The organism is Micromonospora sp. WMMA2032 (genome assembly GCF_002688545.1).
Classification (GTDB): domain Bacteria; phylum Actinomycetota; class Actinomycetes; order Mycobacteriales; family Micromonosporaceae; genus Micromonospora; species Micromonospora sediminicola.
Genome location: NZ_CP024052.1, coordinates 2,872,353 through 2,984,120 on the forward strand (window position 1 = coordinate 2,872,353; position 111,768 = coordinate 2,984,120).

Below are 111,768 nucleotides of genomic sequence, written 5' to 3' on the forward strand. Positions count from 1 at the left end.
CCCGCACACCGGGGAGCCGACCGACCGCCTCGCGGCGGCCACCGTGGTGGGCCCGGACCTGGCCGTCGCCGACGCCTACGCCACCGCCCTGTACGCCGCCGGCCCGGCCGGCCTGGCCTGGTTCCGCACCGGATCGGACTACCGCCCGCTCTTCGCGCACCACCGGCGCTGAGGCGCCACCGCGCCCCGTTCTCGCATCCGGGGTGCGGGCCGCGATCGGCCCCCACGGTCTCGGCAACGACCGTGGGGGCCGGTCAGCGACGAGTGCGCGTGGCTCGCGCATTCGAGGGGTGCGGGCCGACAGGCCGGACGCCCGACCACGCCACCCGAAGACGGGCCGGAAATCGACTCAGCCGGAAACCGCACCGGTACGCTAGCGAATCGACGCAACTCGACGCAAGAGTCTCCACAGCGGACCCTCCGTCACCGTGTCGGCAATCAGCAGGTGGACCGGCGGGGCGGGGCAGAAGTGACGTGGGCCGCCCGGGATGGCACGCTGTCCGCCGTGAGTTTCGATCTGAGCGTGTGGGCCCTGCCGAACGGGGCGACACCGGAGCAGGTGCGGGCGGCGGTGCAGCGGTGCCGCGAGGGCCGGCACGGCGAGCAGCACCCGGACCCGCGGGTGGTCGGCTTCTACCGGGCGATCACGGCGAGCTATCCCGACCGTCCCGCCCGGCCGGGCACGCCGTGGGAGGTCGCGCCGCTGCACGCGGCCGCCGACCACGTCGAGATGAACCTGTACCCCACCTGCCCGGACCAGGTCCTGCTGGACATCGAGCGGCTGGCCGGCGAGCACGACCTGATGCTGTTCGACGCGCAGGACGGCTCGGTCTACCCGCCCCCGGCCCGCGTCCGCTCCTGATCCCGGGAACGACGAAGGGCCCGGCCGGTTCGGCCGGGCCCCGTTCCGTCTGCGTCCGGACTACTCGTCGCGCAGGTCGGCGGCGCTGGCCGCGACCGCACCGATCGAGTCGGCCGCGGAGGTGAGCAGGTCGGCGCCGAGCGCCTGGTCGACGGTGAGCGTCATCAGCGTCTCACCGCCGGCCTCCCGCCGGGCCACCTGCATGGCGGCGATGTTGACGCCGGCCTCGCCGAGCAGCGTGCCGACCGTGCCGACCACGCCGGGCCGGTCGACGTAGCGCAGGAAGACCAGGATGCCCTCCGCGCCGATCTCGACGTCGAAGCCGTCCACCTCGGTCAGCTTGAGCACGTCGCGGGCGCCGGTGTGGGTCACCGTGCCGGAGACCCGCACGGTCCGCCCGTCCGGCAGCGCGCCGCGCACGGTCACCAGGTTCGGGTGGTCGATCGTCTCGGCCGGCGTGGCGAGCGTGACCTCGACACCCCGCTCGGCGGCCAGGTGTGGCGCGTTGACGTAGGTGACCTGCTCCTCCACCACGGAGCTGAACAGCCCCTTGGTGGCGGCGAGCTTGAGCACCGACACGTCGTGGGTGGCGATCTCGCCGCGCACCTCGACGGTGACGCTGGCGGCCACGCCGCCGGCCAGGGCGGTGAAGGCCCGGCCCAGCTTCTCGGCCAGCGGCAGCAGCGGGCGGACGTCCTCGGCGACCACGCCGCCGGCCTGCACGTTGACCGCGTCCGGCACGAACTCGCCCTGGAGCGCCAGCTTGACGCTCTTCGCCACCGCCAGGCCGGCCTTGTCCTGCGCCTCGTTGGTGGAGGCGCCCAGGTGCGGGGTGGCGACCACGTTGTCGAAGGCGAACAGCGGCGAGGAGGTGCACGGCTCCTTCGCGTACACGTCGACGCCGGCGCCGGCGACCCGGCCCTCCGCGATCGCGTCGGCCAGGGCCTGCTCGTCGACCAGACCGCCGCGGGCCGCGTTGACGATCCGGACGCCCGGCTTGACGATCGCCAGCTCCTTCTCGCCGATCAGGCCGACCGTCTCCGGCGTCTTCGGCAGGTGGATCGAGATGAAGTCGCTCTCGCGCAGCAGCTCCTCCAGCCCGACCAGGCGGACGCCGAGCTGCGCGGCGCGGGCCGGCTGGATGTACGGGTCGTACGCGATCATCCGGGTCCCGAAGGCGGCGATGCGCTGGGCGAAGAGGACGCCGATGCGGCCGAGCCCGACCACGCCCACGGTCTTGCCCTGGATCTCCACGCCGGTGTACTTGGACCGCTTCCACTCGCCGGCCTTGAGCGCGGCGCTGGCGCTGGCGGTGTTGCGGGCGACCGCGAGCAGCAGCGCGACGGCCTGCTCGGCGGCGGAGACGATGTTGGAGGTGGGAGCGTTGACCACCATGACGCCCCGCGCGGTGGCGGCGGGCACCTCGACGTTGTCCAGGCCGACGCCGGCCCGGGCGACCACCTTCAGGCGCGGCGCGGCGGCGATCGCCTCGGCGTCGATCTGGGTGGCGCTGCGTACGATCACCGCGTCGGCCTCGGAGAGGGCGGAGAGCAGTGCCGGTCGGTCGGTGCCGTCCACGTGACGCACGTCGAAGTCGTGCGCGAGCACCTCGATGGCGGCGGGTGCGAGTTCTTCGGCGATCAGTACGACAGGATTCATCGGTCCTCGTAGACGCTCGGTATCGGTTCGGCCCGGGGGCGTCGGGACGCCGCGCTGCGCCCTGCGCCGAGCCGTGCCATGGCCGTCGGGTGCGCCGGGGCACCACACCAAGGATGGTAGGGGGCGGCCCGCCCTCCGCGTCCCGGACCGCGGGGTGAGCGCCCTCACACAGGCCCGTCGCACGCCCGACATCCCCCGTTCACCGGGGCGGGACGGGACGAGGCGTTGCTCACCGCGTCCCAGCACGTGAACGGCCGCGGCCCGCGGCCCGACGCCGGGGAGAGCGTCGGGTCGCGGGCCGCGTGGAGAGTTGGCTCAGGCGGTCTCGGTGATGGGCCGGTCGACCCAGCTCATCATGGCCCGCAGCTTCTGGCCGGTCTCCTCGATCGGGTGCGCCGCGCCCTCGGCCCGCCACTTGGCGAAGTTCGGCCGGCCGGCCTCGTCCTCGGCCACCCACTCGCGGGCGAACTCGCCGGACTGGATCTCGCCGAGGATCTTGCGCATCTCCTCCTTGACCCGGGAGTCGACGACGCGCGGGCCGCGGGACAGGTCGCCGTACTCGGCGGTGTCGGAGATGCTGTAGCGCATCCGGGCGATGCCGCCCTCGTACATCAGGTCGACGATGAGCTTCAGCTCGTGCAGGCACTCGAAGTAGGCCACCTCGGGCGCGTAGCCGGCCTCGGTGAGCACCTCGAAACCGGTCTGCACCAGCGCCGCCGCGCCGCCGCAGAGCACCGCCTGCTCGCCGAAGAGGTCGGTCTCGGTCTCCTCGGTGAACGTGGTCCGGATCGCGCCGGCCCGGGTGCCGCCGATCGCCTTGGCGTACGCCAGCGCGAGGGCGAAGGCGTTGCCGCTGGCGTCCTGCTCGACGGCGACCAGGCAGGGCACGCCCTTGCCGTCGACGTACTGGCGGCGGACCAGGTGACCGGGGCCCTTCGGGGCGACCATCGCCACGTCCACGTCGGCCGGCGGCGTGATCAGGCCGTACCGGATGTTGAAGCCGTGCCCGAAGAACAGCGCCTTGCCCGGCGCCAGGTTCGGCGCGATGGCGTCGGCGTAGAGGCCACGCTGGGCGGTGTCCGGCGCCAGGATCATGATCACGTCGGCCTCGGCCGCCGCCTCGGCCGGGCTGAGCACCCGCAGGCCCTGCTCCTCGGCCTTGGGCCGGCTCTTCGACCCGGTCGGCAGGCCGATCACCACGTCGACGCCGGAGTCGCGCAGCGACAGCGCGTGCGCGTGCCCCTGGCTGCCGTACCCGATCACGGCGACCTTGCGGCCCTGGATCAGGCCCAGGTCGGCGTCGTCGTCGTAGAACACCTCAACGCTCATTGACTTCCCTTTCGTACGGCGGTGCCCGTCGGCCCGTCGAAAAACTGGTGGGTACGGATCAGGCGGCGCGCAGCGCCGGGCCGGCGGTGATGGCGCGGGAGCCGCGCCCGATGGCGACGGTCCCGGACTGGACCATCTCCTTGATGCCGAACGGCTCCAGGTCGCGCAGCAGCGCGTCGAGCTTGTCCGGCGTGCCGGTGGCCTCGATGGTCAGCGTGTCCGGCGCGACGTCGACCACCCGGGCGCGGAACAGGCCGACCGTCTCCAGCACCTGGGCCCGGGCGGAGCGGTCCGCGCGGACCTTGACCAGCAGCAGCTCCCGGGCCACCGAGACCTGCGGGTCCAGCTCGACGATCTTGAGTACGTTGACCAGCTTGTTGAGCTGCTTGGTCACCTGCTCCAGCGGCGAGGACTCCGCGTTGACCACGATGGTGATGCGGGAGACGTCCGGGTTCTCGGTCTCGCCCACGGCGAGGCTGTCGATGTTGAAGCCGCGCCGGGAGAACAGCCCGGAGACCCGGGCGAGGACACCCGGCTTGTTCTCCACCAGCACGGACAGCGTGTGCATCGTCATGGCTGTGCCTTCCTCGTCATGCCCTCATGGCCCTCGCTGCGCTCGGTGCATTCGGTCATGACTACAGCTCGTCCTCGTCGAACGCGGGGCGCACACCCCTGGCGAACATGATCTCGTCGTTGCTGGTGCCGGCGGCCACCATCGGCCAGACCATCGCGTCCTTGCCGACCACGAAGTCGATGACCACCGGCGCGTCGGTGATCGCCATCGCCGCCTCGATGGTCTTGTCCACGTCGGCGGCGTTCTCGCAGCGCAGCCCGACGCAGCCGAGCGCCTCGGCGAGCTTGACGAAGTCCGGGATGCGGTGCTTGTGGGTGCCCAGCTCGGTGTTGGAGTAGCGCTCCCCGTAGAACAGGGTCTGCCACTGCCGCACCATGCCGAGGTTGCCGTTGTTGATCACGGCGATCTTGATCGGGATGCCCTCCAGCGCGCAGGTCGCCAACTCCTGGTTGGTCATCTGGAAGCAGCCGTCACCGTCCACCGCCCACACCGTGGTCTCGGGCCGGCCGACCTTCGCCCCCATCGCCGCCGGCACGGCATAGCCCATGGTGCCCAGGCCGCCGGAGTTGAGCCAGGTGTTCGGCTTCTCGTACGAGATGAACTGGCTGGCCCACATCTGGTGCTGGCCGACGCCGGCCACGTAGACCGCGTCCGGGCCGACGATCTCCCCCAGCCGCTTGATCACGTACTGCGGGGCGAGCGTGCCGTCGGCCGGCTCCTCGAACCCGAGCGGGTAACGCTCGCGCAGGTCGTCGAGCTGGGTCCACCAGTCCGCCAGGTCGGCGGCCGGGTGGGCGGCGTGCTCGGCGGTGACGGCCGCGATCAGCTCGTCGATGACGTGCCGCGCGTCGCCCACGATCGGGACGTCGGCGTGCCGGTTCTTGCCGATCTCGGCCGGGTCGATGTCGGCGTGCACCACCGCGGCGTCCGGCGCGAACGAGTCCAGCTTGCCGGTCACCCGGTCGTCGAAGCGCGCGCCCAGCGCCACGATCAGGTCCGCCTTCTGCAGGCCGTAGACCGCGGCGACGGTGCCGTGCATGCCGGGCATGCCCAGGTGCTGGCGGTGCGAGTCGGGGAACGCGCCGAGCGCCATCAGCGTGGTGACCACCGGGATCCCGGTCAGCTCGGCCAGCCGGCGCAGCCCCTCGGTGGCGCCGGCCTTGAGCACGCCGCCGCCGACGTAGAGCACCGGGCGGCGGGCCGAGGTCATCAGCCGGGCCGCCTCGCGGATCTGCTTGCCGTGCGGGTGCAGCGTGGGCCGGTAGCCGGGCAGGTCCAGGGTGGGCGGCCAGGCGAAGGTGGCCGGCGCCTGGAGCACGTCCTTGGGGATGTCGACCAGCACCGGGCCGGGCCGGCCGGTCGAGGCCAGGTGGAACGCCTCGGCCAGCACCCGGGGGATCTCGTCCGGGGTCTGCACCAGGAAGTTGTGCTTGGTGATCGGCAGCGTGATGCCCTGGATGTCGGCCTCCTGGAAGGCGTCCGTGCCGATCGACGGCCGGGCCACCTGACCGGTGATCGCCACCATCGGCACCGAGTCCATGTAGGCGTCGGCGATCGGGGTGACCAGGTTGGTCGCGCCCGGACCGGAGGTGGCGATGCAGACGCCGACCCGGCCGGTGGCCTGCGCGTAGCCGGTGGCCGCGTGCCCGGCGCCCTGCTCGTGGCGGACCAGGATGTGCCGGACCGTCGAGTCGTAGAGCGGGTCGTACGCGGGCAGGATCGCGCCGCCGGGGATGCCGAAGACCACGTCGACGCCGAGCGCCTCCAGCGACCGCACCAGCGAGCCGGCGCCGGAGACCTGCGCGGTGGCGGGCTGCCGTACGGGCGCGGCGGGGGTGTCCGCGCCGGCCGGGACGGCCCGGCTGCCGGCGGGGGCGGCACCGCGCGGGGCGGGAGCGTGGTCGGGGTCGCCGGCCGCGCCGGCGCCCGGGCGGGCTCGTCGGGCGGAGTGGGCGAGGGTCTCTGGCGTGGGTCTCGTCATGGCGGTTCAGGCCTTCGGCTGTGAGTGGGTGACGCGGTTGTCAGGATGGGACGCGGACGTCCCGGCGATGGTCCGACGGCAACAAAAAAGCCCACGTGCAGGATGCACGGGGCCAGCGCACTCTCGGGGGAGAGTGCGCTCAGGTAAGTACTCGCAGCGACCGGTTCGACGACATGCGGTCAAGCCTGACGCATCTCACGCGATGAGTCAACTGATCCCACATTCTGGTTCACGGACGTGGGCGTGTCGCCTGCCGGCGCCCCTTCCGCGCCGCTCGCCACCTGCGGTGATCCCTCCATCGGGGGACGCGGGGCGGGCGGGTTGTTGCGCAGCCGGGGCAGCAACGGTGACGGGGTGCGCACCGGTGGGGGCGGCGGCGCGGGCGGGACCGAGGTGGGCCGGTTGCCGGGCGCGGTGGCCGCCTCCAGCATCGCCTCCAGGTGCTCGGCGGGCACGCCCCAGCCGAAGAGCGCGCCCTGGCCGAACCGGCAGCCGGCGGCCACCACGGCGGCCAGCTCCGTCGGGTTGGTGACGCCCTCGGCGATCACCTCCAGCCCGAGCTGGTGGCCGAGGCGCATGACGATGTCGACCATCGGGGCGAACGCCGGCCCGTCCCGGCCGATCGGCCGCACCGGCTCGTGCTCGGCTACCAGACTGTGGTCGATCTTGAGGATGTCGATCGGCAGCCGGCGCAACTGCCCGAGCGAGGAGTAGCCGGCGCCGAAGTCGTCCAGCGCGATCCGGACGCCGGTCAGCCGCAGGGCGGTCAGCCGCCGGATCAACTCGTCCAGGTCGGTGGCGACGGCGTGCTCGGTCACCTCCAGCACCAGTCGCTGCGGCGGCACGTGGTGCGCGCGCAGCGCGTCGGCGACCTGGACCACGTACTCCGGGGCGTGCAGCTCGCGCGGCGAGACGTTCACCGACACCCAGACGTCGTGCCCGTCGGCCAGCCACCGGGAGAGCTGGTAGCAGGCCTGATGCAGCACCCAGGCGCCGAGCTTGGCGATCATGCCGCACTCCTCGGCGAGCGGGATGAACTCGTCCGGCCGCACGTTGCCCAGCTCCGGGTGGTGCCAGCGCAGCAGCGCCTCGGCGCCGACCGGGCGCACCGAGGGCAGCGAGGCCACCGGCTGGAAGACCAGCCGCAGCTCGTCGCGCTCGATCGCGCCGCGCAACTCGTGCTCCAGCCGGGTGCGCCGGCTCAGCAACTGGTCGTACGTGGCGTCGTAGCGCTCGATCCGGTTCTTGCCGCGCTGCTTGGCGTAGCGCAGCGCCAGGTCGGCGTTGCGTAGCAGCAGCTCGACGTCGTGGTCGCCACGACTGCCGGCCACGCCGATGCTGACCGACAGGAAGACCGGGCCGTCGGCCTCCTCGTACGGCCGGCCGAGCACCCCGAGCAGGCGGTCCGCCACCGGCCCGGGCTCGGCCGACCCGTGCATCAGCACCGCGAACTCGTCCCCGCCGAGCCGGGCGGCCAGATCACCCGGGCGCAGGTTGCCGCGCAGCCGCCGGCCCACCTCGGCCAGCACCGCGTCGCCGACGTCGTGCCCGCGCATGTCGTTGACGTTCTTGAAGCCGTCCAGGTCGAGCCCGAGCAGCACGCAGGGCGTGCCCGCCTCGGCGCAGCGGTGCAGGGCGCGCAGCAGCCCGCGCCGGTTGGCCAGGCCGGTGAGCGGGTCGGTGTGCGCCAGCTCGCGGAAGTGCGCCTCCCGCTCGGCCAGCCGGACGGCGTAGCCGCGGACGTCGTTGAGGGCCAGGTACTGCCGGGCCACCAGCGCGAACCCCTCGACACTGCCGGCCATGATCCCGTAACCGTCGAACCGGCCGCCCTGCAACAGGTGGTACATCGCGGAGGCGGCGATGGCGAACATCGGCGCGAAGGCGTACTCGCCGTCGCGGCGGATGAGATCGACGTCGAGCTGCGTCAGGTCGGCCCGGCGCCCGGCGACGGCGGTGGCCAGCAGGCCGGCGGCGGTCGTCGTGGCGCCGGCCACCAGCATGCCCGGCCCGCCCTGGCAGAGCCCGGCGGAGACGCCGAGCCCGCCGACCGTCACCGCGATCGCCCCGGCCCCGAGCAGGGTCAGCCAACCGCGCGGCGGGGCGACGCGCAGCACCAGGATCAGCGTCAGCCCGGCGGTGAGCGCCGCGCTGACCGTGGCCAGCAGGATGGGCAGGCAGGCGGCCGGGGTGGTGCCACCGAGCAGCCGGGCCGGCTCGCTGACCGCCACCCAGCCGACGAACCAGAGCGCGGCGGCCATGATCAGGCCGTCGAGCAGCAGCCGGGCGGTGGCGGCACGGGTCGCGGCCGCGCCGGGCAGCCGGAGCAGGGCCGCGCCGAGGCCGAGCGCGGCGACCGTGGTGCCCACCGCGACCAGCGTCGCCCACCCGGTGCGCTGGCCCTGCCGGTGCGCCCAGTGGTCCCCGGCGACCAGCAGACCACCGAGGCCGAGGAGCAGGCTCAGCAGTGCGGCGCCGGCGGCGACGGCCAGCAGCAGGTGGGCCTGCCGCCGGGGGCCGGTGCGCCGGCGGGCGGACACGGCGAGCAGCGCGGCGGCGGCGGTCGCGACGGAGCCGCTCAGCACCGCGACGGTGACCATCCCCGGGGACGACTGCACGCGTCAACTCTGCCGGATCCGCGCCCTCCGTGGGGCACCGGGTGTGCAACTGTTGGGACACAGGGTGCACGGCGGGGGGTCGCCGCGCGGGCGGTGTCAGACTGGTAGTCATGCCTGAGCTGCGGTCGAGGACATCAACCCACGGTCGGACGATGGCCGGCGCCCGGGCCCTCTGGCGGGCCACCGGGATGACCGACGACGACTTCGGCAAGCCGATCGTCGCCATCGCGAACAGTTTCACCCAGTTCGTACCCGGTCACGTCCACCTCAAGGACCTCGGCGGCCTGGTCGCCGACGCGGTGGCCGAGGCCGGCGGCGTCGGCCGGGAGTTCAACACCATCGCGGTGGACGACGGCATCGCCATGGGCCACGGCGGCATGCTCTACTCGCTGCCCAGCCGGGAGCTGATCGCCGACGCGGTCGAATACATGGTCAACGCGCACTGCGCGGACGCCCTGGTCTGCATCTCCAACTGCGACAAGATCACCCCCGGCATGCTGCTGGCCGCGCTGCGGCTCAACATCCCCACCGTCTTCGTCTCCGGCGGCCCGATGGAGGCCGGCAAGACGGTGGCGATCGAGGGCGTCGTCCACTCCAAGATCGACCTGATCGACGCGATGATCGCCTCCTCCAACGAGGCGGTCACCGACGACCAGCTCGGCGAGATCGAGCGTTCCGCGTGCCCGACCTGCGGCTCCTGCTCCGGCATGTTCACCGCCAACTCGATGAACTGCCTCACCGAGGCGATCGGCCTGGCACTGCCCGGCAACGGGTCGACGCTGGCCACCCACACCGCGCGCCGGTCGCTCTTCGTCGAGGCCGGCCGCACCGCCGTGGAGATCGCCAAGCGGTGGTACGAGGAGGACGACGCCTCGGTGCTGCCCCGCGCGATCGCCGGCCGGGCCGCGTTCGAGAACGCGGTCGCGCTCGACGTGGCCATGGGCGGCTCCACCAACACGATCCTGCACCTGCTCGCCGCCGCCCGCGAGGCGGAGCTGGACTTCCAGGTGGCCGACATCGACGCCATCTCCCGGCGGGTGCCGTGCCTGGCCAAGGTCGCGCCGAACTCCCCGGACTACCACATGGAGGACGTGCACCGGGCCGGTGGCATCCCCGCCATCCTCGGCGAGCTGGACCGCGCCGGCCTGCTGCGCCGCGACGTGCGGGCGGTGCACTCCCTCGACCTCGACCGGTGGCTCGCCGACTGGGACGTGCGCGGCGGATCGGCCACGCGAGAGGCGGTCGAGCTGTTCCACGCCGCGCCCGGCGGGGTGCGCACCACCGAGCCGTTCTCCACCACCAACCGCTGGTCGTCGCTCGACACCGACGCGGCCGGCGGCTGCATCCGCGACCGCGAACACGCCTACAGCGCGGACGGCGGGCTGGCCATCCTGCACGGCAACCTGGCGCCGGACGGCTGCGTGGTGAAGACCGCCGGGGTGCCCGAGGAGTGCCTGACGTTCCGCGGGCCAGCGAAGGTCTACGAGTCGCAGGACGACGCGGTGACCGCCATCCTCGCCAAGGAGGTCGTCGCCGGGGACGTGGTGGTGATCCGCTACGAGGGCCCGAAGGGCGGCCCCGGCATGCAGGAGATGCTCTACCCGACCTCGTTCCTCAAGGGCCGGGGGCTGGGCCGCGCCTGCGCGCTGCTCACCGACGGCCGCTTCTCCGGCGGCACGTCCGGGCTGTCCATCGGGCACGTCTCCCCGGAGGCGGCCTCCGGTGGCCTGATCGCGCTGGTGCGCGACGGCGACGAGATCGTCATCGACATCCCGGGCCGGTCCATCGAGCTGAACGTGCCGGCCGACGAGCTGACCGCGCGGCGGGTGGCGGAGGAGAAGCGGGACCGCCCGTACACCCCGACCGACCGGCAGCGCCCGGTGTCGGCGGCGCTGCGCGCGTACGCGTCGATGGCGACCTCGGCCAGCGACGGCGCCTACCGCCGCGTGCCCGAGTAAGGAAGGGCCCCCTGTTAACGCCTCCGGTAGAGGAGGGGCCCCCTGTTAACGCCACGCCGCCGGTAGGGTCCGGCGGCGTGGAGACGACGGTGAGTTACGCGCGACTGGTCCGACCGGCGGTCGACCGGGTCTACGTGGGCGCCCGCTGGGCGGCCCGCCCCCGGATGGAGGCGTTCTACGCCGAGCGCGGCTGCGAACTCGGCGCCGAGAACAGCTTCTTCTCCGGCGTGCTGGCCCGGCCGATGCCCGCCGAGGCGCTCGCCGACGGCCTCGCCTACGGCGACGGCAACATGAGCCGGGAGCTGGAGCAGGGCATCTTCGTCCGGGACGACGCGGGCGCCTGGCACCTCACCGACCTGGGGCGGGAACTGGTGCTGTTCGCGCAGCGGGCCACCGGCGAGGCCGCCGAACAGAAGTGGGGCATGCTGCCCGGGGTGCTGCCCGGCCTGGTCGTCGTGCCCCGGCTCGCCGAGCTGGTCGGCCGGGTGCTGGCGCACGCCCAGGCCACCGGCGGGCCGGCGTTCCGGGCCATGTCCCCGCCGTACGAGCCGGAAGGCGCGTCCCCCGCGCTGCTGCTGGTGACCCGGCTGGGCTCGCTGCGCCACCACCGCGCGGACGCGCACCGGGCCGCGTGGCGGGCCGCCGGGCTGACCGCCGACGGGATCCGCGCGCTGCCGGACGGCCCGGAACGCGCGGCGATCGAGGCGGACACCGACCGCCGCGACGAACCGGCGTACGCGGTGCTCACCGAGGCCGAGCGCTGGGAACTGCTGGCCGGCCTCGCCGCACTCCCCAACTAGGGCTCTCGGCCCTCACAACCGTTGGGTGGAACGTCATGGGTGTCAAACGGGGCCGTAAACACCCATGACGTTCCACCCAAGGCGCGGCGGCGCGTCAGGACTGGGTGGGGTCCTCCTCGGCCGGGGCGGTGCCGTCTATCGGCAGGCCGAACTCAGCCGGTGAGTTCTCGTCGGTTCCGTCCAGGTCCGCGTGCGGCTCGTCCGGGGTGACGTCGTCGGGGTCGGCGCCTCCGGCGTGCAGTTCGGACAGCTCAACCGGATCAGTCATGCCGTGCTGGTACCCGTCCGGCGCCGCCCGAACCCGCCCGGCCGCTGGCCGCCGAGCGACCGCGCCTGTCCGTCAGGGTCAGACCGTCTTCCAGGTCGTCGACCAGGCCCGGCCGGGTAGAGGCCCAGCCGACCGACCTCACATGGGCGGAACGGTGGGGTCACTCGCCGGAGCGGTCCGGGGCACCGGAGCCGCCGGGCGTTTCCTGGGTGTCGAACTCGGGGCTGTCCTGGGAGGAGATGGCGGTGGAGACGAGGCTGGAGGCGACCGGCTGTACGGGAATCACGTCCTCCGACGTACGCAACCGGGGCGGCGCGGGCATCCACGGCTTCAGGTTCTGGATGATCTGCTCGTAGAAGTCGTCGATGGCGTGCAGCACGGAGTCGATGAAGGCGCCCCGACCGCTGCCACGCTTGGTTCCCGCGGCCGTGCTCTGAGCGATGCGGAATGCCCGCAGTTCGCGCGAGGGGTCGCTGATGAGCGTCGTCGGCTCGGCGCGGATCTGGCGGAGGAGATCGGTGGCGCCGCCGCCTCGGGCGTGCATCGCGAATGCCTCGATCCGGACCGTGTCCGGCGCGTCCTTCAGTTGACGGACCAGCCAGTTCACCCGGGTTGTCGGCCGGCCAGACCGTGGGGCGTCGACATCGACGTGGCAGACGATCTGCCCTGCCCGCAGATCGGCGGTGACGTGAAGGTGGCCGACCGCACCCGGAATCCGGATGCTGCCGGTCAGGGTGCCGGCACTGGCGAGTTGGTTGGCGAGCGACTGGGTGCGCGCGGCCGGATCGGCGAGGTCGCGGCGGCTCAGCGCGGGAGTCACGTCGGTGCCGAGCCGTCGACCGAGTCGGAGGCACGCGTAACGGATCAGGGCGTCGAAGCGTCCGGCGACCTGCGCTGCCGCACCGTCGCCCGCCCGCAGTGTCCCGGCAGACACCCCATCCCGAACCTGCACCCACGCCGGCCCCATGTCGCTGAACTCAAGAGCGCCCGAGCGCGGGTGTTCGAGGTATCGGATCAACTCGCCCAGAACCCATGCCTGATCCGGGTCGGCGACGCCGCGGTATTCCTTCTGAATGACCGCCTGGGTGAGGATCTCCGTCCAGGGCAAATGGTACAGGGCGACCTTGCGGAGTTTCCGCCGGTCGACGGTCGTCGGGTGCTGCCCCGGGACGGGGGCGATCTCGTTGGAGATCGTGATGAGGGCGTCGAATCCCTGCTCCCGTGCGATGTCCAGATAGGCTTCCAACTGCTCGGACCGCAGCGGGTTACTGCCGGTCTTCACCTCCACGAGTGCGGTCCACTGGCGTTGTCCCCTGGTGACGCGAATGAGACCGTCCGGGAAGAGCTGCTGGTTTCCGAGTTTGAAGGGCACCTCGATGAAGGTCTGCACCACTCCGGCCGGCGCGCCGACGGACTGAGTCAGGACACGTCCGAATTCCCGGACTGCGCTCATCACCGCCAGCAGGGCGGAGGTCGCCCGGCGTTCCTGCTCCTCCGCGCCGTTGATCCCGGAAGTGGGGATCAGGCGGGCCGCGAGCCAGGTTTCCTCAGACATAAAGTGACTCCTCGTGAATGCGGTGGTACGAGAAGTTACTCGCGGGCCCGGCCGGAAAGCGGCGCGACAGTTGGCGCGTACGAACGGAAAGAGTTGACCAGTCGGATGTCGAGCGATCCGTCCCGGTCGAAACCCGAATGCCGGACGGATAGCCCGTGTCATCAATTCGGCTCTGGTCGGCTTATCAGTCCGATACCTGACTGCGAATGGCGTTCCACCGACGGACTCAGGCATGCGGTCGGTGTCGTTCCAGGCCGTCGAAGAGCAGGTCGAGGGTGAACTCGAACTCGGTCTGACTGTCGCACCACCCGAGGGTGGGATCCGCCACGTCGTGCGTCTCGGCGGCCACCATCGCGGCCAGGTGCGGCAACCGTTCGGCCAGCGCCACCAACTCGGCCTCCGCCGCGTCCGCGTCGGCCTCCCCGCCCGCATCGGGCCGGAACACCTCCTGCGCGAAGCCGAGCGCCAGGCTGCCGAAGGCGTGCAGCGCCCGGTGGGCGATCCGGTACGAGAATCCGCCGTCGACGAGGGTGGCGAGGATCCCGTCGTAGTAGACGTACACCCCGGCGGGGACTGTCGGGCGGGAGCTGAGCAGCGCCGGGGCCCACGGGTGCCGCAGCATGACGGCACGCGCGGCGAGGAAGCGCAGTCGCAGCCGGGTCCGCCAGTCGGCGCCGGGCGCGTCCGCCTCGGCAAGCTCGGCGGCTGAGGTGATCTCCGCGGCGACGGCGTCCACGAGGCCGTCGAGCAGTCCGGCCTTGCCGGGCAGGTGGTGGTAGAGCGACATGGCCTCGACGCCGAGTTCGGCGGCGAGCCGGCGCATCGTCAGCGCGGCCATCCCCTCGGCGTCGACCAGGCCGATCGCGCTGGCCAAGGCTCGCTCGCGGCTCAGCGGCTCCCGAGGCTTCCTCGCTCCCATCCGGCTTCCCATCTCCCCTTGACCTTACAACGTATGGTTGGCCTTACGACGTAAGGCGACCCCCGCCACGGCACGTCGATCACCCCCGAGGAGCCGCCATGCACCAGCTGATCCGTACCGCCCGCGTGACCGGGCTGTTCTACCTCGGGCTCGCCGTCACCGGCGCGCTGGGGTTCCTCACCGTCCGGCCGATGATCTTCGACGCCGACGACGTGGGCACGACGCTCGCCAACCTGGTGGCCCACGAGTCGCTGGCACGCGCCGGCATCGCGCTCGAACTGCTGGTCGTCCTCACCCAGACGCTCACCGCCGTCTGGTTCTACCGGCTGTTCCGCACTGTCGACGGCACCGCCGCGGGCAGCATCGCCGCCTTCGGGCTCGTCAACGCCGTCGCGATCCTCGGCAGCGCCGCCGTGCTCGCGACGGCTCTGCAGGCTGCGACCGGCGGGCCGGGCGACGCCGGCACCGTCCAGTTGCTCTACCTGGTCAGCGGAAACCTGTGGGAGGTGGGCGGCCTCTTCTTCGGCCTCTGGCTGGTACCGATGGGCTGGTGCGTGCTCCGGTCGGGCTGGCTGCCCCGGCCGCTGGGCTGGGTCCTCGTCGCCGGCGGCGTCGGCTACGTGCTCATGACGTTCGTCGCCTACCTCGCCCCCGGCGCCGGTGTGGCGGGCGATCTGCTGGTGGTGCCCGCCACGGTGGGCGAGGTGTGGATCCTCGGCTACCTGATCGTCTTCGGCGTGCGCAGGCGGGCGCTCGAAGGGACGGACGCCTAGGCCGGGCTCGCGGCGAGGGCGACGCCCCGGGCGTACCGGATGGCGGCCGGGGTGTCCGGGAACACCAGGCCCTCGCGGCGCAGCTCGTCGGCGACGCCGAGTGCGCTGAGCACCTGGTCGTGGCCCGGGGTGATGCCGGAGAGCAGCACCGTGATCCCCCGGGCGCGCAGCCGGGCGACGGCGTCGCCGAGCACCTGGGCGCCGGTCGCGTCGATGGTGGAGACGCGGGACATCCGCAGGATCACCACCCGTACGTCGGCCACCTCGGCCAGCTCCAGCAGGAAGGTGTGCGCGGCGGCGAAGAAGAGCGGCCCGTCCAGCCGGTACGCGACGATGTGCTCGGCGAGCAGCGCATGCTCCTCGGCGCTGTGCTCGCCGGTGTCCAGCGGCACCTGTTCCAGCCTGGCGCTGCGGGCCACCGCACGCAGCGCCAGGACGACCGCCACGGCGAGCCCGACGACCACAGCGGTCACCAGGTCCCAGATCACCGTGACGGCGAACGTCAGCACCAGCACCACCGCGTCGGCCCGGGTGGCCCGCATCAGCGCCAGTAGGGAGGCCGCCTCCACCATCCGGACCGTGGTGGCGAGCAGCACCCCGGCCAGCGCGGCCAGCGGGATGCGGCCGACCAGCGGAGCGGCGGCGAGCACGATCGCGGCGAGGGCGACCGCGTGGGTGAGCGCGGCGAGCTTCGAGGACGCACCGGCGCGCACGTTCACCGCCGTACGGGCGATGGCGGCGGTCGCCGGGATGCCGCCGAAGACCGGGGAGGCGAGGTTGGCCACGCCCTGGCCGAACAGTTCCCGGTCCGGGTCGTGCCGCTCGCCGACGGTCATGCCGTCCGCCACCGTGGCGGAGAGCAGGCTCTCCAGGGCGGCGAGCGCGGCCACGGCGAGGGCGCTCGGCAGCAGGACGCCCAGCGCGCCGAGGTCCACGAAGTCCAGCGACGGCGCGGGCAGCCCCTGCGGCAGCTCGCCGATCCGGGCCAGGTCGATCGGGGCCAGCTCGGCGAGAACCGTCGCGGCGGCCACCCCGACCAGGGAGAACGGCACGGCGGGCCGCCACCGGCCGCCGAGCAGCATCAGCGCCGCCACGCCGAGCGCCACGGCGATCGCGGCGGGGCGGGGATGCGCGGCGAACCGGGCGACCGCGTCGGCGGCCACCGCCCACACCTTCTGCCCGTGTGCGCCGGCGACGCCGAGCGCGGCCGGCACCTGTTGCAGCGCGATCACCACGGCGATGCCAGCGGTGAAGCCCTCGATCACCGGGGCCGGCAGGTAGCGCACGTACCGGCCGAGGCGGGCCAGTGCGAGCGCGATCAGGATCAGCCCGGCCAGCGCGCCGACCATCAGCACGCCACCGGCGCCGAACTGCTGCACCACCGGCACCAGCACGACGGTCATCGCCCCGGTGGGGCCGGAGACCTGGAGGTTGGAGCCGCCGAAGACCGCCGCGACCGCTCCGGCGACGACGGCGGTGACCAGACCGGCCTGCGCGCCGAGCCCGGAGGTGACGCCGAAGGCCAGCGCCAGCGGTAGCGCCACCACGGCGACAGTGAGCCCGGCGAGCAGGTCACGCCGGGGCGAGCGGCGCACGGCCGCCCAGTCGGCCCGGCCGGGCAGCAGCCCGCCGAACAGCCGGCCCGCCTGCCGGACGAGGTCACCGGCACGAAGGGCCGCCGCGCTCACCGGTCCGTCCCCGAGGCCCGCAGCTCGTCCAGCAGGGCGTCCCGGTCGGTGAGGACCGCGCCGAGGATGCGCCGCCCGGCGGCGAGCAGGTCGGCCACGTCGGGGGTGCTGAGCGCGTACATCACCAGCGGGCCGTCCCGGTACGAGGTGACCATGCCGGCGCGGCGCAGCACGGCGAGCTGCTGGGAGAGGTTGGACGCCTCCACGTCGATGGCGGCCAGCAGGTCGCGGACCGGCTTCGGCCCGTCCTGGAGCAGCTCGAGCACCCGGATGCGCACCGGGTGCCCGAGGGTGCGGAACAGCTCCGCCTTGGCCTGGTACAGCGGCACCGACACGACTCGCCCCTCCGACGACTTCGAAGACTTTAGCACTTGCAGAAGTCTTCAAGTCATCGGAGATGGGGGTGACCGCCTCAGAGCACGTCGTTGACGCAGCGCAGCACCGGGCGGCGGGTGAGCGCGTCGGCGTCGAGCGGGCCCGACGCGTGCACGGTGAACGTCGCGCTCTCCCCCGGCAGCAGCGTCACCAGGGCCCGATCCACCTGCGCGGCCGGCTCGAGGCGGTCCGGGAACAGCGTCAGGTCGCGCAGCACCGTGCGGGCCGTCACCCGGACCCGCCGTCCGCCGTCCGCCGGCTCGACCGTCGCGTCCCAGTCCGCCGCCGGCCACTCGACGTCGCGGTCCTCGGCGAAGAACCACAGCGCCCGCTCCGCGGTGTCGCCGGCCTCCGCGACCAGCAGCTCGCGGCGCGCCTCGTCCGGCCGCGCCAGCTCCGCCGGCAGCGGCAGCACCACCGAGGAGTACGCCGGGACGTCGAGGTCGACCGAGGTCTTCGCCCTCGGCTCCCCGGCCAGGGTGAGCCGGGTGACCGTGGCCGGCGCGGTCCACGCCCGCCCGGTCTCGTTCACCGCCACCAGCGCCAGCCCACCGTCGCGCGGCTGCACGGTGAGCAGCCGGTCGGCGTAGGCGCGGCGCAGCGCGTACCACAGGGGTTTGCGGCGGCCGTCGCCGTCGACGGCGGCCCAGGACGTGACCGGCCAGCAGTCGTTGAGCTGCCACACGATGGTGCCGGTGCAGACCGGCCGGTGCGAGCGGAAGTGCTCGACGCCGAGTTGGATGGCGCGGGCCTGGTTGAGCTGGGTGAGGTAGTGCCAGTCGTCGAAGTCGGCGGGCGGCGGCAGGTGGGCGTCGAGCCCGCGCTGGAGCTTCCGGTCCCCGTCGGCCGCCTTCTGGTGGTGGGCCATGCCCGGTGAGTCGTGCGCCAGCGGCTCGTCCGAGATGGACCGGCGCAGCGTCGCGTACGCGGGGGGCGCCTGGTAGCCGAACTCGGCGACGAAGCGCGGCACGTACTCGCGGTACTTGGTGTAGTCGTCGTCGTTCCAGACGTCCCAGATGTGCATGGTGCCGTGCGCCGGGTCGTTGGGGTGGATGTCGTCGCTGCCCGACCAGGGGCTGCCCGGCCAGTACGGGACGGTCGGGTCCAGCTCGCCGACGGTCGCGGGCAGCAGCTCCAGGTAGTAGCCGCGCCCCCAGGTGCGCCCGGCGAGCGGCTCCTGCCAGTCCCAGTCGTGCCAGCCCCAGATGTTCTCGTTGTTGCCGGTCCAGAGCACCAGCGACGGGTGGCCGGCGAGCCGGGTCACCTGTTCCCGCGCCTCCGCCTCGACCTCGGTGCGGAACGGCTCCTCCTCCGGGTACGCCGCGCAGGCGAACAGGAAGTCCTGCTGCACCAGCAGCCCCGCCTCGTCGGCCAGCTCGTAGAAGTCCTCCGACTCGTAGCGACCGCCGCCCCAGATCCGCAGCAGGTTGACGTTGGCCCCGAGGGCCTGGTCGAACCGCTGCGCCAGCCGGGCCCGGGTGACCCGGTTGGGGAATGCGTCGTCGGGGATCCAGTTGACCCCCTTGACGAAGATCGGGACGTCGTTGACGTGCAGCGTGAACGGGGTGCCGTGCGCGTCGGGCGTGGTGTCCAGGCGCACCGAGCGGAAGCCGATCCGGCGGGACGCGGTGTCCAGGTCCCGGCCGTCGGCCGCGCGCAGGGTCACGTCGAGGTCGTGCAGCGGCTGCTCGCCGTACCCGACCGGCCACCACAGCGCGGGGTCGTCGACGGTGAGGGTGAGCACGGCGGCCCGCTCCCCCGCCGGCACCGTCACCTCGGCGGCGACGCCGGCGACCGTGGCGTGGACGGTCAGCGGCTCGTCGCGGGCCCGCTCCACCTCGACGTGCAGCTCCACCCGGCCGACGCCGCCGTCGACCGTGACGAGCGGCCGGACGGTCGCCAGCCGGGCGGCGGACCAGGCGTGCAGGCCGATCTGCTGCCAGATGCCGGCGGTGACCACGGTCGGTCCCCAGTCCCAGCCGAAGTTGCAGGCGGTCTTGCGGATGAAGTGGAACGGCTCCGGGTACGCGTTCGGCCGGTCGCCGAGCCGGTCCCGGTGGGCCTCGGCGTAGCGGTACGGCGAGTCGAAGCGTACGGCGAGGGTGTTGTCGCCCGGACGCAGCAGCGACCGGACGTCGAACCGGTAGGAGCGGTGCTGGTTCTCGGTGCGCCCGACCTCGACGCCGTTGAGCGTGACCGTTGCGACCGTGTCCAGGCCGGCGCAGGCCAGGTCGACCCGGTCGTCGCCGCCGGGCTCGTGGTGGAACGTGGTCCGGTAGACCCAGTCGGTGCGCCCGATCCAGGTGAGCCGGTTCTCGTTGTCGTCGAGGTACGGGTCGGGGATGAGCCCGGCGGCGAGCAGGTCGGTGTGCACGCACCCGGGCACGGTCGCCGGCACCTCGACCCCGGCGATCTCCGACGGCACCTGCGGGCCGGGCAGGGCCCGCAGCGTCCAGCCCTCGTGCAGCAGCGTGGGACGGCTCACGACTTCACCGCGCCTTCCATGATTCCGCGGACGATCTGGCGTCCACCGATGAACAGCATGAGCAGCAGGGGGATGGTGGCGATGAACGCGCCGGCCAGCACCCGCCGGTAGATCACGTAGTTGCCGCTGGCCAGGTCGGAGACCGCGACCATCGAGGTGGGGAAGTCGGTGCCGCTGAGCGTGATCAGCGGCCACTGGAAGTCGTTCCAGGTGGCGACGAACGTGAGCAGGCCGAGAACCGCCAGGGCCGGACGGATCGCGGGCAGCACGATGGTGCCGTACACCCGCATGGTCGTGGCGCCGTCGACCCGGGCCGACTCGACCAGCTCGTCCGGGACGGTGTTGACGATGAACTGCCGCATGTAGAACACGCCGAACGCGGTGACCAGGCCGGGCGCGATGACCGCGAGCAGGGTCCCGTTCCAGCCGAGCTTGCCCATCACGATGTAGAGCGCGACGATGCCGAGCTGGTTCGGCACGGTCAGCGTGAGCACCACGAAGAGCATCAGCGCGTTGCTGCCCTTGAACCGCAGCTTGGCGAAGGCGAAGCCGGCGAGCGAGCAGAAGAACAGCACCGAGGCGGTCACCACGGTCGAGACGATGACGCTGTTGACCAGCGACGCGGCGAAGTAGACGTCCTGGAGGGAGAAGACCTCGTCGACGTTGGTCAGGAACCGGTCACCGGGGACGATCGCCGGGGGGAGCTTGGCCAGCGCCTCGTCGTTGCTGGTGGCGATGACGAACATCCAGTAGAGCGGGAACGCGGCGAACAGCATGCTGACCGCGAGGAGCAGGTAGGTCCAGAGCCCGGCCGGGGTGTCCTGCGGCGCCCGGGCCATGGCGCGCCGCTTGCGGCGGACCGGCGGGGAGGCGACGGCACTCATTTGCGCCCTCCGGAGAGTCGGTTCGTCAGCAGGTAGTTGACCCCGGCGACGACCAGGATGATCAGGAACAGGGCCCAGGACATGGCCGCGGCGTAGCCGAGGTTGAGGTCCTTCCAGCCGACCTTGTAGATGAGCTGGGCGATGGTCTGCCACTCACCGTTCGGCCCGCCGGTGGCGGCCTGGGCGTTCGGGTCGAAGAGCATCGGCTCGGTGAAGAGCTGGAGGCCGCCGATGGTGGAGAGGATCACGGTGAACAGGACCACCGGCTGGATCATCGGCACGGTGATCCGCCAGAGCTGCTTCCACTGGCCGGCGCCGTCGATCGCGGCGGCCTCGTAGACGTCGCGCGGGATGGACTGCATGGCGGCCAGGTAGAGCAGCGCGTTGTAGCCGATCCACTTCCAGTTGACCATGGTGGCGATGGCGATCCAGGCGTGCAGCTTGTCGGCCCGCCAGTCGATCGGGTCGTCGGCGCCGCCGATGCCCAGCAGACCGAGGACCCAGTTGGCCATGCCGAAGTCGCGGGAGAAGAAGACGCTGAACACCATGGTCGAGGCGACGATCGGTGTCACGTACGGCAGCAGCACGCCGACCCGCCACCAGGTCTGCGCCCGCAGCTGCCGGTTGAGCAGCGAGGCGACCAGCAGGGCGAGCAGCAGCTGCGGCACGGTGGAGAGCAGGAAGATGCCGAAGGTGTTGTAGAGGGCGTTCCAGAAGTCCTCGTCGGCGACGAGCCGGCTGAAGTTCTCGAAGCCCGCCCAGTAGGGCAGCGTCGGGTCGTCGAGCCGGTAGTTGCGCAGCGAGACCACCGCGTTGAACAGCAGCGGGAACAGCCCGAACACGAGGAAGAGCAGGAAGAACGGCGCGATCATCAGGTACGGCATGTAGCGCATGTCGAAGCGGTACAGCCGGTTGCGCCAGGTCAGCCGCCGGTCGTCGGCCCCGGTGCGGCCGCGCTCCGGCGCGGGTCGGCGGCTCGGCGGCGCGGGCGCGGCACGGGTGCTGGACATCGGATCACTCCAGAGCCGAGGAGGGTGGACGGGTACGGCGGTGCCGGAGCGGTCGGGTTCCGCTCCGGCACCGGTGGTGCGTCAGGACTTGGCGGCCTTGTCGGCCTCCTTGACCGCCTCGTTCCAGGCGGCGTCCGGCTTCAGCGACTTGTTCTCCACCCGGCGGATGACGTTCTCCACCGCGACCCGGGTCGGGCCGTTCTTCTTGCCCAGGTACTGCGGGGTGAGGCCCTGCGCCATCTTCGGGAAGATCTGGCCGACCGGGGCGTTGTTGAAGAACGGGTTCTTGAAGTCGGCGATCGCCGGGTCGGCGTAGAGCGCCGGCTGCGACGGCAGGTTGCCGACCTTCTTGAAGATCTCGATCTGCTGCTCCGGCGCGACCAGCCACTCCAGCAGCTTGTACGCCTCGTCGACGTGCTTGCCCTGCTTCGGGATGGTCAGGAACGAGCCGCCCCAGTTGCCGCCGCCGCCGGGCACCGCCGCGATGTCCCACTTGCCCTGGGTGCCGGGCGCGGTGTCCTTGATGTGGCCGAGCATCCACGCCGGGCAGGCGAGCACGGCGAACGCGCCGCTGGTGAAGCCCTTGTCCCAGTCGGCCTGGAAGCTGACCAGGTTGGCCGAGAGCCCGGAGTCGACGGCCTTGACCGTGTAGTCGAACGCGACCTTCGGGCCCTGCTCCATCTGGAGCTGCTCCTGGTCGTTGTAGAAGCCGACCTGCTGCTGGCCGAGGATCGGGTTGAACAGGTTGGTGCCGGCGTCGATGAACTTCTTCTTGGTCTTGCCGGTGTACTGCTGGCCGACCTCCAGGAACTTGTCCCAGGTGGGCCAGAGCGCGGAGACCTGGTCGCGTTCGGTGGGCAGGCCGGCGGCCTTGAACAGGTCGGTGCGGTAGCACATGGCCAGGCCGCCGACGTCGGTGCCGAGGCCGATCTGCGTCTTGCCGTCGGCGGACAGCGACTGCTTCCACTTCCAGGGCAGGTACTTGCTCTCGTAGGAGCCGGCGCCCTTGTCCAGCAGGTTGACGAACTTGTCGGACTGGCTGCGGAACTGGACCATGAAGCCCTCGTCGATCGCCGCGATGTCCGGCGCGCCGTTGCCGGCGACGAGCTTCTTCTGCAGGTCCTCGTGCTGGGCGTTGTACTCGCCCGAGTTGAGCTGGATCTTCACGTTCGGGTGCTCGGCCTCGTACTTGGTCTTGAGGTCCTGCAGGCCGAAGTCGCCCCAGAAATTGATCTTCAACGTGACCTGACCGTCGGCCGCGTCCGCGCCGCCGGTGGTGCTCCTGCCGCTGCAGGCGGCGACCATGACCAGGCTGACGGCACCGACGGCGGCCGTGCGCGCCCAGTGCGTCCAGGACCGTTTCATGTCATCCTCCGCGCCGAATGGGAACGCTCCCGAGATCGAGAGACGTTGACTGAACCGGATAAGTGAGGCCACCGTACGGTTCACCTCCGGCACTGTCAACGGCCGGTTAACAGCGAGGCCGTCCCGTAACCTTCGAGACCGGATGGGAGCGCGACCATGCGTGGTGGAGCGCTTTCCGGAGCAGTTTCGTGAGCGCAGGGGTGGCGGACAGGGGTGGGGGTGGCCGTACGCTGAACCGCACAAGTGACGAACTGTGCGGTTCAGTCGCCGAGGCCCGCCGCGCCGACCGGTCGGCGGGCCCGGTGCAGTAGCGTCACTTGCCGCCGGCCACCCCGGCGGTCGACAGCGCCCGCGAGGGCCGGACACAGTGGAGGAACGCTGCGGTGAAGCGGCCCACCATCGCCGACGTCGCCCGACGTGCCGGGGTCTCCAAGGGCGCGGTGTCGTACGCGCTCAACGGGCAGCCCGGCGTCTCCGAGGCGACCCGCCAGCGCATCCTGGCGATCGCGGCCGAGATCGGGTTCAGCCCGAGCAGCGCCGCCCGGGCGCTCTCCGGCGCCACCGCCAAGGCGGTCGGGCTGGCGCTGTGCCGGCCCGCCCGGATACTCGGCATCGAGCCGTTCTTCATGGAGCTGATCAGCGGCGTCGAGGCCGAACTGTCCGCCCGCTCGTACGCGCTGACCCTCCAGGTGGTGACCGACCAGGAGGCGGAGATCGCGGTCTACCGCCGCTGGTGGGCCGAGCGTCGGGTGGACGGCGTCTTCGTCTGCGACCTGCGCACCGACGACCGCCGGGTGCCGGCGCTGGAGGAGCTGCAACTGCCCGCGGTGGTGATCGGCGGCCCGGGGCACACCGGCAGCCTGGCCAGCGTCTGGTCGGACGACGCGGCGGCCCTGGTCGAGACCGTCGAGTACCTGGTCGCGCTCGGCCACCGGCGGATCGCCCGGGTCGGCGGCCTCCCCTCGCTGCTGCACACCGAGATCCGCACCGACGCGTTCACCGACGTGTGCCGGCGGCTCGGGCTGGACGAGGCGAGCACGGTCTGGTCCGACTACACCGGCGAGGAGGGGGCGCGGGCCACCCGGCGCCTGCTCAGCTCCGCCCACCGCCCGACGGCGGTGATCTACGACAACGACGTGATGGCGATCGCCGGGCTCTCCGTGGCCCAGGAGATGGGGCTCGCCGTCCCCGGCGACCTGTCCATCGTCGCGTGGGACGACTCCCCGCTCTGCCAGCTGGTGCACCCGCCGCTGACCGCGCTGGGCCGGGACATCCCGGCGTACGGGTCGCACGCCGCCCGGCAGCTCCTCGCGGTGATCGCCGGGGAGCCGGTGAGCGGACTCCAGGACGAGACCGCCCACCTCACCCCGCGCGGCAGCACCGCGCCGCCGCGCGCTCGCTGAACCGGTTCAGCTGTCGTCCCGCGGACGCTCATCGGGACGCCGAGGGAAACTCCTCGAACCACGCCTCGACCCGCTCCGCGGTCGCCGGCCGGGCCAGCGCGAAGCCCTGCCCGTAGCGGCAGCCGGCCCGGCGCGCGCCGGCCACCTGACCGTCCGACTCCAGCCCTTCCACCACCACCTCCACGCCGAGCCGGTCGCCGAGGTTGGCCACCACGTCGATCAACGGGCGCTGTCCCTCGGCGCCGGGCGCGACCAGATGCGGGCCGACCTTGAGCAGGTCGATCGGCAGCCGGCGCAGCTGGGCCAGCGAGGCGTGCTCGGCGCGGAAGTCGTCCAGCGCGGTGCGCACCCCGAGCGACCGGAGACCGGCCAGCCGGGCCACCACCGTGGACAGCTCCGCGCCCACCGCCGGCTCCGCCACCTCCACCACCAGCCGTTCCGGCGGCACGTCGTACGCGGCCAGCGCGGTCGCGACGCGGGCCACGAAGTCCGGCGCGGCCAGCTCGCGCGGGGTCACGTTCACCGCCATCCACAGCTCCCGGCCCCCCTCCGACCAGGCGGTCAGCTGCCGGCAGGCCCGGTCCACCACCCACCGTCCGACCTCGCCGAGCAGGTCGAGGTCGGCCGCCACCGGCAGCAGCTCCGCCGGCAGCACGGTGCCCAACGCCGGGTTGCGCCAGCGCAGCAGCGCCTCGGTGCCCACCGGCATCCGGTCGGCCAGCGCCACCACCGGCTGGTAGACCAGGTCCAGCTCGCCGCGGGCCACCGCGCCGGGCAGCTCCCGCTCCAGGTCGAGCCGGCGGACCAACTGCTCCTCCAGGTAGGCGTCGTACCACTCGACCCGGTCCCGACCCATCTGCACCGCCCGCCGCCGGGCCAGGCCGGCCTGACGGAACACGTCCTCCGGCTCGCCGCCGGTGGTCTCGGCCAACCCCACGCTCACCGCCAGTCGGGCCGCACCCCCGGCCCGGGGATACGGCTCCACGAGCGCCGCCAGCAGCCGGGTGCCCAGCGCGTACGCGAGCACCGGGCCGAGATCGGTGAGGACGGCGTACTCGGTGTCGCCGACGCGGGCGACCAGGTCGTGCGGGCCGCAGCCGGCCCGGAGCCGCCGAAGCACCTCGGCCAGCACCGCCGCGTCCGGCGCCGTCGCGTGCTCGCCGTGCAGGTCCACCACGAGCAGCGCGCCGCCACTGCGCCGGGGCAGCACCCGGACCAGGTCGGCCCGGGTCAACGGCGCGAAGTCGGCGGGGTCGGCCTCCCCGCCGACGAGCCGCCGCAGCGACGCCTCGCTGGCCGCGAGCCGCTCGACCCGACGGCGGTGGTCGGCGGCGGCGAGCAGCTCGCCCACCATGATCGGTGGGATGACCGCCAGCCCGAGCGCCATGGCGGCGGGCGTGAACTCTCCCGCCGTGCCGAGGTGCACGCCGGCGGCCAGGGCCGCCACGCCGGCCGGCGCGGTGAGCCGGGGCCACGCGGCCGGCGCCACGCCGGGGTGCGGTCGCTCCCCCGCCGACGTACGCCGGGCGCCGGCCGCGGTCAGCAGCACGCCGGCGAGCAGCGGCGGCCCGACGGCCGACATCGCCCGGTCCGGGGCGTCGTACGCCAACAGCACCACCAGCAGCGACAGCCCGGCCAGCGTGAGACCGGCGCCGGCGTGGCAGCGCGCGGCGCCGGGCCGGCGGCGCCGCTCGGCCAGCGCCGCCACCGCGAGCACGGCCAGCGCCACCGCCCCGCCGACGCTGGCGACCCGTGCGGCCACCGGCACCGGACCGACCGGCAGCACCATCCAGCCGGCGAAGACCAGGCTGACGGCGAGGGCGAGCATGTCGACGCCACGGCGCAACCGCTCCCGCCCCGGCAGCCGGGACCGGCCGGGCAGCCGCAGCAACGCGGCGGCGTGCAGCGGCGCGGTGAGACCGAGACCGACCAGCGCCACCGGCAGCCGGTGCGCCCGATCGCTGAGCGGCAGCACCGCCACGGTGAGCCCGGCGACCAGGACGGCGGCGTCGAGGATCGCGGCCACCCGACGGGACAGCGCCACCCGGCGCGCCTGCCGTCCGGTCGGTTCGGACCGTCCTGGATCGACGGTCCCGGACCGGCCCGGCCCCGGCGCGGGGCGCCTCGTCCCCGGAGCCGGACGCGGGACCGCGTGGTCCCTCGCCGCCGGTGCGGGCGGGCGCGGAGCCGGGGTGGCGCCCGGGGACGGGGTCGGTGGGAGGCCGGCCAGCCAGGCGAGCCGCACGCAGGCGAGGGCGGAGCCCCCGGCGACGGCGAGCGCCACGGCGGCGGGACCGGGCACGAGCCCGGCGATGCCCGCCAGGAGGAGGAGCGCGCCGCCGAGCGACGCGGCGAGGTCGGGCAGGGGCGGGAGCCGGCGGGGACCGGCGGGAGGGGTGACGGGCACGGCGGTCGCCTTCGTGAGGGGGCACGGGGCGTTGCGGTTGCGGTGCGACGTGCGGGTAGGAGCGCGGGCGGGCGGGGCCGCATCGGCGGGGACCGCTGCGGCCATGCCTAAGAACGATCCCGGACGCGACCGGTGACGCGACAGTGACCTCCGTCACAGTGGCGACCCGGGAGTCGGCAAGATCTTGGTAGGAAGCGCCGTCGGAAGGGCGCCCCCGAACCAGGATCCCGTAACGGCGAGGGCTCGATCGGGCGGCCGTGACGCCCGATCGGGAGGGTGGGCCGACCGGATGGGATCATCGGGGGGTGAGCCGCGCCGACACCGTCCGTTTCCGCCACAACCAGGCCATCCTGGCCGCCGCGATCGTCGCCTTCATCGGCGCGCTGCCGCTGGCGAGTGCCCGCTGGTGGCTGCTCTGGGTGCTGCTCGTGCCGCTCGCGGTCGGCGTCTGGGCGTGGCGCTCCGGCACCGACGCGGACGCCCGGGAGCTGCGGCTGCGCGCGCTCCTCGGGCAGCGGCGGGTGCCCTGGGCCCGGGTGGCGGAGCTGGCCGGTGACCCCCGGGGGCGGGCGGTCGCCCGGCTCGACGACGGGCAGGTGCTGGTGCTGCCCGCGGTCCGCGCCACCGACCTGCCCCGGCTGATCACCGCGACCGGGCAGGAGATGCCCGACGACGACGCACCGGGTCAGTAGCCGTCGACCACCCGGTTCGCCAGGTCCTCCCCACCCGCGAAGCGCCGCAACTGCTCCCCCACCAGCCGGTAGGCCCGCGGCAGCAGGCCGCGCACCGAGCCGGCCACGTGCGGGGTGAGCAGCACGTTGGGCAGCTCCCACAGGGGATGGTCGGCGGGCAACGGCTCCGGGTCGGTGACGTCCAGCGCGGCCCGCAGGCGCCCCGACGACAGCTCGGTGACCAGCGCCGAGGTGCGGGCGACCGGTCCACGCGCGGCGTTCACCAGCAGCGCGCCGTCCGGCATCGCGGCGAGGAAGCGCTCGTCGACCAGGCCCCGGGTCCGGTCGGTCAGCGGGACCAGCAGCACCACCACGTCCGCCTCGGGCAGCAGGGTGGGCAGCTCGGCCACCCCGTGCACGCCGTCGGCCGGGCGGGGCGTGCGGGCGACCAGCGTGAAGCTCACCTCGAACGGGGCGAGCCGGGCGCGCACGGCCGCGCCGATCGAGCCGGCGCCGACGATCAGCACCCGCTTGCCGGCCAGCTCGTCGGTCGGGGCCACCTCGTCGTACGCCCACTCCCGCCGCGCCTGGGCGCGGGCCAGCGGAGCGAACCCGCGCAGGGCGGCCAGGATCGCGGTGACCACCCACTCGGCGGTGGCCGAGTCGTGCACGCCGCGGGCGTCGCAGAGCGTCACACCCGCCGGCATCCGGCCCACCCACGCGTCCGCGCCGGCGGAGAGGAGTTGCACCACCTCGACGTCGGGCAGCTCGGTCAGGAGCGCGCCGGCGTCCGGGCCGGACAGGAAGGGCGGCACCCAGAACCGCACGCCGGCCGGGGCGGACGGAAGCCGGGACGGGTCCTCCAGCACCTCCACGGTGACGCCGGGCGGGACCTCGCCGAGCAGGCGGCGGCCGTCGGGGTGCGGAATCCATGCCTTCACGACCGCCGACCATATCCGTCCGCGCCGGTCGGCGCGGCGGGGGCCGTGACGAACACCCCGCCGGGGGTCGGACACACGTGCGACAGGGTTTAATCGAGGGCGGGACGCCGGCCGGTGCCCGGGGTAAGGGGAGCGGGTGACGATGAGCGAGGACGGCCCCGGACGGACGGCCGCGCCGATTCCGGCGCTGACCGACCCCGAGCGGCTGCGCTCCCTCGACGAGACCCGCCTCGACTCCGTGCCGGACGAGGCGTTCGACCGCTTCGCCCGACTGGTCGGTGACCTGCTCGACGTACCCGTCGCGCTGGTCTCCCTGGTCGACGCGGAGCGCCAGTTCTTCCCGGGCGCGACCGGGCTGCCCGAGCCCTGGGCGGCCCGCCGGGAGACCCCGCTCAGCCACTCGTTCTGCCAGCACGTCGTCGACATCGAGGTGCCGATGGTGCTGCCCGACGCCCGCCTCTACCCCCGGGTACGGCTGAACCTCGCCATCGAGGACCTGGGCGTGGTGGCGTACGCGGGCATGCCGCTGACCGACCTGGACGGGCGGGTGCTCGGCTCGCTCTGCGCGATCGACAGCAAGCCCCGGGCCTGGACCAAGGAGCAGTTGCGGACGCTCGGCGACCTGGCCGCCGCCTGCTCCTCGGAGCTGCGGCTGCGGATCGCCGTCCGCAGCGCCGACGAGGCCCGCCGCCGCGCCGAGGAGGCACACGACCGGCTCGCCATGCTGGCCGGGATGAGCGAGATGCTCGGCGGCACCCTCGACGTGTCCACCGCCGTCGACCGGCTCGCGCACGCCATGGTGCCGCTGCTCGGCGACTGGTGCCTGATCACCCTGGTCGACCCGGCCGGCCGGCCGCGCACCGTCTCCGGGGTGCACCGCGACCCGGAGCGCGACGCCGACCTCGCCCGCTTCACCGCGCTGCTGACCACCGGGCTCGGCCCGGAATCGCTGATCCGGTCGGTGCTGCGCAGCGGCCGGCCGGTGATGCGCGGCGTCGCCGGCCTCGACGACGTGGCGCGCGGCACCACCCGTCCGGAGCTGGTGACGCTGGCCGAGCGGCTCGGCATCAGCTCCCACCTGACCGTGCCGATCACCGCGGCCGGCGACCGGGTGATCGGCGCGGTCACGCTCGTCAACCGCCCCGGCCGGCGCGGCTTCGACGCGAGCGACCTGCGCACCGCCCAGGACATCGGCGTACGGGCCGGCCAGGCCGTCGGCAACAGCCGGCTCTACGGCGAGCAGCGGCACGTCGCCGAGGTGCTCCAGCACAGCATGCTGCCCACGCTGCCGGCGGTGCCGGGGATCGAGCTGGCCGCCCGCTACCTGCCGGCCGCCGACCGGGTCGAGGTCGGCGGCGACTGGTACGACGCGTTCGTCCAGCCCGACGGCGAGCTGGTGGCCGCGATCGGCGACGTCGCCGGGCACGACATCGAGGCGGCGGCCTCCATGGGCCAGCTGCGCAACCTGGTCCGGGGCAACGCGTACGGGCGGGACGACCCGGTGGAGGAGCTGGTGGCCAACCTCGACCGGGCCATCGGCGGGCTGCGGGTGCCCACGGTCGCCACCGCGGTGCTGGCCCGGGTCCGCCCGCACGGCGACGGGCTGCGGGTCTGCTGGTGCAACGCCGGCCACCCGCCACCACTGCTGATCCGCGCCGATGGCACGGTGTCGGTGGCCGAGGGACGGGGTCCGCTGCTCGGCCTGGCCCGCCCGCCCCGGCGCACCGGGCGGGCTCTCACCCTCGCGCCGGGCGACACGCTGCTGCTGCACACCGACGGGCTGATCGAGCGCCGCGACCAGCCGATCGACGAGGGGCAGGCGGAACTGCTGGCCCACCTCGCCGCGGCCGGGTCCGGGGTGCCGCTCAGCCTCCTCTGCGACCGGCTGCTCGCCGCCGCGCACCGCCGCGAGGACGACGTCGCCCTGCTCGCGCTGCGGGCCGGCTGACCGGACACCGTCGCGTCCGCGCTCGACACGCCGGGTTCCCCGACCCGCCCGGCTAGGCTGGGCCGGGTGAGCCCGCGTCTGACGTACCCCCGCATCCGCCGCCTCCGGACGGCGCTGGCGGCCTCGTGCGCGGCGTTGCTGCTGGGCACCGCCGGCTGTGCCCTCGGCGAGCCCGAGCCGGACCCGGCCGGCGAGCCGCCCAACCTGCCGACGCCCTCGGCCACGGCCAGTCCCGGTGGGGCCGGCCAGCAGGTGGTGGCCACGGTGCTGGCCAAGGGGCTGGAGGTGCCGTGGGCCATCGCGTTCCTGCCCGACGGTGCGGCCCTGGTCACCGAACGGGACAGCGGGCGGATCCTCCAGGTCGGGCCGGAGTCCGGGCCGGACGGGCTCACCGTGCGGCCGGTGCAGACCGTGCCGGGCGTGGCGTCCGGCGGTGAGGGCGGCCTGCTCGGCATCGCCGTCTCCCCGGGCTACGCGCGGGACCGCACCGTCTTCGTCTACTACACCGCGCAGGACGACAACCGGATCGCGAAGCTGCGGCTCGGCCAGCCGCCGACCCCGATCCTCACCGGCATCCCCAAGGCCGGCAACCACGACGGCGGCGGATTGGGCTTCGGCCCGGACGGCTACCTCTACGCGAGCACCGGCGACGCCGGGCGCACCGAGAACGCGCAGGACCCGAAGAGCCTCGGCGGCAAGATCCTGCGGATCACCCCGGACGGCAAGCCGGCCCCCGGCAACCCGACCGCCGGATCCCCGGTCTGGTCGACGGGGCACCGCAACGTGCAGGGCTTCGCCTGGACGCCGAACAAGCGGATGTACGCGGTGGAGTTCGGCCAGAACACCTGGGACGAGATCAACCAGATCAACCAGGGCGGCAACTACGGCTGGCCGCAGGTCGAGGGGCGGGGCGACGACAAGCGCTACGTGAACCCGATCGTGCAGTGGCGCACCGCCGACGCGTCCTGCTCCGGGCTGGCCGCGGTCGAGCGGCTGCTGGTCACCGCCTGCCTGCGCGGCCAGCGGCTGTGGCTGGTCGAGCTGGCCGGCAACGGCACCGTGCTGGGCCAGCCGCGTGAGCTGCTCACCGGGAAGTACGGCCGGCTGCGGGCCGCCGCCGTGGCGCCGGACGGCTCGATCTGGGTGAGCACCTCCAACCGGGACGGCCGGGGCAGGCCCGCCGCGGAGGACGACCGGATCCTGCGCCTGGTCTTCGCCGACGGCGGGGCCGGGCGGAGCTGACCGGCTTCGGCCGGGTTTACCAAGATCGCTCAAGGGGCAGGTCAGAATCTCAGCATGGACGACCACGAGAACGAACAGCACCGCGCCGGGGACACGACGCCCCCGCAGACCGCGCCTGCCCGCCGCTGGACGGCGTGGCGGCCCGGCCACCGGCTGCGCCGGGTGGGCGTGGTGCTCGCGCTGCTCGCGGTCACTCTCGGCGGCATCGTGGTGGGCACGTACGCGGGCGGCCACGTCGGCACCGACATCGGCCCGTTCCGCGCCGAGCTGAAGCTCAGCCCGTCGCTGACCGGCGGCACCACCGTCGACATCCCGCCGCTGGGCGCGCTGCTGCTGGACAGTCACGACGGGCCGGCCTACCTGACCGTCGAGGTGGGCGCGCTGGACCAGGGCCGCACCGAGGCGCTGATCGACGACCCGGCCAGCATCAGCCGGGCCAGCCAGTCGGCGGTGGAGGACGTCCGCGCGGGCGTGATGCGGCTCGGGTTGAAGACGCTCGCCTCGACGGTGCTGGCCACCCTGCTCCTGGCCGCGCTCGTGTTCCGGGACGTCCGGCGTACCGCCTGGGCCGGCGGCCTGGCGCTGGTGGTCACCGCCGGCAGCCTCGGCCTCGGCGCCGCCACCCTGCGGCCGCAGGCGATCGAGGAGCCCCGGTACGAGGGCCTGCTGGTCAACGCGCCCGCGATCGTCGGTGACGCGCGGCGGATCGCCAACGACTACACCAAGTACGCGGAGCAGTTGCAGCGGCTGGTCGGCAACGTCAGCAAGCTCTACACCACGGTCTCCGCGCTGCCGGTGGTGCAGCCGTCCCCGGGCACCACCCGGGTGCTGCACGTGTCGGACATGCACCTGAACCCGACCGGCTGGCAGTTGATCCGCACCGTGGTCGAGCAGTTCGGCATCGACGTCGTGATCGACACCGGCGACATCACCGACTGGGGCAGCGAGCCGGAGGCCTCCTTCGTCGGCTCGATCGGCCTGCTCAAGAAGCCGTACGTGTTCATCCGCGGCAACCACGACTCGCCCCGCACGGCCGCGGCCGTGGCCCAGCAGCCGAACGCGATCGTGCTGAACAACTCCGTCACGACGGTCGGCGGGCTGACCATCGCCGGGATCGGCGACCCCCGGTTCACCCCGGACAAGGAGACCTCACCGGCCGGCAGTGGCCTCACCTCGGCCGTCGCCGACCAGGTGATCGGCGCCGGCGAGCAGCTCGCGACCACGGTCGAGAAGTCGCCACGGAAGGTGGATGTCGCGCTGGTGCACGACCCGGCGTCGGCCGGGCCGCTCTCCGGCCTCGCGCCGTTGGTGTTGTCCGGGCACACCCACTCCCGGCAGGTGTCGAAGCTGCCGCAGGCGCCGGGCAAGCAGCCGACCACGTTGATGGTGGAGGGCTCGACCGGCGGGGCCGGGCTGCGCGGGTTGGAGGGCGAGAAGCCCACCCCGCTGACCATGACGGTGCTCTACTTCGACCAGCAGAAGCTGCTCCAGGCCTACGACGAGATCACCGTCGGCGGCACCGGGCAGTCCCAGGTCAACCTGGAGCGACACGTCATCCGGGACCCGGCCAAGGGCGACCAGGTGCCGGTCACCCCGACCCCCACCCGCGGCCCGTCGGAGTCACCGTCGCCCTCGTCGAGCGCCACCTCCCCGAGCCCGACCACCACCGGCTGACCGGTCAGCGCAGCGCGAGCGCGGCGAGCGCGGCGTTGACGATGCTGCCCGGCAGCAGGTCGTGCAGCTCGTACAGGTCACGGACGCTGCCGGACTGGCCGAACTCGTCCACCCCGAGCGGCACCGCCGGGGCCCCGACCGCCGAGCCGAGCCAGGCCATCGCGTGCGAGGCGGCGTCGTGCACGGTGACCACCGGCACCCGGTCCACGAACGCCGACCGCAGTGCGCCGGGCACGCTCGGCACGGTGGCGGTCCGCACGCCCTGGCGCAGCGTCCGCTGCCACGCCCGGTAGAGCCGGTCCAGGCTGGTCACGTCGACCACGTGCGCGGCGACGCCCTCCTCCGCCAGCTCCGCGGCGGCGGCCAGGACCTCCGGCAGCACCGCGCCGGAGGCGGCGAGCTGCACCACCGGGGCGTCCGCCAGATCGGGGTACGCCTGGTGCGCGTCGACGAGCCGGTAGGCACCGGCCACCACCTGCCGGCGCAGCACCGCCTCGCCGAGCCGGGCCCGGGCCGCCTCGAACGGCGCCTGGTCGACCGGCCGGGTGCTGAGCCGGAAGTAGTACGCCCCGTCCTCGGCCGGCGCGGCGGTGGTGGCCGGTGCGGCCCCGCCGGCGATCTGCCCGAGCGCGTCGCAGAGCAGCCAGTCGAGGCTGCCCGCGTACGCGGGCTCCAGGAACGTCACGCCGGGCAGCTCCAGCCCGACCGAGGCGGTGATGGTGGACTGGTGGGCGCCGCCCTCGGGCGCCAGCGTGATGCCGGACGGGGTGCCGGCCACCACGAACCGGGAGCCCGAGTAGGTGCCGTAGAGGAACGCGTCGAGCCCGCGCAGCACGAACGGGTCGTAGACCGTGCCCACCGGCAACAGCGGCTGGCCGGACAGGTCCCACGACAGGCCGAGCTGGCCCAGCAGCAGGAACAGGTTCATCTCCGAGATGCCCAGCTCGATGTGCTGCCCGGCCGGGCTCTCCGTCCAGCGCAGCATCCGGTCCTCGGTCCAGGAACGCTGCTCGGTGGGGGCGAAGACGCCGGTCTTGTTGATGAACCCGGCCAGGTTGGTCGAGGTGGCCACGTCCGGCGCGGTGGTCACCAGGTAGGGCGCCACCTGCGGATCGCGGGCCAGGTCGACCAGCACCCGGCCGAAGACCTCCTGGGTGGAGACGGGCTTGTTCGCGCGTACCCGGGTGGTCTCCGGGACGGTGACGCCCAGCGCCCGCTCGCGCGGCGGGCGGGACAGCGCCTCCCGGCGCTCGCCGGCCCGGATACCGGCCGGGGACGCCGGGTCGAGGCGGTCCCACTCGGTCTCCCGGGTCAGGCCCTGCGCGGCGCGCAACGCGTCCACCTGCTCGGTGCTCAGCAGCGCCGAGTGGTTGCGCGGGTTGCCGGCGATCGGCAGGCCCCAGCCCTTGACCGTGTACGCGAACACCACGCTGGGCCGGTCGGTGACCGCGTCGCACTGGGCGTACGCGTCGAGCATCGCCTGCGCGTCGTGCCCGCCCAGGTCGGTGACGAGCGGGCCCAGCTCGTCGTCGCCGATCTCGGCGACGAACGCGGCCACCTCGGCCGGCGCGCCGTCCAGGAACTGCTTGCGCAGGGCCGGCCCGGCCAGCCCGAACAGCGACTGGTACTGCTCGTTCGGCATCCGGTCGATCCAGTCACGCAGCGCCGCCCCGCCCGGCCGGGCGTACGCCTCGGCCAGCTTGCGGCCGTACTTGACCTCCACGACGTGCCAGCCGGCGGCCTCGAACTGGCCCCGCCACTGGTTGATCCGGATGCCGGGGACGACCCGGTCCAGCGACTGGCGGTTGAAGTCGACGAGCCACATCACGTTGCCCAGGCCGGTGGTGGCCGGGTCGGCGACCGCCTCCCAGATGTTGCCCTCGTCCAGCTCGGCGTCGCCGATGATGGCGACGAACCGGGAGTGCGGCCGCGCGCCGAAGTGCGCGTCGACGTAGCGGCGGGTGACGGCGGCGAACAGCGGCGCGGCGGCGCCCAGGCCGACGGAACCGGTGGAGAAGTCCACAGCGTCCGGGTCCTTGGTCCGCGACGGGTACGACTGGAGGCCGCCGCGCGCCCGCAGCTTCGGCAGGTAGGACCGGTCGAGGTTGCCGAGCAGGTACTGGATGGCGTGGAACACCGGCGAGGCGTGCGGCTTCACCGCGACCCGGTCCTCGGCGTCCAGGTGCTCGAACCAGAGCGCGGTCATCGCGGTGACCAGCGAGGCGCTGGACGCCTGGTGGCCGCCGACCTTCACCCCGTCGCCGGTGTCCCGGTCGTGGTTGGCGGCATCGACGATGCGGGTGGCGAGCCAGAGCACCCGGCGCTGGATCTCGTCGAGGACGTCGAGGTCGTGCTGGTTCACGGTGACTCCATCCGGGCGTCGCCGTTGACGCCCACTGTGGTGTGGGGGTGAGGCGTTAGGAAGGGCCCCTTCTTATGCACCAGGCGTTAAGAAGGGGCCCTTCCTTGCACGTCAGGCGGCGCCGAGGCGCTCCAGGATCAGCTCGCGGACGGTCTTCGCGTCCGCCTGGCCGCGGGTGGTCTTCATGACCGCGCCGACCAGCGCGCCGGCCGCCGCGACCTTGCCGCTGCGGATCTTGTCGGCGACGTCGGGGTTGGCCGCGATCGCCTCGTCCACGGCGGCGGTGAGCGCGCCGGTGTCCGAGACGACCTCCAGGTTGCGGTTGGTCATGATCTCGGTCGGCGAACCCTCGCCGGCCACCACGCCCTCCAGCACCGTACGGGCCAGCTTGTCGTTGAGCTTGCCCGCGTCCACCAGGCCCTGCAGCTCGGCGACCTGCGCCGGGGTGGCCCCGACGTCGGCCAGCTCCACGCCGGTCTCGTTGGCCCGGCGGGACAGCTCACCCAGCCACCACTTGCGGGCGGCGGCCGGGGTGGCGCCGGCGGCCACGGTCGCCTCGATCAGCTCGACCGCGCCCGCGTTCACCACCGACTGCATGTCCAGGTCCGACAGGCCCCAGTCCTGCTGGATCCGCTTGCGGCGCAGCCGCGGCAGCTCCGGCAGGGCGGCCTTCAGCTCGGCCACCCAGGCGGTGTCCGGCGCGAGCGGCACCAGGTCCGGCTCCGGGAAGTACCGGTAGTCGGTGGCGGTCTCCTTGGACCGGCCCGGGGTGGTGTCGCCGGTGTCCTCGTGGAAGTGCCGGGTCTCCTGGGTGATCCGGCCCCCCGCGTCCAGCACGGACGCCTGGCGCAGCATCTCCGAGCGCACCGCCCGCTCGACCGAGCGCAGCGAGTTGACGTTCTTGGTCTCGGTGCGGGTGCCCCACTCCTCGCCCGGCAGGTTCAGCGAGGTGTTGACGTCGCAGCGCAGCGAGCCCTCCTCCATCCGGACGTCGGAGACGCCCAGGGAGCGGATCACGTCGCGCAGCTCGGCGACGTACGCGCGGGCGACCTCCGGCGCGAGCGCGCCGGTGCCCGGGATCGGCTTGGTGACGATCTCGACCAGCGGGATGCCGGCCCGGTTGTAGTCGACGAGCGACTCGGTGGCGCCGTGGATCCGGCCGGTGGCGCCGCCGACGTGCAGCGTCTTGCCGGTGTCCTCCTCCAGGTGCACCCGCTCGATGCCGATGCGCACCAGCTCGCCGTTGACCTCGACGTCCAGGTAGCCGTCGAAGCAGAGCGGCTCGTCGTACTGGCTGATCTGGAAGTTCTTCGGCATGTCCGGGTAGAAGTAGTTCTTCCGGGCGAACCGGCACCACTCGGCGATCGAGCAGTTGAGCGCCAGACCGATCCGGATCGTCGCCTCGATGGCGGCCTTGTTGGCCACCGGCAGCGAACCGGGCAGGCCCAGGCAGACCGGGCAGACCCGGGTGTTCGGCTCGCCGCCGAAGTCGGTCGGGCAGCCGCACCACATCTTGGTGTTCGTGCCCAGCTCGACGTGGGTCTCCAGGCCGATCACCGGTTCCCAGCGCGCCACGACCTCGTCGTACGCGGGCAGTGTCGTCGTCATCTGCTCCTGCCTCACAGTGCCGGTGGGGTGAACGTGCCGACCGTGGACTCCAGCGCGGCGGCGACCCGGTACATCCGGTCGTCGGCCATGGTCGGGGCCATGATCTGCAGACCGACCGGGAGCCCGTCGGACAGACCGCACGGGACCGAGATCGCCGGGCCGCCGTACAGGTTCGTCGGAATGGTGAACAGGTCGGCCAGGTACATCTGGTAGGGGTCGGAGGTGCGCGCCCCGATCGGGAACGCCACGAACGGCGTGGTCGGCGAGATCAGCGCGTCCACCTGCTCGAACGCGGCGGTGAAGTCGCGGGTGATCAGGGTGCGGACCTTCTGCGCCTGGCCGTAGTAGGCGTCGTAGTAGCCCGAGGAGAGGGCGTACGTGCCGATCATGATGCGGCGCTTGACCTCCGGGCCGAAGCCGGCCTCCCGGGTCAGCGACATGACCTCCTCCAGCGACCGGTTGCCGTCGTCGCCGACCCGCAGGCCGAACCGGACGCCGTCGAACCGGGCCAGGTTGGAGGAGCACTCGCTCGGCGCGATCAGGTAGTAGGCCGGCAGCGCGTACCTGAAGTGCGGGCAGGAGATCTCCACGATCTCCGCGCCCAGCTTGGCCAGGGCCTCCACCGACTCGCGGAACGCGGCCATCACGCCCGGCTCGGCGCCCTCGCCGGTGAACTCGGTGACCACACCGAGCCGCACGCCGGTCAGGTCACCGCTCGCGCCCAACCGGGCCGCGCCCACCACGTCCGGCACCGGGGCCGGGATCGAGGTGGAGTCGCGCGGGTCGTGACCGCCGATCACCTGGTGCAGCAGCGCGGCGTCGAGCACGTTGCGCGCGCACGGGCCGGGCGTGTCCAGCGACGAGGAGAACGCGACCAGGCCGTACCGGGAGGTGCCGCCGTAGGTGGGCTTGGCGCCGACGGTGCCGGTGACCGCGCCGGGCTGGCGGATCGAACCGCCGGTGTCCGAGCCGATCGACAGCGGCGCCTCGTACGCGGCCAGCGCCGCGGCGCTGCCGCCGCCGGAGCCGCCGGGGATCCGCTCCAGGTCCCACGGGTTGCGGGTCGGGCCGTACGCGGAGTATTCGGTGGAGGAGCCCATGGCGAACTCGTCCATGTTGGTCTTGCCGAGCATCACCGTGCCGGCGGCGCGCAGCCGCTCGACGATCGTCGAGTCGTACGGCGGACGCCAGCCCTCCAGGATCTTCGACCCGACCGTGGTGGGCACGCCCTTGGTGGTGAGCACGTCCTTCACCGCGACCGGCACGCCGGCCAGCGGGCCCAGCTCCTCGCCGGCGGCGCGACACTCGTCCACGGCCCGCGCGGCGGCCAGCGCCCCCTCGGTGTCGACGTGCAGGAAGGCGTGCACCCGGTCGTCGACGGCGCCGATCCGGTCCAGGTGGGCCCGGGTGACCTCGACCGCGGAGGTCTCGCCGGTCGCCACCAGACCGGCGAGGTCGGCGGCGCTGAGCTTGGTCAGGTCGGTCACGATGCCACATCCTCGTCCAGGATCCGCGGGACGCGGAACCGCTGCTCCTCGGCGTCGGGCGCGCCCGACAGCACCTCCTGCGGGGTCAGGCTCGGGGTCACCACGTCCTCGCGGAGCACGTTGGTCAGCGGCACCGAGTGGGACGTCGGCGGGATGTCCGCCGCGGCGACCTCGCCGACCTGCGCGACCGACTGGAGGATCACGTCCAGCTGACCGGCGAAGGTGTCCAACTCCTCCTCGGTGACGGCGAGCCGCGACAGTCGCGCGAGGTGCGCGACCTCCTCGCGGGAGATGGCGGCCATCGGGTGCCCCCTTCGTGGCTGTCCTGAGACGTCTGCGTGTGCCGGCCGCGCGCGACGGCTGAGCGATGACGCGCGGTGACCGGAGCGAGTCTATTGTCCCGCGGTCACGACGACGCCTTCGACTCCCCCTCCGGGCCGCCCCGGCCGCCCGCCTCGGCGACCGCCGGACGCACCGGGCGGTACCGCGACAGCCAGGCGGCCAGTTCCTCCGCCGGCATCGGCCGGGCGTGGAACCAGCCCTGCGCCACGTCACAACCGGCGGCGTGCAGCAGCCGCCAGGTGCGCTCGTCCTCCACGCCCTCGGCCACCACCCGCAGCCCGAGCGCGCCGGCCAGCTCGATCATCGAGCGGACGATCGCGGCGTCGTCCGGGTCGTCGGCCATCCCCAGCACGAACGACCGGTCCACCTTCACCTCGGACAGCGGCAGCCGGCGCAGATGCTGCAACGAGGAGTAGCCGGTGCCGAAGTCGTCCAAGGCGATGCCGACCCCGATCCGGTGCAACTGGGTGATGCTGGCCAGCACCCGCCGGGGGTCGGCCATCAACGCGCCCTCGGTGATCTCCACCTGGAGTCGCTCCGGCGGCACGCCGTAGCGGGCCAGCCGGTCGGCGATCTGGTCGGCGATCTCGCCGGTGTGCAGGTCCCGGACGCTGACGTTGAGCGCGGCGCGCAGCGTGAGCCCGGCCGCGGACCACTTGGCGAGCTGCTCCACCACGTCGTCCACCACCCGGCGGGTGAGCAGCCGCATGACCGCGCTCTGCTCGGCGACCTGGATCAGCTCACCCGGATCGACCATCCCGCGGCGCGGGTGCCGCCACCGCAGCAGCGCCTCGACGCCGACCACCTCGCCGGTCGCGATGGCGATCTGCGGCTGGTAGTACATGGTGATCTCACCCGGGTCGTCCGCCTCCCGCGCCGCCGGTCGGTGGGAGGCGACGGGACCGCCGTCGGGCTCGCCCGGCGCGGCGCCGGACGTCACGACGGCCTCGGCAACCTCGGTGGCGTGGGCGGCCCGGGCGACGGGTGCCGTGTCCGTGGCCGTGAGCGCGTGGGCGGACGGCGGAACCTCGGCCGCGGTACCGGCCGGCACGGCGTCACCGCCGGACCAGGCCGCCGGGCCGACGGGCGCGCCGGCGCGGGCGCCACGGCGGCGGATCGGGTCGGCGCCGGTGAGGATCTGCTCGATCAGGTCGTCGCCGGGCCGCACCTCGACGCGTTCCCGGCGGCGCCGCAGCCGCCACCGGGCCGGACCGCCGTCCGGCCGGACCCCACCGCGGCCGTCGTCCCGGCCCGGCCGCGCGTCGGAGGCCGGCCGCCCGTCGTCCGCCGGCCCGTCGTGCGCCGGCGCGGCGGGCAGGTCCGGCGCCAGCGCCGCACCGTCACCCCCGCGTACGCCGACCGACTCCCCGGCCGGCGGCGACTCCAACACCCGACGCAGGTCGGCCAGGAGACTCAACCGTTCCGCCGAGTTGTGGTCGGACTCCGGCGCGTAGACCGCGACGGTGTCGTTGCGGTGCTTGGCGTCGTACATCGCGACGTCGGCGTGCCGCATCAGGGTGGCGAAGTCCTCGCCGTGGTCGGGGAAGAGCGCGACGCCGATGGAGCCGCCCACGTCCAACGGCAGCCCGTCCAGCGGCACCGGCTCGGCGAGCGCGGCGACCACCCGGTCGGCCCGCTCGCGGGCCTCGTCGAGGCCGGCCAGCCGGGGTACGACGATGGCGAACTCGTCCCCGCCGAGCCGCGCCACCAGGTCCCGTTCGCCGACCACGTCGATCAGGCGGGCGCTCACCTCGACCAGCAGTCGGTCGCCGACCGCGTGCCCGAGCGCGTCGTTGACGTGCTTGAACCGGTCGAGGTCGAGCAGCAGCAGGGCCAGGTGGGCGGCCGGCTCGCCACGGGCGGCCCGTTCGGCGTGCAGGTGCACCTGCTCGGCCACCTCGGTGAGCAGCGCCTTGCGGTTGGGCAACCCGGTGAGCGGGTCCACGTCGGCGAGCTGTTCCCGCTCGGCGGAGAGCCGGGCCATCCGGTAGACCGCGAACAGCGGGACCAGCACCAGCGGGATCAGCGCCGCGCTGGCCCGGGCGGCGGCCACCAGCACCGGCGCGAGCAGCAGCAGCGAGCCGGTGGAGAGCAGCTCGTAGGCCAGCCCGTGCCGGACGCTGGGCCACCACCGGTCGCCGAAGCGCAGCCGGATGGCGGTGGTGACCAGGCCGTAGTTGACCACGAACCAGGCCACCGTGGCGCCACCCACCGCCGCCACGTCGGTCCAGTGCAGCCGGCCGCCGCCGAACAGCTCACCCGGGCCGAGCCGGGTGACGGCGTACGCGGCGGCGAGCGCGCAGGCGTACTGGGCGGCGTTGAAGGCGGTGCGCCAGGGGGCGTAGCCGAGGCGCCAGCCGGAGACGGCCACCGCGACGGCCTGCACCGCGACGGCCGGGCCGAGCCCCCAGCCGAGCAGGATGGCGAAGGTGAAGCAGGTCGACGGGAAGACCGCCGAGGTCTGCCGCCGGCCGGGCGGGACGAACGGTCGGGCGTCGCAGGCGACGGCGAGCGCCGCCATGGTCCAGAATGCGGCCGGCAGCTCGGTCAGCCGGTCGGGGAGCGAGACGAGCGGCCCGACCGAGACGAGCAGGGCGAGCACGCCGACGCCGGCGACGAAGCCGAAGAACGGCCCGGTCCGCCCGGGCGGGACGGAGTTGCGCGGGTCGCCGTTCTCCATCGCACCTCCCGGAAGCGGCATCGGCACGCGCGGTCACGCGCCGTACGCCAATGAAACGCCCTCCGGGTCGATTTCCCCGACACGACAGTCACGAATCGGTCGTAGTCGTAATTAAGTTGGTATACGGCGCAGCCGTCGTCAGGGCCGGGTCAGTCCTCCACCCGGGCCACCGCGTGGGCCGCGTCGGGGCCGGACTCCAGCAGCACCCGGAACCCGTCCTCGTCGAGGATCGGCAGCTTCAGGGTGGCCGCCTTGTCGGCCTTGGACCCGGGGTTGTCGCCGACCACCACGAAACCGGTCTTCTTGGAGACCGACCCGCTCACCTTGCCGCCCCGGCTCTGGATCGCCTCGGCGGCCTGGTCGCGGCTGAACCCGGCCAGCGTGCCGGTGACCACCACGGTGATCCCGTCCAGCGGTCGCGGCCCCTCGTCGCCGCCCTCCTCGGCCATCCGAACGCCCGCCTCGGCCCACTTGCGGACCACGTCGCGGTGCCAGTCGACGGCGAACCACTCCTTCAGGCTGGCGGCGATGGTCGGGCCGACGCCGTCCACCGAGGACAGCTCCTCCTCGCTCGCGGCCTCGATGGCGTCGATCGACCGGAAGTGCCGGGCCAGCGCCTGCGCCGCGGTCGGGCCGACGTGCCGGATGGAGAGCGCCACCAGCACCCGCCACAGGTCGCGTTCCTTGGCCTCGGCCAGGTTGTCGAGCAGCTTGACCGCGTTGCTGCCCAGGCTGCCGTCCTTGTTGACGAAGAACGGCGAGTGGCGCAGCTGGTCGGCGTCGAGGTGGAAGAGATCGCCCTCGTTGGTGATGATCTGCGCGTCCAGCAGCGCCGCCGCACCCTTCTCACCCAGCGCCTCGATGTCGAACACCTTGCGGCTGGCCAGGTAGAAGACCCGTTCCCGGATCTGCCCGGGGCAGCCACGGGCGTTGGGGCAGCGGATGTCGACGTCGCTCTCCTTGGCCGGTGCGAGCGGCGTGCCGCAGGCCGGGCAGGTGGTCGGCATGACGAACGGGCGGGCGTCGGGCGGCCGCAGCTCGACCACCGGGCCGAGCACCTCGGGGATCACGTCGCCGGCCTTGCGCAGCACCACCGTGTCGCCGATGAGCACGCCCTTGCGCTCGACCTCGCGGGCGTTGTGCAGGGTCGCCAGCGCGACCGTGGAGCCGGCCACCCGGACCGGTTCGAGGACGGCGAACGGTGTCACCCGGCCGGTGCGCCCGACGTTGACGTCGATGTCGAGGAGCTTGGTGTTGACCTCCTCCGGCGGATACTTGAAGGCGATCGCCCAGCGGGGGGCGCGGCTGGTCGAGCCGAGGCGGCCCTGGATGGAGACCGGGTCGACCTTGACCACGACGCCGTCGATCTCGTGCTCGACGTCGTGCCGGTGCTTGCCGTAGTAGGCGATGTAGTCCGCCACCCCGGCCAGGTCGTCCACCACCTTCCAGCGGTCGCTGGTGGGCAGGCCCCAAGCCCTGAGCGCGACGTACGACTCGGACTGCGCGGCCGGCCGGAACCCGGTGCGCGCGCCGATGCCGTGCACCACCAGGCGCAGCGGGCGGGAGGCGGTGACCCGCGGGTCCTTCTGCCGGAGGCTGCCGGCGGCGGCGTTGCGCGGGTTGGCGAACGGGGCCTTGCCCTGCTCGACCAGGCTCGCGTTGAGATCGGCGAACGCGGCCACCGGGAAGTAGATCTCGCCGCGCACCTCGATCAGCTCCGGCACGTCGGGGAAGTCGTCGGACGGGGTCAGCCGGGCCGGCACACCCTTGATGCTGCGCACGTTGGCGGTGACGTCCTCGCCGGTGCGCCCGTCGCCCCGGGTGGCGGCGCGCACCAGCCGGCCCTTCTCGTAGGTCAGGTTGATGGCCAGCCCGTCGACCTTCAGCTCGCACAGGTAGGGCACCGGGCCGCCGGCGTCGCGCTCGACCCGCTCGGCCCAGGCGGCCAGCTCCTCGTCGGCGAAGGCGTTGTCGAGCGAGAGCATCCGTTCGGCGTGGGTGACCGGGGTGAAGTCGGTGGAGAAGGTGCCACCGACCCGCTGGGTGGGCGAGTCGGGGGTGCGCAGCGCCGGGTATTCGGCCTCCAGCGCCTCCAGCTCGCGCAGCTGCCTGTCGAACTCCGCGTCGGTGACGGTCGGCGCGTCCAGCACGTAGTAGCGGTACTGGTGCTCGGTGAGCTCCTGGCTCAGCAGGGCGTGCCGCTCCCGGGCCTCCGGGGTCGGCTCGGCGCCCGCCGCCGCCTCCTGGGCGGCGTCGACCGCCGAGGGAACCGCTTCTTCGGACACGCCGCCGTGTTCGGACACGCTGTCGACCTCCCGTGCTCGTGCTACCCCCGCACCGTAGCGGTCGGGGGTGACAACCGTCCGGCCACCCGCGCTGACCAGGCGACCCGGCGCGGGCCCGGCGCGCGTCGCGCCACCGGGCGGGCCGGCCCCGGCCGTGCGACGATCGCGGCGGCGGCGCTGGGCCGGAACGGACGGAAGGGGGGTACGGATGCGCGACGGACTGATCTGGGCACTGGTGATCGTGGTCTGCGTGGCCGCCGGCTGGCTGTGGAGCGAGTGGCGCCGCCGGTCCACCGGGACCGGCCCGCGTACCCGGTCGGCCGACCGACGTCGCCCGGGCGCCGGGCGGCCCGAGCGGGGTCCCCGGGGCGGCCGGACCGGCGCGCCGCCGAGGCCGCGCGACGGCGGCGCGCCGGCCGGAGACCGGCCCCGGCCCGGCGAGATCTGGTGGGCCGACGTGCCCTACGCGGACGGGACCGGTTCGAAGGTGCGCCCCTGCCTGGTGCTGCGGGTCGACGGCCGGGACGCCGACGTCCTGAAGATCACCAGCCAGGACAAGTCGGACCGGGACGACCACCTGCCGATCCCGACCCGCAGCTGGGACCCGGGCGCGGACCACGACAGCTTCCTCGACGTCAGCGAGCCGATCCCGGTGCCGCTGGCCGCGTTCGCCGACCGCGCCGGCACCTGCGACCCCGATCTCTGGCGCGGCGTCCGCCGGCTCCCCCACCTGGCCGCCTGAGCCGGGGGACGACGGCCGCTCAGTCGAGCGCGTCGGCGAGCGCGCCGAGCTGGTCGGCGTATTCGATCCGGTCGGCCCACCCGGCCGGCCAGGCCGCCATCCCGTGCGCGGCCCCGACGAAGGCGCCGGCCAGCGCGGCGATGGAGTCCGAGTCGCCGGCGGTGGTGGCGCCCCGGGCCAGCGCGCCGACCGGGTCGTCGGGGTGCCGCAGCGCGCAGAGCAGCGCGGTGGCCAGCGCCTCCTCGGCGATCCACCCCTCGCCGGTGAGCCGGCACGGGTCGCCGCCGTCGTCGGGGCGGGCCAGCGCCGCCTCCAACCGGCCGAGCACCCGCAGGCAGTCGTCCCAGCCCCGGGCCGCGAACTCGGCCGCGCTGCGCTCCCCCGGCCGCTGCCACAGGTCGCCGAGCCAGTCGTCCCGGTAGACCGTGCGCTGCTCGTGGGCCCGGTCGGTGAGCAGGCCGGGCAGCTCGGGCAGCGCCGCGCCGTCGCGCAGCAGCCGGACCGCGTACGCGGTCAGCTCGCTGGCCGCCAGGGCGGTCGGGTGGCCGTGGGTGAGGCCGGCCTGGAGCTGCGCCAGCCCGGCGAGGGTGTCGAGATCGACGTCGAGCAGCCCGAGCGGGGTGACCCGCATGTTCGCCCCGCAGCCCTTCGAGCCGGCCACGGTGGCCTCCTGCCAGCGGGTGCCCCGGGCCAGCTCGGCACAGGCCCGCAGGCACGTCATGCCGGGGGCGCGGTTGTTCTCCGGGCTGGCCGCCCAGTCGAGGAAGCGCTGCCGCAGCAGCGGCTCCACCGCCTCCGCGGTGAGGGCCGGCGCGTCGTGCACCGCCCAGGCGACCGCCAGCGCCATCTGGGTGTCGTCGGTGACCAGCGCCGGATCACCCTCCAGCTCGCGCGGACCGGCCGGGCCGTAGCGCCGGACGATCTCGGTGACGGTGAGGAACTCGGTCGGCTTGCCCAGGGCGTCGCCGTAGGCCAGGCCGAAGAGCGACCCGGCGGCGCGGCGGGGGGTGGAGGCGGTCACGGTGGCGATCATGCCCCGGCCGCGCAAACCCGGGCCGGTCAGTCCCAGCAGAGGCAGAACGGGTGGCCGGCCGGATCGGCGTAGACCCGCCAGCCGTCACCCTCGCCGCGCAGCCGCCGCGCTCCGAGTGCCAGCGCCGCCTTCTCGGCCGCCTCGATGTCGTCCACGGTCACGTCCAGGTGGAACTGCTGCGGACGCTCCGGGTCGGGCCACGCCGGGGCGCGCAGGTCGAGCGCCTTCTGGAAGGCGAGGCGGGGCTGGTGCCCGGGCGGGCCGCCGAGCACCACCCAGTCGTCACCCTCGGAACTCTCCTCGATCACCGGCAGGCCGAGCAGCTCGGCGTAGAAGCCGGCCAACGCACGCGGGTCAGGGCAGTCGATCACCGTGGAACGCAGTCGTCCGATCATGCCGGTCATCCTGCCCCCGGGGTACGACGGGAAACGTCACTCCTCGGCGAGCCGCCGCCCGGCGTCCCGGCAGGCGGCCAGCACCGCGCGGGCGTACGCCGGGCTGGCGCCGGCCAGGCCGCACGCCGGGGTGACCACCACCTGCTCGGCGAGCCGGCGACGGGGGAAGCCGAGCTGGTCCCAGACCCGGCGGACCCGGGCGGCCACCTCGGCGGACGTGGGTGCCCGCCCACCGGCCGGCGGCAGCGTCGGCGCGGCGCCGGCCAGCAGCCCGAGCCCGGCGTCGATCGCCTCGCCGAGCGGGTCCAGGTCGGTGAGCAGCGACAGGTCGAGGGCGACGCCGACCGCCCCGGCGGAGCGGATCAGCTCCAGCGGCACGTCCGGCGCGCAGCAGTGCACCAGCGTGGGCGCCCCGGCCGCCTCGATCACGCCACCCAGCAGCGCCCGGGCCACCTCGCCCTCCACCGGACGGTGGGTGCCGAGCCCGCTCTCGGTGGGCACGCGGCCGGCCAGCACCGCCGGCAGGGACGGCTCGTCGAGCTGGAGCAGCACCGAGGCGCGGGGCAGCCGCCGGGCCACCGCCGCGACGTGCCCCCGCAGCCCCTCGCCCAGCGAGCCGGCGAGGTCGCGTACCGCGCCGGGGTCGCGCAGCAGCCGGCCACCGATCGGCAGCTCCAGCGCGGCGGCCAGGGTGAACGGGCCGGCGGCCTGGACCTTGACCGGACCGGCGTACTCCTCGGCCTGCTCGGCGAGCTGGTCGAGGTCGCGTTCCATCAGGTCCCGGGCCCGGCGCAGGTCGCGGCCGGGGCGCGGGGCGATCCGCCAGCGGGCCGCGTACAGCTCGACCGGAAGCTCGACCAGCAGGCCGGCGGTGCGCCCGAGCAGGTCCGCGCCGGGGCCCCGGGCGGGCAGCTCCGGCAGGTGCGGCAGTGCCGGCAGCTCACCGAGCACGATCCGCTGCGCCTCGGCGATGTCGGTGCCGGGCAGCGACCCGATCCCGGTCGCCGCGCCGGTGGGCCAGGGCCACGCCTGCTCAGTCACCGCCGCAGCCTATCCGCTGCCTCCGGCCGGGCGCGGGGGGACGCGGGCCCGGGGCCGACGCCCCCTCGCCCGCCACGACGGCACGACGGCACGACCTGGCAGCCCGCACCGGTCACGCCGCCCGTGGACGCACCGTCCCCACACATCGACGCGGGCACTGCCCGCCCCCGTTCGCGCGGGACCGGCGGTGGATGGTCGCTCGGAGCACGCTTTCGAGCTGATATCGGGAACGACTCAGCGGGCCCGCGCGGCGGTTGAGTCGTCTGCGCTATCAGCTCGAAAGGCAACCGTCGGGCACGCCGACGGCCTGCCGGAGCGACCTGGGCGACCTGGGCGACCTGGGCGACCTGGGCGACCTGGGCGGAGCAGACCGGCACGGCGGCGGGCGTCAACCTCGACGGCCAGTTCCGGGGGCGCGCTCCCCGCCCCCGGCTGGCCCGGCCCGTCGCGGCCGGGTCCACGCGGCCAGGGTCCGGCGGCCAGGACCCACGCGGCCAGGGACCCGCCGCCGGGGACCGCCGACCAGGGACCGCGGTCAGGCGGTGATGGTGGCGGAGCCGAGGACCACGTCGCCGGCCGGGTCCGGCCGGTAGGCCACGATGGCCTGACCGGCGGCGACCCCGCGGACCGGGCGACGCAGCGACGCGCGCAGGCCGTCGGCGTCCACCGAGACGGCGGCCGGGACCACGTCGCCGTGCGCCCGCAACTGCACCTCACACTCGATCGGCCCGTCCGGGCGCGGCCCGCCGGTCCAGACCGGCCGCAGGGCACGCACCGAGGAGACCTCCAGCGCCTCGGCCGGGCCGACGGTCACCGTGTTGGTCGTCGGGGTGATGGAGAGCACGTAGCGCGGCCGGCCGTCCGGCGCCGGCCGGTCCAGGTGCAGCCCGCGCCGCTGTCCGACGGTGTACTGGTAGGCGCCGCTGTGGCTGCCCACCACCGCGCCGGTGAGCGCGTCCACGACCTGACCGGGGGCCTCGCCCAGCCGCTCGGCCAGGAAGCCGCGGGTGTCACCGTCGGCGATGAAGCAGATGTCGTGCGAGTCCGGCTTGTCGGCGACGGCGAGGCCGCGCCGGGCCGCCTCCGCGCGGACCTCGGCCTTGGTCGAGTCGCCCAGCGGGAAGATCGACCGGTCGAGCTGCGCGCGGGTCAGCACCGCGAGGACGTACGACTGGTCCTTGGCCGCGTCGACGCTGCGCCGCAGCAGTCCGTCCGGGCCCAGCCGGGCGTGGTGGCCGGTGACCACGGCGTCGAAGCCCAGGGCCACGGCCCGGTCCAGCACCGCGGCGAACTTGATCTTCTCGTTGCAGCGCAGACACGGGTTCGGGGTACGGCCGGCCGCGTACTCGGCGACGAAGTCGTCGACCACGTCGTCGTGGAACCGGTCCGCCATGTCCCACACGTAGAACGGAATGCCCAGCACGTCGGCGGCCCGCCGGGCGTCCCGGGAGTCCTCCAGCGTGCAGCACCCCCGCGCGCCGGTGCGGTAGGTCTGCGGGTTGCGGGCCAGCGCCAGGTGCACCCCGGTCACGTCGTGCCCGGCCTCCACCGCCCGCGCCGCCGCCACGGCGGAGTCCACTCCGCCCGACATCGCCGCCAGAACCCTCACCAGCCCACTCCCCTCGTCCTCACCGAGGGTATCCGGGTCAGCGGGGCGTACGGAGGGCGGCCGCGCGGCGGGCCCGCTCCACGGCGGCCGGCAGCGCGGCGATCAGCGCGTCGACGTCGGCGCCGGTGCTGGTGTGCCCCAGCGTGAACCGCAGCGAGGACCGGGCCCGGTCGTCGTCGGCGCCCATGGCCAGCAGCACGTGCGAGGGCTGGGCCACGCCGGCCGAGCAGGCCGACCCGGTCGAGCAGGCGATGCCCTGGGCGTCGAGGAGCAGCAGCAACGCGTCGCCCTCGCAGCCGGGGAAGGAGAAGTGCGCGTTGCCGGGGAGCCGGTCGGCCGGGTCGCCGTTGAAGACCACCTCGGGGACCGCCCGGCGGACCCGCTCGACCAGCTCGTCGCGAAGCGCGGCGATCCGGGCCGCGTACTCCTGCTGGTTCTTGACCGCGGCCTCGACGGCGACCGCGAACGCGACGATGCCGGCCGTGTCCAGGGTGCCGGAGCGCACGTCGCGCTCCTGGCCGCCGCCGTGCAGCAGCGGGGTGGCGGCGACGTCGCGGGCCAGCAGCAGCGCGCCGACGCCGGCCGGACCGCCCAGCTTGTGCCCGGTCACGGTGAGCGCGGACACGCCGCTCGCGGCGAAGTCGACCGGGACCTGCCCGACCGCCTGGATCGCGTCGGTGTGGAACGGCACGCCGCGAGCGGCGGCGACCGCGGCCAGCTCGGCCACCGGCTGGACGGTGCCCACCTCGTTGTTCGCCCACATCGCCGTGACCACCGCCACGCGGTCGCCGTGCTCGGCCAGCTCGGCCCCGAGCCGCTCCGGGTCGAGCCGCCCGGCCGCGTCCACCGGCAGCCAACCGACCTGCGCGCCCTCGTGCGCGACCAGCCAGTCGACCGCGTCGAGCACGGCGTGGTGCTCGACCGCGCTGGAGACCACCCGGACCCGCTCGGCCCGGTCGGCCCGCCGGGCCCAGAAGATGCCCTTCACGGCGAGGTTGTCGCTCTCCGTGCCGCCGCCGGTGAAGATCACCTCGGAGGGGCGGGCGCCGAGCGCGGCGGCCACCCGCTCCCGGGACTCCTCCACCCGCCGTCGGGCGCGGCGGCCCGCCGCGTGCAGCGACGACGCGTTGCCCACCTCGCGGGCGGTGGCGACGTACGCCTCGAGTGCCTCGTCGAGCATCGGGGTCGTCGCCGCGTGATCCAGGTATGCCATCACCGTTCAGCCTAACGGCCGGTGGGCGCGCCACCGGGGGCCGGACCACCCGTCCCGCACGGCGGTGGGACGGGTGGTCCGGTCCGTCATGCGGGAACCGCGGTGACGACGATGTTGTCCCGGTAGTGGCGGGTCTTCGGGTCGAACGGACCGCCGCAGGTGATCAACGTCAGGCGCGGCTTGCCGTCCCGGGCGAAGTACCGGTCCAGCGGGATCTTCGTCTTCGTGTACTCCTCCCGGGCCACCACCCGGTAGCGGCGCTCCTCGCCGTCCGAGCCGGTGGCGGTGAGCGTGTCTCCCCGGTCCAGCTCACGCAGCCGGAAGAACGCTCCCTTGCCCTGCTCGGCGCTGTCCACGTGCCCGGCGATGACCACCGAACCGGCACCGGCCTCCAGACCCGGGCCGTAGCGGTACCAGCCGACCTGGTCCACGCTCGGCGGCACCTCGAACTCGTTCGTGCGGTCGTTGATGCCGACCGGGTTCACCGTGGCGGTGACCTTGATCGGCGGGATGCTCAGCCGGACCGGGGGCACTGTCGCGCCGTCCGCCGGGAGGGTGCCCGCGTTCACCGGCACCGACGCGTCCCCGGCCGTCGTGGGCGTCGCCGACGGGGCGGGCGTGGAGCTGGCCAGGGTCGCCGCCTCGTCGGCCCCGACGTCCTCGGCGGGCTGCGAACCGCAGGCCACCAGGGCCGCGACGGAGAGCGCGGCGGCGCCGGCGGCCATCGCCGCCAGCGCCCCGCGGTTGCGCACCGTCACCGGCGACCGGCCCGGGCGGTGGCCACCCGCGCCCCGCCGCCGACCAGCAGCAGCACGCCGGCGCCGGCCAGCACGTACCACCAGGTGTCCACGCCGGTGCCGGCCTGACCGCCGGTGCCGCTGGGCACGCCGCCCGGCGCCGAGTGCAGACCGCTGATGGTCTGCGCGACCAGGTCCAGGTTCTTGGCGTCGGCGGAGCCGATCGCGTAGACGATGGTGGCGGTGCCCTCCTTGAGGTTCAGGTCGGCCGGGCCGATGGCGACGGTGTCGGTGCCGGCGAGCACCACGTCCGCCTTCACGGAGCCGGCGGCCACGTCGGCCTTGGCCTCCTTGGGGTTGGTCAGGCCCTCGAAGACCGGCTTGCCACCGGCCCGCACGTCGACGGCCGGCGCGGCGGCGGTGTGCCGGACGATCAGCCGGGCCTTGCCGGCGCCCACCTTGGACACGTCGTTGACGAACGGGGTGATCTGCGGCTTGCCGTCGGCGCTCAGGTGGGCGGCGAGGCTGATGTTCGCCCCGCCCGGCACCTCGGCGTCGTCGACCTTGAGGATCGCCTTGTCGATCGCCTCACCGGGCTTGGTCAGGGCGATGTCGTACTCCCCCTCGGGCAGGGTCAGCGGGCCGGCCACGTCGCCGGGCTTGAAGTTGTCCAGCGTCTTCTTGCCGTTGACGTACACGTCGACCGGGGTGTCCGGGATGCCGTGCACCACGGAGACCTTCGACGAGGCGGCGTAGGCCGGGCTCATGGTGGCGGCGCCGACACCGGCGAAGGTGAGGGCGGCCACCGCGCCGCCCGCGGCGACCCGACGGAACATGGCGAGCTGCATTGTCTGCCTCCTGGTAGTTGGTGCTGATTCGTCAGGCCTGGCTTGCAGAACGGGTTACGCCGGCTCCCGCACCCCCGGATGCGCCCCGGATCCGATTTCTTTTCTTCCTCCCGGACGCATCCGTCGACCCCCTCGGCGACGAAGAGAAGGTGACCAGCGTCGTGACGGACAGACCGGGAGCGTGGGGCGGTGACTGTGGGAGTTACAGTCGGGCATGCCCCACGGAAGGCGAGCCGCCCGGTGACGGCGGCGAGGCAGGGCCCCGAACCGCCCGGCGAGGACGACCTCGCGACGCGGTTCCGCGACGGCGACGAGGCCGCCCTGCGAGAGGCGTACGACCGGTACGGCCGAGCGGTGCTGCACCTGGCCACCACGACGCTGGTCAACCGGAGCGACGCCGAGGACGTGACGCAGGCGACCTTCGTGGCCGCCTGGCTCGGCCGGGAGACGTTCGACCCGGCGAAGGGATCACTCATCGGCTGGCTGCTCGGCATCGGGCGGCGCAAGGTGATCGACCGGATCCGGGCCTCGGCCCGGGAGACCCGGGTGGTCGAGACCGTCAGGCAACTGCCCGAGCCGGTCTCCACCGGCCCCGACCCCGACACGGTGGTCGACCGGCTGGTGGTCGCCGACGAGCTGGCCCGGCTCCCCGACGAGCAGCGTCGGATGCTGGAGCTGGCGTTCTACGACGACCTGACACACCAGCAGATCGCGACCGTGACCGGAGTGCCGCTCGGCACGGTCAAGAGCCATATCCGGCGCGGCATGCAGAGCCTGAAGCGCAGATGGGAGGTGGACGGTGCAGCACCTGGACCACGACCGGCTGGTCTTTCTGGCGCTCGGTGAGAGCGAGGCGGCCGACGGTGAAGCCACCCATCTCGACACCTGCGGGCACTGCCGGGGGGAGCTGGAGACGCTCCAGCACGTCGCCGGGCTGGGCGCCGGCACCCAGGGCCTGACCGACCTGCCCGACCCGCCGGAGCACGTCTGGCAGGGCATCGTCGCGGAGATCCGGGCCGCCGACGAGCTGCCCACGTTGGCCGACCGGCGTCCGCCGCGCGCCGGCGAGCAGGTCGCGGTGCAGGAGCGTCCGGTCACCACGGCACGTCGGCGTCGCGGGCGGCGCTGGCCGGGCTGGGCGACCACCGCGGTCACCGCCACCGCCGCCGCGGTGATCGGTGTGGCGGGCACGGTCGCGGTGCTCGGCACCGGCGGCGACGAACCCACGCCGCAGCCGACGGTGCTGGCCAGCGCGCCGCTGGCCGCGTTCGGGGCGACCCCGAAGGACGCCTCCGGCGACGCCCGGGTGCTCGGCGACAACCAGTTGCACCTGCACGTGGCGAATCTCCCGAACGTTCCGGGGTACTACGAGGTCTGGCTGATCGATCCCCGGACGATGGAGATGTTCTCGGTGGGTACGCTGAGCAACGGATCGGGGGACGCGCTGCTGCCCATCCCTCCGAACGTCGACCTGCGCACCTACTCGGTGGTCGACATCAGCGCCGAGCAGTACGACAACAACACCCGCCACTCCGGCGACAGCCTGGTGAGGGGCACCCTGACGGGCTGATCGGCGGGCCGGCTCAGCTCCCCGGCCCGCCGATCAGCTCCCGAAAGAAGAAGGCCGCCGCCCGGTGCACCGGGCGGCGGCCTTCGTTCGTGACCAGGGGTCACTTACGCTTGCGGATCTCCTCGGCGGCCTGCGGCACGATCTTGAACAGGTCACCGACCACGCCGTAGTCGGCCAGCTCGAAGATCGGCGCCTCGGCGTCCTTGTTCACCGCGACGATGGTCTTCGAGGTCTGCATGCCGGCCCGGTGCTGGATCGCGCCGGAGATGCCGAGCGCGACGTAGAGCTGCGGGGAGACGGTCTTGCCGGTCTGGCCGACCTGGAACTGGTGCGGGTAGAAGCCGGAGTCGACCGCCGCGCGGGACGCGCCGACCGCGCCGCCGAGCAGGTCGGCCAGCTCCTCGACCAGCTTGAAGTTGTCGGCGTTGCCGACGCCGCGACCGCCGGAGACGACCACCGACGCCTCGGTCAGCTCCGGGCGGGAGCCCTTCTGCTCGGCGACCCGCTCGACGACCTTGGCCAGCTTGTCCGCGTCGGTGACCGACACGGTGAGCTGCTCGACGGCCGGGGTGGCCGCGGCCGGGGTCGGGTTGAGCGAGTTGGGCCGGACGGTGACCAGCGGCAGGCCCTTGGTGACCTTGGACTTGACGATGGTGGAGCCGGCGAACGCGACCTGGGTCGCGGTGCCGTCGGCGTCCAGGGCGATCACGTCGGTCAGGATGCCGTTGTCCAGCTTGACCGCGAGGCGGGCGGCGATCTCCTTGCCCTCCTGCGACGAGGCGAGCAGGACGGCGGCCGGCTGCACGCGCTTGACCAGCTCGGCGACCGCGGTGGCCTTCGGCGCCACCAGGAAGCCGTCGATCTCCTCGCCCTCGGCCGCGTAGATCTTCTCCGCGCCGTACTCGCCCAGCTTGGCGCTCAGCGCCTCGGCGGCGCCGGCGCCGCCGAGCACGACCGCGCTCGGCGTGCCCAGCTCGCGGGCGAGGGTGAGCATCTCCAGGGTGACCTTCTTGACGCCGAATTCCTTGGTGGCTTCGACGACGACGAGAACCTCAGACATGTCCAGACCTCTCACACGAACTTCTCGGTGGCGAGGAACTCGACCAGCTTGACGCCGCCCTCGCCCTCGTCGGTGATCTTCTCGCCGCCGGAGCGCGGCGGGCGCTTCGAGTGCTCGACCACGGCGCTGGTGGCGCCGTCGAAGCCCACCTCGGCCGGGGCCACGCCCAGGTCGCCCAGGGAGAGCGTCTGCACCGGCTTCTTCTTGGCGGCCATGATGCCCTTGAAGGACGGGTAGCGCGGCTCGTTGATGGTGTCCCAGACCGACACGACGGCCGGGGTCGAGGCGGTGACCACCTCGTAGCCCTCCTCGGTCTGCCGCTCGGCGGTCAGGGTCGAGCCGTCGACGGTGAGCTTGCGCGCACCGGTGAGGGCGGCGACGCCCAGCCGCTCGGCGATCATGTGCGGCATGACCTGGACCCGACCGTCGGTCGACTCGGCGCCGCAGATGACCAGGTCGGCGTTGAGCTGCCCGAGGGCGGCCGCGAGCACCTTCGAGGTGGCCACGGCGCAGGAGCCGTGCAGCGCGTCGTCGACGACGTGGACGGCCTTGTCCGGCCCCATGGAGAGCGCCTTGCGGATCGACTCGGTCGCCCGGTCCGGACCCATGGTCAGGATGGTGACCTCGCCGCCGTGCGCCTCCTTGATCTTCAACGCCTCCTCGATGGCGTACTCGTCCATCTCGTTGATGACGTTGTTCGCCGAACCGCGGTCGACGGTGTTGTCGTCTGAACGCAGGTTGCGGTCCGCGCCCGAATCGGGCACCTGCTTGACGAGTACGACGATGTTCATCGCGCTTCGACGACCCTCCTGTTTGGTGTAGCGATCACTCGCCCGGTCACGGGCGCAGCCTCCCGCGTGACTTAACGGTCGGTCAACCGCAGGGTGCTGTGCACTTGCCCACGGGCCAATGTTACCCACAAGTAGCATCGCCACCCCGGGGGCCCGGAGTGACGCAGCTCACCGGGCGCGGATCGGTCCCTCAGACCGGCTCGGCCAGCGCCCGCCTGATCTTGTCGATGGCAGCGGCCTCGGCCGGCTCGACCCCCCGGTGCGCCTCGGCCACCCGGTCCGCCGCGGCCAGCACCACCGACCGGTACGCCTCGACGTCCCCCGGCGACTTGGCCCGCAGGATCTCCACCGCCCGGCCCAGCGCGGGCAGCACCACGGACTCGATCTCCAACGCGGAGTCCCGGGGCAGCTGCGGCAGCGGCCCGGTGGTCAACGCCTCCTTGACCACGCCGTCGACGTCGGCCAACGCGCCGGAGGCGGCGATGCTCTCCCGCACCATGGCCAGCACCCCGGGCACGGCGTTGGAGACCAGGAAGACGGCGCCGAACGCGCCGGTCTTCAGGGTGAGCTGCTCGTCCGCCGTCAACCGGTCCATGATCACGGAGTGTAGACGTAGGGCGTGGTGGTGGTGACCGCAACGAGCCCGAGCCGCTCCAGGATGGGTCGGCTGTCCGGGGAGCAGTCCACCTGCACCAGCGTCTTGCCGCGCTGCTGCGCCAGCCGCGCCCGGTACGCGACGAGCGCCCGGTAGATGCCCTTCTTCCGCCACTGCGGCAACGTCGAGCCGCCCCAGAGGCTGGCGAATCCGGTGCCCGCCTGGTAGCGGATCCAGCCGGCGCTGACCACCGTCTCGCCCGCCTCGGCCACCACGATCGTGATCGACTGCGGGTCGGCCTCGATCTCCCGGGCCAGCGCGTGGACCAGGTGGCTGCGGTCGTCGTGCCAGACCTCCTCCTCCATGGCGGCGATCCGCTCCAGGTCGGCCCGGCCGGTGACCTCGCGCAGGCGTACCCCCTCGGGGAGCACCGGGACGGCGGCGGCGAGCGGCGCCACCGGGCCGACCACGACGGTCTCCAGGTCCTCCGGGACGAAGCCGGCGGCGCGCAGCCGGTCGGCGAGGTCGGCCGGCTCGTCGTGGCCCGCGAGCTTCCACTCGACCGCCTCGCCCCGGGCGCGGAAGAACTCGACCTGGCGCGCGATCAGCGCGTCCAGCTCGGCGCCGACCAGGCCGTCCAGCGTCCGGTAGGTGATGAAGCCGCGCTGGTCCAGGCCGAGGACACGGAACAGCGGCCCGTCCCGGTCCACGGTCACCCCGGCCGGCATCGGGTCGGGCAGCTCCGGGCGGATCTGGCTGTCGTAGGCGTCGCGCAGACCGCGCGCGTCAAGATCGGTCATCCCCTCAGGCTAGGCGTGGGGCAAAGCGGATAATCAGCGGCGTGTGGGAGTCGATCAGGCGCTGGTTCGACCCGCGTGAGCTGCGCTCGGTCGGCAGCCCGCCGGACTACCGTTTCTCGCTGGCCAACGAGCGGACGTTCCTGGCCTGGCTGCGGACCGGGCTGGCGCTGGTCGCCGGCGGGCTGGCCGCCGCCCAGTTCCTCCCGCCGCTGCCGCTGGTCCACCTGCGGGAGATCCTCGCCGTCGCGTTGCTGCTGCTCGGCGCGACCGTGTCGATCCGGGCGGTGGACCACTGGGCCCGCACCGAACGGGCCATGCGACTGGGCGAGGAGCTGCCGGCCTCCCGCTTCCCGGCCGTGCTCGCCCTGGTCGTCGCGCTCGGCGCGCTGGCCCTGGTGGTCGCGGTGCTGCTGCGGGGAGCCTCATGACCGCCCGCGCCGGGACCCGGGATCCCGGGCTTCAGCCGGAACGCACCCGGCTGGCCTGGCGGCGGACGCTGCTCACGCTGACCGCCGTGCTGCTGCTCCAGCTCCGGCCGGCGTTCACCGGTCGGGTCGTTGACGCGGCGCTGGCCGGCGCGGCGGTCGTGGTCTGGCTGACCGTGCTGCTGGCGGACTGGCGTCGGGCCACCGGCGCCGGGCCGCGCCGGCTCGCCCGCTGGTCGGTGCCGCTGACCGCGCTCGGCGCGGCCGGGCTGGCGCTGCTCGGCGTCGCCCACGTGCTCGGTGGGGTGCACTGACCCACCCGGGTGCGCCATCATGGGGCATGGCCCGCCTCTACGTGCTGCTCTTCCTGGCCCAGATCGTGCTCGCCGTCTGCGCGCTGATCAGCTGCCTCTCCGCCGAGGACGGGCAGGTCAAGGCGCTGCCCCGGACGGTGTGGGTGCTGGTGATCCTCTTCTTCCCGCTGGTCGGGTCGATCGCCTGGTTCGTCGCCGGCCGCGAGCGCCCGGCCGGGTCGGCCGGCGTCCTCGGTTCCGGGAGTCCGGCCGCCCCGGCCCGCCGCCCGCTCGCGCCGGACGACGACCCCGACTTCCTCGCCTCGCTCGACAAGCGCTCCCGCGACGAGGACCAGGAACGCCTCCGCACTTGGGAGGAGGACCTGCGCCGCCGCGAGCAGGAGCTGCGCGACCGGCCGGACGACCGGGACCGCCCGGAGGTCTGAGGCGGGCGGGCCGCCCGCCGGTCACCCGGCGAGCGGCCGTCGCGTTCAGGCCAGGTTCGACGAGCGGGGGTACGCGTCCGTCGGGTCGGTCAGCACGTTGACCAGGTACGGCACGCCGGCGTCGAACGCGCGGCCCAGCGCCGGCCCGAGGTCGGCGGCCTTCTCCACCGTCTCGCCCGCGCCGCCCAGCGCCTCGACCACCTTGTCGTAGCGCAGCCCCGGCTGGAGGTCGGCGGCGACGTCGTAGCCGTACATGGCCCGCATCGGGTGCTTCTCCAGGCCCCAGATGCCGTTGTTACCGACCACGATCACCACCGGCAGCTTCTGCCGGACCAGCGACTCCACGTCCATCAGCGAGAAGCCGGCCGCGCCGTCGCCCATCAGCACGCAGATCTGCCGGTCCGGGTGGCTGACCCGGGCGCCCATCGCGTAGCCCATGCCGGTGCCGAGGCAGCCGTACGGGCCGGGGTCGAGCCACGTGCCGGGCTGGGCGGGCTCCAGGTACCTGCCCGCGTACGAGACGAAGTCGCCGCCGTCGCCGATGGTGATGGCGTCCGGGGCGAGCACCTTGCGCAGCTCGCCGTAGATCCGGGCCGGCCGGATCGGGTCGGTCTCGGCGGCCATCTCCTCGCCGTCGCGGGCCTTCGCCGCGTCCTCGGCGGTGCGCAGCTCGGCGATCCAGTCGGCGTGGTCGGCCCTCTCGCCGGTGTGGTCGGCGAACGCGCCGAGGATCAGCCGCAGGTCACCGGCGGGCGCGGCAGCCGGCTGCACGTGGCCGGCGCGCTGGCTGGGCGCGTCCACCACGTGCACCACCGTGGCGTCGCCGAAGTCGCCGAAGGAGAGCCGGAAGTCCAGCGGCGTGCCGACCACGACGACCACGTCGGCGCCCTTGAGCGCGACCCGGCGGGCCTTGGCGAAGGCGAGCGGGTGCGTCGGCGGCAGCGCGCCCCGACCCATGCCGTTGGTGAACACCGGCACCTGGAGGGACTCGGCGGCGGCACGCAGCGCCTCGACGGCGTCCCCGGCGTACACGTCCGAACCGGCGATGATCACCGGCCGGGACGCGCCGGCGATCAGGCCGGCCGCCCGGGCCACCTCGTCCGGGTCGGGCTCGATCGGCGCCGGCGCGGTGACCGCCGGCAGCTCGGCGTCGCCGACCGAGAAGACCGCCTCCAGCGGGAAGTCCAGGAAGACCGGGCCACGGTGCGGGGTGAGCGCGGTGGTCAGCGCCGCGGAGACGGCCCGCGGGATGTCGTCGGCGCTGAACACCGTCTCGGCGTGCTTGGTGACCGGGGCGACCAGCGGCAGGTGGTCCATCTCCTGGAGGCTGCCGGAGCCCCAGCGGAACTGCGGCGCGCGCCCACCCATCACCAGCACCGGTGAGGCGTTGAAGAACGCGCTGGTCAGCCCGGAGACGCCGTTGGTGACGCCGGGGCCGGCGGTGAGCACGGCCAGGCCGGGGCGGCGCTGGAGCTTGGCCACCGCCTCGGCGGCGAACACGGCGGACTGCTCGTGCCGGACGTCGTAGAGGGGGAAACCCGCCTTGTGCGCGGCGTCGTAGAGCGGGAAGACGTGCCCGCCCGAGAGCGTGAACATCTCCCGTACGCCGTGCGCGCGCAACGCCGCGAGCGCCAGCTCGCCGCCGTGCCCCTCGAGGTGTTCCGTCATGCCACTCCCCTTCGTCGCCCGACCGGAGTCACACGCTACTGGCCGGTAGCGTGGATGTGAACAGCTCTCGCGTCAGCGGCCGGTGAAGCCCGGCTTGCGCTTCTCCACGAACGCCGCCATGCCCTCGCGCCGGTCGTCGGTGGCGAACAACGCCGCGAAGAGCTGGCTCTCCCAGGCCAGGCCGGAGGTGAGGTCCATGTCCAGACCGCCGTCGACCGCCGCCTTCGCCGCCCGCAGCGCCTGCACCGGGCCGGTCAGGAACGGCTTCACGTACGCCACCGCGGCGTCGTAGACCTCGGCGGCCGGGACCACCCGGTCGGCCAGGCCGATGCGCAGCGCCTCCTCGGCGTCGACCATCCGCCCGGTCATGATCAGATCCTTGGCGCGGGCCGGGCCGACCAGCCGGGCCAGCCGCTGGGTGCCACCGGCGCCCGGGATGATGCCGAGCTTGATCTCCGGCTGGCCGAGCTTCGCGTCCTCGGCGACGATCCGCCAGTCGCAGGCCAGCGCCAGCTCGCAGCCGCCGCCCAGCGCGTACCCGGTGATCGCGGCGACGACCGGCTTGGGGATCCGGGCGATCGCGCCCAGCGCGCTGGACAGGTCGGCGGCCCGCTCGGCCATGTCCACGTAGGACATGTCCGCCATCTCCTTGATGTCCGCGCCGGCGGCGAAGACCTTCTCCCCGCCGTACACGATGACGGCGCGGACCTCGGCGTCGGCGGTGGCCGCCGCGGCGGCGGCGCGCAACTCCTCCTGCACCTGGGTGTTGAGCGGGTTCATCGGCGGCCGCTCCAGCCGGATGGTGCCGATGCCGTCCTTCACTTCCAGCCTGACGAACTCGCCCACGCTGCCCTCACTTCCGCGTCGAAGTAGCGTGCCAACCTTACGACCCGGATCGTTGGGGTAGACAGTGTGGTGTCGACGGCTCCGGGTCGCCGGCCACCGGGAGTGAGGCCATGATCACCTACTACGACGACCGGTCGGTCCAGGTCACGTCCACGACGGTACGGGTGGACGGGCGCAGCTACCCGCTGGCCGAGCTGACCATGGTGTGGCACCGGCGGGGCGACCGCTCGTGGCGGGTGCTCGCCGGGCGGGGCGCGATCGGCGCCGCGCTCGCCGGCCCGCTGGTGGCCGCCCTGCTCGGCATCGGGCTGGCCGTCTGGCTGCACCGCTCCCCCGCCGTGACCATCGCGATCGTCGGCGCCTCGGTGCTGGTCGGCCTCGCCGTCGGCCCGCTCGCGGACGTGCTCTTCGAACACCTGGACCGCTCGTACGTGCGGGGCAGCCGCCAACTGGAGATGTGGGCCCGCTGGCACGGCCGCCCGGTGCGGCTGCTGCGCACCGGCGACGCGCTGCGCTTCGGGCAGATCTACCGGGCGGTGCAGCGGGCCATGGAGCACGTGCCCGCCGGCCCCGGCCGGACCGCTCCCGGCCGGACCGCTCCCGGTCAGAACGTGATCGGCTCGTCCGGCAGCAGCCCGAGCCCGCGCAGCAGGCCGTAGGTGTCCTGCTCGCCCCAGAACTGCACGATCCGCCCGCCGGCCAGCCGGTACATCTTGCAGGCGCTCTGCACCGTGGTCGCCCCGGTGGCGTCCCGTCGGTAGGTCTGCGCCATCGACACCACCACCCGGTCCTCCGCCGCGAAGATCTCCAGGATCTCCTGGTCGAGCACGGTCAGGCCGGGCGAGGAGACGGCCGCCTCGGCATACCGCCGGCCGCGCACGCGGGTGCCGGACCCGTAGACCTCCACGTCCTCGTGCACCACCTCGGCCAACTCGGCGAGGTCCTTGGTGACGAACGTGCGCAGGTATCGCCGGACCACCTCGACGTTGCGCGCCCGCTCGTCCCGATCCGTCATGCCCGGCACGCTAGCGTCTCGAAGATCCTGCCCGCTCGCCCGCTGAGGCTGTACGCGGTGCCTTTCGAGCTGATGGCACGAACGACTCACCTCCTGACCAGGCCACCCTCCTTCTTGATCCCCTCCACTTCGCCGAGGTGGCGTGAACGGACACGCTCCGATACCGCCACTTCGCCGAGATGGAGTCGATCACGAGTGCGGACCTGACCACTTCGCCGAAGTGGCGAGCAACGGCGACCGGCGGAGCGACGACCGGCGGAACACGCAGCGGCACGGGTGGCGCACAGATGGTTACGCTGATTTATGACCCTCTATTACCGGGACGACGCGGTACAGGTCACCTCGGAGGCCATCCACGCGGGGGGCCAGGTGGTCGCGCTCGCCGACGTCACGTACGTCTGGCACGCCCGCGGCGCGACCACGCTGGCGGTCCGGGGCCGGGTGCTCGGGCGCGGGGTGCTGGTCCTGCTGCTCTCGCTGCCCCCGTTGGTGGCGCTGGTCTGCGTGCTCTCGCTGGCGTGGGCGGCGCAGGACCGGGGCGAGTGGCAGCTGGCGCTGATCATCCTGGCCGCGTTCGTGGTCGGCGGGCTGGCGCTCACCCCGTTCCTGGAGGTGCCGCTCGGCTGGCTGGACCGTTCCTACGAGCGGGGCAACCGGGTGCACGAGCTGTGGGTGCAGCACCACGGCCGGGAGTCGATGCTGGTGCGTACGCCGGACGCGTTACGGTTCGGGCAGATCTACCGGGCCGTGCAGCGCGCCGTCGAACAGCAGGGAGACCGACGATGACCCACCGTCGCGGCGAAGCCGTCGCGCTCGCCGGGCTGCTCGCCGCCGCGGGCGTCACGCACTTCGCCCGCCCCGGCTTCTACGACCCGATCGTGCCGCGCGCCCTGCCCGGGCCGGCCCGCTTCTGGACGTACGCCTCCGGGGTGGCCGAGCTGGCCGTGGCGGCGGCGGTGGCGCATCCGGCGACCCGACGGCGCGGCGGGCTGGCCGCGGCGGCCCTGTTCGCCGCGGTGCTGCCGGCGAACGCGCAGATGGCCTGGGACTGGCGCCGACGCCGGCCGGCGCAGCGGGCGATCGCCTACGGCCGGGTGCCGATGCAGGCGCCGCTGATCTGGTGGGCGTTGCGGGTCGCCCGGTCATAACACAGCGGTTATTGACCAACCGGGGTGTTACCCCCGGCCGCCGACCCTGCTCTCCTGAGTGGACATTCATGCCCATCGCTCAGCAGGAGGGTGCCATGTTGCGGAGACTCACCGTCGCGGTCGCGGCGGCGCTCAGCCTGACGCTGCCGGCGAGCGGCGTCCACGCCGCCGGCGCGGCGTCGGCCGACCCGTCCGCGCCCGGCCCGTACGCGGCCGGCTACGTCGACGCCACCGTCAGCGCGTCCGGCCGCTCCTTCTCGGCCCGGATCACCTACCCGGCCACCGCCGCCGGCAAGGGTCAGCCGGTCGCCGCCGGCCGGTTCCCGGCGATCGCGTTCGGCCACGGCTTCCTCCAGTCGGTGTCGAAGTACTCCTCGACGCTGTCCCACCTGTCGACCTGGGGGTTCATCGTCGTCGCCCCGACCTCGCAGGGCGGCCTGTCGCCCAACCACAGCGCCTTCGCCGACGACCTGAACGCGGCCCTGACCTGGACCGTGGCCCAGGACACCACGGCCGGATCCCGGTTCGCCGGGCACGTCGCCGTCGACCGGCTGGGCCTGTCCGGGCACTCCATGGGCGGCGGGGCGAGCATCCTGGCCGCCGCCCGCAACCCGCGCGTCGTGACGGTGGCGAACCTGGCCGCCGCCGAGACCAACCCCTCCGCCGTGTCGGCCGCGGCCGGCGTCACCGTCCCGGTGCAGCTGATCGCCGGCGAACGCGACGGCATCGCGCCACCGGCCGACCACCAGCGCCCGATCTACGCCGCCAAGCCACCGACCAAGCAGCTCCGGACCGTCAGGGGCGGCTCGCACTGCGGCTTCATGGACAGCGGCTCGCTCTTCTGCGACAGCGGCTCGATCAGCCGGACGGTCCAGCTCCAGCTGACCCGACGGCTGCTCACCGAGTGGTTCCTGCGCCACCTGGCCGGCGACGCGGCCTACGAGGACGCGGTCTGGGGCACCCCGGCGCGGACCGACCCGCAGGTGGTCTTCGAGGGCGTGCGCTGAGCGACCGGGCCGGGGCGGGCGGTCCGCCCCGGCTCAGGCCAGCGGCAGCGTGGTGGCGATCGGCCAGGCCAGCAGCACCGCGCCGACCAGCGGCGGCAGCCACCACGGCGCGCCCCGCCGGCGCAGCACCCCCGCCCAGGCCACCTGCCAGGCGACCAGCGCCGCGAAGAGCGGCACCACCAGCAGCACGAACCCGGGGGCCAGGCCGGTCACCGCGGCCGCGGCCAGGACCACCACGCCGAGCCCGCCGACCACCGCGTACCGGCCGCCCCGGCCGTCGGCGACCAGCTCGGCGCCGAGCAGGAAGGCCACGCAGCAGAGCAGCACCACGGGCAGCAGCCACCAGCGGGCGCCGACCGGCGTGGCCGAGGTGAACCCGAGGTGCAGCGGCAGCGCGACGGCGAGCGCCGCGTACCCGACGAGCGCAGCGGCCACCCCGACGGCTCGCCGCGACCGGACGATGACCCCGGGCGCCGCCGGGCGCAACCAGCGCTGGGCCGCCACCAGCAGCACGCCGGTGAGCAGCAGGAACACGGCGACGTGCCCACCCACCGCGAGCGGCAGCCGGGCGGTCGGCAGCGGGGCGGCGAGCACCGCGCCGAGCCCGGCCGCCCCCACCGCCACGACGAGCCACCGACCCGGCCACGCGGCGCCCGGGCGGGCGGCCCCGGGCCCGACCGGGGCGGGCGGGCCGGCAGCCCTGGGCGCGACCGTCTCGGGCGGGCCGGCGGTCACCGGGTCCGGCGGGCGGCGCAGCAGCACCGCGGCCAGCGGCACGAAGCCCAGCCCCAGGCCGAGCAGGAGCAGGCCGGCGCCGGCCAGACGGGTCAGCGGCGCGGGTGGCGGGCCACCCGGACGGCCGGGGATCGCGGCCACCACCGCGGCGTGGGTGCGCGGCGCGAAGAGCACCGAGATGTGCTCGGTGCCGGGCGCCACCACCCGCTGCCGCGATCCCGGCGGGCCGCCGCGTGCCGCCTGGTCGGCGGCGCGGCGGAAGTCGGGGAACTCCAGCCCGCCGACGACCAGCGTCAGGTTGCCCGACCAGCCCGCCGGCACGTCCCCGGCGTCAGGCAGCGAGATCGCCACGGTGCGGGCGAGTTCCGGGTGGTCGACCGCGTAACGGGTGACCGCGCCGGCCCCCATCGAGTGTCCGACCAGGACGACCCGATCCGGATCCACGCCCGGCCGGCTCCGCAGCCACCCGACGGCGACGTCCAGGTCGTGCCGCAGGAGCGCCCGCGCCCGCTGGTCGTCCCGACCCGCGCCGGGCAGCCGGGACGGGTTGGCGCCGTGCCCGGAGAAATCGAGCAGCACGGCGACCCCGCCGTGCCGGGCCACCGAGTCGGCCAGCGGCCGCATCAGCCGGGCCGAGCCAGCGAACCCGTGCGCGATCACCACCCCGGGCCGGGGACCGTCGCCCCCGCCGGCCGCCCGGACCTCGGTGAGCGGCACCCCGGCGACGGTCGCCCGCCGGGTGTCCAGGCCGGCGTCCGCACGGACCAGCAGCAGAGCGCCGAGGACGACGGCGAGCAGCGCGACCGCGCCGAACGCGAGGAGACGCCGCGGAGCCGGGCCGGGGTCGGGCATGCCGGCACCCTACGCGTCCCGGGCCCCCGGCCGGGAGGGCCGGCGTGACGTGCGCCGCCCGTCCTCACCCGGCGTGGCTGGCCGGGGCGACGCACACTGGTCGGCATGGCGATCCCACTTCCCCGGCCCGGCGCCGTCGTCGGCCTCACCCGCTCCGCCCTCGACCAGGCGCTCGGTTCGGCCGCCGCGTTCGCCGCCGTACCCGCCCGCGCCTTCGCCGTGCTCGACGAGGTGGAGGCGCTGGTGCGCCGGATCAACGGCGTGGTCGACCGGATCGAGGGGACGCTCGACCGGACCGACCGGGTGCTCACCGACGCCGAGGCCGCGGTGCGCGAGGTGGGCGTCATCAGCGCCGCCGCGACCGTGGCGATCGACACCGCGACCGAGGTGGCCGCCGCGGCCGCCGTGGTGGTCGGCGAGGCCGAGCGGGTCTCGGCCGCGGCCGCGACCGTGGTGGGCGAGGCCGACCGGGTGGCCCGGGCGGCGGCCGTCGTGGTGGCCGAGGCAGACGCGGTGGCGGGCCGGGCGGCCGGCACGGTGGCCACCGCCGAGCAGGCCGCCGGCACCGCGACCGAGTTGCTCGCGGCGTACGAGTCGACGCTGCGCCGCGCGGCGCCGATGGCGGCCCGCTTCGTGGAGCAGCTCAGCCCGGAGGAGGTGACCGCCGCGATCCGGCTGGTCGACGAGCTGCCGAAGCTCAAGGAGCACCTCACCTCGGACGTGCTGCCGATCCTGGCCACGCTGGACCGGGTCGGCCCGGACCTGCACGACCTGCTCGACGTCACCCGTGACCTCAAGCTCGCGGTGGCCGGCATCCCCGGGCTCGGCATGCTGCGCCGGCGCGGCGAGCGCTCCGAGGGGGTGTAAGGAAGGGCCCCCTCTTAACGCCTCCGGTAGTGGAAGGGGCCCTTGTTAACGCCCGGCGAACAGCGCGTCGATCTCCGCGCGGTGCGGCAGCGCCACCGAGGCGCCGAGCTTGCGGACACAGGCCGCCCCGGCCGCGGCGGCCCACCGCACCGCCTCGGCGAGGTCCCGTCCCTCGCCCCAGGCGACGGCGAGCGCCGCCGTGAACGCGTCCCCGGCGGCGGTGGAGTCGACCACCTCCACCGGCACCGCCGGCACGTGCACCGCCGGGCGGTCCCGGTCGACGTACCACGCGCCGTCGCCGCCGAGCGTGAGCACCGCCCGGGGCACCAGGTCGAGCAGCGCGGCCGGCGCGTCCCGGCCGTGCCCGGTCAGCGCCTGCGCCTCGGGCTCGTTGACCACCAGCAGGTCGGTCGCGGCCAGCAGGTCGGCCGGCAGCGGCCGGGCCGGCGCCGCGTTGAGCACCACCCGGGTGCCGGCGGCACGGGCCGCGAGCGCCGCCTCGGTCACCGTCTCGACCGGCACCTCGAGCTGCGCGACCAGCACGTCCGCCTCGCGTACGGCGGTCAGCTCGTCCTCGGTCGGCGCGGTGAACGCCTCGTTCGCGCCGGGGGTGACCAGGATGGCGTTCTCCCCCGCGCCGCCGACCATGACCAGGGCGACGCCGGACGGGCCGTACATCACCCGCAGGTGACCAGTGTCCACGCCGGCCGCGGTCATCCGGGCCCGGAGGGTGACCCCGAACGCGTCCGACCCGATCGCGCCCAGGAAGACGCAGGACGCGCCGGCGCGCACGGCGGCGACCGCCTGGTTGGCGCCCTTTCCGCCGGGCAGCATGACGAACTCGCTGCCGAGCACGGTCTCGCCCGGCCGGGGCAGCGCGGCGGCGGTGCCGACCAGGTCCATGTTGGCGCTGCCGACGACGGCGATCCGGGTCTGCTGCACGACGGGGTCCCGTCCGCTCAGGCGGCGCGCGCGGTCCAGCGGTCGCCGGACCGCGAGACGACCAGCGGCAGGCCGAAGGTCTTCGACAGGTTGTCGGCGGTGAGCACGTCGGCGAGCAGACCCTGCGCCACCACCGTGCCCTCGCGCAGCAGCAAGGCGTGCGTGAAGCCCGGCGGGATCTCCTCGACGTGGTGGGTGACCAGCACCATGGCCGGCGCGTCCGGGTCGTACGCCAGCTCGGCGAGCCGGGCGACCAGGTCCTCCCGCCCGCCCAGGTCGAGCCCGGCGGCGGGCTCGTCCAGCAGCAGCAGCTCCGGGTCGGTCATCAGCGCGCGGGCGATCTGCACACGCTTGCGCTCGCCCTCGGAGAGCGTGCCGTAGGCGCGGTCGGCGAGGTGGCCGACGCCGAGCTGGCCCAGCAGCGCGGCGGCGCGCGCCTCGTCGGTGCGGTCGTAGCTCTCCCGCCAGCGGCCGACCACCGACCAGGCGGCGGTCACCACCACGTCGACGACCCGCTCCTCGGCGGGGATCCGCTCGGCGAGGGTGGCGGTGGAGAGGCCGATCCGGGTCCGCAGCTCGTTGACGTCGGTGCGGCCGATGCGCTCGCCGAGCACGTGCGCGACGCCGCTGCTCGGGTGCAGCCGGCCGGCGGCCAGGTTGAGCAGGGTGGTCTTGCCGGCGCCGTTCGGGCCGAGCAGCACCCACCGTTCGTCCAGCTCGACCCGCCAGTCGACGTCGTGCACCAGCGCGGTGCCGGAGCGCGTGACGCCCACCCCGTCGAGGCTGACCACCAGATCCGCGTCCACGGTCGAGGGGGCGGGGGCGCCCGGGGCGCCGGGGATCAGGTCACCAGTCACCGCCCCATCCAATCACGCACCCGGCCCGGCGCCCCCCACGGGCGGGGCCGCCGCCATAGGGTGGGGCGCCGTGTCGTTGGTCACCGCATCCGGAAGGACGACTCATGCCCGACCCCTGCCGGGAGGCACGCGGATGAGCGCGGTCATCGAGATCGCCGGTCTGCGCAAGACGTTCCACACCGTGCGCCAGGGGCGGCGGGTCGCCGTCGACGACTTCGACATGCTGGTCGAGGCGGGCCAGGTGCACGGCTTCCTGGGGCCGAACGGCTCCGGCAAGACGACCACGCTGCGGGCGCTGCTCGGGCTGGTCCGGCCGGACTCCGGCTCGATGCAGGTGCTGGGTGTCCGGTCCCCCGAGCGACTCCCCGAGGTGGCCGGCCGGGTCGGCGCGATCGTGGAGAGCCCGCAGTTCTTCGGCAACTTCACCGCCCACCGGACGCTGCGCCTGCTGGCCGTGGCCGGTGGGGTGCCCACAAGCCGGGTGGACGAGGTGTTGGAGCAGGTCGGCCTGCGGGACCGGGGAGACGAGCGGGTCAAGGGCTACTCGCTGGGCATGAAGCAGCGGCTGGCCGTCGCCTCCGCCCTGTTGAAGCGCCCGGAGCTGCTGATCCTGGACGAGCCGGCGAACGGGCTGGACCCGGCCGGCATCCGCGAGATGCGCGATCTCACCCGGTCGCTCGCCGCGGCCGGGGTGACCGTGCTGCTGTCCAGCCACATCCTGGCCGAGATCCAGCTGATCTGCGACCACGTGACGATCGTCAGCCGGGGGCGGCGGGTCGCGTACGGGCGGGTGGACGAGGTGCTGGCCGGCTTCGACCAGCACCAGTGGCAGGTCCGGGTGGCCGACGTGGAGCAGGCCGAGCAGTTGCTGGGCCGGGCCGGGCTGACGGTCACCGCCGGGCCGGACCACCTCGTGGTGACCGGCGTGGTCGACCCCGAGGTGATCAGCCGCACGCTGGGCGAGCAGGGCCTGTGGGTGCGCGAGCTGATCCCGCTCCGCCCCGACCTGGAGAGCGTCTTCCTGGAGCTCACCGGTGGGCACGAGCACGTCGCGGTGCCGCGGCAGGTGGACGGCGCGCCGCCGAGCGACGGAGTCATCGACCTGGACGTCCGCGAGAGCCGGGAGGTGGACGCGTGAACCTGGTCCGTGCCGAGCTGGAGCGGCTCGCCGCCCGGCGCTTCGTGCAACTCATGGTGGTGCTGCTGGCGGCCGCCTTCGCGGTGACCGTGGTGACCACGCTGGGCGGCTCGCACCGCCCGACCGAGGTGGAGCTGGGCCGGGCCCAGGCGCAGGCCGCGGAGGAGGTACGGCGGCTGGAGCTGGCGCACGACCGCTGCCTGCGGATCAAGGCGGGCACGCTCACCGCCGACGAGAACGACTACCTGCCGCGCGACTGCGCCCAGATCGACCCGGCCCAGTCCGACACGTTGCCGACCGCCTCCGACTACCTCAGCGGCGTCTTCGTCTTCGCCAAGGAGGCCGAGCCGCTGCTGTTCTTCCTGATCGCGTTCCTCGCGCTGTTCGGGTTCCTGGTCGGCGCCTCGTACATCGGGGCGGACCTGAACTCGGGCGGCGTGGTCAACCTGCTGCTGTGGCGGCCACGACGGCCGACCGTGCTGGCCGCGAAGCTCGGCACGCTGCTGGGCGGGCTGCTGGCGCTCTCGGTGCTGGCGTCGGTGGCCTACCTGGGGTCGTTCTGGTTGATCGGGCAGGCGTCCGGGCTGACCGGCCGGACGGGCGGCGACTTCTGGGTGACGCTCGGCGCGATCTGGGCGCGCGGGCTGGTGCTGGTGCTGGCCACCGCGGCACTCGGGTTCGCCGTCGCGACGCTGGGCCGGCACACCTCGGCGGCGCTCGGCACGGTCGCCGCGTACGTGGTGGTGTGGGAACTGGGCGCGCGGCTGGTGTTCCAGATCCTGGAGGTCGGCCGCCCGGACCGGTTCATGCTCTCCAGCTACCTGGCCGCCTGGCTCAACGGCGAGGTGCGGTTCTGGGACGGCAACGCGTGCAGCACCGGGATCTCCGGCTTCTGCGACGGCTCGTACACGCTGACCTGGGTGTCGGGCATGGTGGTCCTGCTCGGGCTCACCGCCGCGCTGGTGGCCGCCGCGTTCACCGTGTTCCGTCGGCGCGACCTGATCTGAGGGCGACCCCGCCCCGGCAACTCCTTGCGAACCCTGGCGCCATGATGAAGGATTCCTTCACATGGCGCCAGGGTGCACGCGGTCAGCCGACCGTCGAGCCGAACACCTCGTCCCGGACCGCGTCCAGCGCGGTACGCAGCGCGCCGCGCAGGATCGGCTCCTCGGTCAGCCCGGTGGTCACCACCCGGGGCCGGACCAGCGTGATCGCGGCGACCTCGTGCTGCACCCGCTCGGCCAGCGCCGCCCCGCCCGCCTGCCCGACCGCGCCGGCGAGCACCACCAGCGGCGGGTCGAGCACCACGCAGGTGCTCGCCACCCCGAGCGCGAGCCGGCGGGCCAGTTCGTCCAGCACGGGGCCACCGTCGGCGCCGGCGGCGACGGCGGCGCGTACCGCCGCGGCGGCCCGGGCCGCCGCGGCGCCCTGCTCCACCGCGTCCGCCGTGGCGAAGCCGTGCTCGGCGGCCACCGCGCGGACCGCGTCGGCGCCGGCGAGCTGCTGGAACGCCGGCTTGGCGCGCTTCGACACGTCCCGTGGGATCGGCGCGCCGGGCACCGGCAGGTAGCCGATCTCGCCGGCCGCGCCGCTGCTGCCGTGGTGCAGGCGGCCGCCCAGCATGATCGCCAGGCCGACACCCGCGTCCACCCAGACCAGTACGAAGTCGGCGGTCCCCCGGGCCGCGCCCGACTGCGCCTCGGCGACCGCGGCCAGGTTCACGTCGTTCTCGAAGACGACCGGCGTGTCCAGGTCCTCGCGGAGTGCGGCGAGCAGGCCGCTGTGCCAGCGCGGCAGGTTGAACGCGAACGTGATGTCGCCGGTCTGCGGGTCGACCAGGCCGGGGGTGCCGAGCACCACGCGCCGGACGGCGGACAGCTCCGCCCCGGCGCTGCTGGCCGCCCGGACCACCGCGTTGTGCACCACGCCGACCGGGTCGTCGGTGTCCCTGGTGGACTGCTCGACCCGGCCGACCACCGCGCCGGTGATGTCGGCGCAGGCCGCCACCACCCGCTCGGCGCCGACGTCCACGCCGACCACGTACGCGCTGCCCGGTCGCACCGCGTAGAGCTGGGCGTTCGGGCCCCGCCCGCCGGCCTGCTCACCGACCCGGGCGACCAGCCCGCGCTCCTCCAGCCGCTCGACGAGCTGGGATGCGGTGACCTTGGACAGCCCGGTCAGCTCGCCGATCCGGGCCCGGGTCAGCGGCCCGCGTTCGAGCAGCAGTTCCAGCGCCGCTCGGTCGTTGAGCGCCCGCAACAGTCGGGGGGTGCCGGGCAGCCGGGTCGCACTCATGCCAACGTCCTCAATTTTTCCGTAAAGTTTCTAACCATAAAACGCCTGCCGAAGGGTGCCCGTTAGCGTATCGGCCACCCCGGTCCCGAGAGGTCGGACGACCCGGCAGGGAAAGGGGATACTCGTGGGGCTCGATCCAGGACTCCGTCGGCTCGCGCTGGGCACGTTGCTGGCCGCGTACGCCGGCCCGGTCCCGCCGGACTGGGCGGTCGACCTGCTCGCCGACGGGCTCGCCGGGCACACCCTGTTCGGCACCAACGTCCACGACCCGGCCCAGGTGGCGGCGTCCACCGCGGCGCTGCGCGCCGGCCGTCCCGACGTGATCCTGGCGATCGACGAGGAGGGTGGGGACGTCACCCGGCTGGCCCACGCCACCGGCAGCCCCTACCCGGGCAACGCGGCGCTCGGCGCGGTGGACGACCCCGACCTCACCCGCCGGGTCTACGCGGCGATCGGCGGCGAGCTGGCCGCGCTCGGCCTCACCCTCGACCTGGCCCCGACGGTGGACGTGAACACCGCCGACGAGAACCCGGTGATCGGCACCCGGTCGTTCGGCGCGGACCCGAAGCGGGTGGCGGTCCACTCGGCCGCGGCCGTGGCCGGCCTCCAGTCGGCCGGCGTCGCCGCCTGCGCCAAGCACTTCCCCGGGCACGGCGCCACGGTCGCCGACTCCCACCACGAGCTGCCCACCGTCGACGTGCCGCCGGCCGTGCTGCGCGAGCGCGACCTGCCGCCGTTCGCCGCCGTGGTCGACGCCGGCGTCCGGGCCGTGATGACCGCGCACATCCGGGTGCCGGCGCTGACCGGCGACGGTCCGGCCACGTTCAGCCGGGCCGTGCTGGTCGACCTGCTGCGCGACGAGTACGGCTTCACCGGCGCGGTGATCACCGACGCGCTGGAGATGAAGGGCGCCGCGCTGGCGGCCGGCGGGGTGGGTCCGGCCGCGGTCCGGGCGCTGGCCGCCGGCGCCGACCTGCTCTGCATCGGCGCGAAGGTCGACGCCGCCCTGGTCGAGCTGGTCGCCGCGGAGATCGTCGCGGGGATCGGCGACGGTCGGTTGGACCGGGCCCGGGTCGAGGAGGCCGCCGGCCGCACCGCCGCGCTCGCCGCCTGGACCGGCCCGGCCGACGGGCCCGCGCCGGTCGCCGCCGACCTGGGCTACGCCGCCGCGCTGCGGGCGGTGCACGTCGAGGGCGACCTGACCGCCGCGGGCGCGCCGCTGGTGGTGCAGGTGCACGCGACCTCCACGATCGCCGAGGGACGGGTGCCGTGGGGGCTCGGGCCGCACCTGCCCGCCGACGTGGCGCAGGCCCGGGCGGTGGCCGGGGAGACCGACCCGGCCGAGCTGCGCGCGCTCGCCGGGGACCGGCCGGTCGTGCTGGTCGGGCGTCACCTGCACCGGCTGCCCGGAGCACGGGAGCTGATCGAGGCGCTGGCCGCCACGCACCCGGTGACGGTGGTGGAGATGGGTTGGCCGGGCGCCTGGCGGCCGGCCGGGGCGCGCGCCTTCGTCGCCACCTACGGCGCCAGCCACGCCAACGGCCGCGCCGCCGCGAAGGTGCTCGGCCTGACCGACTGACCCGTACCGCCCGACCCGGCCCGCCGTCCGCGACGGCGGGCCGGCGCGCGTTCCGGACTTGAACACGTTCAAGAAACGTCGTACGCTCGGCGCGACGTCAATTTGAACGTGTTCAAGAGAGGCGACGGGGGATGGACGTGAAGGTCTGGATGTACCTGACCTACCTCGCGGTGAGCATCGGCCTGACCATCTGGGTGGCGCGGGCGCTCTCCCGAAACGGGCTGGTGTTCCTGCAGGACGTGTTCGCCGACAGCCGGCTGGCCGACGCGGTCAACAGCCTGCTGGTGGTCGGCTTCTACCTGCTCAACCTGGGCTACGTCACGGTGGCCATGAAGGAGTCCGGCCCGGTCGGCGACGCCAGCCAGGCGCTGGAGCAGCTCTCGCTCAAGGTGGGGCTGGTGCTGCTGGTCCTGGGCGCGCTGCACTTCTTCAACGTGTTCGCGCTCGGCCGCTACCGGCGCGGCCGACTGCGGCAGCAGGCGACCCACCCGCCGCTGCCTCCGGTCGCCGTGCTCCCACCCCAGGGCGGCCCGCACCCCGTTCCGCCGGCGGGGCCGATCCCGCCGGCCCGGTGACGTCCGCCCCGGGCGGGCACCCGTCGGATCCCACCGGGCACGGGGCCGGTGGGATCCGCGGGTTCACCGTCCTCTACGACGCGGACTGCCCACTGTGCCGGGCCGCCCGGCGGTGGCTGGCCTCGCGCGCCCAGCTCGTACCGCTGGAGTTCGTGCCGGCCGGGTCGGCGGAGGCCCGGCGGCGCCTCCCCGGGCTGGACCACGACGCCACGCTGCGGGACCTGACCGTGGTGGCCGACACCGGCGCGGTCTACACCGGCGACGGCGCCTGGTTCGCCTGCCTGTGGGCGCTGGCCGAGCACCGCCGCACGGCCGAACGACTGGCCCGCCCGCACCTGCTGCCGCTGGCCCGGCGGGTCGTGGCGGCCGCCGCCGCGGTCCGCGAGCGGATCCGGGAACCGGGATACGGTGACGACGATGACCGAGCAGAGTGCGCCGACGACCGCTGCGGGTGGCCCGAGCACCGGGTCGACCGCCCGGGGTGAGCAGACCCGCCGGCTGATCCTGGACACCGCCCTGCGGCTGTTCCGCGAGCGGGGGTACGCGCGCACCACCATGCGGGCGGTGGCCCAGGAGGCCGGCGTGGCGGTGGGCAACGCCTACTACTACTTCGGCTCGAAGGAACACCTGATCCAGGAGTTCTACGCGGAGACCCAGCAGGAGCACCGGGCGGTCGCCGCCCCGGTGCTCGCCCGGGAACGGGACTTCGCGCCGCGACTGGCCGGGGTGCTGCACGCCGGCGTGGACGTGCTGAGCCCGTACCACTCGTTCGCCGGCACGTTCTTCAAGACCGCGGCGGAGCCCACCTCGCCGCTCAGCCCGTTCTCCACCGAGTCGTCCGCCCCCCGCGAGGCGTCGGTGTCGCTCTTCCGCGAGGTGCTCGCGGGCTCCACCGCCAAGCTCGACGACGAACTGCGGGAGTCGCTGCCGGAACTGCTCTGGCTCGGCTACATGGGCGTGGTGCTCTACTGGGTGCACGACCGCTCGCCCGGACAGGTCAAGACCCGCCAGCTCATCGACGGCGTGGTGCCGCTGGTCGACCGGCTCGTCGGGCTGTCCCGCCTGCGGGTGCTGCGACCGGTCACCCGGCAGGCGCTCAGCGTGATCCACACGCTGCGTCACTGAGCCCGGCGGTCCCGCCCGACGGGAGTGCGCAGGTCAAGTCCGTAACCGGACAGGGTCAACCGCCGCCACGTCCCTTGCCCGTCACCCGTTCGCACACATAGCGTTACCAGGGTCGGGACCTGGGGGGAGAGGCAGCGGACCGTGGATCCGGCCCGGGATCCACGGTCCGCGCCCACGTCGCGCGCGGTCGGGCTCAGTGCGGGAAGACGCCGAACGAGGTCCACCCCCGGTCCGGGAACCCGGCCGCCTCGGCCACCCGGGCGGAGGCGTGGTTGTCCGCGTCGTGCAGGTAGGTGGGGATCGCGCCCTCGTCCAACACCCGCCGGGCCGCCTGGGCGACCAGCCGTCGGGCCAGCCCGCGCCCCCGGGCCGCCTTCGTCGTGCCGACCGCCAACTCGTGCCCGTACGCGTCGTGCCGCTTGATCCCCACCCCGGCCAGGTACGCGCCGTCGTCGTCCCGGACCACCAGCACCTCCCGGTCGAACAGGCGCAGCCAGGGCGGTGCGCCGGGCACCGTCGGCGGCAGCCACTCCCCCACGTCGGGCAGCGGCGCCGGGTCGGTGCACCACCGGAACGCTCCGGCCTGCGTGGTGAACTCCGGCGTGCCCACCGTCGCCGGCAGCGCGGGCAGCCACTCGTCGCGCGGACGCCCGCGGATCAGCGCCCGGACCGCCTCCACCCGGTCCGGCGCCACGGAGAGGATCGCGCTGCCGTCCACCGCGACCCCGATCGCCGGGCGCAGCCGACCGTCCCATGCCGGGCGGGCACGACGGTAGGAGCGGACCACGTGCCATCCCGGTGCCGCCGGCCACTGCCCCAACCAGGTCGCCAGATGCAGGAAGAGCCGTCGGTCGAGCACATGATCACGGTACGCCCGCCGGACCCGCTCCGAACCGTGCACACCGTAAGAACCTGGCAATGGCTCACGCTCCCGCCCGTGGCTACGCTGGCCTCTCCGTACGCGGGAGGTGCGCGTGGCGCAGCGGGTGCTGGTGGTGGACGACGACCGGACGGTCGCGGACGTGGTCTGCCGCTACCTGGAGCACGCCGGCTACGAGGTCGAGCACGTCGGCGACGGGTCGGCGGCCCTGGACAGCGTGGCCCGCCGTCCGCCGCACCTGGTGGTGCTGGACCTGATGCTGCCCGTGCTGGACGGGCTGGAGGTGTGCCGGCGGCTGCGGGAGCGGCCGGACGGCGTACCCATCGTCATGCTCACCGCCCGCGGCGACGAGGCCGACCGGATCCTCGGCCTGCAACTGGGCGCGGACGACTACCTGGGCAAGCCGTTCTCCCCGCGGGAGCTGGTGCTGCGGGTCCGCTCGGTGCTGCGCCGGGCCGGCGGGGAGCCGGCCGCCGCGCCGCCGGAGCTGCTCGCCGACGGCGGCCTGGAGGTGGAGACCGGCCCCCGGGTGGCCCGCCTGCACGGCCGCGAGCTGACCCTCACGTTGCGCGAGTTCGACCTGCTGGCCCACCTGATGCGGCATCCGGCCCGCGCGTTCCGCCGGGCCGAACTGCTGGACCGGGTGTGGGGCTGGAGCTTCGGCGACCAGTCGACGGTGACCGTGCACGTGCGGCGGCTGCGGGAGAAGATCGAGGACGACCCGGCGCGACCCCGCCGCATCGTCACGGTCTGGGGCGTCGGCTACCGGTACGAGCCGGCCGATGCGTGACCTCGCGCTGATCTTCGGTGTGGCGCTGGCCGCTGCGCTCGCCGTCGGGCTGGTCGGCGCGGTGACGTTGCGGCTGCTGCGCGGCCGGTCGATCACGGTGCACATCTCGGTGCTGCTGGCCATGACCGTCGGCGCGGTGGCCGCCGGGGTGGCCGGGGTCGCCCAGGCCATGTTCCTCTCCCCGCACGACCTCCAGGTGGTGCTGGCCACCGTGGCCGCCGGCGGCGTGGTGAGCCTGGCGGTGGGCTGGCTGTTCGGCCGCCGGCTGGCCGCCGCCGCGGTCTGGGCCGACCAGGCGCGCGAGCGGGAGCGACGGATCGAGAAGGGCCGGCGCGACCTGGTCGCCTGGGTCTCGCACGACCTGCGTACACCGCTGGCCGGCCTGCGCGCGATGGCCGAGGCGCTGGAGGACGGGGTGGTCGGCGACCCGGCCACGGTGGCCGAGTACCACCGCCGGATCCGGGTCGAGACCGACCGGATGACCCGACTGGTCGACGACCTGTTCGAACTGTCCCGGATCAATGCCGGCGCGCTGCGGCTGTCGATGTCCGCGGTGCCGCTCGGCGACGTGGTCTCGGACGCGCTGGCCGGGGCGGCCCCGCTCGCGGCGGCCCGGCGGATCCGGCTCGTCGCCCCCGAGGCGGGCTGGCCGACGGTCACCGCCAGCGAGCGGGAGCTGGCCCGGGTGGTGGGCAACCTGCTGCTCAACGCGATCCGCTACACCCCGGAGGACGGCACGGTGCGGGTGGACGCCGGGTGCGAGGTCGACACGGCCTGGCTGGCCGTCGCCGACACCTGTGGCGGGATCCCCGAGGACGACCTGTCCCGCGTCTTCGACGTGGCGTTCCGCGGTGAGCCGGCCCGCACCCCGGCGGTCGAGCCGGGCGGGTCCGGCGGCCTCGGACTGGCGATCGTGCGCGGATTGGTTGAGGCGCACGGCGGGCGGGTAGAGGTGCAGAACATCAGCGACGGATGCCGATTCGTGGTCCGCCTGCCGGCTGCAGGAATCTGACGCCCCGACGGAACCGCACGCATCGATCCTGCGTCATATTCATTTCCATACATGGACAAGTTTCTCTGGGACGGTAGTGGTCATGCCGAATCATCCGAACGACCGATTCCAGCAGGACGCGGAGCAGAGCTGGCGGGCCGCCGACTCCGCCGGGCGGTTCCCGGCGCAGCCGGGCTACCGCGAGGCCCGCGACCGGGGACTCTCCTGGGCCGAGCTGAACACCCAGCCCGCCGACAGCTCCGCCTGGCGCGGCCTCACGACCCGCTGACGCACCACGCCAGGCTCGCCTTTGATGCCTACGCGGCGGCGATTCTGGTTACGTTCGGAGGCATGACACGCATCACGGTGGATGTGAACGACGAGTGGCTCGAAGCGGCGCGTGAAGCCCTGGGCACCGACACCAAGGTGGCCACGATCAACGCCGCGCTGCACGCGTTCGCGGTCCGCCGGCAGGCCCGGGAGATCGTCGCCGCCTTCGACCAGGTCGAGATGGACTTCAGTGAGTCAGCCGCGGCCTGGCGCTACGGCGGCGGGCGGGACCTGAGCCGGCTGGCCGAGAACGCGCGTGAGGGTGAGGCGGCCGCCTGATGGCTGGCCGGATCTACCTCGCGGACACCTCGGTCTACGTACTCCAGGCTCGTCACCCGGTCGTTCGGAAGCGCTTCGAGACGCTGCTGGCGGAAGGGCGTCTCGCCGCCTGCCAGACGACCTCACTCGAATACCTGAACAACGCCCCGAACCCGAAGGGCTACGAAATCCTCTGGCAGGCCCTGCGCGGACAACGCTGGCTGGACGTCACCGCCGAGGCGATGGACCGGGCCATGTCGGTTCATCGGATGCTGGCCGCGGACAGCCAGCACCGAAACTTCCGGCTGCCCGACCTCGTCATCGCGGCGACCGCCGAGCTCCACGGTGCGGTGGTGTTGCACTACGACGCCGACTACGACCGGATCGCCGCACTCACCGGCCAGCCCACCGAGTGGGTGGCCGCCAAGGGGAGTCTCTGAGGCGCGGCGACACACCGGACGGCGGGCGTCCAGGGCTTCGCACACCTGTGCGGTAGCGTCTTGTGGTCCGATTTCCGGCTACGACAGGAGAAGCTCCGCGCATGGGCAAGAAGACGATCCACGTCTCCGACTTCACCGGCCAGGTGCTGTCCCCCGACGACGAGGTGGTCAAGGTCGTCGTGCTGGAGCACCCGGACCTGGTCGCCGGGCCCGTGCAACTGGACGCCACCCCGGTCGACGTGGAGAGCATCGACGACGCGGCGCTGGACGTGGCCGTGGTGGAGATCCACGACCGGCACGGCGGCGGCGAGCCGCGCCGGGTGGTGCTGACCGCCAGCGAGTTCGACGCGATGGCCACCGACGTGCCGATGGCGCAGCTCCTGCGCACCGCCGAGCGGGTGAAGCCGCCGAAGGCCCGGCGGGCCGCCGAGAAGATCGACTACGGCACCATCGACCACGCCGGCCGGCCGCACCGGGGCCGGGTCACCGAGGAGGAGGCCCGGCTGGTCCGGGACCGCCTCGACGAGGTGAACAAGCGACTCGCCGACGCCGGCATCCGCCAGGTCGACCCCGCCGACCCGGAGCACGCCGCCCGTTACGGCTTCCCCACCGCCGACTGACCGCTCGCGTCGGGCACGTGCCCCCGTGACACGTGCCCGACGCCGGGTCAGGCCCGCTTGCGCGTCAACTCCGCCAGCGCGCCCTCCACCGCGGACTCCATCGCGTCCTTGCGCAGGCCGAGCCCGCCGAGCACGCCCCCGTCGCCCTCCTCCTCCAACAGGGCGAGCAGGATGTGCTCCGTACCGATGTAGTTGTGCCCCATCCGCAGCGCCTCCCGGAACGTCAGCTCCAACACCTTCTTGGCGCGTGCGTCGTAGGGGATCAGGTCCGGGACCTGGTCGGCCTTCGCCGGCAGCGTCGCGGCGACGGCCTCCCGGAACATCTCCAGGGGTACGCCCTTCGCCACGATCAACGCGGCCGCCAGCCCGTCCGGCTCGGCGAGCAGCCCGAGCGCGACGTGCCCCGGGGTGATCTCGGCGTTCCCGGCGGCCCGCGCCTCCTCCTGCGAGGCCAGCACCACGTTGCGGGCGCGCGGCGTGAACCGGCCGAACCCGGCGCTCGGATCGAGCGCGGCGGCGGTCTCCACCTTGGCGGCGGAACGCTTCTGGGCGGCCTGCTTGCTCACCCCCATGCTGCGGCCGATCTCCGTCCACGAGGCGCCGGAACGGCGCGCCTGGTCGACGAAGTGCCCGATCAGGTGGTCGGCGACGTCGCCCAGGTGGTCGGCGACCAGGACCGCGTCGGCGAGCTGGTCGAGTGCGTTGGAACGGGTCTTCTTGATGCCCTCGATCAGCTCGTCGAGGCGCACCGGGTGGCTCATCGTGAGCGGTTCGGTCTCATCCATGCGTCAACCATAGGTTGACGCATGTCCGTCGTCAACCTCAGGTTGACGGGACGATCATGAGGTTGACGTCGCCCCGTCCGGCCGCCAACCTCATGATCGACACCTCGCGAGGGTCAGCCGCGGACCCACTGCTGGTTGCTGCCACCGTTGCAGGTCCAGATCTGGACCGCGGTGCCGTTGGCGGTGCCCTGGCCGTTGACGTCCAGGCAGAGACCCGAGGCGACGCCGACGATCGTGCCGTCGGCGTTGACCCGCCACTGCTGGCTGCCGCCGCCGGTGCAGCTCATGATCCGCGCGCGGCTGCCCGACGCGGTGCCCGGCACGTCCAGGCACTTGTTGCCGTAGACGGTGAGCTGGTTGTTGGCGCCGAGCGTCCACCGCTGGTTCGCCCCACCGTTGCAGTCCCAGATCTGCACCACCGCGCCGTCGGCCTGGCTGGCGCCGTTGACGTCCAGGCACCGGTTGGCGCTCGCGCTGCGGATCTCCCCGGTCGGGCTGCCGGAACCGTCGCCGGGGATGATCGACAGGTTGTCGAACTGCGCGGTGACACCCTGGCCGGTGCCGTACCCGATCTGCCCGGCGACCCAGGTCGAGTCCGACACCGCGCCGACCGGGGCGCCGTCGACGGACGCGGTGAGGGTGCCGCCGTCCAGCTTCAGCGCCAGGGTGTGCCAGCGGCCGGTGCCCAGGGCCGACGTGGTGCCGCTGGCCAGCGTGCGCCAGTTGCCGCTGGTGCTGTTGCTCCGGATGGACCAGGCGCCGCCGTCGGTGACTCGGAAGTAGTAGCCGTTGAGGTTCTGCGGGCCCTGGTGGTTGTAGGTGTTGGCGCGCCCGACGAGCTGGACGTAACCGGGCTTCTCCAGCAGGACGTCCGAGGACACGGTGTAGTTGCGCCAGCTCAGGTCGCCGAGCAGGGCGTACGGCTCGGCCTGGCCGGAGGTCCAGTAGATCGGCGCCTGGTCCGACATCTGGCGTACGCACCGCCCGGCGCGGCCGGCGGCGCACCCGGCGATCTCGAACGAGCCCTGCTGGTCCATCAGGTAGCGGGCCTGCCGGCCGGTGGCGTAGCTGTCGAAGGTGTCGGCGTACGGCAGCCGCAGCGCGCCCGCCGCCGGGCTGGTCGCCGTGCCCCTGCCCTGCCCGCTGGTGGTGGTGATGCTGTAGACGTGGCCGGGCTGGACGGTGAGCGAGAAGCGCCCGCCGACCGGGGTGATGTCGCCGCCGCGGACGAAGTGGTCGGCCGGGTTGCTCGACCGGACGTTCGTCGACCACACCCGCACCACCCCGGTGGACAGCCCGCCGGTGACCGTGAGGTCGAGCGTCTGCGCCGAGCCGGCGTCCATGGTCTCGACGACGGTGCTCCAGTCGCTGGTGCTGGGCGACCTCAGCGAGACGTAGCTGCCGTTGTTGCGGTTGCCGCCGAGGTAGCCGCTGGATCCGTCGAGGTAGCGCCAGCCCGGGGCGGTGAACTGCGTGGTCTGCGCCATCACCCACGCGCTGCGGCCGATGGAGTACGCGCCGGACCACGGCTGCTGGGCCACCGCCACGCCGGTGGTCGCCCACGGGATGTTCGGGGTGATGGCGGCGATGGCCGGCCAGTTGATGTAGCCGGTCATCCTGCCGTCGAGGTATCCGCGGTTGACGCCCCGGGCGAGCGCCGCCGCGCCGGCGTTGTAGTCGTCGGAGCCGTTCTCGCTGGCCCACAGCTGCTTGCCGGTGGAGATCGCGTTGGCGGAGCTGGGGCAACTGCTCTGGGCGCTGCGGTAGCCGCAGACGTAGTGGCTGCCGAAGACCTGCACGGCGTTGGCGAACGCCGGGTCGCGGAGCGACTCGTCGGCGGCGGCCCACCCGAAGTCGTCCGAGGCGACGATCTTCACGGCGCCGTAGCCACGGGAGTTGAGCGCGGCACGCAGGTTCTTGTACCAGGTGGCGTTGTAGCCCTTCTCGTTCCACCCGCCGAGGTAGGAGATGGTCAGCCCGTGCGTGGCCGCGCAGTCCAGCCAGGCCACCAGGTAGTCGATCGAGTCGGTGGACCAGAAGTTGCCGTTGCCGATCCAGCCCGGCGCACCCCAGGCCAGCCCGGCCAGCGCGATGCTCGGGTTGCGCGTCCTGGCCTGCTCCATCAGCCACCACTCGTAGCCCCGGTCGCAGTTGATGCTGCCGCGGGTGTGCTCGTGGCTGGGCTCGGCGCCGGAGGTGGAGTTGGTGTCGCCGCCGATCTCCACCTTGAGCAGTTGCATGGCGGCCCCGTAGCCCGGTTTGAACAGGTAGTCGAGGAGGTCGCTGCGCTGCGGCTCCGGATAGTCGATCAGCAGCCGGCTGTTGCCGCCGCCGCCGCTGACCGCGCCGACGCCGTCGAACGTGCGCCCGCCGGACGCGCCGTTGACGGTGATGGCGGTCGCCGCGCGCGCCGGCTCGGCGTGCCCGGTGAGCACGGCTGCCGCCGCCACCACCACGACCACCGCCGCCGACACCGCCGTCCGCCACGCCCCGCGTCGTCGGCCCACTCTGTTGTCCACCTGGCTCGCCTCCTCGACTCCCTCGACCATTGATCGTCATACCTCGATACGTTTCGGCGATGTTAACGTTCACACCAATCGACGGTCAACGACATGGGCGCTTCCCGCGGGGGTCGGCACGGCGCCGGACCGGACGGTACGGTGGTCCCCGACCGAGTCCCGCCGGCCGGACCGGCCGGCACCGGCGTGAGGGAGGGTCGCGTGGTGTCCACGGCAGCCGACACGGCGTCCAAGGCAGCCGACATCGCCGCCGAGCAGGCATACTTCGACGTGGCGGCCGCGCACCGCGATCGGCGCCGCGACGACCTGGCGCGGCTGCCGTCCGCCGCCGCCCACGGCGCCGCCGCCGCTCACCTGCGCCGCTACGCCGACACCGCCGCCCGGGCGCTCGGCGCGGCCGACGACGCGGTGGCCTTCGGCCGGATCGACGACGAGGCCGGCGAGGTCCGCTACGTCGGACGGCACCTGATCCGGGACGCCGACGGCGAGGTGCTGGTGGTCAACTGGCACGCCCCGGCCGCCGCCGGATGGTTCGAGGCCACCGCCGACAACCCCGCCGGGATCCGCCGCAAGCGCGCCTTCACCTGCACCGGCAACACCATCGACGACCTGACCGACACCATCCTCGCGGAGATCGCCGAGGCGGTCGACGCCCACCTGCTGGCCGAGCTGGGCCGCGGCCGCACCGGCACCATGCGGGACATCGTCGCCACCATCCAGGCCGCCCAGTTCGCGCTCGTCCGCGCCCCGCGCGACCGGGTGCTGGTGATCGAGGGCGGGCCCGGCACCGGCAAGACCGCCGTGGCGCTGCACCGGGTGTCCTGGCTGCTGTTCCAGCACCGCGCCGACATGTCGGCCCCGGACGTGCTGGTGGTCGGGCCACACCCGACGTTCGTGCGCTACATCGGGCAGATCCTGCCCGCCCTCGGCGACGACGGGGTCGAGCTGCGCGACGTCGGCCGGCTCGCCCCGGACGTCCCTCGTGGACGCGTCGAGCCGGACGCCGTGGCCCGGATCAAGGGCGAGGCCCGGATGGCCGGCCTGCTCGCCCGTGCGCTGGACGCCCGGATCGGCGTCCCCGACCCGGCCGAACGGCTCCTGGTCGGCGGCCGGTTCGTCACCCTGCCCGGCGCCGAGGTCGCCGAGGCGCTCGCCTCGGCCCGGGCCGCCGACCTGCCGTACGCGCGCCGGCGCCGGCTGCTGCGCGACCGGCTCGCCGCCCTGGTGACGGCCCGCGCCGGTGTGGACCCGGGTCGGTCCGACGCGGTCGGCAACCTCGCCGAACGGCTCTGGCCGCAGCAGACCCCGACCGGTCTGCTGCGCGACCTGCTCGGCTCCACCGCGCGGCTGCGGGCCGCCGCGGGCGAGGCGTTCACCCCGGCCGAGATCGCGGCGCTGCACCGGCGCGGCGCGGACCGGTTGTCGCGGGAGACCTGGTCGGCGGCCGACCTGCCCCTGTTGGACGAGCTGGCGCACCTGATCGACGGGCCGGGCCGCCGCTACGCGCACGTGGTGGTCGACGAGGCACAGGACCTGTCCCCGATGCAGTTGCGCGCGGTGGCCCGGCGCAGCGCCACCGGCTCACTCACGGTGGTCGGCGACCTCGCGCAGTCCACCGGCACGTGGGCGCGCGACTCCTGGACGGAGGTGCTCGCCCACCTGCCCGCCACGTACCCGGCCGAGATCGCCCCGCTGCGGTACGGCTACCGCGTACCCCGGCAGGCGTACGCGACCGCGGCGGCGCTGCTGCCGGTGGCCGCGCCGGAAGTGACGCCGGTGGAGGTGGTCCGGGACGGGCCGGCGGACACCGGCGTGCACCGGGTCGGCCTGGCCGAGCTGGCCGCCCGTGCCGTCGCGGTGGCCCGCGAGCACGCCGAGGCCGGCCGGTTCGTCGGCATCGTCTGCCCGGCGCGGCAGCGGCGCCCGGTCGAGGCGGCGCTGGCCGCGAACGGCATGGCCTGGAGCAGCGCCGACCGGGGCGAGCTGGGCGGCTCGGTCAACCTGATCAGCCCGCAGGAGGCCAAGGGCCTGGAGTTCGACGCGGTGGTGGTGGTCGAGCCGGCGGAGATCGTGGCCAGCGACGAGCGCGGTCACCGGCTGCTCTACGTGGCGCTGACCCGCACCACCGGCCACCTCGACATCGTCTGCACCGGCGACCCGGTGCCGCTGGACGCCCCGGTCCGGGCCCGACCGCCGCTGGGCGGCGAGGCGGAGGCGTCGTTCACCCGGCGGGAGGCACACCGGCTGGCCGAGCACCTGACCGGACAGCTGCGCAACGCCGCCCCGCCGGCGTTCTGGGCCGACGTGCTCGCCGAGGTGCGGGCGACGCTGCTGCCGGACGGCGCGGTCAGCCCCGAGGCGCCGGCGGACGACTGATCGCGGCCGAGTCCAGCCGTCGACCCACCGTCCACTGCACGATGTCGTGCTCGATGTCGGCCTTCCTGGCCTTCGCCGGCACCGCGATGCCCAGCTCCTTGGCCAACGCCCGCAGCTTCGCCACGGTGAGCTTCAGGTCGGCGAGATACCGCACGCCGGCCGCCCGGTCACCGATGGCCGCGAGGTCGGCGCGAACCCGGTCGACGTCCAGGCCGGCCGGGACCGCGGCGGCAGCCGGCCGGGCGGTCCGCGTCCGGTCGACCACGGCCAGCTTCGCGGTGCCGTCGGCCAGCGCGGTGAGCTGGTCGGCGGGCAGCGCGCGGACGAAGTCCGCGACCCGCAGCAGGACGGCGTGGGCCAGGTCGGCGGGGTTGGACACCGGAACTCTCCTTCTCACAGGCGGGTGCGGGCCAGGAACTCGCTGGCCAGCTGCCGAAGCTCGTGCTGCACCGTCTCGTTGGCGTTCGGCACCAGCACGGCGGGCAGCCGCCGTTCACCGGCGGTGCCGAACAGGGTCTTGTTCTCCCGGACGGTCTGCCGGAACACCGGGACCTCCAGGCTGTCGGTGTGCCTCATGTAGTTGCGGGACGCGTTGATCGGCCCGCCCGAGGCGTACTGGATCATAGTGAACACCACGCCCAGGTACTGCGGGTCGATGGTCGGGCCGGGCGCGGCGACCCGGTTGAAGTCGCGGACCAGCTCGGAGACCTTGCTGCGCAGGTAGTCGATGCCGAGCGTGGACAGGTAGTCCGGCCGGGCCGGGGTGAGGATGTGCTCGCTCGCCACGATGCCCGTCCGGGTGACCATGGTGAAGTTCGGCGCGCAGTCGATGAGGATGTCGTCGTACCCGGCGAACTCCTCGGCGCCGAGCGCGTCGGCCAGCGCCCGGTGCAGGGACAGGAAGTGCGGGCTGCCGTGCTGGAAGCGCGACCCGCCGAGCGCCGCGGCGATGTCGAGGTCGACGTCGACCAGCCCCAGGTGGGAGGCGACGAGGTCGAGCCGGCCGCCGTCGGGCAACAGCGCGTTGGCCGGTTCCGGCGTGAGCACGTACGGGTGCAGGGGGCTGGTCGGCTCGTCGGCCAGCACCGACCCGAACCACTGCAGGATGGTCCTCTCGTAGGCGAGGTCCCGTTCCCAGTCGTCCGCCGCGTAGAACGAGAAGGTGAGGCTGGCCTGCGGGTCGAGGTCGATCAGCAGGACCCGGCGGCCACGCGCGGCGAGTTCGGCGCCGAGGTTGGCGGTGATCGTGGTCTTGCCGACCCCACCCTTGTAGTTGATCACGGAGGTGATGCTCATGCCGCGTCCCGCATCGGCCCATGATCGCAGGAACGGGCCCGGGTCCGCATCCGGCGGACCACCGGCCGATCGAGGTCGCCCGAGAATCCGACGAACGCCACGTTCATCGGTCTCTGCCAGGATCGGTGGATGGCGAATGTCTGGTCCGGTGTCACCGTCGACTGCGTCGACCCCGAGCGGGTCGCCCGGTTCTGGAGCGCCCTGCTCGGTCGCGAGCCCGGCGCGTCGCAGGAGGGCTGGGTCTACCTCGGTGAGCGCGGTGACCCCCAACCGAGGCTGGTGTTCCAGCCGGTGCCCGGGCCCCGCACGGGGAAGGTCCGGATCCACCTCGACGTGACGGTCGACGACCTCGACGAGGCGATGGCGACCGTGACGAGGCTCGGCGGCGGGTTCACCGGCGAGCGGCACGACTACGACGAGGGGGTCGTCGTCGTGATGACCGACCCGGAGGGCCACGAGTTCTGCCTCGTCGAGTATCGCGACTGACCCCGGGCACGGAAGATCCCGGACATGTCTGTCTACGGGACGGCCGACCTCCGGCGTTAATAGGGCGTGACGTTCGAGGAGTACGCGTTCGCGCGCACCGCGGCGCTGGTGCGGCTCGCCCGGTTGCTGACCGGTGACGAGCACCGTGCCGAGGACCTGGTCCAGGACGTCCTCGCGAAGGCGTACGCCCACTGGGGGCGCATCTCCCGGACGGATCAACCCGACGCGTACGTCCACCGGATGCTGGTCAACGCGAATCGCTCGTGGTGGCGCCGAGGGAGCAGGCGGGAGATCTCCACCGCCGCGGCGATCGATCGGGCCGGCGGGGCGGACGAGGCCGCCGGTGTCGTGGAACGCGACGCGTTGTGGCGGCTCGTCCGTGACCTGCCGACGAAGCAGCGCACCGTGATCGTGCTGCGCTACTACGAGGATCTCGACGACGCGGCGATCGCCGAGATCCTGCGATGTTCGACCGGCACGGTGCGCACGCACGCCAGGCGGGCCCTCCAGGCGCTGCGGAAGCGCCAGGACACGCCCGCCCCCGCACGGACGGGAGGAATGTGATGTCCACCGACCTCGATCAGCGCCTTGCCGCGATGCTCCAGCACCGGGCGGGCGGCGACGTCGATCCGACGCCGATCGTGGAGCACGCCCGCCGCCGCGGTCGTCACCTGCGACTGCGCCGGCGCGGTCTGATCGCCGGAGGCGCGGCGGCGGCCTGCGCCGCGCTCGCCGCAGTGGTCATGGTGGCGCCCACCGGCAGGGCACCGGATGCCGCGCCGCTGACTCCCGCGGCGCTGGCCCTGCCGGACGCGCCTGGTCAGCCCGGCGCCGTCGCGCGTCCCGAGGTGGTCGGCGCCGACCCCGGTGTGGTGCACTTCGCGGCCCCCACCCTGGTCGAGGATGCGGAGTACGCCACGTGGAGCGCGGGACGCGGCGTCGAGAGCGTCGAGTTCCGGGGCCGGACCGGTCACGCCCGGTTCGCGCTGGCCCGCAGCGCCGCGACGCTGGACGGGCTGCAGCAGACGCTGTCGTCGGCGGGACGACCCCAGCCACGGACGGACGTGAGCGTCGCGGGCCGCCCGGGAGTGGCCTGGTACGACCCGTCCGGCGACCGCCAGCTGTGGTTCGTCCGGTGGCAGCCGGTCGACGGCCTCTGGGCCCAGCTCGACATCTACGCGGCCGGCCGCGACGCGGCGACGGGCGCGGCGAGCCGGGTCCGGTTCGACGGCGCCCACCGCTGCGTCGTGCCGTTCCGGCTGCAGTCACTGCCGGCCGAAGCACGTCTGCTGGCGTGCTCGGTCACGCTCGGCCGGTCGAAGCGGGATCGCTTCGTCGAAGGTTCCCTCGTCGTAGGGGACGAATCTGGCCGCTGGCTGACGGTCCGGGCCCAACCCGCCCCGGGCAACGGGTCGAGGGCCGGCGACCTCGCCGCCGGGCCCTACCGGGCGCGCCGGCAGGGCAGCGACGTGCTGGAGATGCGAGTCGAGCCGTGCGTGGTCGAGGCGTTCCTCAAGGGCTGGGGACGCGGCTACACCGAGGCGGACGGCCTGGCCGTTCTCGGCGGGTACCAACCGGCCCGCGACCTCCACCGTCCGACGTCCTGGTGACGGTCCGGGTCGCCGGCGGAGGTCCGCTGCGACTTCCGCGCGAGGCCCGGCCGTCCCCGCCGGATGTTCGAATAGCATGCTGCGGCCCATCCCGGTCCGCGTTGCTGGCGGGCACCCGAAGAAGGGCCGAGCATGAACCACGACCTGACCGGCCGCAAGAGCCCGCCGATCGTCGCCGTCGCGGTGGCGGCGGTGTCCGGCCTCGGCGCCTGCGGGCTCGCTACTGCGCCCGGCGACGACCCATCCGGCAAGCAGGAGGTCGCCAGCGAGGGCGTACGGATCTCGGTGCCGGCGGAGTGGCCGCGTAACGCCGTGAAGTGCGGCACGCCGGTCCGGGACACCTACGTCGTCGACCTCGACATCGTCGCCGGCTGCTCGCTGACGCCGGCACCCCGCGTCGACTACGCGGAGATTCGGCGTTCCAGGGATCTCGCCCGCGACCCCGTGGCGGCGATCGCCACCGACCAGGGCGACGCGGCCGGCCACCCCGTACGCCGGGGCGGGGACGTGTTGCCGGACGGCCGGACGCGGCGGGTGGTGGTGGTCGCCGACCAGCGAGTGGTCGTCATCGCGGTCGCCGACGACCCGGCCGACGCCGACGCGATCGCCCGCTCACTCCGGGTCGACTGACCTGCCCAGGGCGCCGTTGTCACGGTGCGTCGCAACGGCCTCATCGGTAGCCGTCCGAGCTGCTCTACGGGGACGGAAGGTTCGGTAGCAGGTCGTCGTCGCGTCCGGTCTGGGGCAGCCCGGCGGCAACGGCGATGACCTCGACCGCCTCGTCAAGTCCGGTGGTCCCGGGTAGGACGAGTTCGTCGGGCCAGCCCAGGACGTCATGGGCGGCGTACCAGCCGCGCATCTGCTCGGCGGTGAACTCACCGGCCTGCGGCCGGGTGAGGTGCCGGCGCAGGGTCTCGGGCAGGGACACGTCGAGGTAGCAGAACAGCGACCGCCCCCGGTGGCCGTCCCGTAGCGCCGTGAGCATGCTCCGGTGCCGGCCGGTGTGCAGGATGCCCTCCAGCACGACGTGGTAGCCGTGGTCCAGCGCGAACCGTACGGTCTGCTCGATCAACGCCGGCGCCGCGCCGCCGGGCTTGTCCCGTTCCCTCAGCACGATGCGGCGCAGGTAGTCCTGCTCGACCAGGGCGCAGCCCCGGCCGTGCCGGCGGCGCAACTCCCGGGCGATGCTGCTCTTGCCCGAGCCGGAGTTGCCCCGGACGCAGACGAGGATCGTTTTCGGGCTGCCAGTGGCTTCAGCGCGCACAGGGCCTCCTCGGCTTCAGTCGTTGCGCACGGTGAGGTCGAGGGCGGCGACGGTCAGCCGGGTGAGGTCAGGAAGCTGGTCCTCGCCGACGGTGACGCCGCGCAGGTTGTCCAGCGGCGTCTTGAGGTCGTGGAGGCGGCTGCCCCGAAGGTCGGTCCCGTCGAGCTGACAGGAGTCCAGTTCCAGACCGGCGAGGTCACATGACCGCAGTGCGATGTGGGGTAGCCGGCAGGAAGACCACGCGCCGTTCGTGAGAGTGCACTCGGAGAAGGCGACCGAGCCGGCGGCGGCGACGCGGTGGAAGGTGGCGTAGTCGAAGCGGCAGCCGTCGAACAGGACGTCCTTGAGGCGTACGTCGGTGAGTCTGGTGCCGGTGAACCGGGAGCCGGTGATCGCGCACCGTTCGATGGTGATGCCGGTCAGGACCGATCCGGAGAGGTCGGTGCGGGTGATCTCGCAGCCGTACAGGCCGCCCGCCTCCCAGGCGCTCCCGCTCAGGTCCGAACCGGTGATCATGCTGCTGCGGATGCTGACGTCCTCGATGTGCGCCCCAGGCCACACGGCGCCTTCGACGAGGGCCTCGCTGAGGCCGTCGGCCAGGACCCTGGTGGTGTCGAGGTCGCCCCGTTCGAGGTCCGGGAGTAGGACCTTCACGTTGCCGATCGTGGTAGTGCGCATGTGTCCTCAACCGATGTCGGCGCGGGGGTGGGCACAGGATCTCACCCGACCGTCTGCGGTGGCACATCGATGACGCCAATCCGGCTCATGACGGTTACTCCTCATGGTGAGGAGTCTCGGCGGTAAGTCGGTAGGAGCGGGTGTGCCGGGCGGGCCAACCGAGGAACCGGTCGTACATGTCCCCAGCGGAGCCGGTCACGCTCGGGTTGAGCCGGTGCAGATCGTCGATCGCCTTGTGCAGGCAACCGGCCAGGTATAGGAAGAGGCTCACCGATGCGTTCTGGTACTCGGCCAGGAGCACGATCTTCGCCGCGCCGCAGGGCCACGGTTGGCCGCACCGTCGGCACAGCCACAGCGGCCGCATCGGCACGTGCGGCCGGCAGTGCTCGTCGGTGGTCGTCATCCCGACCACCCCGGCAGCGCCAGCGGATGCAACCGTAGATGCACCAGGGGCACAGGCGGACCGATCTCCGCGTAGAAGCCCCGGTCGCTGCTCATCGAGCCTCACGCTTCCGCGTCTGCCGCTCGAACACGATCTGCCAGACGTACGTCAACAGCGGCGGATCAACCGACGCCGGTCGCACCGCTTGAGCCGCTGCCGGGCGGCCTCTTGGCGGGTCGCCCATCGTCGCGTTGCGCGAGAGGTAAACGGTCATGGCCGGTCTCCGCTCGGGTCCGCCGCCTGAGTGCGGTGGGGAGCAAACCGCCGGTCACCCGCCCACACAGCCTCGCTGGCGGTACGCGAACGGGGAGTCACCCGTACGGTCGACGGAATGCCCGGCGCGAGCACTTGCCGGTGCGTCGGGTCGCATTCCGACCTGTCGCCGATCGACACGTCCATCTGGTTCTCCCTGGCGTGACATTGCCGCTGACCCGCCGGCGCCATGGGATCAGGATGGTCCTGGATCGTTCCGCCGACGTGTTCCTGACGTCCACGATCGCGGGCGGCACGGGCCCGAGACAGACCCAGCGTGGTGGGCCACGGTGGGCATCACTCTGGTCGGCCCCGACCGATGCGAGGAGGACAGGCGGTACTACCCCGTCTCTACGAGACTCATCTCAGAGGATGTGCCAGCGGCGGAGTTCCGGCCCGCCGTGGACAAGTCCTGCAATCCGGTGGTGCACCTCGTCGGCGGCGTCGGTTCCGGGCCGGGACTTGCGGGCGTTGGTGGCGATCATCTGCAATTCGCGAAGCTGGCACAGCTCCTCGAACCCCGGCCAGCAGGTGGCATCCCAGCCGTAGGCAGCGGTGAAGCCGGCGAACGCCTCGGGACCGGGCGGATCGAACCGGCGGCAGTGGACAGCGACCGTGGCGATGTCCCACTCGCGGGGCCCAAGGGCGGCGCCGTCCCAGTCGGCGAGTACGGGCGTGCCGTCGAAACGCCGGAGCGCGTTGCGGATCTGCGGATCTGACTGGATCAGGCTCGTGCCACGGGGAAACCGCATCGCCTCCCAGCCGGCGGCCAGCGTCTCGAGCCGGCCCAGCAGCAGATCCTGTTCCTTGCCGTTCAGGATCTCCGAACGGGTCACGGATAGCTCGATGCCATGGATCGGCCGCAGCACGGGCAATGGCAGCTGCGGAACAGGCAGGGAATGCAGATCCCGGAGAAGGCTTCCGAGTTCGGAGACGGTGATGGGATGGTCGTGTGCGGGGTCCAGACGCTGCCAGACAGTGACGGCGTGCCCGCCCACCTCCAACGGCTGGGACAGGCCCGGGTGAAGGCCGACCGTGGGGAACTCTCGGTCCACCAGCCAGTCGACCACGGCCACCATCGCGCGCACCCGGTTCAGGTCCTGGTCGCCAGGGGCGATCTTGATGACGACGTCCCCGACGGCGTAGACGGCGTTGGTGTGGTGCCGCAGCAGAGCCGCGTCCGAGTCGGGGTAGCCGAGGAGACGACATACCTCGGCGAGCACCGGCCGAGTGCGCGCCTCGACGAACATGGGGCTCCTAGGGACCGAGTGCGGCTGTGGTCCCAAGCCTACGGGCGCGCTCGCGGCAGGCCCGTAGGTAGTCCGTCAAGGTGGCGACCTCACCCCGCTGGCTCTCTCCAGGAATCGCCGTGGTCACGTCGCTGGCCCGGGTCAGGATGATCTCCGTCCGCTGCGTCTCGGGCAGGTCCGCGACGGCGTCACGCGCGGTTACCAGTGCCTCGGTCACCCGCCGATCCCGCGCGAGGCACATCGACCGGTCCAGGGCAATGAGCGCCGCATCGATCGGCACGGCCGGAGCCGTGCCGTAGAGCCGCAACGCCTCGTCCTGGACCCGGTACGCCTCCACCGTGTCACCGAGCCAGGTGTACGCACCGGAGAGGTAGAACAGCAGCCGCTTCGCCGGAAACCTGAACGCCACGTCGGTGTCCTCGTCGCCAGCCTGATCGAACAGCCGGCGTGCCTGATCGACGGCCGACCGCGCCTGCTCGGTGGCACCGATTCTGGCCAGGGCACGCGCCCTGCCCGCAGCCGCCAGGGCACCCGACGACGATGCGGCCGGGGTGACCGCCAGAGCCGCATCAGCCAGAGCGACGGTCTGGGCGGGATCCCCGAAGTAGTACGGCAGCATCGCCGCCTGGGCGCGCACGAGCACCCTGAACCGAGCCTCCCCGCCGTCGTCCGCCGCGTGGATCGCTGTGCCGTACCACCGTCGAGCCTCGGCAACATCCCCAAGCCTCATCAACGCGTCAGCGCACATCGTCGCCAGCAGCGCCGCCACCCCGGACAGCCGGGCCTGGACCGCCGCCGGCTGGCGCCGAAGCGACAGCATCTGCACCTCTCGGCAGTCGGCGGCCAGCAGCGCCAGCATCGTCTGTGGCGAAGCCGAGGGATAGACCCGCAGATGCTCGCCAGCGCTTTGCTCGATCAGCTCAAGCTGCCGAGGGGCGACACTCGACGCCGCCAGAGCCTCGTCCAGTCCCAGACGGAGTCTGACCAGACCTCCGGCCTCGTTGCTCCCCATACGGGCAGGCGATCGATCCGCTTCACCGGCCACGGTCTCGATGCTGACGTCCCGCGGCATAGTGCTGTCCCCGTCGCGGCCGAGCCCCATGGCCGGACGCGGAATGTGAAGGCCCACGGCGATCCGCTCCAGCACCTCGTACGCCGTGACCTGCCGGACGCCCTTAGCGATCTCAGTAGCGCGGTGGGGCGAGAGGCCAACGAGAGCCGCGATCCTGCCGTAGGACACGCCCCGGGCGTGAAGAAAGCGGAAGACCACAGTGATGTCGCGTCGCTGAAGAAACTCGCTGACCGGTCGGCCGTTCCACAGCCCCGAACTCCACCACTCGGGATCCACCTGCGCGGCCACGATCACCTCCGATCGGACGACGACCACCTGACAGCACAACGCATCCGCGCCATCACATCAAGTCAATGACGGTCGAGTCGACAGCCCAACCAGAGTCGACGCTCGGGGTGACATCCGGAAGACCCACGATGAGCCCTCAGCGTGTCCCCTCCTGGGATCAGCGCAGGCTCCGGAGCCCATGACCTGTCCAGCCCGAGCCTTGGTCGCCGGCCTGGGACGGAAGCGAGTGATGCAGATGAGGGAAGAGCCGTCTATCAATAATCCGTCGCAGCCCAGCAGATGAAGCAGATCTATAGGCTCCCACCAGGCAGAACGCCCGCAGAAGGTGGAGGCCTCGAGTCGAGCTGCCCCGACCCAGTCACACATCCATTGGCATCCATCGTTGCCTGACATAGAGTCACTGGCTAGTCACATTGAGCGCAAACGACCGGGCGGCGACTTGCGGATGATGACCAACACCCACAGAGCCAACTGCGCAAACGCCCAGAGGCCGGGCTGCACATGCTCTGGCTGCGGGGGCTCACAACACGGCTGGCAAGGATGGATATCTCTGGCCGCCGACCGGCCAGAGAAGCGCGACGACCGGCGGCGTGAACTCAAGGAGAAGGTGGAGGAAGACAGACGATCCGGACGCCAGAAGTTCAACGCCCACAACCGGGAAATCTACTTTGACCTCGCACGCCTGGACATCACCGACTACCTGTGGGCCGCCGACGGCCGAACCAGAATCAACGGCCGACTGCCACGCGATGTTGAGCCAACATCGATGTCATCAGACCTTGGCCGGATGGACACCCTTGCCCACCAGGTCATGGAGAACCCGTGGGACGAGATCTCAGCCGGCATAGACAGCCTCGTCCGGAACAAGGCTGACGCCAGGGAGGTCAAGAAGCGCCTGGCTGATCACACGTGGTGCGGCCTGCTGGTGGCCCTGATCCAGTTGATCGAAAAGATCAACAAGACAGTCGAACTGCTGACGTATACCGCCAAGCAGTTCATCACCGGCGCGTTGTCGCGGCGGTTCGATTCGGGGCTGCCCCGGCTGGTGACCGACGCCGTCATCCGCCTTGTCGTGGACAAGGTGTGGTCAGCCCTGGCGAGGCTGCTGGAGGCTCACTTTCCCCTCCTCGGAACAGACACCCTGCGCGTCCTGAGGATGCTGGCCATCTTCACCTGCCCCTCGGTCGAACACCACCCAGAGGTCTACAAGCACGCCGTCCGGCCGCTCATGGGCGACGGGCACGAAATCATCACGGACGAGATCAAGACGCACGTGGTCACCCTCTTCAGCGCGTGGTGGCGGCGGCGCGCCCCGGAAGCTCTGGCCTGACGCGCCCCGGACACGCCCGGCCCCATCAAGCCCGAAAAGAACCAGCGGTGCGCGCCGGACGTACACGAGACCCGCGTTCAGTCCGGGCAACACCGGCCCGGTCCAACGGCTCCCGAGCACCCACCGAGCCACCACCCACTCTCGGCGTACGCGAAAAAGGCCCCGACCCGGTGTGAACCACCAGGTCAGGGCCTTGATCGTTGGTGCGCCGCCAGGGACTCGAACCCCGAACCCGCGGATTAAGAGTCCGCTGCTCTGCCAGTTGAGCTAGCGGCGCTCACCGACAACGGGACGAGACGTTAGCACGCCCCCGCGCCGCCCCCGAACGGCAGGGGTGGCCTCACCGCAGCGCCAGCGTGACCTGCCCCGTCGCGGCCCCGGACGGGTCGACCAGCAGCGTGTACGTGCCGGCGGACGGCAGCACTGTCGACGCGATGTCGCCGGCCCCGTTGATCACGCAGCCGGTGGCGAGCGTGCCGCCGTCCGGGGCGCGCAGCACCAGCACGCCGCACTGGTCGGGCAGGGTGGCAGCGGTGGCGGTCACCGTCACCGAGGCGCCGGCCGGGGCGGTGAACCGGTAGCCGGTGACCGCGCCGGGCCGGTCCACGACGGCGACCACCGGCGGTCCGCCGAGCGCGGTCGTCGCGTTCCGGTCGCGGCCGGTGACCAGGCGCAGGGTGGCGGTGCCGGTGCCGCGTTCCACCGGGTCGACGACCACGGTGTACGTGCCGTCGGCGGGCAGGACGGTGCCGTCGACCTCGCCGACACCGTTGATCACGCAGCCGCTGCGCAGCAGTTGCCCGTCGGCGTCGCGCAGTTCCAGCGGCGAGCACTGGTCGGTCAGCGTGCTCTCGGGCACCTCGACGTAGACCCGCTCCCCCTTGCCGCCGGTGAACCGGTAGCGGGCCCGGGCGCCGGGCTGCGCGATCGAGGCGGTCACCGCCGGGCCGTTGGGTTGCAGCGTGCCGCCGATGTCCTTCGCGGCGTAGACCCGTACGGCGGCGCGGCCGGTGTCGCCGGGGGCGGCGGCGACGCGCAGTGCGTACGTGCCGGCGGTGGTGAGGTCGACGCGGTCGACGTACCCGACGCCTCTGATGACGCAGCCGCTCGCGATCTCCCGCCCGTCCGGGTCGACGAGCAGGTACGGCGAGCAGCGGTCGGCCATGCCGGGCGCGGTGACGTCGACGAAGACGGCGTCGCCGGCGCGGCCGGGGAACGTCAGCGGCTCGCCGCCGGGGGTCAGGCTGGCGGTGGCGACGGGCACGGCGGCGATGGGCGTGCCGGCCGGCGGGACGACCCGCTCGGTGGTGGCGCCGGCCACGGCGAACTCGGGTCGCCCGCTGACGGCGACGTCGAAGACGCACTCGGCGAGCTGCGCCGGTGAGGTGATGCCGGCCCAGCGGCAGACCTGCTCGGCGGACGCGCGGCGGGCCGGGTCGAGGTCGCCGACGGTCACCTCCCGCTCGGGGAAGGCCCGGTCGGTGAAGGTGGCGGTGTTCTCGCCGTCGGCGTAGGGGAACAGCGAGCGGTCGGCGGTGATCCGCCAGCTGTCCGCGTACACGGGGTAGAGCTTCCCGAACGGCACCGGCTGGGTCAGCGGGGCACCGGAGGCGGGCGCGATGTCGTCGGCGGGGTCGCCGTCGAAGTCACCGAGCAGGCCGCGCACCTTCCCGGCCCGGCCGTCGGCGAGCCGGACCAGCACCCGGTAGCCGTAGCTGCCGATCTGGTCCACCGCGGCGGCGGATCCGTCCGGCCACGCCAGGTCGTACCCGTCGGTGGGGCCGGTGTCGGACGGGCGGCGGGTGAGGCTGCCGCCGCCGGGCAGGTCGGTGCGTTCCGGCGGCGTGGCCGACGGCGCGCCGTCGACGTGCACGCGGGTGCCGCCGTCGGTGAGGGTGAGCGCGACCCGGTGGTCGCCGAGCCGGAACGCGACCGCGGAGTTGACCGAGGCGGTCCGCGTGCCGGCCATCGGCGCCTGCCGGACCTGCACCTCCAGCGGGTCGCCGGCGGTCGAGGCGACGAGGGTGAACTCGCCGACGGCCTGGAAGTCGTAGGCGACCCGGTCGAAGGTGACCAGGTGCGGGTCGCCGTTGCTGCCGCCGCAGTCCGCCCCGTCCTCGCAGAGCTTGACCGGCCCCTTCGGCGGGGGTGTCTTCCTCGCCGGCTTCTTGCACTCGTCGAGGCTCTTCGGCAGTGGCTTCCCGTCGTACTCCTGGCGCGGCGGCAGGCCCTTCGCCGCCCGGTAGCGGTTCTCCGCGAGCGTGGCCTTCACCTCGGCGGTGCGGATCTTGGTGCTCCCGCAGTCGCCCTGCGGGACCGCGCCCCGGGAGATGTCGTCGGCGTGGTTCAGCTCGTGGTAGAGCGCGGCGCAGGGGTCCCGGGCCACGCCGTCGCCGTACGGGTCGGTGGAGGTCGGGTTCCAGGTGACCGTGGACGACCCCTTGCCGTCGCTGCTCTCCGGCGTCTCGAACGCGCCGGAGCCGCCCGGCGTGGGGATGATCCGCACCCGGGGGCTCTTCTTGTCCGTGAGCCGGGGCAGCAGGCCGGACGGATCGCCGCCGGGCTGCGCGAACCCGGCCAGGCAGCCGTCGACGAGGGCCTGGAAGTCGACGCCGGGGATCGGCACGCCGGCGGTCGGGTCGACCGAGTAGTCGGCCCGCGCCGGGCGGGACCCGCCGACCAGCGCGCCGACCGCCACGAGCAGCAGGACCGCCGCGGCGGCGGTCGGCCGGCGGCGGCGCAGGAGCAGGACGACCAGCGCGGCGAGGAGCAGCGCCAGCAGCAGCGCGCCGAGGACCGGCCAGAGCCAGCGCCGGCCGGGGCCGGGCCCGTCGCCGACGGTGAAGGTCGCGGTCCGCAGCGCCGTCGCGCCCGGGCAGAGGTTCGTCGCGCCGGTGATCGGGACCGTCACGTAGCCGGCCGTGACCTCGTACCGGCCGGGGGCGCCGACCGGCCAGAGCGTGTCCAGGCCGCCGCCGTCCGGGGTGGCCGCCACCGAGCGGAGCACGACGTCGCCGCCGGGCAGGCGGACGCCGGTGAGGGTGACGGTGCCGGTCGCGCCGGGCTCCACCGTGGTCAGGCCGGCGGTCGCGGCGGCCCCGATGCCGTCGTCGTGGAAGCTGCGGGCCAGCGCCGGCGTGACGTCGCGCCCGTCACGGCGTACCCCGGTCACCTGGACCGTGCCGACGGCGCGGGTGGGCAGCGCGCAGGCCGCACCGGTGGCGTTGGTGACGCTGAGGTCCAGGCGGACCTGGTCGCCGGCGCGGTAGTCCGCCGCGCCCGGCCGCAGGGCCAGGCCGAGGCCGCCGTCGGCGGGCGCCGCGGCGGCGCCCACGGCCCCGGCCACCAGGGCGGTCACCAGTACGGGGAGCGCTGTCGCGAGTCGCGCCGTCCACCTCATGGTGGGGACTGTAGGGGCGGAGCGGGCCGATTCCCGTGCTGTGTCGGGGACCGGTCGCTCCTGGTCGTCCCGGGAGACGAAGAAGTCCCGACCTGATGATCAGATCGGGACCTGCTCGTTGGTGCGCCGCCAGGGACTCGAACCCCGAACCCGCGGATTAAGAGTCCGCTGCTCTGCCAGTTGAGCTAGCGGCGCTCGCTGACAACGGGAAGAACCTTAGCATGCCCGCTGAGGCGGGTCCCAATCCGATACCGGGCTCCACCCTTCGGTCGAGCTTAACCGGCAAAAATGCCCAAAACACCCGCCCGGCACGGTACCGGGGCGGGTCCGATGGCGTCGATGGGGCACGATGTCCGCCAGGCACGCTACGACAGGGGTGGGCATGGGCAGGTTCGCGCGGGCCGGGGCGATGGTGGGCGCCCTGGTCCTCACGGCGTCGCTGGCACTGACCGGGTGCGGCGGCGACGAGGAGAAGCCGGCGTTCGTGCCCGGCCAGCAGCAGGTCGGCGGGGTCTCGTCGAGCGCACCGGATCCCAGCGCCGCGCCGAGCGACGCCGCCGACGCGGCGCCGCCGCTGACCGTGAGCCCCGCCGACGGGGCGACCGGACGACCGGTCAGCAGCGAGATCAGCGCCCGGATCCCGGGCGGGGGCACGGTGTCGAAGGTCGTGCTCACCACCGCCGACGGCGCCACCGTCGCCGGGCGGATGCGACGCGACGGCTCCAGTTGGGTGCCGTCCGCCGCGCTGAAGTACGCCACGAAGTACACCGCCACGGTCACCGGGACCGGCAAGGACGGCGCGCCCCACCAGGGCACCAGCACGTTCACCACGATGGCCAAGCCCAAGTCCATGATCGGCTCCGGCCTCTACCTGTTCAGCGACAAGACCTACGGCGTGGCCATGCCCGTGGTCGCCGAGTTCTCCCCCGGCATCCCGAAGAAGGACCGGGCCGCGGTGCAGAAGCGGATGTTCGTGCAGACCGACCCGCCGCAGCCGGGCGCCTGGCACTGGGTCGACAACGGCACCCAGGCCTACTACCGCGCCCCGGAGTACTGGAAGACCGGCACCACGCTCACCGTCCGGCTGGCGCTGGCCGGGATCCCGCTGAGCAACGGGAAGTACGGCAACCTCGACCGGAGCGCCACCGCCAAGATCGGCCGGGCGTTCGAGATGTCGGTCGACAACGCGACCAAGCGGATGACCGTCTCCGAGAACGGCGCGGTGGTCCGCACGCTGCCGGTGAGCCTGGGCAAGAAGAGCACCCCGTCCTCCAGCGGCACCATGGTGGTGATGGAGAAGAAGGAGTCGACCGTCTTCGACACCCGGGACGAGCCGGATCCGGACAACCAGTACGTGACGAAGATCGACTTTGCCCAGCGGCTCACCTGGGGCGGCGAGTACATCCACGCGGCCCCGTGGTCGGAGGGGGTGCAGGGCCGCCGGAACGTGTCGCACGGCTGTGTCAACGTGTCGATGGCGGACGGTCGGTGGCTGTTCGGCAAGACGCTGATCGGTGATCCGATCACGGTGAAGGGCACCGAACGGCAGCTGGCCCCGGGCAACGGGTGGACGGCGTGGAGCATGAGCTGGTCGCGGTTCGTCGAGGGCAGCGCCCTGCCGGTGCCGAAGGGCGGGCAGCCGGCGCCGTTCTGACCGGCGTAACGTGGTCGGACGCATCGTCGCGCGCGGCCTGCCGGACACGCCTCCCCGCGGTCAGCGCCGGGTGACAACAGAATCGTTACACCGTCGCCAGGGTGTTCCGCTTCACTCCCGGCAACGGGTCACCGTTCCGGTGCGTCTGACCAGAGACGATGGGGACCGGGCATCACACTTGTGAGGGAAACATGCGAGCTGGCCAGGACGAACTGATCCGGGGCGGAACCGCCCGGCGCGGCGGGCGCCGCGCGCTCGCGGCCGTGGTGCTCGCCGCCGCCATGGCCCTGACCTCCGCCTGCACCGGTGGCGGCGACGACGGGTCGTCGAGCTGGCAGGGCGGCGGCGACGGCGGCGAGAAGGCCCCGAAGGCGGCGGCCACCATCAGCGAGCCGGCCGCCGACGCCAAGGACGTCCCCGCCTCCACCGCCGTCACCTTCACCACCACCGAGGCTCAGGAGACCAGCGTCGAGGTGAAGGACTCGACCGGCAAGGCCGTCGAGGGCGAGATGGCGGCGGACGGGAAGAGCTGGCTGCCCGCCGGCGCCCTGGACTACGGGCAGACCTACACCGCGACCGTGACCGCGATCGGCGACGACGGCAAGGCGGCCACCGCCACCAGCACGTTCACCACCATGGCCAAGCCGTCCAAGCAGATCCGGGTCAGCAGCTTCCTCGGTGACAACCAGGTCGTCGGCGTGGGCATGCCACTGATCGTGAAGTTCGGCCGAGCGATTCCGGAGGACTACCGGGACGACATGCAGCGCCGGATGACGGTCACCGCGAAGCCGGCCCAGGAGGGCGTCTGGCACTGGGTGAGCCCCACCGAGGTGCGCTACCGACCCAAGACGTTCTGGAAGGCCAACAGCACGGTCTCCTACAAGGTGCAGGCGGGCGGGCTGCCGCTCGGCGACGGCTGGTACGGCCGCTCCGACCTCAGCGTCGACGTCAAGATCGGCCCGGCGTTCGTGATGACCGTGGACAACAAGACCAAGCGGATGACCGTCACCAAGGACGGCAAGGCGGTCAAGACGATCCTGGTCAGCCTGGGCAAGAAGAGCACCCCGTCGTCCAGCGGCACGATGGTGGTGATCGAGAAGCTCCGCCACACCGTCTTCGACACGATGGAGGAGCTGGGCCCGGAGGAGGGCTACCGCACCGAGATCGACTACGCCCAGCGGCTCACCTGGGGCGGCGAGTTCATCCACGCCGCCCCCTGGTCCGAGGGCGTGCAGGGTCGCACGAACGTGTCGCACGGCTGCGTCAACGTCTCGATGAAGGACGGCAACTGGCTGTTCGCCAACACCCGCATCGGCGACCCGATCACGGTCAAGGGCACCGAGCGCAAGCTCCAGAACGGCAACGGCTGGACCGACTGGAACATGAGCTGGGACGAGTACGTCAAGGGCAGCGCCCTGCCGTACGAGCCGCCGGCGGAGCCGGGCGACGACACCAGCCCGTCCGCCGAGACGCCGAGCCCGCAGCCGACCGCCTGACCGACACCACCGAGCGGCCCGTCCCCGACCCGGGGCCGGGCCGCTCGTCGTTTCCGGGAGTGGCCGCGCCCATCCCGGAAACGACGAAGCCCCCTCCCGGAGGAGGGGGCTTCGTCACTGGGGTGACTGATGGGAATTGAACCCGCCCGGACGCCCAGGTCAGAGGGGGTCATAGGGGAACGACGTGCGGTGGAGACCCACCGAAAACCATGGCGACCCACCGACACCCGCGTGGATTCCCCTACCTCTCCCCTACTCGACCTCCGAAAGCTCCGCCTCGACCTCGGCGGTGACCAGTGCGGGGTCGACGTGCTCCAGCGCCGCCGACACCGCGGTGAGGATCCCCGCGTCGACCTGCGGCAGAAGGTGCCCATAGAGGCCGTCCGTAACTGCGATCGACCCATGCCCAAGCCGACGGCTGATGGCCGACAGTGGCACGTTCGCCGAGATCAGCCACGCAGCCTGTGTATGCCGAAGGTCGTGGATCCGCAGACCAGACAGCCCGGCCGTCGCCGTCCACTCCAACCACCCGCGCCGGAAGTTCCGGGCCCGAACCGGGTGCCCGCCCGGCGTCGTGAACACCAGCTCGTCCCGACCCTTCCCGACGACCAGCGGCGCCAGCGCGGCGGCCACCTTCGGCGTGAACGTGACCGTGCGGCGGCCCCGCGCCGTCTTCGGCGTACCGAAGATCAGCGACCCGTCCGCCATCTCGTGCATCGCCCGTACCACCGTCAGTCGACCACCGAGCACGTCGAGCTGCGACATCGCCAACCCGACCGCCTCACCCCACCGCAGCCCGGTCGACACCAGCAGCAGCACCAGCGGCTGCCAGTGCTCCGGCACCGCCGCGTGCAGCCGACCGGCTTCCGGCTCGGTGAGGAACCGCATCTCCTTCGGCGTCAGCCCCGGCAGGTTTGTGTCCGCGCACGGGTTCGTGCGGATCTTCCGCGCCCGCACCGCCGCGCCCATCAGGGTGTGCAGCAGCCCGTGGCAGGACCGGACCGTCTTCGCCGACAACGGCCGGCGCACCCACTTCCCAGGCCGCTCGAGGTCCGGCTGCCCGGCGAGCAGCTTGCCGATCCACGCCTGAATCGCGACATTGTCCACCTCGCTCAAGGCCAGGTGGCCGAGCAAGGGAAGGACGTGCATCCGCAGTCGCGAACCTTCCGACTGGCGCGACGTCGGCTTGAGCCCGGTCTCGTGACCGGGCCACCACTGAGCGACCCACGCGGCGACGGTGAGCTGGCCGGCGCGCGGGTCGATGAAGTCACCCCGCAGCTGGTCGGCCTTGAGCGTGATGAGCCGCTTGTTCGCTGAGGTCTTGTTCGGCCAGCCCGACTCGAGGGTGACCTTCTTGCCATCGACGAGGTCCCGGATACGCCAGGTGGGGCCGTTCTTCTCGATCCACACAGTCAGCTTTGACGGAACAGGTCGATCATCCGGCGGGTGTCCTCGATCGCTGCCGCCTTCTCGCGCTCGCGGCGCTCGAGGATGAGGGTGATGATGCGCTCTCGCATCTCGGGGGTGAGCTTCGGGTCGGTGCGGACCAGCTCGATTTCTTCGTCGTCGGGCTGCGTGGCGACTGCCGCCGGCTTGACGGGGGTTGGCTCGCCGCCGCGGAGGATCGCGACGACGCTGCCTGGCTCCCAGCGGAGGGCGCGTTCGATGCCGGCGTACTTGAACTCTGATGTCTTCCGGCTGGCGTCCTCGATGTACGACCAGGTGTTGCGGTCCATCTCGGCAGCTTGAGCTGCGGCCCGGACGCTCAGACCCAGCTCCACCCGCCGCGCGCGCACTCTCCGCGCAAGCAGATCCCGCTCTCCGCGCTCATCCATGAGCGGCATTGTGCCACCGGAAGGTTGCCGAAGTCGGCCGAAGGTAGCTCCGAATGCCACCCGTACGGCTACTGTAGGCCATTGTCCGCCGAACCTCTTGCTTACTTTGGCTGACTATGGCTACTGTTGGCCCATGGAAGCCCACCGGCACACGGAAAGGCACACAGCAGCCATGGCTCAGCGACACCTCAACCGGAAGGAACTCGCCGAGTACCTCGGCGTCTCCGAGCGGTTCGTCGAGGAGCGGGTGCAGAGCCGCGAGTGGCCGTTCACCCGCCACGGCGAGCGCCTCGTCCGCTTCTCCCCCGCCGACATCCGCCAGATCGAAGAGAGCGGACGGCAGCCCGCCCTCAACGGCCCGCTCGCCTCCCGGAGCGCGGCGTGACCGAGGTCCACCCGCTGCGGCTGCGGGCGTTCATCGCGCAGGTCGACACCACCGGCGGCATCGACGCCTGCTGGATCTGGCGTGGACCCACGGACACGGGCGGCTACGGCGCCTTCGCCGGCACCGGAGCCCACCGGTACGCCTACGAGCTGATGAACCGGCCCATCCCCGACGGGATGGTCATCGACCACCGCTGCCACAACGGCGACACGACGTGCCCCGGAGGTACGACCTGTCGCCACCGGCGCTGCGTGAACCCCGCTCACCTGGACGTCATCACTCGCGGCGAGAACGTGCTGCGCAGCCAGCACACGATGCCGCACCAGAACGCAGCGAAGACCCACTGCCCGAACGGCCACGAGTACACGGCCGACAACACCTACTCGCGACCGCGGGCGGGTGGCATCGCTCGGCGGGAGTGCCGGGAGTGCCGCCGCATCCGCAGCAGGGCCGGCTGGCGCACGAGCGCCGCCTGATCCACCCCGGTGCCCGCCCGGGCCCCGGACAGCAAGCAGCCCCGCACACCCAACCAAGAGCCGCGGGGCCGCCGTACCGAAAGGCAGGTTACCGGATGACCGGGACCACCAGCACCAAGACCGAACACCCCGCCGACGGGTCGCCCCGCTGGACCGTCGTCGGCGACGCCGGCCGGGTCGTCTACGACACCCTCGGCAACCACCTCGCCCTCATCCCCGCCGGCGGCGACATCGACTCGGTGATGGGCAAGACCCTCGCCCGGGTCCGCGAGTACGCGCAGCTCGGCGAGGACGACGTCGTCTTCCAGATCCTCGGCGACCTGTACCGCACCGAGCTGGAGTTCCAGGCGATCGTCGAGACGTCGTACACGGACCGGCGATGCCGCCGCTGCGGCGCCACGCAGGACCTGAAGGCGCTGTACTCCGGGCTCGGCTACTCCCGCCGGGAGTGGGAGTGCTTCGACGGCTGCAAGGGCGGCCTGAAGTGACCGCCGCGCCCACCATCCCGAGCTACCCGCACTTCGCCCCCGGCGAGCACCGGCAGGCCATCGCCGCCATCAACCGCTGGCTGCGCACCAACGGCTGGACCCGCCTCGGCTCCTACGGCTACCGGTACAACGCCCCGAACATGGTCGACGCGACCGTGTGCATCGGCTGGTCGGACGCCTGCGAGCTGATCGGCGTCAGCCGGCGCGACAGCGCGGGCGGCGAGTGGCAGTTGACGCCGTTCCACCACCGGGTGACGCACCCCGCCGAGGCCGTGCGGTGCCTCATCGCGGTCGGTGTGCTCCCCGTCGGCTTCGAGCAGGTGACCCCGTGACCGCCCCGACGCTGCGGCCGGTGCACGTCACCGACGCCTGCCGCGCCAAGTGCGCCCAGATCCCCGCGATGACCGTCGCCGACGCCTGCCGCCGCTACGCCGCCCGCCTCGTGCGGATGACCGACGAGCAGCTCGCGGTGGAGGCCGCCCGGATCGAGGCGCTGCCGGGCCACGACTTCCGGCACCTGGTCGACGAGGAGTTCGAGATCCGCCGGGCGATGGGCTCCGTCCTCCGCCCCACCACCCCCGGGAGCACCCGATGAGCACCGAGCAGCCGCCCGTCCGCATCCGCCTCTACGTCAGCACCAACTGGGTCGGCGCCGACGACGAGGAGTACATCGAGATCCCCCGCGACGAGTGGGACGACATGACGCCCGCTGAGCGTCGCGCGTACCTCGACGAGGAGGCCAACACGTTCATGGCCAACTGCGTCGAGTACGGCTGGATCATCCCGGACGACAACGACCGGGCTGCCACCGAGGACGGCACCCGATGACCGTCGACCTCGCCGACGTCCTCGCCCACACCGGCTGGACCCGGCCCGTCCCCACCACCTGGCCGGCGACCGCCGAAGGCCCCAACGACCCGCCCGTCGTCACCGGCCCCTGGTTCCCCCGCCACAACGACGACTTCCCCACCCGCGCCGACCCGGCCCTCAACGGCCACGACCCGGGCGCCATCCCGGTCACCGCCGCGGACGCCGGACTCGCCGACGACCCCATCGCCGTCGTGCTGGAACTGCGGGCCCGCCTCGAAGCGGCCATCGACCAGCTCACCCCGCAGCAGCGCAGCGAACTCGCCCAGTACCGACTCCCGGAGGTGGCGTGATGACCGCCCCGATCAGCGTCTACATCACCCCGACCGGGCAGCCCGCCGGCATCCCCCCGTGCTGCCCCAACACCCCCACCGGCTGCCCCGACGACGACACCGCGTGCGGCACCTGCCTGCACGGCTGCCCCGCCCCCGCCGGTGAGCCCTGCTGCCTCGACGGGAGTGACCCCCGATGACCGGCCTTCTCATCGCGCTCGCAGCCGCCGTCTGGTCCGCGCTGTGCCTCACCGCCGGCGCCTGGTGGGCCCACCGCCGCACCACCCAGCAGCTCGCCGGCCTCCTCGACCGCATGGGCGCCGCGAACCACGCGATCGGCGACCTGGAGCACCACCGGTCCGTGATCGCCGACTACGTCCTGACCTTCCACGAGCTGATCCACCGGCCGCGTCTGCGGGGTGCCCGGTGACCGTCGTCCTCTTCCTCGCCGCCCTCGCCTTCGCCTGGCTGACCCTCTTCTCCGGGAGCAACTGACCATGACCATCGACGCCTACACCGACACGAAGACCATCGTTGAGCGGACCGCCCAGGCCGTCGCGCTCCGCCACATCCGCAAGCTCACCTCATTCGACGGCGTCGACATCGGAGACGAGCTGTACGACCAGGCCGAGACCGCCTTCCGGACCGACATCAGCAAGGCGCTCGAAGCGAGCGACCGAACGCCGGAGGTGCAGGACGTCCGCGAGCGGCTGGAGCGGATCGTCAAGGACTTCGAGGCGGGCCTCGCCGAGTTGGAGCGGCTGCGCGCCGCCAACGCCGAGCTGACCGCCGACGCCGCCCGCGCCGACCGCCTCGACCAGGAACTCTCCACCCTCCGCGACGACAACGCCGACCTCCACCGCCGGCTCCGCGCCGCCAACGCCGAGATCGCCAGCCACGGCAAGGCCGTCACCCACTGGGCCGCCGAGGTCGAGCGGCTGAAGGCCGAGCTGGCCACCGAGCGCGCCAAGACGATGCGCGTCGCCATGGTCAAGTGCTGGACCAACGAGGACGGCAAGCGGTTCGTGTTCGTCGCGGACCTCCAGGAGGCCATGGGCCTGCCGACCGAGGCGGAGGTGGCCTGATGCCCACCGACATCCTCGCCGCCACCATCCTCCCCACCGCCATCTGCCTCAGCCTCGCCTGGGCGCTGCGCGGACAGGGCGGATCCCGGACCGCCGGCATGACCCGCCCCGACGCCCCCTACATGAACCCGCTCACCGCCCGGGAGCGGGCCGCGATCCGGAAGTACGCCCTGCTCGACCTGAAGGGCCGCACCCCGTACGTGAACACCGTCAACAGCGAGGTGACGTCGTGACCACGTCCACCCTCGCCCGACCCGGACGACGCCCCGGCGCCCTCATGCCCGTCAACCTCGACCCCCGCCCCTGCGTCGTCAACCCACCCCAGTGGTGGGACGTCGGCAACGACGGCAACGCCGCCGCCATGTGGCTGTGCCGCAAGCGCTGCCCCATGAGCAGCTCCTGCACCCCCGAGTCCGGCGTCATCCGACAGGGCATCGCCTGGGGCGGCGGCCAGTACGCCAAGACCCCCACCGAGCTGAAGGTCTGCCCCGACTGCAAGCACCCCAAGGTGCGGCACAGCAACCGCGGCGCCACCACCTGCAAGTGCGACGACAGCGGACGCACCCGCGAAGAGGTCATCCGGGCGTGGATGGGCGCCGGCGGGGACACCCGACCGATCGCGCAGATCGCTCCCGAGATCGGCATGAGCTACCACGCCCTGCGCGACGCGCTGCGCCGCGCCCGCAAGGCGGGGGACCGCCGTGTCCCCCTGCTCAAGCAGGAGGCGGCGGCATGACCCCCCAGGAGCTGGTCCTCGCCGCCCAAGCCGGCAACCACGACGCCTTCGTCGAGCTGTGGCGGCTCTACCGCGACGACGTCATGCGCTGCGTCTACCGGCGCACCACTGACCGGTGGCTCACCGAGGACATCACCAGCGAAGTGTTCCTTCGGGCCTGGCGGCGCCTGCCCGACTTCACCTGGCGGGACAAGGGCTTCGGCGGCTGGCTCATCACCATCGCCGGGAACCTCGTGGCCGACCACTACAAGTCGGCACACCGCCGCCACTCGGCGTACTTCCCGATCGACAACGACGACGACTGGCCGGTGCCGTCCACCGACCGGTGGGACGACCCGCACGAGGCCTTTCAGCACGCCAGACTCGCCGCAGCCCTCGACCGGGCCCTCGCGAAGCTGACGCCTGAGCAGCGAACGGTCGTGGCGCTGCGCTTCGGCGCCGGGCTGCCCCACGTGGAGGCCGGTGCCCTGATGGGTCGCAACGCCGACTCCGCCAAGCAGCTCCAGTACCGGGCCGTGCGGGCGCTGAAAACCGACCCAGACCTCGCGGCGGTGGCGGCATGAACACCTGCGTCACCTGCGACCTGCCCGAAGACCGCTGGCCGGCAAGCGACCCGCTCTACCTCGAGGGCGGCAGCCAGTGCCCCGACTGCACCCGGCACGACCTCAACGACGAAGCCACCCGCAAGCACAGCGAGAAGTGAGAGACACCGTGGACTTCACCTTCGCCCCCGCCACCAAGGCCCAGGCCAAGGCCCGCATCGCCTTCGCCGGCCCCTCCGGCAGCGGCAAGACCTACACCAGCCTCGTCACCGCCGCCTCCCTCGGCGGACGCACCGCCGTCATCGACACCGAACGCGGCAGCGCCGCCAAGTACGCCGACGAGTTCACCTTCGACACCCTCCAGATGCACACCTACGACCCGCGGCAGCTCGTCAAGGCCCTCGCCGCCGCCGGCGCCGCCGGATACGACGTCGTCATCGTCGACAGCCTCTCCCACTTCTGGATGGGCACCGGCGGCATGCTCGAGCAGGTCGACCAGGCCGCCAAGCGCTCCGGCGGCGGCAACACCTTCGCCGGGTGGAAAGAGGCCCGGCCGATGGAGCGGGCCATGGTCGACGCGCTGCTGGCCTACCCCGGCCACGTCATCGTCACCATGCGCACCAAGACCGAGTACGTGGTCGAGGAGAACGACCGCGGCCGGAAGATCCCCCGCAAGATCGGCACCAAGCCGGAGCAGCGCGACGGCATCGAGTACGAGTTCGACATCGTCGGTGACCTCGACCTCGAGAACACGCTGATCGTCGCGAAGTCCCGCTGCAAGCCGCTGGCCAAGGCGGTCATCCGGGAACCCAGCGACGAGTTCGGCAAGCAGGTGCTCGCCTGGCTCACCGACGGCGCCGACCCGGGCATGACCGTCACCGACGTCCGCGCGAAGGCCCTCGACCCGGCCACCACGTTCGACGAGCTGGGCCGGCTCTACCAGGACAACGCCCACCGGCACGGCGCCGCCGTCACCGACGAGAACGGCGAGACCACCACCCTCGGCGCGCTGCTGGCCCGCCTGGGAAACGCCCGGAAGGCCGCCGCCTGATGGAGAGGGGGCTCGAGGGCAACGCTCACCCGCGCTGCGGGGAGCCGCGCGCCAGGGACAGCCAAACGCTCTGCGAGCTGCCGCCCGACCACATGGTGGGCCGCCTTCCCGGTCCGCCTGTTCGGGAGCCCAACCACACCGGCCGGGACCGCGCCGGGCGGTGGCATTCGTGGAGCCCTCGCTGCCCTCGCTGCGCGAAGGCCCTCGAGGTCGAGCCCGCCGACGGGGTCACCAACCGCAGCGACCAGCACTGCCTGCACTGCGGCTACCGCGAAACCGTCCGCCCCACGCGGGCCGAGCGGATCACCAGCGGCGAGGTCCGGGCTCTGGCCCGCGCCGCCCGGCGGCTCCTGCTCTGCCCCTCCTGCAAGAACCGGCGGCACCGCAACTGCCACGCCTCCGGCTGTGAGTGCCCCTGCAAGCCACGAACCCAGAAAGGCCAACTGTGACCGACACCGTCATCACCGTCATCGGCAACATGACCGACGACCCCGAGCTGAAGTTCCTGCCCTCCGGCGTCGCACTCGCCAAGTTCCGGATCGCCTCCACCCCGCGCGTCAAGGACCGCGACACCGGTGAGTGGAAGGACGGCGAGGCCCTGTTCCTGTCCTGCACCGCGTTCCGGCAGATGGCCGAGAACATCGCCGAGTCGTTGCAGCGCGGCGCCCGCGTCGTCGTGCAGGGCCGGCTCAAGCAGCGGTCCTACGAGAAGGACGGCGAGAAGCGCACCGTCTACGAACTCGACGTCGAGGAGATCGGCCCGAGCCTGCGCTACGCCACCGCGAAGGTCCAGAAGATGGGCCGCTCCAGCCAGGGCCAGGCACCCACCCGCGGCGACGACCCGTGGGGATCCGCCGCCCCGGCCGCCCCCAGCAGCAGCTTCGACGACCCGCCGTTCTGATCCGGCCCGCCGGAGTCCCGCACCGGCACCCGTCGGTGCGGGGCCCCGACAGTCCGGCACCACCGCACATCAAGACGACCAGGGGGGACCACATGAGAACCACCTACACGGCAGACGAGGTCCACGCCCTGCTGTACGCCGCCTACATCCGCGGCCGGTACGACGCCGACATCAACGAACTGCGCGGCACCTGGGCCGAGCACGACGAGCCGCGCGCCACCCGCGAGCAGCGGGTCGCTCAGCGGCTTGCCGAGATGGACGACGCCGCCCGTGTCCGTGCCGCTCGAGAGGGTCGTCCGTACCGCCTCTACACCGGCGGCCCCGTCGACTGGGAGACCGGTCGCCCCATCTGCAACCACCTTCGGAGCGCCGCGTGACCACCGAACGCCACCACCTGACGGTCGTCGGGAAGCCCGAGACCGAAACCGCCCGGCGGGCCCGCGAGACCCACGAACGGCACCTCGCCAAGCTCGCCGACAAGGCAGAGAAGGCACGCAAGGCCGAGAACCGCCGCGCCGAAATCAAGGCCCAGGCCGACATCCAGGCCGCCAAGGACATCACCCGGGTCCTGCTCGACACCGACCCCGGATCCATCCGCGCCATCGCCGCCGCCATCGACAACGGCGCCATCCCCGACACCTACGTCCGCGCCGGCGTCGTGGTCGTCGTCGAAACCCCCTCCGGCGCCATCGCCACCGACGACGACCCCACCCAGACCATCACCATCGTCGACCAGTCCCGACTCGCCCGACTCCTCGCCGACCACACCTTCACCTACGAGCTGAAGCGCGAGAAGCTCGCCGACGGCGACAGCGAGATCATCGAAGTGGAAGCCACCCCGAAGGGACACGTCGCCGCTGCGGCACTGTCCTCGGCGTCCTGGCCGAAGCTCGCCCCGCTCAACGGCATCGTCACCACTCCCGTCTTCCGGCCGGGTGACGGCAGCCTCGTGCAGGAGGCCGGCTACGACCGAGCCACCGGCCTGATCTACGCGCCGAAACTGCCCCTGGCCGTAGTCCCCGATCGGCCCAGCCGGGAGGAACTGGCAGAGGCCCGCCGGTTCGTCCTCGACGAGCTGCTCGCCGACTTCCCGTGGGTCGGCCCCTCGAGGGCCAACTACCTCGGGATGCTCGTCGCCCCGCTGCTCCGCCCCTACCTCGGTGGCGTGCCAGTCCCGCTCGCCGCGGTCGACGCCACCTCACCGGCAACCGGCAAGAGCCTGCTCCCGACCATCATGAGCAAGGTCTACTCCGGCTACACCCGCCCCTGGGTCGGCGACGACGTCGAGCTGCGGAAGGTCATCACCTCCATCCTGGTCGACAAGGGCGGCGCCGTCGTCTGCCTCGACAACGTCGGCAAGGGCGAGACCGTCGACCAGCCCACCCTGGCCGCGCTGCTCACCGCCACCGTCTGGTCCGACCGGATCCTCGGCCTGTCCACCAGCGTCCGGGTGCCCAATGACCGGGTCTGGTTCGTCACCGGCAACAGCCTGTCCATCGGCGGCGACATCGCCTCCCGCACTGTCCTTATCCGGCTCGACGCGAAGATGCCCAACCCGGAGATGCGGCCCGCGTCGCAGTTCGTCCTCGGCGACCTCGAGGAGTGGCTGGGTGACCCGGTCAACCGGGCGAAGGTGCTGCACCACCTCCTCGTGCTGGTGCGCGGCTGGATCGTCGCCGGCGCCCAGCGCATCGAGACGCCGATGCGGACCTTCACCCCGTGGGCGTCAGCGACCGCCGGGTTCCTCGCCTGGCTGAACGAGCCCGGGTTCCTCAGCAACCGGGGCAGCCTGCACGAGGTCGACGAGGAGGAGGCCCAGTACGGGGCGTTCTACTCCCGCTGGCACGAGCTGTTCGGCGACGAGCAGCTCACCGCCAAGCAGCTCCACGACTCGACGACGCCCAGCATCGTCGAGGGCAAGGACTGGAAGGGCACGTTCCTGGTCCGCCGCAAGGACGGCCAGGTGCCGTCCGCGGTCGGCCTGGGCAAGATGCTGGCTTCTGAGCGGGGCCGCTACCGGGGCGGGTTCCGCCTCAACGGCTTCTACGACACGGACACGAAGGTCTGGTCGTACTCGGTGACGCCGATGGACGCCGGCGTGCCGGAGGGGGCGCAGTGAGCGCCCGGCAGGAGTTCCGGGGGATGGGGGAGACCTATCCCCCGGGATCTGAGACCTACCCCCCGTGCCAGCCGGGGGATAGAACCGGGCCCGATTCCTACCCCCCG

113 protein-coding genes and 2 tRNA genes (1 of these 115 cut by a window edge) are annotated in these 111,768 nt (G+C 73.3%); 59 read left to right on the forward strand and 56 right to left on the reverse strand.

Features of this window, described 5'->3' with window-relative positions; all coding sequences use genetic code 11:
• Together CO540_RS12700 and CO540_RS12705 are read left to right on the forward strand one after the other, a co-directional pair.
• On the forward strand, positions 1–172 hold the 3' portion of the coding sequence (locus CO540_RS12700; RefSeq protein WP_099164734.1) for an FAD:protein FMN transferase. It extends 701 nt beyond the left edge of the window; the window shows 172 of its 873 coding nt (coding positions 702–873); its start codon lies off the left edge, out of view; the stop codon is at positions 170–172.
• A 333-nt stretch (positions 173–505) separates the two neighbouring features.
• Complete coding sequence (locus CO540_RS12705) at positions 506–862, forward strand: hypothetical protein (protein ID WP_172967839.1); 357 nt, start codon at positions 506–508, stop codon at positions 860–862.
• A gap of 60 nt (positions 863–922) precedes the next feature.
• Here the strand turns inward: CO540_RS12705 and serA are convergent, their stop codons facing one another.
• From serA to CO540_RS12730, 5 genes are all read right to left on the reverse strand, one after another.
• Positions 923–2,521, reverse strand: coding sequence for a phosphoglycerate dehydrogenase (serA, locus tag CO540_RS12710; protein ID WP_091580569.1), 1,599 nt, complete (start codon positions 2,519–2,521; stop codon positions 923–925).
• A 315-nt stretch (positions 2,522–2,836) separates the two neighbouring features.
• Positions 2,837–3,850 carry a ketol-acid reductoisomerase gene (gene ilvC / locus CO540_RS12715; protein WP_099162191.1) on the reverse strand — a complete coding sequence of 338 codons (1,014 nt, stop codon included), beginning with the start codon at positions 3,848–3,850 and terminating at the stop codon, positions 2,837–2,839.
• A 58-nt stretch (positions 3,851–3,908) separates the two neighbouring features.
• Complete coding sequence (gene ilvN, locus CO540_RS12720; protein WP_099162192.1) at positions 3,909–4,424, reverse strand: acetolactate synthase small subunit; 516 nt, start codon at positions 4,422–4,424, stop codon at positions 3,909–3,911.
• Positions 4,425–4,485: 61 nt separating this feature from the next.
• Entirely contained in the window at positions 4,486–6,405 is a 1,920-nt protein-coding gene (locus CO540_RS12725) for an acetolactate synthase large subunit (RefSeq protein ID WP_099162193.1), read from the reverse strand.
• A gap of 179 nt (positions 6,406–6,584) precedes the next feature.
• Complete coding sequence (locus CO540_RS12730) at positions 6,585–9,020, reverse strand: bifunctional diguanylate cyclase/phosphodiesterase (RefSeq protein ID WP_099162194.1); 2,436 nt, start codon at positions 9,018–9,020, stop codon at positions 6,585–6,587.
• A 110-nt stretch (positions 9,021–9,130) separates the two neighbouring features.
• On the opposite strand from CO540_RS12730, the gene ilvD reads away from it, so the two are divergent.
• Together ilvD and CO540_RS12740 are read left to right on the forward strand one after the other, a co-directional pair.
• A complete protein-coding gene (ilvD, locus tag CO540_RS12735) occupies positions 9,131–10,978 on the forward strand; it encodes a dihydroxy-acid dehydratase (RefSeq protein ID WP_099162195.1) in 1,848 nt (615 codons plus the stop codon).
• A 77-nt stretch (positions 10,979–11,055) separates the two neighbouring features.
• Positions 11,056–11,778, forward strand: a complete 723-nt coding sequence (locus CO540_RS12740; RefSeq protein WP_253866639.1) for a hypothetical protein — start codon at positions 11,056–11,058, stop codon at positions 11,776–11,778.
• A gap of 94 nt (positions 11,779–11,872) precedes the next feature.
• Here CO540_RS12740 and CO540_RS30360 read toward each other — a convergent pair whose 3' ends face one another.
• The 3 genes from CO540_RS30360 to CO540_RS12750 form a co-directional block, all read right to left on the reverse strand.
• Positions 11,873–12,046: a hypothetical protein gene (locus CO540_RS30360; RefSeq protein WP_172967840.1), complete on the reverse strand. Its 174-nt coding sequence runs from the start codon at positions 12,044–12,046 to the stop codon at positions 11,873–11,875.
• A gap of 160 nt (positions 12,047–12,206) precedes the next feature.
• Positions 12,207–13,601, reverse strand: a complete 1,395-nt coding sequence (locus CO540_RS12745; RefSeq protein ID WP_099162196.1) for a stress response protein — start codon at positions 13,599–13,601, stop codon at positions 12,207–12,209.
• A 226-nt stretch (positions 13,602–13,827) separates the two neighbouring features.
• The gene (locus tag CO540_RS12750; protein WP_099162197.1) at positions 13,828–14,532 is read right to left on the reverse strand and encodes a TetR/AcrR family transcriptional regulator C-terminal domain-containing protein; all 705 of its coding nucleotides are present in this window, start codon (positions 14,530–14,532) and stop codon (positions 13,828–13,830) included.
• Positions 14,533–14,618: 86 nt separating this feature from the next.
• Between CO540_RS12750 and CO540_RS12755 the strand changes: the two genes are divergently transcribed.
• Positions 14,619–15,293 carry a DUF4386 domain-containing protein gene (locus CO540_RS12755; protein ID WP_099162198.1) on the forward strand — a complete coding sequence of 225 codons (675 nt, stop codon included), beginning with the start codon at positions 14,619–14,621 and terminating at the stop codon, positions 15,291–15,293.
• Here the strand turns inward: CO540_RS12755 and CO540_RS12760 are convergent.
• The 6 genes from CO540_RS12760 to CO540_RS12785 form a co-directional block, all read right to left on the reverse strand.
• Positions 15,290–16,981 carry a SulP family inorganic anion transporter gene (locus tag CO540_RS12760; RefSeq protein ID WP_099162199.1) on the reverse strand — a complete coding sequence of 564 codons (1,692 nt, stop codon included), beginning with the start codon at positions 16,979–16,981 and terminating at the stop codon, positions 15,290–15,292. The genes CO540_RS12755 and CO540_RS12760 overlap by 4 nt on opposite strands.
• A complete protein-coding gene (locus tag CO540_RS12765; RefSeq protein WP_013284484.1) occupies positions 16,978–17,316 on the reverse strand; it encodes a helix-turn-helix transcriptional regulator in 339 nt (112 codons plus the stop codon). Before CO540_RS12765 ends, CO540_RS12760 begins: the two co-directional genes overlap by 4 nt.
• A 77-nt stretch (positions 17,317–17,393) precedes the next feature.
• A complete protein-coding gene (locus CO540_RS12770; RefSeq protein ID WP_099162200.1) occupies positions 17,394–19,841 on the reverse strand; it encodes a glycoside hydrolase family 2 protein in 2,448 nt (815 codons plus the stop codon).
• The gene (locus CO540_RS12775) at positions 19,838–20,680 is read right to left on the reverse strand and encodes a carbohydrate ABC transporter permease (protein WP_172968022.1); all 843 of its coding nucleotides are present in this window, start codon (positions 20,678–20,680) and stop codon (positions 19,838–19,840) included. The genes CO540_RS12770 and CO540_RS12775 overlap by 4 nt, the downstream gene beginning before the upstream one ends.
• Before the next feature lie 41 nt (positions 20,681–20,721).
• Positions 20,722–21,735, reverse strand: coding sequence for a carbohydrate ABC transporter permease (locus tag CO540_RS12780; protein WP_099162201.1), 1,014 nt, complete (start codon positions 21,733–21,735; stop codon positions 20,722–20,724).
• A gap of 81 nt (positions 21,736–21,816) precedes the next feature.
• Positions 21,817–23,100 (reverse strand): ABC transporter substrate-binding protein, encoded by a 1,284-nt coding sequence (locus CO540_RS12785; RefSeq protein ID WP_099162202.1) that lies wholly within the window; start codon positions 23,098–23,100, stop codon positions 21,817–21,819.
• Between the two features lie 383 nt (positions 23,101–23,483).
• Here CO540_RS12785 and CO540_RS12790 point away from each other — a divergent pair, with 383 nt between their 5' ends.
• Positions 23,484–24,503, forward strand: coding sequence for a LacI family DNA-binding transcriptional regulator (locus tag CO540_RS12790; protein WP_099162203.1), 1,020 nt, complete (start codon positions 23,484–23,486; stop codon positions 24,501–24,503).
• A gap of 28 nt (positions 24,504–24,531) precedes the next feature.
• On the opposite strand, the gene CO540_RS12795 is transcribed toward CO540_RS12790, so the two are convergent.
• Positions 24,532–26,910 carry a bifunctional diguanylate cyclase/phosphodiesterase gene (locus tag CO540_RS12795; protein WP_253866641.1) on the reverse strand — a complete coding sequence of 793 codons (2,379 nt, stop codon included), beginning with the start codon at positions 26,908–26,910 and terminating at the stop codon, positions 24,532–24,534.
• Between the two features lie 305 nt (positions 26,911–27,215).
• Here CO540_RS12795 and CO540_RS12800 point away from each other — a divergent pair, with 305 nt between their 5' ends.
• Positions 27,216–27,602, forward strand: coding sequence for a PH domain-containing protein (locus CO540_RS12800; protein ID WP_098743391.1), 387 nt, complete (start codon positions 27,216–27,218; stop codon positions 27,600–27,602).
• Here CO540_RS12800 and CO540_RS12805 read toward each other — a convergent pair.
• Positions 27,596–28,522, reverse strand: coding sequence for a 2-hydroxyacid dehydrogenase (locus tag CO540_RS12805; protein ID WP_099162205.1), 927 nt, complete (start codon positions 28,520–28,522; stop codon positions 27,596–27,598). The genes CO540_RS12800 and CO540_RS12805 overlap by 7 nt on opposite strands.
• A gap of 142 nt (positions 28,523–28,664) precedes the next feature.
• Here CO540_RS12805 and CO540_RS12810 point away from each other — a divergent pair, with 142 nt between their 5' ends.
• The 3 genes from CO540_RS12810 (at position 28,665) to CO540_RS12820 (ending at position 33,386) form a co-directional block, all read left to right on the forward strand.
• Positions 28,665–30,470: a SpoIIE family protein phosphatase gene (locus tag CO540_RS12810; RefSeq protein ID WP_099164736.1), complete on the forward strand. Its 1,806-nt coding sequence runs from the start codon at positions 28,665–28,667 to the stop codon at positions 30,468–30,470.
• Between the two features lie 66 nt (positions 30,471–30,536).
• Positions 30,537–31,712: a sorbosone dehydrogenase family protein gene (locus CO540_RS12815; protein WP_091580636.1), complete on the forward strand. Its 1,176-nt coding sequence runs from the start codon at positions 30,537–30,539 to the stop codon at positions 31,710–31,712.
• A gap of 54 nt (positions 31,713–31,766) precedes the next feature.
• Positions 31,767–33,386, forward strand: coding sequence for a metallophosphoesterase (locus tag CO540_RS12820; RefSeq protein WP_099162206.1), 1,620 nt, complete (start codon positions 31,767–31,769; stop codon positions 33,384–33,386).
• A 4-nt stretch (positions 33,387–33,390) separates the two neighbouring features.
• Here the strand turns inward: CO540_RS12820 and CO540_RS12825 are convergent, their stop codons facing one another.
• The 6 genes from CO540_RS12825 to ligA form a co-directional block, all read right to left on the reverse strand.
• A complete protein-coding gene (locus tag CO540_RS12825) occupies positions 33,391–35,748 on the reverse strand; it encodes a pyruvate dehydrogenase (RefSeq protein ID WP_099162207.1) in 2,358 nt (785 codons plus the stop codon).
• A 111-nt stretch (positions 35,749–35,859) separates the two neighbouring features.
• Complete coding sequence (gatB, locus tag CO540_RS12830) at positions 35,860–37,356, reverse strand: Asp-tRNA(Asn)/Glu-tRNA(Gln) amidotransferase subunit GatB (protein ID WP_091580649.1); 1,497 nt, start codon at positions 37,354–37,356, stop codon at positions 35,860–35,862.
• An 11-nt stretch (positions 37,357–37,367) separates the two neighbouring features.
• Complete coding sequence (gene gatA / locus CO540_RS12835) at positions 37,368–38,843, reverse strand: Asp-tRNA(Asn)/Glu-tRNA(Gln) amidotransferase subunit GatA (RefSeq protein WP_099162208.1); 1,476 nt, start codon at positions 38,841–38,843, stop codon at positions 37,368–37,370.
• Positions 38,840–39,145, reverse strand: coding sequence for an Asp-tRNA(Asn)/Glu-tRNA(Gln) amidotransferase subunit GatC (gene gatC, locus CO540_RS12840; RefSeq protein WP_091580658.1), 306 nt, complete (start codon positions 39,143–39,145; stop codon positions 38,840–38,842). The genes gatA and gatC overlap by 4 nt, the downstream gene beginning before the upstream one ends.
• A gap of 104 nt (positions 39,146–39,249) precedes the next feature.
• Positions 39,250–41,865: an EAL domain-containing protein gene (locus CO540_RS12845; RefSeq protein ID WP_099162209.1), complete on the reverse strand. Its 2,616-nt coding sequence runs from the start codon at positions 41,863–41,865 to the stop codon at positions 39,250–39,252.
• A gap of 149 nt (positions 41,866–42,014) precedes the next feature.
• A complete protein-coding gene (gene ligA / locus CO540_RS12850) occupies positions 42,015–44,168 on the reverse strand; it encodes an NAD-dependent DNA ligase LigA (RefSeq protein WP_099162210.1) in 2,154 nt (717 codons plus the stop codon).
• A gap of 190 nt (positions 44,169–44,358) precedes the next feature.
• On the opposite strand from ligA, the gene CO540_RS12855 reads away from it, so the two are divergent.
• Positions 44,359–44,892 carry a type II toxin-antitoxin system PemK/MazF family toxin gene (locus CO540_RS12855; RefSeq protein ID WP_099162211.1) on the forward strand — a complete coding sequence of 178 codons (534 nt, stop codon included), beginning with the start codon at positions 44,359–44,361 and terminating at the stop codon, positions 44,890–44,892.
• 19 nt (positions 44,893–44,911) lie between these two features.
• On the opposite strand, the gene CO540_RS12860 is transcribed toward CO540_RS12855, so the two are convergent.
• From CO540_RS12860 to CO540_RS12890, 7 genes are all read right to left on the reverse strand, one after another.
• On the reverse strand, positions 44,912–45,925 hold the full coding sequence (locus tag CO540_RS12860) for an ADP-ribosylglycohydrolase family protein (RefSeq protein ID WP_099162212.1): 1,014 nt from the start codon (positions 45,923–45,925) through the stop codon (positions 44,912–44,914).
• 26 nt (positions 45,926–45,951) lie between these two features.
• Complete coding sequence (locus CO540_RS12865) at positions 45,952–46,320, reverse strand: VOC family protein (RefSeq protein ID WP_172967842.1); 369 nt, start codon at positions 46,318–46,320, stop codon at positions 45,952–45,954.
• A 36-nt stretch (positions 46,321–46,356) separates the two neighbouring features.
• Positions 46,357–47,361, reverse strand: coding sequence for a methionine synthase (locus tag CO540_RS12870; RefSeq protein ID WP_099162213.1), 1,005 nt, complete (start codon positions 47,359–47,361; stop codon positions 46,357–46,359).
• 535 nt (positions 47,362–47,896) lie between these two features.
• Positions 47,897–48,970, reverse strand: a complete 1,074-nt coding sequence (gene mnmA, locus CO540_RS12875) for a tRNA 2-thiouridine(34) synthase MnmA (RefSeq protein ID WP_216642363.1) — start codon at positions 48,968–48,970, stop codon at positions 47,897–47,899.
• A 37-nt stretch (positions 48,971–49,007) separates the two neighbouring features.
• Positions 49,008–50,183 carry a cysteine desulfurase family protein gene (locus CO540_RS12880; protein ID WP_091580688.1) on the reverse strand — a complete coding sequence of 392 codons (1,176 nt, stop codon included), beginning with the start codon at positions 50,181–50,183 and terminating at the stop codon, positions 49,008–49,010.
• Between the two features lie 86 nt (positions 50,184–50,269).
• A complete protein-coding gene (locus CO540_RS12885; protein WP_099162215.1) occupies positions 50,270–50,941 on the reverse strand; it encodes a class F sortase in 672 nt (223 codons plus the stop codon).
• Positions 50,938–51,768 (reverse strand): DUF4397 domain-containing protein, encoded by an 831-nt coding sequence (locus CO540_RS12890; RefSeq protein WP_091580697.1) that lies wholly within the window; start codon positions 51,766–51,768, stop codon positions 50,938–50,940. The genes CO540_RS12885 and CO540_RS12890 overlap by 4 nt, the downstream gene beginning before the upstream one ends.
• 240 nt (positions 51,769–52,008) lie before the next feature.
• Between CO540_RS12890 and CO540_RS12895 the strand changes: the two genes are divergently transcribed.
• Both CO540_RS12895 and CO540_RS12900 read left to right on the forward strand, forming a co-directional pair.
• The gene (locus CO540_RS12895) at positions 52,009–52,614 is read left to right on the forward strand and encodes an RNA polymerase sigma factor (RefSeq protein ID WP_091580702.1); all 606 of its coding nucleotides are present in this window, start codon (positions 52,009–52,011) and stop codon (positions 52,612–52,614) included.
• On the forward strand, positions 52,568–53,338 hold the full coding sequence (locus tag CO540_RS12900) for an anti-sigma factor (RefSeq protein ID WP_099162216.1): 771 nt from the start codon (positions 52,568–52,570) through the stop codon (positions 53,336–53,338). The genes CO540_RS12895 and CO540_RS12900 overlap by 47 nt, the downstream gene beginning before the upstream one ends.
• 100 nt (positions 53,339–53,438) lie before the next feature.
• On the opposite strand, the gene CO540_RS12905 is transcribed toward CO540_RS12900, so the two are convergent.
• From CO540_RS12905 to CO540_RS12920, 4 genes are all read right to left on the reverse strand, one after another.
• Positions 53,439–54,398, reverse strand: a complete 960-nt coding sequence (locus CO540_RS12905; RefSeq protein ID WP_099162217.1) for an electron transfer flavoprotein subunit alpha/FixB family protein — start codon at positions 54,396–54,398, stop codon at positions 53,439–53,441.
• 11 nt (positions 54,399–54,409) lie between these two features.
• Positions 54,410–55,189, reverse strand: coding sequence for an electron transfer flavoprotein subunit beta/FixA family protein (locus CO540_RS12910; protein WP_091580717.1), 780 nt, complete (start codon positions 55,187–55,189; stop codon positions 54,410–54,412).
• Positions 55,190–55,379: 190 nt separating this feature from the next.
• Complete coding sequence (locus CO540_RS12915; RefSeq protein ID WP_099164737.1) at positions 55,380–55,784, reverse strand: hypothetical protein; 405 nt, start codon at positions 55,782–55,784, stop codon at positions 55,380–55,382.
• A gap of 2 nt (positions 55,785–55,786) precedes the next feature.
• Positions 55,787–56,584, reverse strand: a complete 798-nt coding sequence (locus tag CO540_RS12920) for a GNAT family N-acetyltransferase (protein ID WP_099162218.1) — start codon at positions 56,582–56,584, stop codon at positions 55,787–55,789.
• 41 nt (positions 56,585–56,625) lie between these two features.
• Between CO540_RS12920 and CO540_RS12925 the strand changes: the two genes are divergently transcribed.
• The 3 genes from CO540_RS12925 to CO540_RS12935 are packed head-to-tail and all read left to right on the forward strand — an operon-like array spanning position 56,626 to position 57,748.
• A complete protein-coding gene (locus tag CO540_RS12925) occupies positions 56,626–57,012 on the forward strand; it encodes a YidH family protein (protein ID WP_099162219.1) in 387 nt (128 codons plus the stop codon).
• A complete protein-coding gene (locus CO540_RS12930; protein ID WP_099162220.1) occupies positions 57,009–57,323 on the forward strand; it encodes a DUF202 domain-containing protein in 315 nt (104 codons plus the stop codon). Before CO540_RS12925 ends, CO540_RS12930 begins: the two co-directional genes overlap by 4 nt.
• Before the next feature lie 26 nt (positions 57,324–57,349).
• Positions 57,350–57,748 carry a PLD nuclease N-terminal domain-containing protein gene (locus CO540_RS12935; protein WP_099162221.1) on the forward strand — a complete coding sequence of 133 codons (399 nt, stop codon included), beginning with the start codon at positions 57,350–57,352 and terminating at the stop codon, positions 57,746–57,748.
• Between the two features lie 45 nt (positions 57,749–57,793).
• On the opposite strand, the gene CO540_RS12940 is transcribed toward CO540_RS12935, so the two are convergent.
• Together CO540_RS12940 and CO540_RS12945 are read right to left on the reverse strand one after the other, a co-directional pair.
• A complete protein-coding gene (locus CO540_RS12940) occupies positions 57,794–59,416 on the reverse strand; it encodes an acetolactate synthase (RefSeq protein ID WP_099162222.1) in 1,623 nt (540 codons plus the stop codon).
• Between the two features lie 72 nt (positions 59,417–59,488).
• Positions 59,489–60,262: an enoyl-CoA hydratase/isomerase family protein gene (locus CO540_RS12945; protein ID WP_099162223.1), complete on the reverse strand. Its 774-nt coding sequence runs from the start codon at positions 60,260–60,262 to the stop codon at positions 59,489–59,491.
• A 110-nt stretch (positions 60,263–60,372) separates the two neighbouring features.
• Between CO540_RS12945 and CO540_RS12950 the strand changes: the two genes are divergently transcribed.
• Positions 60,373–60,921 (forward strand): DUF6232 family protein, encoded by a 549-nt coding sequence (locus CO540_RS12950; RefSeq protein ID WP_099162224.1) that lies wholly within the window; start codon positions 60,373–60,375, stop codon positions 60,919–60,921.
• On the opposite strand, the gene CO540_RS12955 is transcribed toward CO540_RS12950, so the two are convergent.
• The gene (locus CO540_RS12955; RefSeq protein WP_099162225.1) at positions 60,867–61,277 is read right to left on the reverse strand and encodes a nuclear transport factor 2 family protein; all 411 of its coding nucleotides are present in this window, start codon (positions 61,275–61,277) and stop codon (positions 60,867–60,869) included. The genes CO540_RS12950 and CO540_RS12955 overlap by 55 nt on opposite strands.
• A 303-nt stretch (positions 61,278–61,580) precedes the next feature.
• On the opposite strand from CO540_RS12955, the gene CO540_RS12960 reads away from it, so the two are divergent.
• The 3 genes from CO540_RS12960 (at position 61,581) to CO540_RS12970 (ending at position 63,432) form a co-directional block, all read left to right on the forward strand.
• Positions 61,581–62,063, forward strand: coding sequence for a DUF6232 family protein (locus CO540_RS12960; RefSeq protein ID WP_091580754.1), 483 nt, complete (start codon positions 61,581–61,583; stop codon positions 62,061–62,063).
• Positions 62,060–62,425, forward strand: coding sequence for a hypothetical protein (locus tag CO540_RS12965; protein WP_091580757.1), 366 nt, complete (start codon positions 62,060–62,062; stop codon positions 62,423–62,425). Before CO540_RS12960 ends, CO540_RS12965 begins: the two co-directional genes overlap by 4 nt.
• Before the next feature lie 95 nt (positions 62,426–62,520).
• On the forward strand, positions 62,521–63,432 hold the full coding sequence (locus tag CO540_RS12970) for a serine aminopeptidase domain-containing protein (protein ID WP_099162226.1): 912 nt from the start codon (positions 62,521–62,523) through the stop codon (positions 63,430–63,432).
• A gap of 33 nt (positions 63,433–63,465) precedes the next feature.
• Here the strand turns inward: CO540_RS12970 and CO540_RS12975 are convergent, their stop codons facing one another.
• Positions 63,466–65,019 carry an alpha/beta fold hydrolase gene (locus tag CO540_RS12975; RefSeq protein ID WP_099162227.1) on the reverse strand — a complete coding sequence of 518 codons (1,554 nt, stop codon included), beginning with the start codon at positions 65,017–65,019 and terminating at the stop codon, positions 63,466–63,468.
• A 105-nt stretch (positions 65,020–65,124) separates the two neighbouring features.
• Here CO540_RS12975 and CO540_RS12980 point away from each other — a divergent pair, with 105 nt between their 5' ends.
• On the forward strand, positions 65,125–65,886 hold the full coding sequence (locus CO540_RS12980) for a hypothetical protein (RefSeq protein ID WP_099162228.1): 762 nt from the start codon (positions 65,125–65,127) through the stop codon (positions 65,884–65,886).
• 45 nt (positions 65,887–65,931) lie between these two features.
• Here the strand turns inward: CO540_RS12980 and CO540_RS12985 are convergent, their stop codons facing one another.
• Positions 65,932–66,828 (reverse strand): ribokinase, encoded by an 897-nt coding sequence (locus CO540_RS12985; protein ID WP_099162229.1) that lies wholly within the window; start codon positions 66,826–66,828, stop codon positions 65,932–65,934.
• A 17-nt stretch (positions 66,829–66,845) separates the two neighbouring features.
• Positions 66,846–67,685, reverse strand: a complete 840-nt coding sequence (locus CO540_RS12990; protein ID WP_099162230.1) for an ABC transporter ATP-binding protein — start codon at positions 67,683–67,685, stop codon at positions 66,846–66,848.
• Between the two features lie 133 nt (positions 67,686–67,818).
• Here CO540_RS12990 and CO540_RS12995 point away from each other — a divergent pair, with 133 nt between their 5' ends.
• Together CO540_RS12995 and CO540_RS13000 are read left to right on the forward strand one after the other, a co-directional pair.
• Positions 67,819–68,823 (forward strand): ATP-binding cassette domain-containing protein, encoded by a 1,005-nt coding sequence (locus CO540_RS12995; RefSeq protein ID WP_099162231.1) that lies wholly within the window; start codon positions 67,819–67,821, stop codon positions 68,821–68,823.
• A complete protein-coding gene (locus tag CO540_RS13000; RefSeq protein WP_099162232.1) occupies positions 68,820–69,830 on the forward strand; it encodes an ABC transporter permease subunit in 1,011 nt (336 codons plus the stop codon). The genes CO540_RS12995 and CO540_RS13000 overlap by 4 nt, the downstream gene beginning before the upstream one ends.
• 82 nt (positions 69,831–69,912) lie before the next feature.
• On the opposite strand, the gene CO540_RS13005 is transcribed toward CO540_RS13000, so the two are convergent.
• Positions 69,913–71,118 (reverse strand): ROK family transcriptional regulator, encoded by a 1,206-nt coding sequence (locus CO540_RS13005; protein ID WP_099162233.1) that lies wholly within the window; start codon positions 71,116–71,118, stop codon positions 69,913–69,915.
• Between the two features lie 124 nt (positions 71,119–71,242).
• Here CO540_RS13005 and CO540_RS13010 point away from each other — a divergent pair, with 124 nt between their 5' ends.
• The 4 genes from CO540_RS13010 to CO540_RS13025 all read left to right on the forward strand — a co-directional run bounded on the left by CO540_RS13010 (position 71,243) and on the right by CO540_RS13025 (position 74,397).
• On the forward strand, positions 71,243–72,697 hold the full coding sequence (locus tag CO540_RS13010) for a glycoside hydrolase family 3 N-terminal domain-containing protein (RefSeq protein ID WP_099162234.1): 1,455 nt from the start codon (positions 71,243–71,245) through the stop codon (positions 72,695–72,697).
• 131 nt (positions 72,698–72,828) lie between these two features.
• Positions 72,829–73,272 carry a hypothetical protein gene (locus tag CO540_RS13015; RefSeq protein ID WP_091580796.1) on the forward strand — a complete coding sequence of 148 codons (444 nt, stop codon included), beginning with the start codon at positions 72,829–72,831 and terminating at the stop codon, positions 73,270–73,272.
• Positions 73,269–73,757, forward strand: a complete 489-nt coding sequence (locus CO540_RS13020; protein WP_099162235.1) for a thiol-disulfide oxidoreductase DCC family protein — start codon at positions 73,269–73,271, stop codon at positions 73,755–73,757. The genes CO540_RS13015 and CO540_RS13020 overlap by 4 nt, the downstream gene beginning before the upstream one ends.
• Positions 73,690–74,397, forward strand: coding sequence for a TetR/AcrR family transcriptional regulator (locus tag CO540_RS13025; protein WP_099162236.1), 708 nt, complete (start codon positions 73,690–73,692; stop codon positions 74,395–74,397). Before CO540_RS13020 ends, CO540_RS13025 begins: the two co-directional genes overlap by 68 nt.
• Positions 74,398–74,590: 193 nt before the next feature.
• Here the strand turns inward: CO540_RS13025 and CO540_RS13030 are convergent, their stop codons facing one another.
• Positions 74,591–75,256 (reverse strand): GNAT family N-acetyltransferase, encoded by a 666-nt coding sequence (locus CO540_RS13030; protein ID WP_099162237.1) that lies wholly within the window; start codon positions 75,254–75,256, stop codon positions 74,591–74,593.
• A 115-nt stretch (positions 75,257–75,371) separates the two neighbouring features.
• Here CO540_RS13030 and CO540_RS13035 point away from each other — a divergent pair, with 115 nt between their 5' ends.
• The 6 genes from CO540_RS13035 to CO540_RS13060 all read left to right on the forward strand — a co-directional run bounded on the left by CO540_RS13035 (position 75,372) and on the right by CO540_RS13060 (position 78,706).
• Positions 75,372–76,067, forward strand: a complete 696-nt coding sequence (locus CO540_RS13035; protein ID WP_099162238.1) for a response regulator transcription factor — start codon at positions 75,372–75,374, stop codon at positions 76,065–76,067.
• Positions 76,060–77,079, forward strand: coding sequence for a sensor histidine kinase KdpD (locus CO540_RS13040; RefSeq protein ID WP_099162239.1), 1,020 nt, complete (start codon positions 76,060–76,062; stop codon positions 77,077–77,079). The genes CO540_RS13035 and CO540_RS13040 overlap by 8 nt, the downstream gene beginning before the upstream one ends.
• Positions 77,080–77,161: 82 nt before the next feature.
• Complete coding sequence (locus CO540_RS13045) at positions 77,162–77,347, forward strand: DNA repair protein (protein WP_091584059.1); 186 nt, start codon at positions 77,162–77,164, stop codon at positions 77,345–77,347.
• 62 nt (positions 77,348–77,409) lie between these two features.
• Positions 77,410–77,667 carry a type II toxin-antitoxin system VapB family antitoxin gene (locus CO540_RS13050; protein ID WP_099162240.1) on the forward strand — a complete coding sequence of 86 codons (258 nt, stop codon included), beginning with the start codon at positions 77,410–77,412 and terminating at the stop codon, positions 77,665–77,667.
• Entirely contained in the window at positions 77,667–78,086 is a 420-nt protein-coding gene (locus tag CO540_RS13055) for a PIN domain nuclease (RefSeq protein ID WP_099162241.1), read from the forward strand. Before CO540_RS13050 ends, CO540_RS13055 begins: the two co-directional genes overlap by 1 nt.
• 101 nt (positions 78,087–78,187) lie before the next feature.
• Complete coding sequence (locus tag CO540_RS13060) at positions 78,188–78,706, forward strand: hypothetical protein (protein WP_099162242.1); 519 nt, start codon at positions 78,188–78,190, stop codon at positions 78,704–78,706.
• Between the two features lie 47 nt (positions 78,707–78,753).
• On the opposite strand, the gene CO540_RS13065 is transcribed toward CO540_RS13060, so the two are convergent.
• Both CO540_RS13065 and CO540_RS13070 read right to left on the reverse strand, forming a co-directional pair.
• The gene (locus CO540_RS13065) at positions 78,754–79,491 is read right to left on the reverse strand and encodes a Clp protease N-terminal domain-containing protein (RefSeq protein WP_099162243.1); all 738 of its coding nucleotides are present in this window, start codon (positions 79,489–79,491) and stop codon (positions 78,754–78,756) included.
• Between the two features lie 113 nt (positions 79,492–79,604).
• Positions 79,605–82,010, reverse strand: coding sequence for a ricin-type beta-trefoil lectin domain protein (locus CO540_RS13070; RefSeq protein WP_371682280.1), 2,406 nt, complete (start codon positions 82,008–82,010; stop codon positions 79,605–79,607).
• Between the two features lie 201 nt (positions 82,011–82,211).
• Between CO540_RS13070 and CO540_RS13075 the strand changes: the two genes are divergently transcribed.
• Positions 82,212–84,386 (forward strand): UvrD-helicase domain-containing protein, encoded by a 2,175-nt coding sequence (locus tag CO540_RS13075; protein ID WP_157779109.1) that lies wholly within the window; start codon positions 82,212–82,214, stop codon positions 84,384–84,386.
• Here CO540_RS13075 and CO540_RS13080 read toward each other — a convergent pair.
• Together CO540_RS13080 and CO540_RS13085 are read right to left on the reverse strand one after the other, a co-directional pair.
• A complete protein-coding gene (locus CO540_RS13080; RefSeq protein ID WP_099162246.1) occupies positions 84,358–84,765 on the reverse strand; it encodes a Rho termination factor N-terminal domain-containing protein in 408 nt (135 codons plus the stop codon). The genes CO540_RS13075 and CO540_RS13080 overlap by 29 nt on opposite strands.
• Before the next feature lie 14 nt (positions 84,766–84,779).
• Positions 84,780–85,682: a ParA family protein gene (locus CO540_RS13085; protein ID WP_099162247.1), complete on the reverse strand. Its 903-nt coding sequence runs from the start codon at positions 85,680–85,682 to the stop codon at positions 84,780–84,782.
• A 129-nt stretch (positions 85,683–85,811) separates the two neighbouring features.
• On the opposite strand from CO540_RS13085, the gene CO540_RS13090 reads away from it, so the two are divergent.
• The 4 genes from CO540_RS13090 to CO540_RS13105 all read left to right on the forward strand — a co-directional run bounded on the left by CO540_RS13090 (position 85,812) and on the right by CO540_RS13105 (position 88,408).
• Complete coding sequence (locus tag CO540_RS13090; protein ID WP_099162248.1) at positions 85,812–86,168, forward strand: VOC family protein; 357 nt, start codon at positions 85,812–85,814, stop codon at positions 86,166–86,168.
• A 66-nt stretch (positions 86,169–86,234) separates the two neighbouring features.
• Positions 86,235–86,732 (forward strand): SigE family RNA polymerase sigma factor, encoded by a 498-nt coding sequence (locus tag CO540_RS13095; RefSeq protein ID WP_099162249.1) that lies wholly within the window; start codon positions 86,235–86,237, stop codon positions 86,730–86,732.
• Positions 86,732–87,778, forward strand: a complete 1,047-nt coding sequence (locus CO540_RS13100) for a hypothetical protein (protein ID WP_099162250.1) — start codon at positions 86,732–86,734, stop codon at positions 87,776–87,778. Before CO540_RS13095 ends, CO540_RS13100 begins: the two co-directional genes overlap by 1 nt.
• A 132-nt stretch (positions 87,779–87,910) precedes the next feature.
• Positions 87,911–88,408, forward strand: coding sequence for a hypothetical protein (locus CO540_RS13105; RefSeq protein WP_099162251.1), 498 nt, complete (start codon positions 87,911–87,913; stop codon positions 88,406–88,408).
• Positions 88,409–88,472: 64 nt separating this feature from the next.
• On the opposite strand, the gene CO540_RS13110 is transcribed toward CO540_RS13105, so the two are convergent.
• From CO540_RS13110 to CO540_RS13130, 6 genes are all read right to left on the reverse strand, one after another.
• A complete protein-coding gene (locus CO540_RS13110; RefSeq protein WP_099162252.1) occupies positions 88,473–89,042 on the reverse strand; it encodes a kinase in 570 nt (189 codons plus the stop codon).
• Between the two features lie 15 nt (positions 89,043–89,057).
• Positions 89,058–89,720 carry a pentapeptide repeat-containing protein gene (locus CO540_RS13115; RefSeq protein ID WP_099162253.1) on the reverse strand — a complete coding sequence of 221 codons (663 nt, stop codon included), beginning with the start codon at positions 89,718–89,720 and terminating at the stop codon, positions 89,058–89,060.
• Between the two features lie 94 nt (positions 89,721–89,814).
• Positions 89,815–90,123, reverse strand: a complete 309-nt coding sequence (locus CO540_RS13120; protein ID WP_099164738.1) for a hypothetical protein — start codon at positions 90,121–90,123, stop codon at positions 89,815–89,817.
• Between the two features lie 91 nt (positions 90,124–90,214).
• The gene (gene amcA / locus CO540_RS31195; protein WP_371682281.1) at positions 90,215–90,376 is read right to left on the reverse strand and encodes a multiple cyclophane-containing RiPP AmcA; all 162 of its coding nucleotides are present in this window, start codon (positions 90,374–90,376) and stop codon (positions 90,215–90,217) included.
• A 403-nt stretch (positions 90,377–90,779) separates the two neighbouring features.
• On the reverse strand, positions 90,780–91,664 hold the full coding sequence (locus tag CO540_RS13125) for a phosphotransferase (protein WP_099162254.1): 885 nt from the start codon (positions 91,662–91,664) through the stop codon (positions 90,780–90,782).
• A 7-nt stretch (positions 91,665–91,671) separates the two neighbouring features.
• The gene (locus tag CO540_RS13130) at positions 91,672–93,030 is read right to left on the reverse strand and encodes a hypothetical protein (RefSeq protein WP_371682299.1); all 1,359 of its coding nucleotides are present in this window, start codon (positions 93,028–93,030) and stop codon (positions 91,672–91,674) included.
• 439 nt (positions 93,031–93,469) lie between these two features.
• On the opposite strand from CO540_RS13130, the gene CO540_RS13135 reads away from it, so the two are divergent.
• Positions 93,470–94,354 (forward strand): hypothetical protein, encoded by an 885-nt coding sequence (locus CO540_RS13135; protein WP_099162256.1) that lies wholly within the window; start codon positions 93,470–93,472, stop codon positions 94,352–94,354.
• A 201-nt stretch (positions 94,355–94,555) separates the two neighbouring features.
• On the opposite strand, the gene CO540_RS13140 is transcribed toward CO540_RS13135, so the two are convergent.
• The 3 genes from CO540_RS13140 to CO540_RS13150 all read right to left on the reverse strand — a co-directional run bounded on the left by CO540_RS13140 (position 94,556) and on the right by CO540_RS13150 (position 97,949).
• Positions 94,556–94,631, reverse strand: a tRNA-Lys gene (locus CO540_RS13140).
• A 63-nt stretch (positions 94,632–94,694) separates the two neighbouring features.
• Positions 94,695–97,754, reverse strand: a complete 3,060-nt coding sequence (locus CO540_RS13145; protein WP_099162257.1) for a VWD domain-containing protein — start codon at positions 97,752–97,754, stop codon at positions 94,695–94,697.
• A gap of 119 nt (positions 97,755–97,873) precedes the next feature.
• Positions 97,874–97,949 (reverse strand) — tRNA-Lys (locus CO540_RS13150).
• A gap of 187 nt (positions 97,950–98,136) precedes the next feature.
• Here CO540_RS13150 and CO540_RS13155 point away from each other — a divergent pair.
• Both CO540_RS13155 and CO540_RS13160 read left to right on the forward strand, forming a co-directional pair.
• On the forward strand, positions 98,137–99,408 hold the full coding sequence (locus CO540_RS13155) for an Ig-like domain-containing protein (RefSeq protein ID WP_099162258.1): 1,272 nt from the start codon (positions 98,137–98,139) through the stop codon (positions 99,406–99,408).
• Positions 99,409–99,599: 191 nt separating this feature from the next.
• Positions 99,600–100,904 carry an Ig-like domain-containing protein gene (locus CO540_RS13160; RefSeq protein ID WP_099162259.1) on the forward strand — a complete coding sequence of 435 codons (1,305 nt, stop codon included), beginning with the start codon at positions 99,600–99,602 and terminating at the stop codon, positions 100,902–100,904.
• A gap of 252 nt (positions 100,905–101,156) precedes the next feature.
• Here CO540_RS13160 and CO540_RS13165 read toward each other — a convergent pair whose 3' ends face one another.
• Entirely contained in the window at positions 101,157–102,314 is a 1,158-nt protein-coding gene (locus tag CO540_RS13165) for a site-specific integrase (RefSeq protein ID WP_099162260.1), read from the reverse strand.
• A 2-nt stretch (positions 102,315–102,316) separates the two neighbouring features.
• On the reverse strand, positions 102,317–102,739 hold the full coding sequence (locus CO540_RS13170; protein ID WP_157779110.1) for a helix-turn-helix domain-containing protein: 423 nt from the start codon (positions 102,737–102,739) through the stop codon (positions 102,317–102,319).
• A 172-nt stretch (positions 102,740–102,911) separates the two neighbouring features.
• On the opposite strand from CO540_RS13170, the gene CO540_RS13175 reads away from it, so the two are divergent.
• The 18 genes from CO540_RS13175 to CO540_RS13260 all read left to right on the forward strand — a co-directional run bounded on the left by CO540_RS13175 (position 102,912) and on the right by CO540_RS13260 (position 111,661).
• The gene (locus CO540_RS13175; RefSeq protein ID WP_099162262.1) at positions 102,912–103,124 is read left to right on the forward strand and encodes an AlpA family transcriptional regulator; all 213 of its coding nucleotides are present in this window, start codon (positions 102,912–102,914) and stop codon (positions 103,122–103,124) included.
• Positions 103,121–103,600, forward strand: a complete 480-nt coding sequence (locus CO540_RS13180) for an HNH endonuclease signature motif containing protein (RefSeq protein WP_253866649.1) — start codon at positions 103,121–103,123, stop codon at positions 103,598–103,600. The genes CO540_RS13175 and CO540_RS13180 overlap by 4 nt, the downstream gene beginning before the upstream one ends.
• Positions 103,601–103,695: 95 nt before the next feature.
• Entirely contained in the window at positions 103,696–104,088 is a 393-nt protein-coding gene (locus CO540_RS13185; RefSeq protein WP_099162263.1) for a hypothetical protein, read from the forward strand.
• The gene (locus tag CO540_RS13190) at positions 104,085–104,420 is read left to right on the forward strand and encodes a hypothetical protein (RefSeq protein ID WP_099162264.1); all 336 of its coding nucleotides are present in this window, start codon (positions 104,085–104,087) and stop codon (positions 104,418–104,420) included. The genes CO540_RS13185 and CO540_RS13190 overlap by 4 nt, the downstream gene beginning before the upstream one ends.
• Positions 104,417–104,683, forward strand: a complete 267-nt coding sequence (locus CO540_RS13195) for a hypothetical protein (RefSeq protein ID WP_099162265.1) — start codon at positions 104,417–104,419, stop codon at positions 104,681–104,683. The genes CO540_RS13190 and CO540_RS13195 overlap by 4 nt, the downstream gene beginning before the upstream one ends.
• Entirely contained in the window at positions 104,680–104,916 is a 237-nt protein-coding gene (locus CO540_RS13200) for a hypothetical protein (RefSeq protein WP_099162266.1), read from the forward strand. Before CO540_RS13195 ends, CO540_RS13200 begins: the two co-directional genes overlap by 4 nt.
• Entirely contained in the window at positions 104,913–105,248 is a 336-nt protein-coding gene (locus tag CO540_RS13205; protein ID WP_099162267.1) for a hypothetical protein, read from the forward strand. The genes CO540_RS13200 and CO540_RS13205 overlap by 4 nt, the downstream gene beginning before the upstream one ends.
• Entirely contained in the window at positions 105,248–105,427 is a 180-nt protein-coding gene (locus CO540_RS13210) for a hypothetical protein (RefSeq protein ID WP_099162268.1), read from the forward strand. The genes CO540_RS13205 and CO540_RS13210 overlap by 1 nt, the downstream gene beginning before the upstream one ends.
• Complete coding sequence (locus tag CO540_RS13215; protein WP_099162269.1) at positions 105,424–105,657, forward strand: hypothetical protein; 234 nt, start codon at positions 105,424–105,426, stop codon at positions 105,655–105,657. The genes CO540_RS13210 and CO540_RS13215 overlap by 4 nt, the downstream gene beginning before the upstream one ends.
• A 67-nt stretch (positions 105,658–105,724) precedes the next feature.
• Entirely contained in the window at positions 105,725–106,312 is a 588-nt protein-coding gene (locus tag CO540_RS13220; protein ID WP_099162270.1) for a hypothetical protein, read from the forward strand.
• Positions 106,312–106,545 carry a hypothetical protein gene (locus CO540_RS13225; RefSeq protein ID WP_099162271.1) on the forward strand — a complete coding sequence of 78 codons (234 nt, stop codon included), beginning with the start codon at positions 106,312–106,314 and terminating at the stop codon, positions 106,543–106,545. The genes CO540_RS13220 and CO540_RS13225 overlap by 1 nt, the downstream gene beginning before the upstream one ends.
• Entirely contained in the window at positions 106,542–107,048 is a 507-nt protein-coding gene (locus CO540_RS13230; RefSeq protein WP_157779111.1) for a hypothetical protein, read from the forward strand. Before CO540_RS13225 ends, CO540_RS13230 begins: the two co-directional genes overlap by 4 nt.
• Complete coding sequence (locus tag CO540_RS13235; protein ID WP_099162273.1) at positions 107,045–107,611, forward strand: RNA polymerase sigma factor; 567 nt, start codon at positions 107,045–107,047, stop codon at positions 107,609–107,611. Before CO540_RS13230 ends, CO540_RS13235 begins: the two co-directional genes overlap by 4 nt.
• Positions 107,608–107,751, forward strand: coding sequence for a hypothetical protein (locus tag CO540_RS30365; protein ID WP_172967843.1), 144 nt, complete (start codon positions 107,608–107,610; stop codon positions 107,749–107,751). The genes CO540_RS13235 and CO540_RS30365 overlap by 4 nt, the downstream gene beginning before the upstream one ends.
• A complete protein-coding gene (locus tag CO540_RS13240; protein ID WP_253866650.1) occupies positions 107,748–108,641 on the forward strand; it encodes an ATP-binding protein in 894 nt (297 codons plus the stop codon). Before CO540_RS30365 ends, CO540_RS13240 begins: the two co-directional genes overlap by 4 nt.
• A gap of 445 nt (positions 108,642–109,086) precedes the next feature.
• On the forward strand, positions 109,087–109,542 hold the full coding sequence (locus CO540_RS13250; protein ID WP_256386047.1) for a single-stranded DNA-binding protein: 456 nt from the start codon (positions 109,087–109,089) through the stop codon (positions 109,540–109,542).
• A 92-nt stretch (positions 109,543–109,634) separates the two neighbouring features.
• Positions 109,635–109,919: a hypothetical protein gene (locus CO540_RS13255; RefSeq protein ID WP_099162275.1), complete on the forward strand. Its 285-nt coding sequence runs from the start codon at positions 109,635–109,637 to the stop codon at positions 109,917–109,919.
• Positions 109,916–111,661, forward strand: a complete 1,746-nt coding sequence (locus tag CO540_RS13260) for a hypothetical protein (RefSeq protein WP_099162276.1) — start codon at positions 109,916–109,918, stop codon at positions 111,659–111,661. The genes CO540_RS13255 and CO540_RS13260 overlap by 4 nt, the downstream gene beginning before the upstream one ends.
• The last annotated feature ends 107 nt before the right edge of the window (positions 111,662–111,768 follow it).

Coding starts and splice junctions, on each gene's coding strand:
- serA (WP_091580569.1), bottom strand. CDS start 2,521: ATGAATCCTGTCGTACTGATCGCCGAAGAACTCGCACCCGCCGCCATC.
- ilvC (WP_099162191.1), bottom strand. CDS start 3,850: ATGAGCGTTGAGGTGTTCTACGACGACGACGCCGACCTGGGCCTGATC.
- ilvN (WP_099162192.1), bottom strand. CDS start 4,424: ATGACGATGCACACGCTGTCCGTGCTGGTGGAGAACAAGCCGGGTGTC.
- CO540_RS12725 (WP_099162193.1), bottom strand. CDS start 6,405: ATGACGAGACCCACGCCAGAGACCCTCGCCCACTCCGCCCGACGAGCC.
- ilvD (WP_099162195.1), top strand. CDS start 9,131: ATGCCTGAGCTGCGGTCGAGGACATCAACCCACGGTCGGACGATGGCC.
- CO540_RS30360 (WP_172967840.1), bottom strand. CDS start 12,046: ATGACTGATCCGGTTGAGCTGTCCGAACTGCACGCCGGAGGCGCCGAC.
- CO540_RS12745 (WP_099162196.1), bottom strand. CDS start 13,601: ATGTCTGAGGAAACCTGGCTCGCGGCCCGCCTGATCCCCACTTCCGGG.
- CO540_RS12750 (WP_099162197.1), bottom strand. CDS start 14,532: ATGGGAAGCCGGATGGGAGCGAGGAAGCCTCGGGAGCCGCTGAGCCGC.
- CO540_RS12755 (WP_099162198.1), top strand. CDS start 14,619: ATGCACCAGCTGATCCGTACCGCCCGCGTGACCGGGCTGTTCTACCTC.
- CO540_RS12775 (WP_172968022.1), bottom strand. CDS start 20,680: ATGGCCCGGGCGCCGCAGGACACCCCGGCCGGGCTCTGGACCTACCTG.
- CO540_RS12780 (WP_099162201.1), bottom strand. CDS start 21,735: ATGTCCAGCACCCGTGCCGCGCCCGCGCCGCCGAGCCGCCGACCCGCG.
- CO540_RS12785 (WP_099162202.1), bottom strand. CDS start 23,100: ATGAAACGGTCCTGGACGCACTGGGCGCGCACGGCCGCCGTCGGTGCC.
- CO540_RS12810 (WP_099164736.1), top strand. CDS start 28,665: ATGAGCGAGGACGGCCCCGGACGGACGGCCGCGCCGATTCCGGCGCTG.
- CO540_RS12820 (WP_099162206.1), top strand. CDS start 31,767: ATGGACGACCACGAGAACGAACAGCACCGCGCCGGGGACACGACGCCC.
- gatB (WP_091580649.1), bottom strand. CDS start 37,356: ATGACGACGACACTGCCCGCGTACGACGAGGTCGTGGCGCGCTGGGAA.
- gatC (WP_091580658.1), bottom strand. CDS start 39,145: ATGGCCGCCATCTCCCGCGAGGAGGTCGCGCACCTCGCGCGACTGTCG.
- CO540_RS12845 (WP_099162209.1), bottom strand. CDS start 41,865: ATGGAGAACGGCGACCCGCGCAACTCCGTCCCGCCCGGGCGGACCGGG.
- CO540_RS12855 (WP_099162211.1), top strand. CDS start 44,359: ATGCGCGACGGACTGATCTGGGCACTGGTGATCGTGGTCTGCGTGGCC.
- CO540_RS12860 (WP_099162212.1), bottom strand. CDS start 45,925: ATGATCGCCACCGTGACCGCCTCCACCCCCCGCCGCGCCGCCGGGTCG.
- CO540_RS12865 (WP_172967842.1), bottom strand. CDS start 46,320: ATGATCGGACGACTGCGTTCCACGGTGATCGACTGCCCTGACCCGCGT.
- CO540_RS12880 (WP_091580688.1), bottom strand. CDS start 50,183: ATGGCATACCTGGATCACGCGGCGACGACCCCGATGCTCGACGAGGCA.
- CO540_RS12890 (WP_091580697.1), bottom strand. CDS start 51,768: ATGCAGCTCGCCATGTTCCGTCGGGTCGCCGCGGGCGGCGCGGTGGCC.
- CO540_RS12905 (WP_099162217.1), bottom strand. CDS start 54,398: ATGTCTGAGGTTCTCGTCGTCGTCGAAGCCACCAAGGAATTCGGCGTC.
- CO540_RS12910 (WP_091580717.1), bottom strand. CDS start 55,189: ATGAACATCGTCGTACTCGTCAAGCAGGTGCCCGATTCGGGCGCGGAC.
- CO540_RS12915 (WP_099164737.1), bottom strand. CDS start 55,784: ATGGACCGGTTGACGGCGGACGAGCAGCTCACCCTGAAGACCGGCGCG.
- CO540_RS12920 (WP_099162218.1), bottom strand. CDS start 56,584: ATGACCGATCTTGACGCGCGCGGTCTGCGCGACGCCTACGACAGCCAG.
- CO540_RS12930 (WP_099162220.1), top strand. CDS start 57,009: ATGACCGCCCGCGCCGGGACCCGGGATCCCGGGCTTCAGCCGGAACGC.
- CO540_RS12935 (WP_099162221.1), top strand. CDS start 57,350: ATGGCCCGCCTCTACGTGCTGCTCTTCCTGGCCCAGATCGTGCTCGCC.
- CO540_RS12940 (WP_099162222.1), bottom strand. CDS start 59,416: ATGACGGAACACCTCGAGGGGCACGGCGGCGAGCTGGCGCTCGCGGCG.
- CO540_RS12950 (WP_099162224.1), top strand. CDS start 60,373: ATGATCACCTACTACGACGACCGGTCGGTCCAGGTCACGTCCACGACG.
- CO540_RS12955 (WP_099162225.1), bottom strand. CDS start 61,277: ATGACGGATCGGGACGAGCGGGCGCGCAACGTCGAGGTGGTCCGGCGA.
- CO540_RS12960 (WP_091580754.1), top strand. CDS start 61,581: ATGACCCTCTATTACCGGGACGACGCGGTACAGGTCACCTCGGAGGCC.
- CO540_RS12965 (WP_091580757.1), top strand. CDS start 62,060: ATGACCCACCGTCGCGGCGAAGCCGTCGCGCTCGCCGGGCTGCTCGCC.
- CO540_RS12970 (WP_099162226.1), top strand. CDS start 62,521: ATGTTGCGGAGACTCACCGTCGCGGTCGCGGCGGCGCTCAGCCTGACG.
- CO540_RS12975 (WP_099162227.1), bottom strand. CDS start 65,019: ATGCCCGACCCCGGCCCGGCTCCGCGGCGTCTCCTCGCGTTCGGCGCG.
- CO540_RS12980 (WP_099162228.1), top strand. CDS start 65,125: ATGGCGATCCCACTTCCCCGGCCCGGCGCCGTCGTCGGCCTCACCCGC.
- CO540_RS12995 (WP_099162231.1), top strand. CDS start 67,819: ATGAGCGCGGTCATCGAGATCGCCGGTCTGCGCAAGACGTTCCACACC.
- CO540_RS13005 (WP_099162233.1), bottom strand. CDS start 71,118: ATGAGTGCGACCCGGCTGCCCGGCACCCCCCGACTGTTGCGGGCGCTC.
- CO540_RS13015 (WP_091580796.1), top strand. CDS start 72,829: ATGGACGTGAAGGTCTGGATGTACCTGACCTACCTCGCGGTGAGCATC.
- CO540_RS13025 (WP_099162236.1), top strand. CDS start 73,690: ATGACCGAGCAGAGTGCGCCGACGACCGCTGCGGGTGGCCCGAGCACC.
- CO540_RS13040 (WP_099162239.1), top strand. CDS start 76,060: ATGCGTGACCTCGCGCTGATCTTCGGTGTGGCGCTGGCCGCTGCGCTC.
- CO540_RS13045 (WP_091584059.1), top strand. CDS start 77,162: ATGCCGAATCATCCGAACGACCGATTCCAGCAGGACGCGGAGCAGAGC.
- CO540_RS13050 (WP_099162240.1), top strand. CDS start 77,410: ATGACACGCATCACGGTGGATGTGAACGACGAGTGGCTCGAAGCGGCG.
- CO540_RS13055 (WP_099162241.1), top strand. CDS start 77,667: ATGGCTGGCCGGATCTACCTCGCGGACACCTCGGTCTACGTACTCCAG.
- CO540_RS13060 (WP_099162242.1), top strand. CDS start 78,188: ATGGGCAAGAAGACGATCCACGTCTCCGACTTCACCGGCCAGGTGCTG.
- CO540_RS13065 (WP_099162243.1), bottom strand. CDS start 79,491: ATGGATGAGACCGAACCGCTCACGATGAGCCACCCGGTGCGCCTCGAC.
- CO540_RS13085 (WP_099162247.1), bottom strand. CDS start 85,682: ATGAGCATCACCTCCGTGATCAACTACAAGGGTGGGGTCGGCAAGACC.
- CO540_RS13090 (WP_099162248.1), top strand. CDS start 85,812: ATGGCGAATGTCTGGTCCGGTGTCACCGTCGACTGCGTCGACCCCGAG.
- CO540_RS13100 (WP_099162250.1), top strand. CDS start 86,732: ATGTCCACCGACCTCGATCAGCGCCTTGCCGCGATGCTCCAGCACCGG.
- CO540_RS13105 (WP_099162251.1), top strand. CDS start 87,911: ATGAACCACGACCTGACCGGCCGCAAGAGCCCGCCGATCGTCGCCGTC.
- CO540_RS13115 (WP_099162253.1), bottom strand. CDS start 89,720: ATGCGCACTACCACGATCGGCAACGTGAAGGTCCTACTCCCGGACCTC.
- CO540_RS13120 (WP_099164738.1), bottom strand. CDS start 90,123: ATGACGACCACCGACGAGCACTGCCGGCCGCACGTGCCGATGCGGCCG.
- amcA (WP_371682281.1), bottom strand. CDS start 90,376: ATGACCGTTTACCTCTCGCGCAACGCGACGATGGGCGACCCGCCAAGA.
- CO540_RS13125 (WP_099162254.1), bottom strand. CDS start 91,664: ATGTTCGTCGAGGCGCGCACTCGGCCGGTGCTCGCCGAGGTATGTCGT.
- CO540_RS13135 (WP_099162256.1), top strand. CDS start 93,470: ATGATGACCAACACCCACAGAGCCAACTGCGCAAACGCCCAGAGGCCG.
- CO540_RS13145 (WP_099162257.1), bottom strand. CDS start 97,754: ATGAGGTGGACGGCGCGACTCGCGACAGCGCTCCCCGTACTGGTGACC.
- CO540_RS13155 (WP_099162258.1), top strand. CDS start 98,137: ATGGGCAGGTTCGCGCGGGCCGGGGCGATGGTGGGCGCCCTGGTCCTC.
- CO540_RS13160 (WP_099162259.1), top strand. CDS start 99,600: ATGCGAGCTGGCCAGGACGAACTGATCCGGGGCGGAACCGCCCGGCGC.
- CO540_RS13170 (WP_157779110.1), bottom strand. CDS start 102,739: ATGGATGAGCGCGGAGAGCGGGATCTGCTTGCGCGGAGAGTGCGCGCG.
- CO540_RS13175 (WP_099162262.1), top strand. CDS start 102,912: ATGGCTCAGCGACACCTCAACCGGAAGGAACTCGCCGAGTACCTCGGC.
- CO540_RS13185 (WP_099162263.1), top strand. CDS start 103,696: ATGACCGGGACCACCAGCACCAAGACCGAACACCCCGCCGACGGGTCG.
- CO540_RS13200 (WP_099162266.1), top strand. CDS start 104,680: ATGAGCACCGAGCAGCCGCCCGTCCGCATCCGCCTCTACGTCAGCACC.
- CO540_RS13205 (WP_099162267.1), top strand. CDS start 104,913: ATGACCGTCGACCTCGCCGACGTCCTCGCCCACACCGGCTGGACCCGG.
- CO540_RS13210 (WP_099162268.1), top strand. CDS start 105,248: ATGACCGCCCCGATCAGCGTCTACATCACCCCGACCGGGCAGCCCGCC.
- CO540_RS13215 (WP_099162269.1), top strand. CDS start 105,424: ATGACCGGCCTTCTCATCGCGCTCGCAGCCGCCGTCTGGTCCGCGCTG.
- CO540_RS13220 (WP_099162270.1), top strand. CDS start 105,725: ATGACCATCGACGCCTACACCGACACGAAGACCATCGTTGAGCGGACC.
- CO540_RS13225 (WP_099162271.1), top strand. CDS start 106,312: ATGCCCACCGACATCCTCGCCGCCACCATCCTCCCCACCGCCATCTGC.
- CO540_RS13235 (WP_099162273.1), top strand. CDS start 107,045: ATGACCCCCCAGGAGCTGGTCCTCGCCGCCCAAGCCGGCAACCACGAC.
- CO540_RS30365 (WP_172967843.1), top strand. CDS start 107,608: ATGAACACCTGCGTCACCTGCGACCTGCCCGAAGACCGCTGGCCGGCA.
- CO540_RS13255 (WP_099162275.1), top strand. CDS start 109,635: ATGAGAACCACCTACACGGCAGACGAGGTCCACGCCCTGCTGTACGCC.